91 protein-coding genes, 10 tRNA genes and 1 riboswitch (1 of these 102 cut by a window edge) are annotated in these 115343 nt (G+C 50.4%); of the genes, 49 read left to right on the forward strand and 52 right to left on the reverse strand.

The window, feature by feature from the left end:
• The first annotated feature begins 726 nt into the window (after positions 1–726).
• On the forward strand, positions 727–2238 hold the full coding sequence (locus CFF01_RS08530; protein WP_232479530.1) for a mechanosensitive ion channel family protein: 1512 nt from the start codon (positions 727–729) through the stop codon (positions 2236–2238).
• Positions 2239–2349: 111 nt separating this feature from the next.
• Positions 2350–3291: a chemotaxis protein CheV gene (locus CFF01_RS08535; protein ID WP_088904521.1), complete on the forward strand. Its 942-nt coding sequence runs from the start codon at positions 2350–2352 to the stop codon at positions 3289–3291.
• On the opposite strand, the gene CFF01_RS08540 is transcribed toward CFF01_RS08535, so the two are convergent.
• Together CFF01_RS08540 and CFF01_RS08545 are read right to left on the reverse strand one after the other, a co-directional pair.
• Positions 3288–3935 carry a hypothetical protein gene (locus tag CFF01_RS08540; RefSeq protein WP_088904522.1) on the reverse strand — a complete coding sequence of 216 codons (648 nt, stop codon included), beginning with the start codon at positions 3933–3935 and terminating at the stop codon, positions 3288–3290. The two genes, CFF01_RS08535 and CFF01_RS08540, sit on opposite strands and share 4 nt — an antisense overlap.
• Before the next feature lie 45 nt (positions 3936–3980).
• Positions 3981–4340 carry a DUF2750 domain-containing protein gene (locus CFF01_RS08545; RefSeq protein ID WP_033538049.1) on the reverse strand — a complete coding sequence of 120 codons (360 nt, stop codon included), beginning with the start codon at positions 4338–4340 and terminating at the stop codon, positions 3981–3983.
• A 256-nt stretch (positions 4341–4596) separates the two neighbouring features.
• Between CFF01_RS08545 and CFF01_RS08550 the strand changes: the two genes are divergently transcribed.
• The 4 genes from CFF01_RS08550 (at position 4597) to CFF01_RS08565 (ending at position 7623) form a co-directional block, all read left to right on the forward strand.
• Entirely contained in the window at positions 4597–5784 is a 1188-nt protein-coding gene (locus CFF01_RS08550) for a lytic murein transglycosylase (RefSeq protein WP_232479531.1), read from the forward strand.
• Positions 5785–5895: 111 nt separating this feature from the next.
• Positions 5896–6768, forward strand: coding sequence for a WYL domain-containing protein (locus CFF01_RS08555; protein WP_033538050.1), 873 nt, complete (start codon positions 5896–5898; stop codon positions 6766–6768).
• Positions 6769–6842: 74 nt separating this feature from the next.
• A complete protein-coding gene (locus tag CFF01_RS08560; protein WP_033538051.1) occupies positions 6843–7325 on the forward strand; it encodes an FKBP-type peptidyl-prolyl cis-trans isomerase in 483 nt (160 codons plus the stop codon).
• Positions 7326–7395: 70 nt separating this feature from the next.
• Positions 7396–7623 (forward strand): DUF3389 family protein, encoded by a 228-nt coding sequence (locus tag CFF01_RS08565; protein WP_088904524.1) that lies wholly within the window; start codon positions 7396–7398, stop codon positions 7621–7623.
• Between the two features lie 31 nt (positions 7624–7654).
• On the opposite strand, the gene CFF01_RS08570 is transcribed toward CFF01_RS08565, so the two are convergent.
• Entirely contained in the window at positions 7655–8659 is a 1005-nt protein-coding gene (locus tag CFF01_RS08570; RefSeq protein ID WP_088904525.1) for a glutathione S-transferase family protein, read from the reverse strand.
• Between the two features lie 169 nt (positions 8660–8828).
• On the opposite strand from CFF01_RS08570, the gene CFF01_RS08575 reads away from it, so the two are divergent.
• From CFF01_RS08575 to CFF01_RS08585, 3 genes are all read left to right on the forward strand, one after another.
• Positions 8829–9503: an alpha/beta hydrolase gene (locus tag CFF01_RS08575; protein ID WP_088904526.1), complete on the forward strand. Its 675-nt coding sequence runs from the start codon at positions 8829–8831 to the stop codon at positions 9501–9503.
• Positions 9504–10051: 548 nt separating this feature from the next.
• Positions 10052–11755, forward strand: coding sequence for a bifunctional UDP-sugar hydrolase/5'-nucleotidase UshA (ushA, locus tag CFF01_RS08580; RefSeq protein ID WP_088905914.1), 1704 nt, complete (start codon positions 10052–10054; stop codon positions 11753–11755).
• A 401-nt stretch (positions 11756–12156) separates the two neighbouring features.
• Positions 12157–12594, forward strand: a complete 438-nt coding sequence (locus CFF01_RS08585) for an Hsp20 family protein (protein WP_033538055.1) — start codon at positions 12157–12159, stop codon at positions 12592–12594.
• Between the two features lie 79 nt (positions 12595–12673).
• Here CFF01_RS08585 and CFF01_RS08590 read toward each other — a convergent pair whose 3' ends face one another.
• From CFF01_RS08590 to rmuC, 10 genes are all read right to left on the reverse strand, one after another.
• Positions 12674–13678 (reverse strand): D-alanine--D-alanine ligase, encoded by a 1005-nt coding sequence (locus CFF01_RS08590; protein WP_088904527.1) that lies wholly within the window; start codon positions 13676–13678, stop codon positions 12674–12676.
• A gap of 141 nt (positions 13679–13819) precedes the next feature.
• Complete coding sequence (locus CFF01_RS08595) at positions 13820–14758, reverse strand: hypothetical protein (RefSeq protein ID WP_232479532.1); 939 nt, start codon at positions 14756–14758, stop codon at positions 13820–13822.
• A complete protein-coding gene (recD, locus tag CFF01_RS08600) occupies positions 14746–16698 on the reverse strand; it encodes an exodeoxyribonuclease V subunit alpha (RefSeq protein WP_088904528.1) in 1953 nt (650 codons plus the stop codon). The genes CFF01_RS08595 and recD overlap by 13 nt, the downstream gene beginning before the upstream one ends.
• Positions 16695–20291 carry an exodeoxyribonuclease V subunit beta gene (gene recB / locus CFF01_RS08605; protein ID WP_088904529.1) on the reverse strand — a complete coding sequence of 1199 codons (3597 nt, stop codon included), beginning with the start codon at positions 20289–20291 and terminating at the stop codon, positions 16695–16697. The genes recD and recB overlap by 4 nt, the downstream gene beginning before the upstream one ends.
• A gap of 1 nt (position 20292) precedes the next feature.
• Positions 20293–23784, reverse strand: coding sequence for an exodeoxyribonuclease V subunit gamma (recC, locus tag CFF01_RS08610; protein ID WP_088904530.1), 3492 nt, complete (start codon positions 23782–23784; stop codon positions 20293–20295).
• A gap of 129 nt (positions 23785–23913) precedes the next feature.
• Positions 23914–25983 carry a transglutaminase family protein gene (locus tag CFF01_RS08615; RefSeq protein ID WP_088904531.1) on the reverse strand — a complete coding sequence of 690 codons (2070 nt, stop codon included), beginning with the start codon at positions 25981–25983 and terminating at the stop codon, positions 23914–23916.
• Positions 25973–26962 carry a DUF58 domain-containing protein gene (locus tag CFF01_RS08620; RefSeq protein ID WP_088904532.1) on the reverse strand — a complete coding sequence of 330 codons (990 nt, stop codon included), beginning with the start codon at positions 26960–26962 and terminating at the stop codon, positions 25973–25975. Before CFF01_RS08620 ends, CFF01_RS08615 begins: the two co-directional genes overlap by 11 nt.
• Before the next feature lie 4 nt (positions 26963–26966).
• A complete protein-coding gene (locus tag CFF01_RS08625; protein ID WP_033538062.1) occupies positions 26967–27878 on the reverse strand; it encodes an AAA family ATPase in 912 nt (303 codons plus the stop codon).
• Positions 27879–28036: 158 nt separating this feature from the next.
• Complete coding sequence (locus tag CFF01_RS08630) at positions 28037–29974, reverse strand: transglycosylase SLT domain-containing protein (RefSeq protein ID WP_088904533.1); 1938 nt, start codon at positions 29972–29974, stop codon at positions 28037–28039.
• A 53-nt stretch (positions 29975–30027) separates the two neighbouring features.
• Entirely contained in the window at positions 30028–31503 is a 1476-nt protein-coding gene (gene rmuC, locus CFF01_RS08635; protein WP_088904534.1) for a DNA recombination protein RmuC, read from the reverse strand.
• A gap of 183 nt (positions 31504–31686) precedes the next feature.
• On the opposite strand from rmuC, the gene msrP reads away from it, so the two are divergent.
• Complete coding sequence (msrP, locus tag CFF01_RS08640) at positions 31687–32706, forward strand: protein-methionine-sulfoxide reductase catalytic subunit MsrP (RefSeq protein WP_088904535.1); 1020 nt, start codon at positions 31687–31689, stop codon at positions 32704–32706.
• Between the two features lie 18 nt (positions 32707–32724).
• Positions 32725–33342: a protein-methionine-sulfoxide reductase heme-binding subunit MsrQ gene (gene msrQ / locus CFF01_RS08645; protein WP_088904536.1), complete on the forward strand. Its 618-nt coding sequence runs from the start codon at positions 32725–32727 to the stop codon at positions 33340–33342.
• A gap of 9 nt (positions 33343–33351) precedes the next feature.
• Here msrQ and CFF01_RS08650 read toward each other — a convergent pair whose 3' ends face one another.
• Both CFF01_RS08650 and CFF01_RS08655 read right to left on the reverse strand, forming a co-directional pair.
• Positions 33352–34677 (reverse strand): GGDEF domain-containing protein, encoded by a 1326-nt coding sequence (locus CFF01_RS08650; RefSeq protein ID WP_088904537.1) that lies wholly within the window; start codon positions 34675–34677, stop codon positions 33352–33354.
• A 15-nt stretch (positions 34678–34692) separates the two neighbouring features.
• A complete protein-coding gene (locus CFF01_RS08655; RefSeq protein ID WP_088904538.1) occupies positions 34693–35673 on the reverse strand; it encodes an ABC transporter substrate-binding protein in 981 nt (326 codons plus the stop codon).
• 222 nt (positions 35674–35895) lie between these two features.
• On the opposite strand from CFF01_RS08655, the gene CFF01_RS08660 reads away from it, so the two are divergent.
• Entirely contained in the window at positions 35896–37542 is a 1647-nt protein-coding gene (locus CFF01_RS08660; protein WP_088904539.1) for a methyl-accepting chemotaxis protein, read from the forward strand.
• A 31-nt stretch (positions 37543–37573) separates the two neighbouring features.
• Here CFF01_RS08660 and CFF01_RS08665 read toward each other — a convergent pair whose 3' ends face one another.
• Positions 37574–37888: a hypothetical protein gene (locus CFF01_RS08665; RefSeq protein WP_033538070.1), complete on the reverse strand. Its 315-nt coding sequence runs from the start codon at positions 37886–37888 to the stop codon at positions 37574–37576.
• Between the two features lie 195 nt (positions 37889–38083).
• Here CFF01_RS08665 and CFF01_RS08670 point away from each other — a divergent pair, with 195 nt between their 5' ends.
• The gene (locus CFF01_RS08670) at positions 38084–38569 is read left to right on the forward strand and encodes a putative 4-hydroxy-4-methyl-2-oxoglutarate aldolase (RefSeq protein ID WP_033538071.1); all 486 of its coding nucleotides are present in this window, start codon (positions 38084–38086) and stop codon (positions 38567–38569) included.
• A 44-nt stretch (positions 38570–38613) separates the two neighbouring features.
• Positions 38614–40449 carry an AsmA family protein gene (locus CFF01_RS08675; protein WP_088904540.1) on the forward strand — a complete coding sequence of 612 codons (1836 nt, stop codon included), beginning with the start codon at positions 38614–38616 and terminating at the stop codon, positions 40447–40449.
• 117 nt (positions 40450–40566) lie between these two features.
• On the opposite strand, the gene CFF01_RS08680 is transcribed toward CFF01_RS08675, so the two are convergent.
• Both CFF01_RS08680 and gloB read right to left on the reverse strand, forming a co-directional pair.
• Entirely contained in the window at positions 40567–42102 is a 1536-nt protein-coding gene (locus CFF01_RS08680) for a LysM peptidoglycan-binding domain-containing protein (RefSeq protein ID WP_088904541.1), read from the reverse strand.
• Positions 42103–42209: 107 nt separating this feature from the next.
• Positions 42210–42989 carry a hydroxyacylglutathione hydrolase gene (gene gloB, locus CFF01_RS08685; RefSeq protein WP_088904542.1) on the reverse strand — a complete coding sequence of 260 codons (780 nt, stop codon included), beginning with the start codon at positions 42987–42989 and terminating at the stop codon, positions 42210–42212.
• 287 nt (positions 42990–43276) lie between these two features.
• Here gloB and CFF01_RS08690 point away from each other — a divergent pair, with 287 nt between their 5' ends.
• Both CFF01_RS08690 and CFF01_RS08695 read left to right on the forward strand, forming a co-directional pair.
• Complete coding sequence (locus CFF01_RS08690; protein WP_088904543.1) at positions 43277–43999, forward strand: class I SAM-dependent methyltransferase; 723 nt, start codon at positions 43277–43279, stop codon at positions 43997–43999.
• A gap of 21 nt (positions 44000–44020) precedes the next feature.
• A complete protein-coding gene (locus CFF01_RS08695; RefSeq protein ID WP_088904544.1) occupies positions 44021–44923 on the forward strand; it encodes a LysR substrate-binding domain-containing protein in 903 nt (300 codons plus the stop codon).
• A gap of 21 nt (positions 44924–44944) precedes the next feature.
• On the opposite strand, the gene rnhA is transcribed toward CFF01_RS08695, so the two are convergent.
• On the reverse strand, positions 44945–45415 hold the full coding sequence (gene rnhA, locus CFF01_RS08700) for a ribonuclease HI (RefSeq protein WP_088905916.1): 471 nt from the start codon (positions 45413–45415) through the stop codon (positions 44945–44947).
• Between the two features lie 69 nt (positions 45416–45484).
• Between rnhA and dnaQ the strand changes: the two genes are divergently transcribed.
• From dnaQ to CFF01_RS08735, 5 genes are all read left to right on the forward strand, one after another.
• The gene (gene dnaQ, locus CFF01_RS08705; protein WP_033538077.1) at positions 45485–46213 is read left to right on the forward strand and encodes a DNA polymerase III subunit epsilon; all 729 of its coding nucleotides are present in this window, start codon (positions 45485–45487) and stop codon (positions 46211–46213) included.
• 10 nt (positions 46214–46223) lie between these two features.
• Entirely contained in the window at positions 46224–47546 is a 1323-nt protein-coding gene (locus tag CFF01_RS08710) for a TIGR03503 family protein (RefSeq protein ID WP_088904545.1), read from the forward strand.
• A gap of 117 nt (positions 47547–47663) precedes the next feature.
• A tRNA-Asp gene (locus CFF01_RS08715) sits at positions 47664–47740 on the forward strand.
• 49 nt (positions 47741–47789) lie between these two features.
• A tRNA-Asp gene (locus CFF01_RS08720) sits at positions 47790–47866 on the forward strand.
• A gap of 589 nt (positions 47867–48455) precedes the next feature.
• A complete protein-coding gene (locus tag CFF01_RS08735; protein WP_088905917.1) occupies positions 48456–50336 on the forward strand; it encodes a cation:proton antiporter in 1881 nt (626 codons plus the stop codon).
• A 106-nt stretch (positions 50337–50442) separates the two neighbouring features.
• On the opposite strand, the gene fadE is transcribed toward CFF01_RS08735, so the two are convergent.
• A complete protein-coding gene (gene fadE / locus CFF01_RS08740; protein WP_088904546.1) occupies positions 50443–52890 on the reverse strand; it encodes an acyl-CoA dehydrogenase FadE in 2448 nt (815 codons plus the stop codon).
• Positions 52891–53133: 243 nt separating this feature from the next.
• Here fadE and CFF01_RS08745 point away from each other — a divergent pair, with 243 nt between their 5' ends.
• Positions 53134–53925 carry a class II glutamine amidotransferase gene (locus CFF01_RS08745; protein ID WP_033538080.1) on the forward strand — a complete coding sequence of 264 codons (792 nt, stop codon included), beginning with the start codon at positions 53134–53136 and terminating at the stop codon, positions 53923–53925.
• A 41-nt stretch (positions 53926–53966) separates the two neighbouring features.
• Here CFF01_RS08745 and CFF01_RS08750 read toward each other — a convergent pair whose 3' ends face one another.
• The 3 genes from CFF01_RS08750 to CFF01_RS08760 all read right to left on the reverse strand — a co-directional run bounded on the left by CFF01_RS08750 (position 53967) and on the right by CFF01_RS08760 (position 57024).
• Positions 53967–54752 (reverse strand): DUF3108 domain-containing protein, encoded by a 786-nt coding sequence (locus CFF01_RS08750; protein ID WP_408640515.1) that lies wholly within the window; start codon positions 54750–54752, stop codon positions 53967–53969.
• A gap of 47 nt (positions 54753–54799) precedes the next feature.
• Positions 54800–55126: an MGMT family protein gene (locus CFF01_RS08755; protein WP_033538222.1), complete on the reverse strand. Its 327-nt coding sequence runs from the start codon at positions 55124–55126 to the stop codon at positions 54800–54802.
• 170 nt (positions 55127–55296) lie between these two features.
• Positions 55297–57024 carry an MFS transporter gene (locus CFF01_RS08760; RefSeq protein WP_088904547.1) on the reverse strand — a complete coding sequence of 576 codons (1728 nt, stop codon included), beginning with the start codon at positions 57022–57024 and terminating at the stop codon, positions 55297–55299.
• A 189-nt stretch (positions 57025–57213) separates the two neighbouring features.
• Between CFF01_RS08760 and def the strand changes: the two genes are divergently transcribed.
• From def to CFF01_RS08785, 5 genes are all read left to right on the forward strand, one after another.
• Positions 57214–57705, forward strand: coding sequence for a peptide deformylase (gene def, locus CFF01_RS08765; RefSeq protein WP_033538082.1), 492 nt, complete (start codon positions 57214–57216; stop codon positions 57703–57705).
• Positions 57706–57912: 207 nt separating this feature from the next.
• Entirely contained in the window at positions 57913–58659 is a 747-nt protein-coding gene (gene imuA / locus CFF01_RS08770) for a translesion DNA synthesis-associated protein ImuA (RefSeq protein WP_088904548.1), read from the forward strand.
• Entirely contained in the window at positions 58660–60336 is a 1677-nt protein-coding gene (locus tag CFF01_RS08775; protein ID WP_088904549.1) for a Y-family DNA polymerase, read from the forward strand.
• Positions 60336–63452 carry an error-prone DNA polymerase gene (locus CFF01_RS08780; protein ID WP_088904550.1) on the forward strand — a complete coding sequence of 1039 codons (3117 nt, stop codon included), beginning with the start codon at positions 60336–60338 and terminating at the stop codon, positions 63450–63452. Before CFF01_RS08775 ends, CFF01_RS08780 begins: the two co-directional genes overlap by 1 nt.
• A gap of 119 nt (positions 63453–63571) precedes the next feature.
• Positions 63572–64108: a tRNA-uridine aminocarboxypropyltransferase gene (locus CFF01_RS08785; protein ID WP_088904551.1), complete on the forward strand. Its 537-nt coding sequence runs from the start codon at positions 63572–63574 to the stop codon at positions 64106–64108.
• Here CFF01_RS08785 and trhA read toward each other — a convergent pair.
• The gene (gene trhA, locus CFF01_RS08790) at positions 64071–64751 is read right to left on the reverse strand and encodes a PAQR family membrane homeostasis protein TrhA (RefSeq protein WP_088904552.1); all 681 of its coding nucleotides are present in this window, start codon (positions 64749–64751) and stop codon (positions 64071–64073) included. The genes CFF01_RS08785 and trhA overlap by 38 nt on opposite strands.
• 233 nt (positions 64752–64984) lie before the next feature.
• Between trhA and CFF01_RS08795 the strand changes: the two genes are divergently transcribed.
• The 9 genes from CFF01_RS08795 to CFF01_RS08835 all read left to right on the forward strand — a co-directional run bounded on the left by CFF01_RS08795 (position 64985) and on the right by CFF01_RS08835 (position 74629).
• Positions 64985–66028 (forward strand): hypothetical protein, encoded by a 1044-nt coding sequence (locus tag CFF01_RS08795; RefSeq protein ID WP_408640516.1) that lies wholly within the window; start codon positions 64985–64987, stop codon positions 66026–66028.
• Positions 66029–66175: 147 nt separating this feature from the next.
• Positions 66176–66274, forward strand: a riboswitch (TPP riboswitch).
• 160 nt (positions 66275–66434) lie between these two features.
• Positions 66435–68396 (forward strand): phosphomethylpyrimidine synthase ThiC, encoded by a 1962-nt coding sequence (gene thiC / locus CFF01_RS08800; protein WP_088904554.1) that lies wholly within the window; start codon positions 66435–66437, stop codon positions 68394–68396.
• A 2-nt stretch (positions 68397–68398) separates the two neighbouring features.
• The gene (gene thiE / locus CFF01_RS08805) at positions 68399–70006 is read left to right on the forward strand and encodes a thiamine phosphate synthase (protein WP_088904555.1); all 1608 of its coding nucleotides are present in this window, start codon (positions 68399–68401) and stop codon (positions 70004–70006) included.
• The gene (locus CFF01_RS08810; RefSeq protein ID WP_088904556.1) at positions 69993–70763 is read left to right on the forward strand and encodes a HesA/MoeB/ThiF family protein; all 771 of its coding nucleotides are present in this window, start codon (positions 69993–69995) and stop codon (positions 70761–70763) included. The genes thiE and CFF01_RS08810 overlap by 14 nt, the downstream gene beginning before the upstream one ends.
• On the forward strand, positions 70764–70973 hold the full coding sequence (thiS, locus tag CFF01_RS08815; protein WP_088904557.1) for a sulfur carrier protein ThiS: 210 nt from the start codon (positions 70764–70766) through the stop codon (positions 70971–70973). It abuts the gene before it with no gap.
• A gap of 1 nt (position 70974) precedes the next feature.
• The gene (locus tag CFF01_RS08820; RefSeq protein ID WP_088904558.1) at positions 70975–71754 is read left to right on the forward strand and encodes a thiazole synthase; all 780 of its coding nucleotides are present in this window, start codon (positions 70975–70977) and stop codon (positions 71752–71754) included.
• Complete coding sequence (gene thiH / locus CFF01_RS08825; RefSeq protein WP_088904559.1) at positions 71754–72872, forward strand: 2-iminoacetate synthase ThiH; 1119 nt, start codon at positions 71754–71756, stop codon at positions 72870–72872. Before CFF01_RS08820 ends, thiH begins: the two co-directional genes overlap by 1 nt.
• A gap of 103 nt (positions 72873–72975) precedes the next feature.
• Positions 72976–73245 (forward strand): hypothetical protein, encoded by a 270-nt coding sequence (locus CFF01_RS08830; RefSeq protein WP_033538093.1) that lies wholly within the window; start codon positions 72976–72978, stop codon positions 73243–73245.
• 40 nt (positions 73246–73285) lie between these two features.
• Positions 73286–74629: a putative metalloprotease CJM1_0395 family protein gene (locus tag CFF01_RS08835; RefSeq protein WP_232479556.1), complete on the forward strand. Its 1344-nt coding sequence runs from the start codon at positions 73286–73288 to the stop codon at positions 74627–74629.
• Here CFF01_RS08835 and CFF01_RS08840 read toward each other — a convergent pair.
• The 8 genes from CFF01_RS08840 to cmoA form a co-directional block, all read right to left on the reverse strand.
• Positions 74626–75516, reverse strand: a complete 891-nt coding sequence (locus tag CFF01_RS08840) for a LysR family transcriptional regulator (protein WP_033538095.1) — start codon at positions 75514–75516, stop codon at positions 74626–74628. The two genes, CFF01_RS08835 and CFF01_RS08840, sit on opposite strands and share 4 nt — an antisense overlap.
• A gap of 15 nt (positions 75517–75531) precedes the next feature.
• Entirely contained in the window at positions 75532–76536 is a 1005-nt protein-coding gene (locus CFF01_RS08845) for a DUF3541 domain-containing protein (protein WP_232479557.1), read from the reverse strand.
• An 85-nt stretch (positions 76537–76621) separates the two neighbouring features.
• On the reverse strand, positions 76622–78298 hold the full coding sequence (locus tag CFF01_RS08850) for a M3 family metallopeptidase (protein ID WP_088904562.1): 1677 nt from the start codon (positions 78296–78298) through the stop codon (positions 76622–76624).
• Positions 78261–79217, reverse strand: coding sequence for an alpha-L-glutamate ligase-like protein (locus CFF01_RS08855; RefSeq protein ID WP_088904563.1), 957 nt, complete (start codon positions 79215–79217; stop codon positions 78261–78263). Before CFF01_RS08855 ends, CFF01_RS08850 begins: the two co-directional genes overlap by 38 nt.
• A gap of 2 nt (positions 79218–79219) precedes the next feature.
• Positions 79220–80725, reverse strand: a complete 1506-nt coding sequence (locus CFF01_RS08860; protein WP_033538099.1) for a UUP1 family membrane protein — start codon at positions 80723–80725, stop codon at positions 79220–79222.
• A gap of 18 nt (positions 80726–80743) precedes the next feature.
• Positions 80744–81478, reverse strand: a complete 735-nt coding sequence (locus CFF01_RS08865) for an ATP-dependent zinc protease family protein (RefSeq protein ID WP_088905919.1) — start codon at positions 81476–81478, stop codon at positions 80744–80746.
• Positions 81479–81501: 23 nt separating this feature from the next.
• Positions 81502–82494, reverse strand: a complete 993-nt coding sequence (gene cmoB / locus CFF01_RS08870) for a tRNA 5-methoxyuridine(34)/uridine 5-oxyacetic acid(34) synthase CmoB (protein WP_033538100.1) — start codon at positions 82492–82494, stop codon at positions 81502–81504.
• Positions 82491–83222 carry a carboxy-S-adenosyl-L-methionine synthase CmoA gene (gene cmoA / locus CFF01_RS08875; protein ID WP_033538101.1) on the reverse strand — a complete coding sequence of 244 codons (732 nt, stop codon included), beginning with the start codon at positions 83220–83222 and terminating at the stop codon, positions 82491–82493. Before cmoA ends, cmoB begins: the two co-directional genes overlap by 4 nt.
• A 275-nt stretch (positions 83223–83497) precedes the next feature.
• On the opposite strand from cmoA, the gene CFF01_RS08880 reads away from it, so the two are divergent.
• The 7 genes from CFF01_RS08880 to CFF01_RS08910 all read left to right on the forward strand — a co-directional run bounded on the left by CFF01_RS08880 (position 83498) and on the right by CFF01_RS08910 (position 94629).
• A complete protein-coding gene (locus CFF01_RS08880; RefSeq protein ID WP_232479533.1) occupies positions 83498–86293 on the forward strand; it encodes a transporter substrate-binding domain-containing protein in 2796 nt (931 codons plus the stop codon).
• A gap of 169 nt (positions 86294–86462) precedes the next feature.
• Positions 86463–88241 (forward strand): aspartate--tRNA ligase, encoded by a 1779-nt coding sequence (aspS, locus tag CFF01_RS08885; protein WP_033538103.1) that lies wholly within the window; start codon positions 86463–86465, stop codon positions 88239–88241.
• Positions 88242–88312: 71 nt separating this feature from the next.
• Positions 88313–89059: a YebC/PmpR family DNA-binding transcriptional regulator gene (locus CFF01_RS08890; RefSeq protein WP_088904565.1), complete on the forward strand. Its 747-nt coding sequence runs from the start codon at positions 88313–88315 to the stop codon at positions 89057–89059.
• Between the two features lie 7 nt (positions 89060–89066).
• Entirely contained in the window at positions 89067–89588 is a 522-nt protein-coding gene (gene ruvC, locus CFF01_RS08895; protein WP_033538105.1) for a crossover junction endodeoxyribonuclease RuvC, read from the forward strand.
• Positions 89585–90202 carry a Holliday junction branch migration protein RuvA gene (ruvA, locus tag CFF01_RS08900; RefSeq protein ID WP_033538106.1) on the forward strand — a complete coding sequence of 206 codons (618 nt, stop codon included), beginning with the start codon at positions 89585–89587 and terminating at the stop codon, positions 90200–90202. Before ruvC ends, ruvA begins: the two co-directional genes overlap by 4 nt.
• Before the next feature lie 18 nt (positions 90203–90220).
• The gene (ruvB, locus tag CFF01_RS08905) at positions 90221–91234 is read left to right on the forward strand and encodes a Holliday junction branch migration DNA helicase RuvB (protein WP_033538107.1); all 1014 of its coding nucleotides are present in this window, start codon (positions 90221–90223) and stop codon (positions 91232–91234) included.
• A gap of 884 nt (positions 91235–92118) precedes the next feature.
• Positions 92119–94629, forward strand: coding sequence for a TonB-dependent receptor plug domain-containing protein (locus tag CFF01_RS08910; RefSeq protein WP_088904566.1), 2511 nt, complete (start codon positions 92119–92121; stop codon positions 94627–94629).
• 59 nt (positions 94630–94688) lie between these two features.
• Here the strand turns inward: CFF01_RS08910 and gloA are convergent, their stop codons facing one another.
• The gene (gene gloA / locus CFF01_RS08915; protein WP_088904567.1) at positions 94689–95099 is read right to left on the reverse strand and encodes a lactoylglutathione lyase; all 411 of its coding nucleotides are present in this window, start codon (positions 95097–95099) and stop codon (positions 94689–94691) included.
• Between the two features lie 690 nt (positions 95100–95789).
• On the opposite strand from gloA, the gene CFF01_RS08920 reads away from it, so the two are divergent.
• Entirely contained in the window at positions 95790–96755 is a 966-nt protein-coding gene (locus tag CFF01_RS08920) for a glycoside hydrolase family 16 protein (protein WP_088904568.1), read from the forward strand.
• Between the two features lie 120 nt (positions 96756–96875).
• Here the strand turns inward: CFF01_RS08920 and nth are convergent, their stop codons facing one another.
• From nth to CFF01_RS08985, 13 genes are all read right to left on the reverse strand, one after another.
• The gene (nth, locus tag CFF01_RS08925) at positions 96876–97508 is read right to left on the reverse strand and encodes an endonuclease III (protein ID WP_033538111.1); all 633 of its coding nucleotides are present in this window, start codon (positions 97506–97508) and stop codon (positions 96876–96878) included.
• A 3-nt stretch (positions 97509–97511) separates the two neighbouring features.
• Positions 97512–98210 carry an electron transport complex subunit E gene (locus tag CFF01_RS08930; RefSeq protein ID WP_088904569.1) on the reverse strand — a complete coding sequence of 233 codons (699 nt, stop codon included), beginning with the start codon at positions 98208–98210 and terminating at the stop codon, positions 97512–97514.
• Positions 98203–98841 carry an electron transport complex subunit RsxG gene (gene rsxG / locus CFF01_RS08935; protein WP_088904570.1) on the reverse strand — a complete coding sequence of 213 codons (639 nt, stop codon included), beginning with the start codon at positions 98839–98841 and terminating at the stop codon, positions 98203–98205. The genes CFF01_RS08930 and rsxG overlap by 8 nt, the downstream gene beginning before the upstream one ends.
• A gap of 20 nt (positions 98842–98861) precedes the next feature.
• On the reverse strand, positions 98862–99914 hold the full coding sequence (rsxD, locus tag CFF01_RS08940; RefSeq protein WP_033538113.1) for an electron transport complex subunit RsxD: 1053 nt from the start codon (positions 99912–99914) through the stop codon (positions 98862–98864).
• Positions 99915–99916: 2 nt separating this feature from the next.
• Complete coding sequence (rsxC, locus tag CFF01_RS08945) at positions 99917–102559, reverse strand: electron transport complex subunit RsxC (RefSeq protein ID WP_088904571.1); 2643 nt, start codon at positions 102557–102559, stop codon at positions 99917–99919.
• A complete protein-coding gene (rsxB, locus tag CFF01_RS08950; protein WP_033538115.1) occupies positions 102553–103122 on the reverse strand; it encodes an electron transport complex subunit RsxB in 570 nt (189 codons plus the stop codon). Before rsxB ends, rsxC begins: the two co-directional genes overlap by 7 nt.
• A 2-nt stretch (positions 103123–103124) precedes the next feature.
• Positions 103125–103703 carry an electron transport complex subunit RsxA gene (gene rsxA / locus CFF01_RS08955; RefSeq protein ID WP_033538116.1) on the reverse strand — a complete coding sequence of 193 codons (579 nt, stop codon included), beginning with the start codon at positions 103701–103703 and terminating at the stop codon, positions 103125–103127.
• Between the two features lie 83 nt (positions 103704–103786).
• Positions 103787–105715, reverse strand: a complete 1929-nt coding sequence (locus tag CFF01_RS08960) for an EAL domain-containing protein (RefSeq protein ID WP_088904572.1) — start codon at positions 105713–105715, stop codon at positions 103787–103789.
• 115 nt (positions 105716–105830) lie between these two features.
• A tRNA-Asn gene (locus CFF01_RS08965) sits at positions 105831–105906 on the reverse strand.
• A gap of 26 nt (positions 105907–105932) precedes the next feature.
• Positions 105933–106008 (reverse strand) — tRNA-Asn (locus tag CFF01_RS08970).
• 37 nt (positions 106009–106045) lie between these two features.
• Positions 106046–106121, reverse strand: a tRNA-Asn gene (locus CFF01_RS08975).
• A gap of 25 nt (positions 106122–106146) precedes the next feature.
• Positions 106147–106222 (reverse strand) — tRNA-Asn (locus CFF01_RS08980).
• A 38-nt stretch (positions 106223–106260) separates the two neighbouring features.
• A tRNA-Asn gene (locus CFF01_RS08985) sits at positions 106261–106336 on the reverse strand.
• 745 nt (positions 106337–107081) lie between these two features.
• Between CFF01_RS08985 and uvrB the strand changes: the two genes are divergently transcribed.
• Entirely contained in the window at positions 107082–109100 is a 2019-nt protein-coding gene (gene uvrB, locus CFF01_RS08990; RefSeq protein ID WP_088904573.1) for an excinuclease ABC subunit UvrB, read from the forward strand.
• Between the two features lie 142 nt (positions 109101–109242).
• Here uvrB and rrtA read toward each other — a convergent pair whose 3' ends face one another.
• Positions 109243–109827 (reverse strand): rhombosortase, encoded by a 585-nt coding sequence (gene rrtA / locus CFF01_RS08995; RefSeq protein WP_088904574.1) that lies wholly within the window; start codon positions 109825–109827, stop codon positions 109243–109245.
• Positions 109821–110504, reverse strand: a complete 684-nt coding sequence (gene queC, locus CFF01_RS09000) for a 7-cyano-7-deazaguanine synthase QueC (protein ID WP_033538120.1) — start codon at positions 110502–110504, stop codon at positions 109821–109823. The genes rrtA and queC overlap by 7 nt, the downstream gene beginning before the upstream one ends.
• Before the next feature lie 183 nt (positions 110505–110687).
• On the opposite strand from queC, the gene queE reads away from it, so the two are divergent.
• The gene (gene queE / locus CFF01_RS09005) at positions 110688–111356 is read left to right on the forward strand and encodes a 7-carboxy-7-deazaguanine synthase QueE (protein ID WP_033538121.1); all 669 of its coding nucleotides are present in this window, start codon (positions 110688–110690) and stop codon (positions 111354–111356) included.
• 84 nt (positions 111357–111440) lie between these two features.
• Here the strand turns inward: queE and CFF01_RS09010 are convergent, their stop codons facing one another.
• From CFF01_RS09010 to CFF01_RS09025, 4 genes are all read right to left on the reverse strand, one after another.
• Positions 111441–112502 carry a PLP-dependent cysteine synthase family protein gene (locus CFF01_RS09010; RefSeq protein WP_088904575.1) on the reverse strand — a complete coding sequence of 354 codons (1062 nt, stop codon included), beginning with the start codon at positions 112500–112502 and terminating at the stop codon, positions 111441–111443.
• Positions 112503–112686: 184 nt separating this feature from the next.
• Positions 112687–112771 (reverse strand) — tRNA-Tyr (locus CFF01_RS09015).
• 40 nt (positions 112772–112811) lie between these two features.
• Positions 112812–112896 (reverse strand) — tRNA-Tyr (locus CFF01_RS09020).
• 31 nt (positions 112897–112927) lie between these two features.
• Positions 112928–113012, reverse strand: a tRNA-Tyr gene (locus CFF01_RS09025).
• Positions 113013–113137: 125 nt separating this feature from the next.
• On the opposite strand from CFF01_RS09025, the gene CFF01_RS09030 reads away from it, so the two are divergent.
• The 3 genes from CFF01_RS09030 to CFF01_RS09040 all read left to right on the forward strand — a co-directional run.
• Entirely contained in the window at positions 113138–113626 is a 489-nt protein-coding gene (locus CFF01_RS09030; RefSeq protein ID WP_088904576.1) for a VC2046/SO_2500 family protein, read from the forward strand.
• Positions 113627–113717: 91 nt separating this feature from the next.
• Entirely contained in the window at positions 113718–114005 is a 288-nt protein-coding gene (locus tag CFF01_RS09035) for a DUF406 family protein (RefSeq protein ID WP_088904577.1), read from the forward strand.
• Between the two features lie 150 nt (positions 114006–114155).
• Positions 114156–115343, forward strand: the 5' portion of a protein-coding gene (locus tag CFF01_RS09040; protein WP_088904578.1) for a putative bifunctional diguanylate cyclase/phosphodiesterase. Its footprint extends 975 nt past the window's final position; the window shows 1188 of its 2163 coding nt (coding positions 1–1188); its start codon is at positions 114156–114158; its stop codon lies off the right edge, out of view.

Here is a 115343-nt window from a genome sequence, read left to right on the forward strand (position 1 = left end):
CCATTTCATAAATTGCAGTGCGTCGGTGCGCTTTGCAAAAGTTTGTCTGTTTTTTCCTACGCTATCGGTGAAAGCAATAGAAGATTTATTGACTGAGATTGAGTCCACTGGAAAGTTTACTGTGATCTCATGACCGTTAACTTTGTACGACATAGGCCATACTCCTTTTATCTAAGACTGCGTGTTTGCAGTTGAAATTTAACAAATAATATATCCTTAGCTGTTGCGAAAGATGAATGTGATCCTTTCTGAGACTACCCAGCTTAATTCAAATAATCAAGTGATTGACTTCAACTACGCCGAGATTAAATCGGCGGGATCAATGAGTTACCACTAGACTAGCCACAGTAAATCATCAATAAATGACAATAGTGTGACGAGATGACTGCAATTTGTTGGATGCGATGACTAGAGGTCTAACGATGCAATAAGGCAGAGCTGGGAGCTACAGAACGAGCCATTATAGAGTAGCTGGCTCACTTGTCAATCTTTAATCAGTTAGGGGCTGTTTTCTGCAGATATCGTTGGCATTTTGCTGAAACAAGGCGTAGGTTTCTGCTGTTGAGATAAAGTATAAATGCTAGTATTTATAAGCGCTTGTTGACAATTTAGGGGGCTAGGATGCGCTTGGTTGTTTGGCTGTTAATTTCTGTTTTGAGCTTCACCGTCGGCTCCGCATGGTGCGCGGCGTCTGATAGTCTGATTGGAGCATTAAATGAGGTGGCTGTGGCCGATAGTCGCCAGAGCAATGATGTCGCTACGATAGACCATTATGCCTATAAAGATAGTTTACAACGGGACACTCCCAGGGGCACGCTCGAAGGTTTTATGGAGGCGGCGTATGAGCAAGATTATGAAAAGGCTGCTGAGTATTTAGATCTACGCTATCTACCAGAAGGCATGTCGGCAAAGAAAGGCCCCGATTATGCTAAGCAGTTACAGGTGATCATTGAGCGAAATATTTGGTTGGATCTTAGCCAGATAAGTGACGCGCCCCAAGGACAGGATAATGATCAACTGCCTTCCTATCGTGATCTCTTTGGCCGAGTAGAACTACAAAGCGACAAGGTCTCACTCTACCTGCAGCGGGTACCAGGCGATGACGGTTCTATCTGGAAAGTCTCCAACGCGACCGTGGCAAAGGTACCTGAACTCTACCAAAACCTGGGTTATGGTCCTGTGGCTGAATGGTTCGTGAATCATATTCCTGAAGGGCGATGGTTTAACGTGCATCTATGGGAGTGGTGCCTGTTAACAAGCTATCTTATCGCTGCATTTATGGTCACCATTCCAGTGACTTGGTTGGTGAAAAAAGTCATTTTGATGACCAAATATGAGCTTAAAGAGGAGTTTGCCTACATTGTTGCCGGCCCATTACGCTTGTTGCTGGCGGTGATATTGGTGAGAATTTGGGGCGCCCACAGTAGTATTTCCCCTGCAGCGGTGGAGTTGTTAGATACTGGGTTTTTGTTGGTGTCATCTATCATCTGGCTTGGATGGAGTGGTATGGGGATTTTGCACCAGGGCTTAAAGAAGCGCTGGAAAGCCCAAGGCAAAGATCAGGCGGCGTCACTCCTACGCCCGCTAACTAATTTTATCAGAGTGATATTTTCCGTGATGGCGGTGCTCTTATGGTTAGAGCATTTAGGTTTTAATGCCAGTGCCATCATAGCGGGCATGGGAATAGGCGGTATTGCTATCGCGCTGGCCTCTAAGCAGTCGATTGAGAACTTTATCGGCACCATAACCCTCTATTCGGCGGCGCCCATTAAGGTGGGTAACCTGTGTAAGTTCGGTAAGATAAGTGGCACAGTCGAAGAGATTGGTCTGCGTTGCACTCAGATAAGAACCTTAGACAGAACCTTGATCCATGTGCCCAATGCCAAACTGGTGGAAATGGAGATTGAAAACATCTCCCAGCGCGAGAAGATACGCTTCAAGGCAGATGTGCGCCTGGATTATGCCATGACCACATCGGCGCAGCTAAAGGCGATTGTTGCTGAGATCAAAGAGATGCTCGAAGCCCATGAGCTGGTGATGAAAGAGCCCCTTAGGGTGACTTTTAAGGGCTTTGGGTTGCACGGTTTGCAGGTGAATGTACTGGCCTATATCGGCACTAAGAGCTTTCCCACCTTTCAGTTGGCATCAGAAGAGTTACATTTAAAAATCATGGATATAGTCGTGAAAAATGGCTCTCGTATTGTTCCGGTTGCCCCGGTTGCCTTGAATAATCAATAAACTTGTTAAAGCTGTGATCTGGCGGCTTGATGTCGCCACTAAATATGGTGATTATGGCTATAATTATGTGGCGTTTCACGTCATTTGGATTAAAGGTGTAGTGAGAGTGTTATGGCTAAAGTGCTAGAGAGTGTCGACCAGCGGACCCAATTAGTTGGCGAGAATCGTCTCGAGCTGCTTCTGTTTCGGATCAATGCGACCCAGTTGTTTGCAATTAACGTGTTTAAGGTCAAAGAAGTGGTCAAGCTGCCTAAGCTGAGCGCTTTGCCGGGCAGTCATTCTAGCATTAAAGGGGTGGCCAATATTCGCGGTACCTCCATTCCCGTTATCGATCTTCGCAGTGCCATCGGCTTTCAACCCATGGGTGATGATCAGGAAGCCAATCTTATTATTACCGAATACAACCGAAGCGTGCAGGGCTTTATGGTGGGTAAGGTGGATCATATTATTAATATGACCTGGAGCGACATCATGCCGCCGCCAAGAAGCACAGGTAGTCACAATTATCTCACTGCAATCACTAAGGTAGAGCAGGATGGTATGACACGCTTGGTCTCTATCATAGATGTGGAAAAGGTACTGGCGGAGATAGTGCATTACGATATCGCCATCTCAGAAGGTGTGCTAGATGAATCCCTTGTCGATAAGATGATGGGCCGCAAGATACTGATCGCCGATGATTCATCCACGGCGCGTCGCCAGGTCAAGGATACACTGGCGCCACTCGGCATCGAAGTGATCGAAACGTCAGACGGTTTGCAGGCTCTTAACCTACTTAAACGTTGGTGTGATGAGGGCCGTGATATCAATCAAGAGATCTTAATGTTGATCACCGACGCCGAAATGCCAGAGATGGACGGTTACCGCCTTACCTATGAGGTGCGCAGCGATAAGCGTATGGCAAACCTTTTTATTACCCTCAACACATCTCTTAGTGGCAGTTTTAACAATGCCATGGTGGAAAAAGTGGGTTGCAATCGCTTTATCTCTAAGTTCCAGCCAGATCTCTTAGTCGGCGTAGTGCAAGAGCGACTTAGGAGTCAGTTGTCTTAATCGGCGGCTTGTTCGGCCAGGATATCGTTTATCACCAGACGTTTTACAGCCTGAGTGGCGACGATATTGATTCTGGCGACGCGCACCGCATAGCCAAATCGCTGTCGACCAACGGCAGCTACCAACTCGGTCAGAAAAGCCTTATCTAAGCCTAACATCTTGGCGTAGTGGGCTATTGCCTTGGAGAGCGAGCTATAGTGCATACCATCGAATTCGAAGTCAGCGCTATACTTGCTATCTTCTAGCAGAACTCCGTTTAGGCTAATGGGCCAGGGCACATAACTCACCCGCGTTTTGGCGACCTCATACATAAACCAAGCACTTTTCTTAAAGCCTTCAAATACCTTACAGGTAAAGTCTGCCTCCTCTAGCTCCTCTTTGGTCCAGTTTTCGCCTATGGCCAGATGTTTGGCGTAGCGTTGCATCAACTCATCTTTGACGGCGCTATGGCAATCCCAGATAGAGGTCAGTGGATTCTTGTTGGCGATCAGTTGGCACTCTTTACAGGCGGGTACAGCCAGCGAAGGGTGGGGGCAGTGTGTCAGGGCTTGATAATGAAACTGACGATCGCAGGGCTCGGCGCAAAACCAGCAGGTATGGCGCTTGTCAAACGGGATGTCGATCAGGGGATAGCCGGCAGACAAGGGTTATGCCTTATCTGCCGCTGGGATAACCAGAGACGTCAAGATTTACTCTTGCTCTATGTCTACCAGGCATTTAGCCAGGGTAATAGGGTCCAGTTCCAGACACTCTTGTTCGGCTACCCAGTCAACGCCCACTAAAACGCCATCGTCGTGAAGATCTTGGATCCAGTATTCTAGCAACTCTTCCAGTACGATAGGAGCAGGCTGATAATCTTGCCATTCTTCGGTGCAGTGCACTTTGGCTTGTGCTTCGCTTGACCACAGCGGCATCACATCAGTTTCTTCATACTCTGATGAGTCACACACGACCCAACCTTCGCCAGTCTCATCCTGAAGGCCCCAAACGGCTTGCTGCTCTTTTACGTTTTCAATAAAGCTTGCTAAAACGGGATTGTTGTCAGTCATGCTAGATCTCTTAGAAAGGATAAAAAACGAGCCCATTATACGCGATGTGCATCTTGAGCCAAGCGATACCTGAGCCGGGCTGGCCACTATTTGCCCGCTTACTCGTTGAACTGGTCTAAGTTCGAATAATTAATCATAAATCATTTAGCATAAGTGACTCGAGTCGTTATTATGTCTGGCAATGGTTCTGATTTTTTGCTGGCTGCAGATCATTAAGTTTCTTATTCTTTTAGCCGTTTTTCGTGGAGTCTCTATTTTGAAAAAATTACTCACCTATGCCTCTCTCCTATTCGCGACCGGCTTACACAGTGCTACTGCGCTTGCCCAAGATTTTGATACCTGTGTGGTGGCGCTTAAAGAGAAAGCCTTAGCCGCAGGTGTGTCTCAGGCAACGGTGGAGAGTTCGCTGGGCAAGGTGAAGTATGTTGCCAGGGTGATTGAACTGGATAAGAAGCAGCCTGAGTTTAGCCAGACTTTTGATAACTACTTTTCAAAAAGGGTCACGGATTGGCGAGTGAAAGAGGGACGACGTCTGCTTAAGGAGCACGGAACCCTGCTCAATAAACTCAAGCAGGAATATGGCATCCCTCCACAGTATCTGGTGGCCTTCTGGGGCTTGGAAACCAACTTTGGTTCATACAAGGGTAAGATGCCGGTGATCGATTCTCTCACCACCTTAGCCTGCGATCCCAGACGGAGTGATTATTTTACTGGTGAGTTGATTCAGGCGTTAAAGCTTAAAGAAGCTTATCAGTTTGACAATGAGCAGATGCAAGGCTCATGGGCGGGCGCCATGGGTCACACCCAGTTTATGCCCTCGGCTTATGCTAAATATGCAGTCGATGCCGATGGCGACGGCAAGGCGGATCTGTTTAACAGCACTCAAGATGCATTATCCTCGGCGGCGAACTTCTTAAATCAGCTGGGCTGGGCGCGCAACGAACGTTGGGGCCGGGAGGTGTTGCTGCCTAAAGGGTATGATTTTCGCCACCTTGGACGAAACGATAAACAGAGTCTAACCACCTGGGCCGAGTTAGGCCTGACTCAGGTGAGCGGTAAGGCATTGTCGACGCCCGATATGCAGGCGGCGCTCTATTTGCCCGCAGGTCATAGCGGACCGGCATTCTTAGGTTATGATAACTTCGATGTGATCATGCGCTGGAACCGCTCTGAGTTTTACGCCATCGCCGTGGGTCATCTCGCCGATCGCATCAATGGGGCCGCGCCTTTGCATATCACGCCGCCAAAACATGACAATATCAGCCGCGCTAAGCTTAAGCTATTGCAGGAAAAACTGAACGAGAAGGGCTTCGATGTCGGTAAGCCTGATGGAGTGCTCGGCGTTAACTCGCGCGCTGGTTTGCAGGCTTTTCAGCGAAGTGTCGGTCTGGTGGCCGATGGTTTTCCGAGCGACGATACCTTCAGCGCCTTGGGGATAAAGTAGGACTAACCATAATGATTGCATCTGTTTGGCTTTTGCACTAGCTTAAGTGCTTTTGAGGGGCGCTATCGATTAAATACTTAGGCGCTCAGATTAAGCATTAAAGGTAGTGACATGGATGCAATGGAGAGTTTGTCGTTTGCCCAAAGGCAACGGTTGGCGTTTATCGATTTTAGTTTGCAATATTTCGGTCAGGTCTCGCGCCAGGATCTGATCGCCAAATTTGCGACCGGCCTCGCAGCGGCTACGCGTGATTTTGCTAGCTACCGTGAGCTGGCGCCAAACAACATGGAGCTGGTCCATCAGACTAAGCGCTATCATAGACGCAACGAGTTTACGCCGCTGTTCGACCATGATCCTGAGGCCATTCTTCATGGCCTGGCTAATGGCTTTGGTGACGGTCTGTCCCATCCGGTGACGCCCAGCAGCGTTTGTTTAGATGCGGTGCAGTTGATTCACCCCGATACCAATATCATTGCTGCCGTGATGCGGGCGATTGCCCATAAGCAGGCGGTTGCCGTGACTTATGTGTCAGTTTCGTCAGGTGAAACCCAGCGCGAGTTAGTCCCCCATACCTTAGTCAACAATGGCCAGCGCTGGCATGTGCGCTGTTTTGACCGCACCCACCAAGTGTTTACTGATTTTGTCGTTACCCGCTTCAAGGCGGTGAGTGAAAGCCAGACAGAACCTTTTGATCATGAGCTGCAAGACAAGGATGCCTATTGGCAGAAGCTGGTGAGTTTGGTGTTGATCCCCCATCCTAGCCTGAGCCACCCTGAGGCGATAGCGCTCGATTATCAGATGAGTGACGGCGAACTTGTGCTTAGCTGCCGCGCGGCGCTTGCCGGTTATTTGCTGCGTCAATGGAGCGTAGATTGCTCTGCCCAGCATCAAATCCGCGGCGGTGTGTGTCAACTGGCGCTGAAAAATCACCAGATATTGAGGGAAATTGAACATCTGGCCATAGTGCCGGGTGGTAAAAGCTAACAGGCATAGCGCCTGAGAGTAAGTTTTGCTAAGCTCTCGCCCACATCAGAAAAGAGACTAACTAAGGACGCTTGATGAGCATTAAAGACGATATGGTTGTGCAGTTTAACTACACCTTACGCGATGAAGCAGGTGAAGTACTGGAAACCAATGAAGGACTGGATCCCATTGCCTACCTGCATGGACATGACAACATGATGCCTGGCGTCGAGAAGGCGATCGAAGGCAAAGCCATCGGTGAGAAGTTTTCTGTTACCCTGCCGCCGGAAGAGACCTATGGCGTTCGTAATGAAGACGGCGAGCAACGTGTATCGATTAAGCATCTGCAAGGGGCGAAAACCTGGAAGCCGGGTATGCGCGCCATTATCAGCACAGATCAGGGGCAGCGTCAGGTAACTGTACTTAAGGTGGGTAAGTTTATGGCGACAGTGGATATCAATCATCCACTGGCGGGCCGCGAGTTGACTTTTGATCTTGAGATCCTTGATGCGCGTGAAGCAACAGCGGAAGAGATCGCCCATGGCCACGCTCACGGCGTAGGCGGCCATCACCACTAAGGTGATCCCAAGATAGTCAGTATAAGGCCCGGGTCACCCTGGGTCTTTTTGTATCTCAAAGGAGGCCTAAGTGGTCATCGAATTTTCCGGCGGCCGACTTATTGTGTCGCCCCAAGAGGTGTTGGTTAAGTTGAATGCATCAGGCGCCAGCCTTTATGCCATGGCCGACGATGTACGCTTACTGAGTGCGGGTCATATAATGGTTGCCGATGCGGGTGCAGTGCAATGGCACCTCACTCTGGATGGGCCAGAGCAGCTGGCCGAGGTGGCCGATTGCCTCGGTGTGGCGATAAGCTGAGCACCGAGACAAAGATTGGCACAGCGCAGGTTTAGCTCGCGCTATCACCTCTGCTATGGGGCGTGTCCAGAGCGAGCTCTGGGCCAACAGGGACGATACGGGTTGGATTTATCTGCCCATGGCTGTAGTAGTAATGCTGCTTGATATGTTCGAAATTAACCGTTTTGGCGACCCCTTCATGCTGGTATAAGGCCTTGAGATAATCCTGCAGCGCGGGCATATCGCTGATACGGTTGCGATTGGTCTTAAAGTGGCCAACATAGACGGCGTCGAATCGCACCAGGGTGGTAAACAGGCGCCAGTCGGCTTCGGTCAGTCTTTCGCCCGTGAGATAGCGCTGCGTACTCAGGCGAGTTTCTAGTTTATCTAATGCTTTAAAGAGTTCATCAAACGCCTGCTGGTAAGCCGCTTGAGTCGTAGCGAAGCCGGCACGGTATACACCATTGTTGATTTTGTCGTAGATCCAGTCATTTAACTCATCAATTTCCTGCCTGAGCGGCTCTGGATAGAAATCCAGGTGATTGCCTGTGATCTCGTTAAAGGCGCTGTTAAACATACGGATGATCTCCGCCGATTCGTTACTGACGATGGTTTGACGCTGCTTATCCCACAATACGGGCACAGTGACTCGGCCGCTATAGTCTGGCTTTGCCAGCTGGTAGATCTGGTATAGATAGTCTTTGCCATTGAGTCTGTCGATCTCACTACCTTCTATATGATGGGCTTGCTCGCTTTGGTTAGGGCCACTAAATTCCCAGCCATTTTGTAACATATGGGGCTCGACAACCGTGACGCCGATATGGGCTTGCAAGGATTTGAGCTCGCGAAAGATAAGGGTTCTGTGGGCCCAAGGGCAGGCGAGCGACACATAGAGATGATAGCGTCCAGACTCGGCTTTAAATTCTGGCTCAGGATCTTGTGGCGTTGGCGCCTTTACCCAGCGGCGAAAGGCGGAATCCTCTCTGACAAACTCGCCCTTTGTTTTGTCTGTGTCATACCATTTGTCGACCCATTGGCCTTCTTGTAGTAAACCCATCTCCTAATGCCTCTTCTCTTGTTAGCTTAACCATCAGTCTAGCAGTCAATATATGAGATAAAAAACACAGAAATCTCAGGTTTATCTTCGACTTTATCGAATAGTTGGGTGGTCAGAGGCTTCCTGTTATGATCGGCGACAATTTTGAGTGACCAATAAAGGAAACCCTATGTCTCAACAGCCGTTAGAGCGGATCACTATCGAACCTCAAGAGCAATGCCGTGCTTGCGTTATCTGGTTACATGGCCTCGGCGATTCTGGCGCGGGCTTTGCGCCGGTAGTGCCTTTGCTCGGCCTGCCTGATGAACTCGGTGTGCGCTTTATCTTTCCCCATGCCCCCAGCATGCCTGTCACGATCAATCAAGGCTATGTGATGCCTGCTTGGTATGACATCAAGGGGATGGATATGGACAACCGCGCCGATATGCTGGGTGTACTAACCTCTGAAGCCTCGATTGCCGCCTTGATTGATGAGCAGATTGCAACCGGCATTCCTGCCGATAAGATTGTGCTTGCTGGTTTTAGCCAGGGCGGGGTGATGAGCCTGTTTACCGGCCTGAGGTATCCGCAGCGCCTGGCCGGGATCATGGCGCTTTCCTGCTATCTGCCCACAGGTAATGCCATGCCGGACAACTTAAGTGAAGCTAATCGCCAGACACCGCTGTTACACCAACATGGTGAGCAAGATGAGGTGGTGCCTGTGGCTGCCGGGCGTGCGGCCTTTGAGTTGATTTCAAAGACGGGTTATCAGAGTCAGTGGCAGACCTACGCTATGGGTCATAGTGTACTGCCGAATCAATTACAGGATATTGGTCAGTGGCTTACGGCGCGTTTGGCTGAATAGTCTCAGTAGTTCAAACCTAGTAGGCGCCTATGGCGCCTTTTTAATGTGAGCTATATCACGTCAGAGTTGAGGCTGACTTTTTAACCCATTCCCGTGTAACGCTGGGTTAACATTTGGGCGTCATTTAGCGATTTTTGGTCGCAAAAGTGACCAAAACTGTCTGTATTATCTTTATCTGCTTTAGGTAACGTTGATCTAGTGTGAGGTTTTTAGTGGTTTTGTGATCTAGATTCGGTCTGGCTTGTTCTTATTGCGGGAGTATGGCGACTTTTTTTAATTTAATGGCAAGTTAATAAAATAGATAATAAATACTTTATTGTGTGCGTTTTAATGAGTGACAGAAGTCTGTAGTTAATATCTATGCTGTTCTAAATGCGAAACAATAAGCGGTGTAAAATGCTTTTAAAATAAACATATACCCTATGTTTGTTCATAAAAATGCCACAATCCCTAGATATTGTTTGATATTATATTTCGCGGCGAGATTATGACGTTCGCTATCAAAAAATATGATGGTTAATAAAAAAGATAATCTAGGGGTTGATGTAATGACAAATAAGCTTTTAAAAGGATTAGTCGCGACGGCTGTATTAGCAGCACTTGCTGGTTGTAATAGCAGCGATGACGACAAGGCGCCAACAACATGTGCTGAAGCCGGTAGTGCCTGCACTAAATTTACCGTACTGCATACCAATGATAACCACGGTCGTTTCTGGGAAAACAGAGACGGTGAATATGGTATGGCAGCACGTAAGACGTTGATCGATCAGATCCGCGCCGAAGTAGAAGCCAACGGCGGCGAAACACTGCTACTTTCTGGTGGTGATATTAACACTGGTGTGCCTGAGTCAGATCTGCAAGACGCATTGCCAGATTTCCTCGGCATGAACGACATCGGTTATGACGCCATGGCAGTTGGTAACCACGAATTCGATAACCCACTGGCGGTACTGGATTCACAGCGTTCTATCGCTAACTTCCCAATGCTCGCTGCTAACATCTACAAAGAAGATGGCACTCGCTATTTTGAGCCTTATAAAGTATTCGACGTTAATGGCGTAAAGATTGCCGTTATCGGTTTAACCACAGAAGACACGGCTAAGCTGGGTAACCCAGAATTTATCTCAGGTCTTACATTCACGGATCCAAAAGAAGAGATCGCGAAAGTGATCAAAGAGATCAAAGACGCTAAGGCTGCTGATCTAATCTTCGCAACCACTCATATGGGTCACTATGCCAACGGCGAACACGGCAGCAATGCCCCTGGCGATGTGGCTCTGGCTAAGGCGCTTGAGCAAGGCCAGCTTCAGGCGGTGATCGGTGGTCACTCTCAAAACCCAGTTTGTATGGAAGGCAGCGAATATGCTGACTTTACACCAGGTGATGAGTGTGCTCCTGATCAGCAAAACGGTACCTACATCATGCAGGCTCACGAGTGGGGTAAGTATGTTGGCCGTGCCGATTTTGAATACTTCAACGGTGAACTGCACCTGGCTAACTACAAGCTGGTACCTGTTAACCTTGTGAAGAAAGTAAAAGATGATCAAGGTAACGAGATTAAAGTACTGGTAGGTGAAGCCATTGAGCCAGATGCGGCGCTGAAAGAGATGCTTTCTTACTATCAGGAGCGTGGTCAAGGCCAACTGGATGAAGTGATTGCTTCGACCGATGGTTTGCTCGATGGTGAGCGTGCAAACGTTCGTTTCATGCAGACTAACCTGGGTCGTCTAATCGCCGATGCACAGCGTACTAAGGTTGCCGCCGATGTGGGCGTGATGAACTCAGGTGGTGTACGTGCATCAATTGAAGCGGGTGATATCTCTTACCGTGACGTACTGACAGTACAGCCTTTCGGTAACATGGTGACCCTAAGCACTATGACAGGTGAAGAGCTCAGCGCTTACCTAGGTGAAGTGGCTAGCTTACAGATTGGCGCGGGTGCTTACGCTCAGATCACAGGCGTTAAGATGACAGTTGACTGTGCGGCTAAGACAGTGGCTATCAGTGAGGTTAACGGTAAAGAGTACAGCGCAACGGGCTCTTACACTATGACAGTGCCTAGCTATAACGCAGCAGGCGGTGATGGCTATCCTAAGCTAAACCCAGTTCAAACCGGTTATGTTGATGCCGAAGTACTGTATACCTTCTTTAAGGATGCAGGCACTATCGTCGCAGCCGACTTCAACCCAGTAGGCGATATCGTTTACGAAAACTCTGAAAGTGTTGAAGGTTGTCAGATCACTGCACAATAAGCAGGGTTAAGACACATAAAGGGGCAGCCTCAGGGCTGCCTTTTTTTTATGCCTATGATTTGTTTGGCTAGGAGTTATTTATTGTGCTTTGTCTCCCATCTGATTTATTCATCTTGCCTGCTTTACAAGGCTATTTATTTAATCCATTAGCCTAGTTCAACTCGTCATGTTATTTCGCGCGACAAACTTTTTTAAATTTCTTACTTGAAAACAAAATCACCTGTCCACATATAGTGAGTATGGGACGCTCGATGAGGTTCCTGACTGACCCCAGGATGTGAGTTTCATCCGTTAATGGCAGTGCCTTAGGGCTGCCGGGGGAGGTTACTTACGGCGCGACAGAATCAAGAGATTCATGGTTGGCCACAAACCACTATATTGCTTAATACAAGGATATACTTATGCGTAATTATGATTTAACCCCTTTATACCGTAGTGCCATTGGATTCGATCGTTTAGCCCAGCTTGCCGAGCATGCTGCATCGAACAAGGGTAATTCCGGTTATCCCCCATACAACATCGAGTTGCTGAGCGAGAATCGCTATCGTATTACCATGGCGGTAGCCGGCTTTGCGATGGAAGAATTAGACATTACCAGCGAAGGCGACAAGCTGGTGGTCAAAGGCACCAAGGCCGAGCAGGAGGGCGAGCGCAAATACCTGTACCAGGGCATTGCCGAGCGCGGTTTCGAGCGCACCTTCCAGTTGGCCGACTATGTGACCGTGATTGGCGCGGATCTCGAAAATGGTTTGCTCAATATCGACCTGCAGCGCGAGATCCCAGAGGCGCTTAAGCCGCGTAAGATTGAGATCTCAAGTTCGAGACTATTAGACGCCTAATAAGCCAAGTCATCATCGCACATAAAGAAGGGAGCTAAGGCTCCCTTTTTTAATGACTAACTCTTTCTTTTTTCGGGTCTTATCGACCGAGTCCGGTCGAAATCGCCTCGTTTAAGTATTCGCTAAAATCATCACCGTGATTGGCTAACATCTTGGGGAACATGGAGATGGGAGTTAGGCCTGGGAAGGTGTTGATCTCATTGAGTAATATCTCGCCTTCTGGGGTGAGGAAGAAGTCGATACGTGATAGGTGTCTGAGCTTCATACCATCGAATACCTTCACCGCGTAGGCGCGGATCTGCTGGGCTATCTCATCACTTACCTCGGCAACTACCCGAGTGGTGGCTTTGCTGTCGGTGGCGTACTTCTCTTCATAGGTATAGAAGGTGCCGCCGGCGCAGATCACCTCGCCTGGCAGTGTGGCAACGGTCTCGCCGCGATATTGATAGACGGCCACTTCCAGCTCACGGGCCTGAATGGTTTTTTCGACCACGACATAGGGCGAATAACGAAAGGCATCGGCCAGGGTGCTGGCAATTTGCTCTGCATCATCGACCCGATAACAGCCCACAGAGGAGCCTTGGGAGGCCGCCTTAATAAAGACAGAGCCCCACTTAGCCAGGGCATCAGTGGTTTGGGCAATTGCTTGCTCATCCAGTTGATTCAGAAAGAGGTAAGGGGTGTTAGGGATCCCCAGCGCGCTAAACCACATCTTGGCGGTGATCTTGTTGAAGCAGTTGCGTGATCCTTCGGCGTCACAGCCGAAATAGGGCAGATTGATCAGCTCGAAGTATGATTGAATATCGCCCGTCTCACCGGGATAACCATGAATGCAGGGGATCACATAGTCGACGGGCCAGGGGGCTTGGCTCTCATCTTCAAAGCGGATCTCACGGCGGTTAGTGAGTTCACAGCGCTGGCCGGACTTGGTCTGGTATTGTCCCTTGTCATCGAGTTCGACGCGCAGCACATTAAGATGAGACAGTTTTGCCAGAGAGGTCTCGAAGTAGTCTGCCGATAGCAGTGAGATCGCGTGTTCGTCGCCGCCACCGCCACATAAAAGCAAAAGATTAATCGGATTCATCGGGTCTCCGTATTCGACTCAGTATCGTTTTCCATGCTCACTATGACGCGCTGATTTTTTTATGCAAGCCTTGGATGCTCCTTAAAGAAAGCTTAATGTCTGACCGGGCATTTTATGGCCGAAATCAGGGCTTTCGCCACCTTAAAGAATGTGCCATGGCGCCTCGTAGAGGGCGTCATAATCCGCCTGCTGCAGCACAGTCACACCGACAGCCTCAAGAAACAACTGCTGACCTTGAGAGATAGGCTCACCAGCATAGACAAAATAGGCGTTACACCGCCGCTCGGGATAGGCTTTATACAGCTTGGCGCGCTCAATGAGCAGCCAACGTAGAAAGATCTCATCGCTCTCTAGTCCCAAACCGATAAAGATTAACTCATTATGCAGCAGTATGTTGAGCCAGGTGGTATTGCCGCGCCAGTTATCCTGCAGCGTCTTTTTAAAGCCGCCACCGAGATGCCCTTGGTGCAAAATATCCCGGGCCCGGTCGACCGACCCCATGTAATGGCTTAGCCCCAGGCGGACACTACGGGCATATCTTTGCATGCCGTTGATATGCCAAATGGCAAATTGCTTTGTGGGTGAGTCTATTGGCTCATGGGCAAAATAGCTGCTCCAGGGATAGAAATCGGTAAAGCCCTTAGCGCTCTGATGATGCAGCTTAAGGTGGTGGGAGCGGGCAAGGGTGTCTTCAAAGTTGGTGGTCAACAGCGGCGTCTCCTTGGCTTTTGCCCACGCGACTATCTGCTGGTGTTGGCGCTGAGGTTGCCAGCTTGCCATCAGATCGCAGAACTCCTTTTGCAGATGTTTGCTTGTGCGTTTGCTGATGAGATCCAGCGCATCATAAAACTCGGTTAGCGCGATCCCTTTGGGGACACGCGCCACCTCATCGCCCTGGTGGGCACGCCACAGGCTTACTAGCATCTCGTCCCAAGCGTTGCTTTTAGGTTGATTTGAGGTATCGGCGTCTTGGTGTTTGGCGCGATAACGGTTGATGCCGTTTCCCAGGACTAACGCCCTGGGCTGTGAACTTGTTTGTTGATTGAGCAGGTTAGACAGGGTTTGGCTCATGCCTGCCATAACCTCTTCGCTAGCCCTGATGCCCTTAAAGTTGCCTGGCGGCACGCTTGCTCAAACACCACTTGAGTGCCAAGACAGGTGAAATGACCTTTGGCGCGGGTGATGGCGGTATAGACCAACTCCTTGGTGAGTAGCTGGCGCTGAGCAACACTGGGTTTGGGCGGCAGCACAAAGGCTACCTGCTGAAACTCACTGCCCTGACTCTTATGTACCGTCATGGCGTAGCAGGTTTCATGGCTTGGGAGCCGGGCGGGCAACACCTTCAGCAGACTGCCGTCGGCCTGAACAAAGTGTGCCATCAGCCGCCCTGGTTGTCTGGCATCGGGTAGGATCACCCCAATGTCACCATTAAATAATCCCAGGTTATAGTCGTTGCTCTGAATGATAACGGGCCGGCCGGCATAAAATTCGCTTTGGGGATGAATAAGGCCTGCATCGGCAAGGGCCTGGGTGACAGCGCCATTGATGCCGTCGACACCATACTCGCTAGCGCGCATGGCGCACAGGATACGGTAATCGTTAAAGCGGGTGATGATCTCAACGGCCTGACCGTCATCTTCTGTTGTCTCAGCACTTAGTCGATTGAGCAGAGTGAGATACTGACCGTACAGCGTAACACTTTGCTGCATCAGCGCCTTGAGACCGGCATTACCCTGTGGTGATACCTGATGCTCCAGCCAGCTTAACTCCTGATAGCCCGCCTGCCACACCTTGAGTACGCCCTGAAGATCCTGGCGATTGACGGCGCCTGCAAGCTGGCCTATACCTGCATCACCTTTGAATCTGTGGCTGTGCTGCAGCATGGCCAGGCTGTCGCCAAGGGCGGGCTCTTCATCGATATAATCGCTGAGATCCTCGCCGCTAAGTTGGCTGAGTAGCTGGGCCTTAGTGCGCGAGTATCGCATGCGCCAGGCGCTGGCTTGGCCATTGATCTGTTTGAGTCCGGCGCAGATATCGGCCAGCACGGCGCCCGCTTCGACCGAGGCTAACTGGTCTTGATCGCCTAGCAGGATCAATCTGGCGTGTGGAGGCAGGGCATCGAGCAGTTTGTGCATCATAGGCAGATCCACCATGGAGGCTTCATCGAGGATCAAGAGATCCAGCCGCAGCGGGTTTTCCTTATGATGTCTAAACTGGTGCGAGCCTGGGATCACCCCCAGCAATCTGTGTAGTGTCGAGGCTTCTTCCGGCACCTGAGTGAGCTGAGCCAGATCCAGTTGCTCACCATAGGGGGCTAACTCCTGGGCCAACCTTGCTTTAGAGGCCTTTATCGATTCACTTAAACGCGCGGCAGCTTTACCCGTTGGTGCCACCAGTTTGATGGTGAGGCGCTGACTCAGGCAGAGCAGCAACAGGAGTTTGGTGACTGTGGTGGTTTTGCCGGTACCGGGGCCGCCGGTGATCACCGCAAGTTTCTGGCTAAAGGCGGTGGCAGTGGCTATCTTCTGCCAATCGGGCTGTTGAGCCTGTCCTTGAAATAGGATATTGAGAATCGCGGTAACCTGCTCGGGATTATCCACCTCAATGGCCTGACTTAGCGCCTTTAGCCGCTCGGCGACTTGGATCTCAAAGGTAAAGTAGCGCTGCAGATAGAGGCGATCGCCATCTAAGATCAAAGGCTTATCCTGCTCATCACTGGCAAGACCTATAGCTTGATACCGCGCAAGAGCCTCAGCCAACTCTTTCGAAGACAAGTGCAGGCGGCATTGCGCTGTCTGTTCATGCAACGGATTGTCTCTGTCTATCTGCGACAGAGGCAGACAGGTGTGCTGCTGGGACAATTGGCGACTCAGCAGGGCGCAGATAAGGGTAAAGAGATCGTCACTGTCTTGATGCAGAGCCCGCATCTCAAGTGCAAAATGGCGGTCGAGCGGTGTGAGCAGTCCCTGTTGTTGCCACGCTTTAAGCAGCTGCTCAAGAGGTTGAGATAGCTGGATCATAGATCTAACTCCGTTTGCATTGGCGCTGTGGCTGTGTCGGCAAGCGTCGTGTGGGCCGCGCCGCTGAGCAGGGTGTCAAGCGCCTGGATAAGCGCTAGCGGCGGCTTATCGTAAAACACGCCACTGCCCGGCGATTGCGTCGACATCCCTCGCAGGAAGAAATAGTAACAGCCGCCAACATCGCGATCGTATTGATATTCTGGCAAACGCAGCTTCAGGTAGCGGTGTAGCGCCAGGCTATAGATGATGTACTGCAGATCATAGTGATGCGCGGCGATAGCCCTTTGCATGGCGACTTGATCATAGGCAAGCAAGTGATCCCCTAAGTGGTTAGATTTGTAGTCGGCGATAAAGAAGCGGCCTTGATATTCAAAGGTCAAGTCGATAAAGCCCTTAAGCATGCCTTGTAGCGTGTCAAAATTGAGCGCAGCGCTATAACCATATTGCTTGAGCAATGAGTTTAAGGCCTGGGCCTGTAACTCACCTATGGGCATGTAAAATTCCATCTCGACCAGTTTTTGCTGTGGAGCAAGCTTGGCAAGGCAAAGCCCCTCATTATCCAGCGGCGCGCCGAGCAGATCGAGATACCAGTGCTCGAGCACCGGCAGATACTGCTCATCGATGCCATAGCGCTCTATCGCCTTAGGCAGCTCTGTGCCAAGGTCGGCTTCAGCCTGGGTGAAATCTATCTGCTCCAGTACCCAGTGCAGAAAACTACCGGCATTGGCGCCGCGCTCGAAGTTGAAGCGCGTTAACTCGCCTGGCTCATCGGTGCTGATCTGCTCAAGCTCGGGAAAGGCTTCATCCCCCATGCCGGGATGCACTTGCTCATGAGCGGCATGTTTTACCAGGCCTGAGTAGCTGCCGACTCGCCAGGGGATCTCGCTGGGTCGAGTCAAGGTTCTCGCCATCAACGGGCCGGCCTGCGTCTTCTGGCTGGGGATAAAACTTAGCAAGGCTTGCTCTGTGTCCACCGAACACACGGATATCGCGTCACTTGCCAAATTGGTAGCTGCCGCTTGAATATCGGCAAACTCACAGGCTTTGTTTTCTATGCCGAGCAGGTAACCTACGGCAGTTTCACACAGCTGGCTGGTGATCCCGTCGCGCTTAGTGAAACGCGAATGGTTAGCGATGTAGAGGTAACAGGCCAGCACTGGACGCGTGAGCGCCACATAAAGAAGGCGTAGATCTTCGGCGAGATTTTCCGCCTTATATTTTTCCCAGCCCTCATCGCTCTGGGTGATATCCCAGATAAGCTCCTCCTGCTCGTGGTAGAGCATAGGCGCTGGCCGGCGGCGGTTGTCGCGCGCCAGGCTGATGAAAGGCAGAAAACATACCGGATATTCGAGCCCCTTGCTCTTATGGATAGTGACTATCTGAACCAGATTCTGTTCACTCTCCAGTCTCAACTGCGCCTCTTCGGTGCTGTTGATCTCAATAAGTGTCTGCTGATACCAGTTGAGCAGGGCGCTGATGCCATCGAGCTCGCTGGCTTTCTGCTGTAGCAGTTCACCAAGGTGCCTGAAGTCAGTTAGGCGCCGCTGTCCATCTTGATCCGCCAGTAGGCGCTCTATTAGGCGAGTATCGGCGGCGAGCGCCATCAAGCAGGGCATGACGCCGCGCTTAAGCCAGGTGTGATGCAGGTTGTCGAAGGCTTCCAGCAGTTGCTGGCGCGTATCCTCATCTTGGTTAAAGGCATGGATCGCCTGGGCATCATAGCCCAGCAGACGAGTCGCCATGGCGCTGCGCAGCGCTCGCTCATCCTTGGGATTCGCCACGGCCAAGAGTACCAAAGCAAGCTCTTTGGCCTCTAGGGTATCAAATACGCTATCACGGCTGAGGAACACTGCGCCTATGCCCCGCTCACTCAAGGCCGATTTGATATAGGCCGCTTCGTTGCGATCGCGCACCAGAACAGCAATATCTTTTGCTTTAAGGGGCTTATCTTGCTTGAGACACTCACCGCGCTGGGCCTCATTTAACAGCCTGGCGATCTCATTGGCCGCATCTGCGGCAAGTTGACTGCGAGCCGTGGCCTTATTGAGTCCGCTCTCTGGATGTTCGCTCAACAGCTTTAGCCGCAAGGCCGCACTTTGAGGGGCGGCTTCAATCAGGCGTTTGTCTGCGGCCATGGGAGAGGGCTTGATGATCTCAAAGGGGATCGCCTGGCTGATAAAGGGATCTTGATGCCGGGAAAACAGCTGATTGACCGCCGCTATCATATTGCTGCTTGAGCGGTAGTTGGTGTCCAGGCTGTAATGGTGAGGCGTCTGTCCCCGGGCATGAATATAGGTGTGAATATCGGCGCCGCGAAAGGCGTAGATCGCCTGCTTGGGATCGCCAATCATTAACAGGCCTAGTTCGCTATTGTCTGGCTGCTTACCCTGATAGATGCGACTAAAAATCTGATATTGGAGAGGGTCGGTATCTTGAAACTCGTCTATAAGCGCAATCGGGAAACGCTTGGCAATCGCCTGTGCTAGCAGCTGCTCCGGATCCCGCGGCTCACTTAAGGCATCGGCCAAGGCGATCAGCAGATCGTCTGGGGTGCGCAGATTTTTACGCTGTTTCTGGGCGGCAAACCTTGCCTGAATACCGTCTCTGGCGCCATAGAGAAAACTGGGCACCAGATCCTCGACCCGTTCACTGAGCCTTGCGATGTGGTCAAGTAGTGGTGCCTCCTGAGCCGATGGGATCTCGCCGCCCTTATTCAGTTTTAATCCGTCTAGCGCCAGGTTGCCGAGTAACTTAGAGTCTGGCAGGCTCAGGGGCTGAGCCGCCCAGTTATCCATTTGGGTAAACATCGCCTCGAGCTTAGGGTAACCCTGGTCTTTCTTACCAAAGCGGGTGCCATTGAGCGGCAAGGCCTTAAGTAACGCCAATGTGGCGTCACGCTCTCTTGGCCAAATAAGGCGCAGCCGAGCAAGACTTTGACTCAAGCTCTCGGCCACCTGACCGAAGGCACTTGGCGGCGCTTTAACGCTGGCCTGGTTGGCACCCAGCAATGGCCTGAGCTGTTTGGTCAGTCCGTCGGGATCGCCAAACTTGTTGGCGATGATCTGCGCCAGATAGCTTGGCAGGGGATAGCAGGCTTCACGCCAGAAATCACGCACCGCATGGTGCAGGTACTCGCTGTCATCTAAGGTAAATTCAGATTCAAACAACAATGACGATTCAAAGGCCATATCGGCCAGGATCCGCTGACAGAAACCATGGATAGTAAAGATGGCGGCTTCATCCAGGGATTTTAGCGCCAGATCCAGTCGTTTGAGTGCCTGACTACGCGCCTCGGGCTCGGCGTCTCGATAGAGTGTGTTGATCAGTGGATCATCCACCTCCATGCCGAGAAACGCACGGTAGGCCAGTTGGATCTTCTTGCGTATGCGATCCCTGAGTTCCTGGGTGGCGGCGTTGGTAAAGGTCACCACCAAGATCTGCTCGCAGCTCAGGGGCGCTCGTTGGCTATCGCCCAATAATAAACGTACATAGAGCCCGGCGATGGTATAGGTCTTCCCCGTACCGGCGCTGGCCTCAATCAGGCGGACCTCCTTCAGAGGCAGTGTCAGGGTATCGAGTGTCTGGGTCGCCATCTTATTGGCCCTCCACAAAATCGGCCAGTTCGCTCAGCGGCGCCTTGTGATAAAGACTCTGCAAGGGGGAGAGCAAACCATGGGCTAAGGCGCCGAACTCGGCTTCGCTAAAGTCATCGGGAAAGCTAAACAGGCGCTGATAATGGGGCTCAAGCCCTTCTCCCAAGCTTGCCTGTTCATCAAGCCATTGGGACTGGGCGGCGCTAAGCTTATCGCTGTGCTCGCCCTCGGCTTCCACATAGGCAAAAGCGGTTCGTGGCAGAAAACACAAGGGGTTATTCAGGCCCTGGTGATAGTAGTCAACCCAGAGGGAAAGTTGATTTAATGCCTGCTCTGGGGTAATTGGTGCAAAGGCATGGAAGTGACCTATGTCTAACAGATAGCTGTGACGCTGCCACGGCGTGGTGTGCGCGCCAGGTTCATTGGCGTTAAGGCACAGATGACGCAGATAGACGCGGATAAGATCCCGCGCGTTGGCCGTACCCGGGCGATAGTTCACCAGCCCCTTGGCCGACAGACCATCGATTCGACCAACCAGTTGCGTGCTCGCCTGATCCCTTAGGTTGAGGTCGATGTCTTGAGTATGGGTCTGCTCACCTTGTAGGTAGAGGGTGCGACCGACCACGGCGCGAATATCGTGCTGATACTGGGCCAGCAGGAGATCGTCAAAAGGTGCCAGGGGCAGCTGTCCCGTTAGTCTGAGGCGGCTGAGCAATTCAGGCGATGGTCTTTCTTGTCCCGTCTTGATGGCATCGTCGATTAAATGAGACTGCAACTGATAGCGTGACAGGGCGTTGAGGGAAAAGGGCTCATCGTTCTCATCGGCTTGTATGTTGAGGTTGAGATCGAGCTTAAGGGTGCGATTGAAAAAATATTGCGCCGGATTGCGATAAAAGCGAATAAGGGCCGACAGCTCCAGCGCCTCATTTTTGTCCTCAGTCAGCGCCAGTGGCTGGCTAATGAACTTGGCAGGTGCCGTTGCCTTGGCATCATCCTCTTTGGGCAGCGTGCTTTGTGGGCACCACTGCTGGCTAAAGCTCTGGCTGAGCCTGTTGGCGTCACCCTGTGGCTCGCTGCTATAGAGGCGCTCATCGAAGGGCTGCAGGGGCTGCTGTATGATGAGCTGCTCTGCAATAGCCTTCTCTATGCGCTCGATATCGGGGCTCGGCTCATCTTGCATGGAAGTCATGGCACTCGGCAGATAACAAAGCTGGCAATATTCGACCAACTCGGAGACCAACATAGAGGGGATGCGCTCGCTATTGTCGCGCTCGCTATGGCCGATATAGCTGATGTAGAGTTGCTGTCTTGCCGAAAGCAGTGCCTCCAGGAAGAGGTATCTGTCATCGAGGCGGCGAGATCTGTCCCCCTTGCGTGGCCCCTGCTGCGCCACTAAGTCGAAGCCGACCGGATGCTGCACCCTGGGATAGACGCCATCATTCATTCCGAGGAGACACACCACCTTGAAGGGGATTGAGCGCATCGGCATCAGGGTGCAGAAATTGACGCTACCGGCCAGGTAGCGCTGGCCCACGCGCGACTCGGTCAGCTGGCGAGTAAACCAGTTTTGCATCACCTCCAGTGCCAGTTCGCTCTGGTAATGGGTCGATTGCAACTCCTCTTTTAGACGGCTTATCGCCTGTAACAGCTCCTGCTGTTGATTGAGCTCATCATCGACGCACTCATAGAAGGTTTCCACCAGCTGTTGTAGCTGACTAATCCGCTTCTCGAGCGGGCAGTGTGCTGACAACGCCTGGTTAAATTCGTCGATCGCTTCGATAAAGTTAAGCAGCTTGCCCAAGGCCTGGGCCGCTTGTCCTTCTACGCCTGGCAAGGCCAGGCTGCCGTGATAGATTGGCGCATCATCGCTAAAGCTATAGCCTAAGATCAGGCGTTTAATGCCAAATGCCCAGGAGTTTTGCTCAAAGGGCGGCAGTTGCTGGGCGGTTCGCGATTGCTTATCTCGGCCCCAGCGAACGCCCGCTTGCTCTAGCCAGCGGCGAATAAGCAGCAACTCATCGTCATCCAACTGGAAGCGACGCATCACCGCGGGCACTTCGAGAATTCCTAAGATATCGGTGAGGGCGAAGCGACTCTGATTGAGCCCCAGCAGGTGCAAGAAGCTATTGATCAGTGGTGATTCTTGCGCTGCGCCGCGATCGGCAATGGCGTAGGGGATATAGTGATCACCCCGTTTCGAGGCAAATACTGCGTCGATATAGGGGGCGTAGGCCGCAACGTCAGGCATCATGATCACGATATCTTTGGGCGAGAGGCCTTCCGATTGAGACAGGAGGTCCAGCAGATGATCGTGTAAGGTCTCAAGCTCTCGTAGCGGACTGTGACAGCTTCGCAGTGTCAGCGACCTGTCTGCCGGGCTCAGCAGGCGTCTGCCGCTGGTGGTCAGATACAAGTCGGCATCTGGCCCCATCACTTCACCGCGAGTGGTTAATTCGAGGATATCGCGTTGAATGCCGTGCAGCAGGGTATCGCTGCCGGGATCTTGATAGCAGTCGAAGTTAAAGTTTGTGTCGTTTTCCGGTAACTCTAAAATGAGATCCAGCAGTTCACGGCCCATCTTACCGTTGTTGGCCAGCAGTGGGTTACCTACCTCTAGCTTGCTTTCCCAGTCGATGGCGAGTTGTTGTTTATCACCATATTGCAGCGCCATACGTGCGCGCAATTTAGGATCGACGATATCGCCCCAATAGTGTTGGCAAGGGCTGAGACTTAGCATGATCACATCGATACGTTTTGCCAGAAAATAGAGAACTTCCAGCGTCTGTGGCGCCATCGAGGAGATCCCAAAGACAAACAGACGCCTTGGCAGTTTACTGAGGTCGCACAGGGGATCGTCAAGAGCGTCGAACAGCGCCTGATGCAGGTTAGCCCTGTGGTAGCGACTCAATCCCAGGCTGTGGTGGTTATGTTCGATTAAGGCCCGCCACAACACACTTTGCCAGCGCTGAGCGGGATCAAGCGCACGCTCCGATGGTGGCAGTGTGTCTAGCCCCTGTTCCCAGGCCAAGATCCAGTCTGGGCGGTAGACCAGATATTGGTCAAAGATATCGGCTATCTGGCCGCAGAGCTGATATAACTTAAGTGAATGGGGCGCTTGTTTGTCCTGCAAAATGGCATCATCTTGTAGGTAATGGGCTAAGGGGGCAAACACCTCTTGATGTAATAGCCCTGGCAGTAGCTCCATCAATTTCCAGGTCATGGCGGGCTTGGTAAAGGCGTTTTCTTTGGGCACATCGTCCAGCAGTTGATGACACAGTTGCCAGATAAAGCTCGAAGGCAGCGGAAACTCCAGCGCCGCGGCAATCTGATTGTGTTCGGCGACCGCTAATCTAAGCCAGGTGGACATGCCGGGACTCTGGACTAAGATCTGCTCATTGCTCAGCGGCGACTGACCTGCGGGGGGAGTTTGCAGCTCAGATGCCAGCAGTTTGGCCAAAGACTCCATTCGATTTGATTGAACCAAATACAGCATGAGGTAACTTATCCATTTCGTTGCGATGCCGCCATTCTAGGGCATCTGTTGATGAACGCCAATCCTGGTGACTCTCTAGGGGATTAAATTTGAACAAGTGCCCATTCTACGATTGTTTTTTACACTAATTCAATGACTTTGGCTTAGTTTGTCAGCATCTGCAGTAGGGGCGATATCGTCTGGATTTGCCTTCAGCCTGACGATGGCAAGCTTTAGCTTGCGCAGATCTTTTTTCAATTGACGTTTAAGCTGCTTGCTTGCCTTAGGGGAAGGGGCACGGTACTTGAGGGTCATATAGCCTTGGGTATAGCGTGTCATCGGCTCTGTGAGTTGCGGCAGGGTTTCAAGCACCCGGGCCTGGTAGGCATCGACCGACTCGCCTGTCTGTTTGGCTAATCCGCGCTTGGCCAGCATACGACTTATCTGTTCAAAACCGGCCACCAGTGGATCGCGGTGGCGGCTAAAATCCAGTAATCCGACGCTATAGGCGATAAACAGGGCGATCACCCCAAAGGCGGCAATTACAAATATTGCCAGTTTAGTCGCGCTGATCTCGCCCAAAAGATCCTTGAGCAGCTGGTTTTGTCGCTCTTCATCGAAGCCCAATACCCATTTGCTCCAGTAATAATCTATGCTGGCGAGCGACATTCTGAGATTGTTGAGCAGCGGGTATTGGCGCAGTCGCAAACTACTAAATGGATTATTGATAAGATAGCTTTGTTCGCCATTAAAGAAGGCGTCAAACCCGTCATCTACACGTTCTGGGGCGATCATCGCCGTGGGATCGTATCGCTGCCAGCCTTTGCCATCGAGCCATACTTCAACCCAGGCATGGGCCATATATTGATAGACGCTGAGGTAGCCTGCTGCCTGATTCCATTCGCCGCCTTGATAGCCTGTGACCATGCGGGCGGGCAGCCCGGATTGGCGCGCCAGGAACACCATTGCGCTGGCGTAATGGACGCAGAAGCCGGCGCGATTCTCAAACAGAAAATCATCTATCTGCTGGGGGCCGACTTGTGGCGGCTCTAAGGTGTAGAAAAATGGTGACCGATTAAACAGGGTCATGATGGCGTTGAGTCGCTGCTCAGGATTCGGGTAATCCTTTGCAAGCTGACGACTCAGGTCTGAGGCTCTTGGGTTACTGTTAGGCGGTAACTCAAGGTTTCGCGCTCTAAGCCTTGGCGTGAGCTCATTATCCAGCGTGGCTTCAGGATAGGAGGCGACCCGGTATTGATACTTCTGGCTTAGGGGCGACTTGGCGTAGAGTCGTCCATCGGGCAGCTCGAGAATATCATTGTCCTTGCTGTAGGCCAGATCCAAGCCAAAGAGCCAGTTTTGATAGCTAGGCTCGGCAATCACCTCATAGTGGATCGGTTCGCCAGCGGGTTGAGGGCGAAAACTGGATACTCTGCGTAAGCGTTGCAGGGCTTTGATCTCGGGATCCTGGGTCCAGGTTTTACCGTCGTATTGATCCAGCACCAAGGCGCGCCAATAGAGCTGATTGTTTGCCGGGCGGCTGCCATCGAAACTGACACGATAGGCCAGTGCGCTCGAGCGTGTCAGTTTGCTTATATCGCCAAAGGAGAGCTCGTCAGACAGGCCGGTCGTCGCGTTTTTGGGATTGGGCACTAACCAGAGTGGTGGCAATCTTGGCAGCACCATAAACAAGATGATCGCTAGCGGTAGGCTTTGTAGCATTATCTTAGCGCCTAAGCTTGCTGTGCGTTTGATCGAGGTGCTGTCCAGATAGAGACTCACCAGGACACAGATATTGATGGTAGCGACTAACGTCAGTTGTAGGGTGAACCAGAGGCTTTGTTTTTCGATCAAGGTCACGGCAATCAGGAAGAAGCCGACCAGCACTACGGCGCGCACGTCGCGTCGATCGCGCATCTCAATATATTTAAGGGCATAGCCTAAGATAAGCAGATTGATCAAACCGTTTAATATGCCTATCTGAGCCGTGACCAAGGCCAAGGTGACTGCGGAGGCAATCGCCAGTCCGGTCACCAGATAGCGGGGCGGTTTTGCCACCTTGCCGGTAAAGATCCCCACTCGCCAGACGAGGCAGATAGCGCAGATCGCCATGCTCCAAGGGGTCATCTTGTCATAGAGGGGCGCCAATACACTGAGATTGACGAGTAGCAGCCAGAGCAGGCTTTGACGACCTATGATCTCTCCCTGTTTATCTGTCATGGGAGTGCTCCAACACCTGTGGGTAGACCGCCAAAGTACTGAGTACCAAGCGTCTGTGCTGCTCACCACCTGCCGGCGCTATGGTTTTACCGGGCAATTTGAGACCGTATATTTGCCCTTTTGCAAATAAACGGTCCACCGTCCAGGTTAGTTGGCTAAGTTGTTCCTCCAGTGTTGCTGTGTCATCCAGTACCAGCCATTGCGGCGCGCTTTGGGGCTGTTCAAACTCCTTGGTCAGCATGCCGCGCCCCTGAGCCAGCTGTTTCCAGGCGATTTGATTGAGCGACTCACCGGTGACGAAGGGTTTCAGGCCGCGAAACTCATCGACTCCCACCACGTATTTGCCCTGATCCTTGTGCTCGTCATTGTCTCCGGCTTGCTCGGCGCTGAGCGCAATCTTGCCCGGCTTTGGATGGGCAAAGGCGATCTGGGCATTGGCAAGATCCACATAGGACCAGGCGCGGCATAACCCCAAGGGATAACGACTCTCGACTTTAAGCCTGCCTGGGTCGACCCAACCTCTGCGATCATTGGCTAAGGGGATTAGGGCTTCTTGGGTTTTGCCGTTGACGCGCGTGATGATTTGCGGCGATTGCTCCTCATAACTGAGAATCACCTGATGTTGCACCTGTTTCGCACTGAGTAATACAGGGTAGAGTAACCTCTCACCTGCGTAGGCTTCCGGTCCCACTTTGGCTTCCAGTGTCATGCCGGCAAGGTTGCGATAGCTGTAGATGATGCAGGTATTGAATAGGCTGAGCAGCAAGATAGAGAGGCCGATCACCAAGTTATTTTGATAGTTGGTGCCAAACAGAAACAGCAATATCACAAACAGTAGCCAGAAGAGGCCGAAGCCCGTCGGCAAGATAAAGATACTTCTATGGGCCAAGGTGACGCGCCGACTGGCTGGTAAACGCCTGTCTATCCAGGCTTGCCACCATTGTCTCCATCGTCCGTGACCCGTCGCTAAGCTTGTCATGGGATCACAAAATAGGGTTAGTACTGGCCAGCAGGCGCTGGGAGAGCGCCTCGCCCTGTTGTTGACTGGTGTGCCTGAGTCTGTGCTCGGCAACGGCGGCGAACACCGCCTGGACATCGTCAGGCACCAGATAATTTCGTCCATGGATAAAGGCCCAGGCCTTAGCGGCACTCAGCAGTGCTTTGCTGGCCCTTGGCGAAAGTCCACAGCCTTCGTTTAGCTGGCGAGAGCCTTTTACCAGCGCCAGAATGTAATTGAGCAGGGCGTCAGATGCCTTGACCTCAGCCACTTGTGCCTGGAGATCCATCAAGATCAGGGGGTCGATGCAGGCGGGAAGCTTGTGGAACTGGGGAGAGATATCCTCGCCCTTCAACATCGCCTTTTCGGCTGTCTCATCGGGATAACCGATGGAGATCCGCATCATAAAGCGATCCAGTTGCGACTCAGGCAGGGGAAAGGTACCTGATTGCTCGCTGGGGTTCTGCGTGGCGATAACGAAAAAGGGACTGGGTAGCGGATGGGTGACACCATCTACCGAGATCTGATGCTCTGCCATCGCCTCTAGTAAGGCACTCTGAGTCTTTGGACTGGCGCGGTTGATCTCATCGGCCAGGATCATCTGTTTAAAGATAGGACCGGGGTGAAATACAAACTGAGATTGCTCTTTGTCGAAGATAGAGACCCCAAGAATATCGGCAGGCAACATATCGCTGGTGAACTGGATACGCTGATGGCTCAGTCCCAAACTTTGCGCCATGCCTTGGGATAGACTGGTCTTACCCATGCCGGGAAGATCTTCAATAAGCAGGTGCCCTTTGGCCAAAATGCAGGTGAGGGCAAGTTTAAGCTGATGGGGCTTACCCAGCAGCACTCGCTGCAGTTGGGCCAAGATTGAGTTGATGCTTGAATGGGACATGAAACTCCTTAAGGTGATCACTCAATGGTCAGAAACAATCGTCAAGTCGGCCTTTAACTATGAGGCAGAAGTCTATGATTGGCTAGCTTTTTTGGTCAGAGCACTGTGAATGAACAAGTCACTGATTTCTATTACTAGCCTATAGGGGGCGGGTGCAGTCAATATTTAAAGGCCAACTCCTGCGGCGAAAAAAGTGCGACCGGCTTTTGCTGCTTAGCTTGATAAATTGCGCGGTAGCTAAGCACCGCCTGGACATATTCTCTTGTCTCGGTAAAGGGGATCGACTCGATAAAGGCGATGGCATCCAGCTTGCCTTGGCTTTTTTCCAGCCAGCGTTTGACCCTGTGGGGCCCGGCGTTATAGGCCGCCGTAGCCAGAATGCGATTACCGTCGAATCGTTCGAGCAGTGACTTATAGTAGCGACTGCCGAGCGTAGTGTTGAGCGACACATCGTAAAGACTCTTACTGCCGCGATAGCTGAGGCCATGTTTGCGAGCGGTTTCTTTGGCTGTACCAGGCATGAGCTGCATCAGGCCCCGTGCGCCAACGCCTGAGGTGGCAAAGGGGTAAAAGGCGGACTCGCGGCGGGCAATGGCGCGGATCTCGTCAATATCGACTTTGGCCTCTTTGCTGGCGCGCTTAAAGGCTTCATCGGCGGCAAAGGGAAAGCGCAGCTGCATATCATTCCACAGCTGTCCCTGTATGCTGGCCTGAACGCCTAGGTCGTGCCACTGATTGCGTTTTGCCAGCAAGGCGTACTGGGCCTGCAGAGATTTGGGGTGCCGCCCCAAAAGTAGTACCCATTCGGCGCGGGCATCTATGGTCTTATCTAAGGCCAAAAGCTCTTGCACCCGGGCAAGGCCGGGATCGATTGACAGCTGAGGTGTCAGGCTCTCATCCAATAGGGTGTCAACCTGGGCGAGATTGATCGGCTTATCGATCAGGTGCGCGGCCGTAAAACCGTAAAAGTTGCGCTCTTGACTGAGGGACTGCAGCGTTGAGTTGGCTCCATCTGCCTGGGTGTCCATGAGACGTCTGGCTAACCAATATTGCCAGCGCGCCTTATTGCGAGTGCCTTCGCTCAGCAGTGGCAGGTACTTGTCTATATTGGTTTCATCGGCTTCTCTGATGGCCCAGCGCAGGCGCAGGATTTTAAGATCGTCGCTGTCTATCTTGGGCAGGTGGCTATCGACAAAGTCCTTGAGCTCAGGCTCCTGGGAAATCAAGGCGCGTCTGATCAGGTAGCGCCCGAGTTTGCTGTCTTGATAGTCGCTAAAACGTTTTGATTTTTCGTAGCTTAAGTAGAGTTTGACCGCCTTTATGAGATCCTTTCGCGCCAGGAGCCTAAGGCCTGCATCGACGATGTCGCCATAGATGACCGACTTAGTGCGAAAACGTTTGCTGTGCCTTAGGCTGCGGGGATCTTGGTAGACGGTCAGCAACAGCTTGGCCTCTTTTTGGTGGGTGGTGACCTTAGAGGCCAGGTATTTTAACAGGCTATACTCGCCACTATTAAAGGCCAGAAACATGCGTGACCAGAGCAAGGTTTGGCTGCGATGGCCCGCCTTTTCCCAGGCATTGAACAGGGGATCGCACTCTTTTGGGCGTGATTGGCCATGGAGCCAGAGCTTTTTAGCGCCTTGATAGGCGCTGTCTGTTTCACCTTGATTGAGCATGGCACGGTAGTAATAACATTGCAGCGAGATGTTACGCGGCGCCTCTGGGCTGAGGGCGAGAAAATGACGCCACTGCTTTCGTTGGCCGGCATTTTCCAGATAGCGATGGCGGGCACTGTTATAGAGCGGAGTCCCTTCGAATGCTTTGATAGCCTGCAGAGCCTGGTTGCCGGGTAAATCGACTATCTTGTCCATGTTGGCGTGATAGTCGAGATAAGGGGTGAGGGGATAACCTTCGAGCTGCTGCCTGAGTTGCTGATAGCTTGCTTGATTATTTTGGCTCAGCGCCTCTCTGGCATCAAGATATTGCTGCTGCGCCTTGGTCAGGGGGGCGGCTGAGAGTGTTAATGGCAGTAAGCTGCCCAGCCACAGGAGGAGATAGAAATTGGCATAATAAAGTGTGCCTAACCGCTTTGGCATTGTCGTCCAGTCCTTTTCCCTGTTTACCTAAGACCCTATAGTATCGCGTCGCTTTAATTCAGTTTTATGTCATTGTCCAGGTGTTCACTCAGCGCCTTATCTAACAGCTGAGCATCTAACTGTTTGTTAGTTGATACCCCCAGTTGCTGCATCTGGTGAGCCTGCCGAATAAGGTTACCCTTACCTGAGGTCAATTTACCCATGGCGGCCTGGTAATGCTTGTCCAGGGACTCCACGGCACGGCCAACTTTTTCCATGTCTTCAAGGTAGCCGCATAACTTGTCGTAAATTTTACCCGCTTGCTTGGCAATGCGTTGGGCATTTTGATTCTGATATTCATAGCGCCAAATATTGTTGATCGTGCGTAGTGCCACCAACAAGTTGGTGGGGCTGACCAGCATGATATTGTTTTCTAGTGCATAGTTTATCAGCCCAGGCTCATGCTCTAATGCCAGCAAGAAGGCAGGCTCCAATGGAATAAACATTAGCACATAATCCAGGCTTGTTAAGCCGTGCAGTGCTTGATAATCCTTTTGACTGAGTCCTTTGATGTGGTTGCGAATAGACAGGCAGTGTTCCTTGATGGCTGCAGCCTTAGTTGCCTCATCTTCGCTGTTGAAATAGCGTTCGTAGGCGAGTAAGGACATCTTGGCGTCGATCACCACATCTTTGTTTTCGGGTAGATGGACGATGACATCAGGCTTAAAGCGTTTGCCATTGTCGTGTTTTAAATCTTGTTGGGTCTCATATTCGTGCCCTTCGCGCAGGCCGCTCTCTTGCAGCACGCGCTCTAAAATCACTTCGCCCCAGTTGCCTTGCTGCTTGTTGTCACCTTTAAGCGCCTTGGTAAGGTTGATGGCGTCCTGACTCATCTGCAGGTTGAGTGCCTTGAGGGATTCCAGCTGGTGCTTCAGTGCACTGCGTTCACTCTGCTCAACTGTGTAGGATTCTTGAACCTGCTTTCTAAATCCTTCAAGCTGCTGTTTAAAGGGAGAAAGCACGTTTGATAGCTGCTGTTCATTCTCATGCTGTAATCGCTGGGTCTTTGCATCAAAAATTTTGTTGGCTAAATTTTCAAATTGTTGGGTTAGACGGGTCTCAGACTCATGCAGGTGCTGAATTTTATCTTCCAGCGCCCGTTGCTCGGTTTCAAATTTCACCGTCAGGGTCTGTTGTAGAGCATTGGATTTTGACAGTGCCAGTTGAGTCTCCATCTGTTTACGCTGGCTTTGCTGTAGTTGTTGTTCTAACTCCTCGGCGCGTTTAGCCTGGGCCTGACTCATGCCCAGCAGATTGATCTGCTGCTCGAGTTTCTGCGTAAGAACTCCTACTTCGCTGCGTTTTTCTTCCAGTGTCGCCTCGAGTAGCAGCATGGCGTTGGTGTGCTGCTGGATAAGCTCTTCTCTGACCGTTTGCCATTTAGCCCTGGTTAGACGCTGGTTGAGCAGGGCGCCAATAAGCAGTGCGAGCAAGGAGACGGCTCCTAAGACAATGATTTGTGGTAGAGATAAAGGAAGTTCGGTCAGCATAGTCAATATCCGTTTTAGGCTAGGCGGTTAGCGTCTCATGTGGCACAAATGGGTTCAAGTAGCGATCGAGTAAATGACGAACACTTGTTCGTTAAATATTATTTAGGTGAAATTTTTTAAGGCATTAGACTATCTAATTCAGCATAGGTTGAAACGATTAATGACAATGAAGTGGTGAAGCATATGGCAAAAGGTTCCCAAGGCAGAGCAAGCTGGAATGAGAAAGCATCGCAGGTAACGCCTGAAGCTGTGTTTAATGATAGGCGCACTATTGTTAAGGCGTTAGGCCTAGGCGCGCTGGGGGCCAGTATTCCCGGTCAGGTGCAGGCGGGCTTGTTTGATCTGTTTGGCAAGTCTGAGCCGCAATCGCCCTTTGTGACCCACCCCTTAGCCTTTTCGCACAACAAGGGGTTTGGTCAGCAGGAGATATTGACGCCCGAACAGAAGGTGACCACCCACAATAACTTTTATGAATTTGGCACCAGTAAGACGGATCCTTATGAAAATGCTCAGGGGTTTAAGGTCGATCCCTGGACGTTGCGTATTGATGGCATGGTGGATAAGCCGCTGACATTAGATCTTGATGATTTGCACAAGTTGTTTCCCCTAGAAGAGCGCATCTATCGTTTGCGTTGCGTCGAGGCCTGGTCAATGGTGATCCCTTGGGTGGGGTTTTCTCTGAAACAGTTACTCGATAAGGCGGGGGTAAAATCAGGTGCGACCCATGTGGCGTTTGAAACCCTGTTCGATCCCGATCAGATGCCAGGGCAGAAAAGCCGTTTAATGGGAGGGGGTATTCATTATCCCTACGTGGAAGGCCTGCGCCTTGATGAGGCCACCAATGAATTGGCCTTTATGGCCGTAGGTCTCTATGGCAAGACATTACCCCCGCAAAATGGCGCGCCGGTACGTTTGGTGGTGCCTTGGAAATATGGCTTTAAGAGCATCAAATCTGTGGTGCGGATCCATGTCATGGATAAACAGCCGCCCACCAGCTGGAATCAGCTGGCGCCACATGAGTATGGTTTCTACGCCAATGTGAACCCTAAAGTGGATCACCCAAGGTGGTCACAGGCAACCGAGCGACGTATCGGTGAAGGGGGGATCTTCTCCGCCCAGCGGATCCCCACCTTGCCCTTTAATGGCTATGGCGAGCAGGTAGCCCATCTCTACAAGGGGATGGATTTGAGTCAGTACTACTAAAACGCTTGGGGAGTCACTTTGTTTAGATTACAGGCTCGGCATCTGCTGCCTTTGAAAATCCTGTTTCACCTGATAGGTCTTGTGCCTATTGCGCTGTTGGTGTGGCAGGTACTGACGGATCGCGCTGGCGGCGATCCGGTTCAGTATATTATTCACTATACGGGAATGGGCACCATCAACGCCCTGGTCGCCGTGTTACTCATCTCGCCCTTGGCCAAGCGGTTTAAGTTGGGACTCTTGATGCAGACACGTCGTCTTGTGGGCCTCTATGTCTTTGCCTATGCATCGCTACATATTTTTGCCTTTTTGAGTCTGGATCTACTGTTTGCCTGGCAACTGCTGTTCAGTGAGATCGTCAAGCGTCCTTACATCTTGGTGGGTGCATGCGGCTACATCATCTTGTTATTGCTGGCGCTGACCTCTTTTAACAGGGTGAGGCGAGCCATGGGCAGGCGCTGGCAGCAGCTTCACAATGGTATCTATCTGCTGGCCTTGCTGGCGCCGATTCACTTCTATTGGTCGGTTAAGTCTGAGGTCATAGAACCGAGTTTCTATCTGGCTGGTTTGATAGCGCTGCTATTAGTGAGAGTGGATATAAAGCAGCTGAGAAACCGCTTGTCTGTACTCACAGGCTAGGTTTACAGACTAGGCGAGCTGGCTACCGATTTTTTCTGCCATCTGGGGCGAAAAATGGTGGCTATTACCACTTATTTTTTTCGCCTGATACATGTTGTCGTCGGCGATTTTAATAAGGGCTAGTCGGGTGAGGTCATCTTCGGGGTACATGGCAACACCAATACTGACGTTTAATGAGACGCTAGTGCGGCCACAAACGATAGGTGGGGATAGTTGTTGAATGATCTTATCGATCACCAGAGAGACCTCTGTAATGTCGTTGATGGGCTCCAGCCAGACGACAAATTCATCGCCTCCTAGTCGACCACAGATATCAGAGCTACGCACGGCGTTTTGGATCCGTCTGGCGGCGGTCAATAACACCTTATCGCCATTGTCATGTCCCAGACTGTCATTGACCTGCTTAAACTTATCTAGATCGATAAATAACATGGCGGCGTGCATCTTGGTGCGTTGACAGCGGGCGATAGCCGTATCGATCTGGCGCTCAAAGGCGCTGCGAGAATAGAGCCCGGTAAGATCGTCGTGCTCTGCTACATACTTAAGCTTTTGTGTTTGGCGTTTAAGTTGTTTGGTTTGTGCCGCCACTTCGCCCTGTAATGCCTCTTTCTTAATGGTGGTTTCTTTGAGTTTCTGGGTCATAGCATTGAATTTCTGCGCCAATATTGCCAGTTCGTTTTTATGAACAATTTCGATATGGTTATCGAGATCACCTTGGCTTAACTTGCTGATCCCTTGGGTTATCCTATGAAGGCTCTCCCTGAACACCTTGAGGGTTGAGGTGGTTACCAGCAGCAAAATTACTGAGCCAGCCAGTAGAAAGAAGATGGTAGTAGTGAGAATTTTTGATTGCTGCTCTGCAAGACTGTCAATGACGAGTCGTTGCAGGCTGGTCAGATCTTCGCTCATGGACTGAATGGTGATATTAAACCTGGTGGTTAACATGCCGCGGACCGAGATGATCCCCCGCTGCGGTTGAGAACTCATTTGTTGGCCAGTTAAGATGAGCAGGGCGGAGAGACTGTCGGTCATACGGTTGAGGTTTGAGGTCAAAACCTTAGCCTCGGGCACCAAAAAGTGGGCGTTAGCCAGTTTAATCTTAAGCTGCTCGTGAGCGTCCAGGGTTTGATTCAATACCTCTTCATCTTGGAACTCTTGTAGCGCCCAGAGTCGACTTCTCAGCACATCTATGGACGTTTCCAGCTCCATGATGTGAGACATCTGCTGTAGGTTTTCTTGTTGAATATTTTTGAGGCCAGCGAAAGTCAGCAAGATGGTTGTTGTCAGAAACAGGCTGACAAATAGCAGCAATTTCAACCTGGTATTGATCATCATAGGTCTAATAACGTCCTAGTTGTCGAGCGCCTGCATAAGGGCTGAGTCGTCCAGAAGCAGCCTGTAATCTGGTGTGTTCTCTGTTTCTACCGCACCACTGGCAATTGCCCAACGTGCTTGCGCATGTAAGTTGGAAAGCAGCGAGTTATTTAAAGATAGCCGAAAAATATAATCGTTCCATGCCCACTCCAACTCTGGCAGGGGCATATCCAGATAGTCACTGATAATTTGTTTTGCGCGTTGAGGATGCTGATTAATGAAGTGCTGTGCGCTTTTTAACGCCTTTAAGATATTGGCGTGGTGATTTTGATTTAACTTGGCATTGTTCTCTGTTGCGACCAAATTAAAGGAGAGGTTATAGATCCCTTTGCCAGGATATTGATATATCTTGTCATCGTGTTCTTTTATCAGTTGATAGCCAAAGGGCTCCCACACCGAAATGGCATCAACCTCTCCCGACAGCAGGGCGGGCCCAAGTGCTTGGGGTGACATAAATACCTTCTCAAACTCCTGCTGTTGATGACCACTGATGATAAGAAATGCATCGGCAAAGAACTCACTGGCGCTGGCTTTAACCATACCTATTTTTTTTTGTTGGAATTGAGTCATGCTCATTGGATGACCATCATTAAGCGTCAGCAATTTGAGATCGTTATCTGATTCGACAAAACTCGCCAGGAGGCGAAAATCACTGCGCTCAAAGCCATTAAACATGATGACGGTTTCTGAGCTGGTGGCCAGATCGGCAACCCCTTGTATCATGGCTTGAAAACAGAGGTGGCCACCGCGCAGCGGGATCAACTCGATGTCGAGATTGTAGGGCTTAAAAAGTTCCAGTTCTCTGGCAATAATAAGTGGTGCGCTGAGGGGAGTCGTTGAGGTGGCGATTTTAAATTTGGTGGGCGGTTCTGTGGCGGGGGCTTTTGCGCCCCACCAGTTAATCGATAACAGTCCCATGGTGATAATCACCAAGAATACTATTCCCTTAGTCTTCATTGCTTAAGATTACCCTTATAAAAAGTGTTGACACTTTAGTGTAGTTGTAAATAGCCAAATCAGACGGATTATTCCTTCATCTGCATTATATCTTCTCTAAGCCGTTATTTTATTCTACAAAAGTATACATTTATAGGTATTTCCAGTTTTGACAAACCTCTGATGATAGACGAAATTTAAAGGGTCCGTGGACTAATCCGGTTACTTTTCGAGGTGTCGCCTATGAACGCCATCTATACGCTATTTCGTAAATTTAAAATTGCCCATCGATTGCTGTTAATGCTGCTGCTCGCCATAGTGGTGACCGGCATCATGTTTATTTTTGCCTTGATGAATATCGAAGAGGTGTTGATCAAGGAGAAAGAGGCTAAATTATCGGCGCTCTCCGATGTGGGTGAGAAGGTGATTAGTCAGTTCTATGAGGCGTCTCAATCGGGCGATATGTCGACCGAGGAGGCAAAGCGTGCTGCCATTGAGGCGTTAGATGCGTTGCGGTATGAGGGCAACGAATATTTTTGGACCATAGATCGCCAGGGAATAATGGTACAACACGCTTTTGCTAAGAAATTGGTGGGCACTAATGTGTTGGGGATGAAAGATCCTAACGGTGTACAGCTATTTAAGAAGATGGTAACAGGTACGGCGAATAACGAGTACGCTTTGGTTGAGTATATGTGGAACCGACCAAATGCCACGGAACCCAGTCCTAAGATGAGTGTGGTTAAGCGGTTTCAGCCCTGGGGCTGGATTGTGGGCACCGGAATCTACGTCGATGATATTCAAGATGAAATGCAAGCTTTTAGCGGTAAATACCTGCTGATCTGTATTGCGGTGTGGTTACCCGTTATTCTAATCCTTGGTGCCATATCCCGCAGTATTTCTGCGCCTATGGCCGATACCATAGCCGCCTTTGAAAACATTGCCAGAGGCGAAGGGGATCTCACCTTAAGATTAGAGGAATCGGGTCGGGATGAACTGAAGCAGGTTGCCGCTAGCTTTAATGTTTTTGTGGCGAAGATCCAAGCCTTGGTTAATTCGGTTGCGGCTTCCGTTTCCCATAGTCGTGAGCTGGCCGAAGGCCTGGCCGATATCTCGTCCCAGGCCAGTGCAGTAACGGCTAACATGCAGGCAGAAACCCAGAGTGTGGCGACGGCGATTAATGAGATGTCGATGGCCTCATCTGAGGTCGCATCTAATGCACAGTTGGCTGCCGATAGTGCGGGTAGCGCCGATGTTGAAGCCGATAATACCGTCATAGTGGTCGATGGTGCCGTGGCTAAGATTCAGAGCCTGTCAAACGAGTTGGAAGTGACCGCTAGTGAGGCGCAGGCATTGCAGGTTAGCTCGGGGCAGATAGGGCAGATCCTCGATGTGATTGTGGGAATAGCCGAGCAGACCAACCTGCTTGCGCTGAATGCGGCAATTGAGGCAGCACGGGCTGGCGAAGCGGGCCGCGGCTTTGCCGTGGTGGCCGATGAGGTTCGAACCCTGGCCAGTCGCACGCAAGAGTCGACCCAAGAGATCAATGGGATCATAGAGGCGATTCGCGCGTCCGTTGAAAGTGTTAATGCCTCGGTGGCTCGTGCCAAGGCACAATCTGAGCAAACTGTGGGTGAGACGACTCAAGTTGTCGATGCCTTGCAGATGATTAAGTCTTCAATAAAACAGATCTCTGACATGAATATTCAAATTGCCACCGCAACAGAAGAGCAAAGTGCAGTGATCGCCGAGTTGAACATGAATGTCACCCGAATTAACGACATCTCGCTGGAGAATCAACAAAAGAGTGAAGAGATTGGCAGTACCAGTGAACAAGTTAAAGTGGGTTCTGCCGAGCTTGAATCGCTTATTTCAACGTTTAAACTGTAAGTAAAATAAGTGGCCTGCCAAGAGCAGGCCTTTATTTTTCCTGCTGGCTCATAATATTCAACACTTGGTCGTAAGGCAGGCCATATTCTCGTGACAGGTTAATGACCTTAGTTTTAAAAGTTTGAATATTTTCCTGACGAGCCTGGTTGGCTTTCTCTTCTTCGACTAATTTATTGACGACCTCTTGTAAAATAAGCAGCCTGCGTAGATTAAAGTCTAATGATTTTAGATACTTCTCCATTTGTGCTTGAGTGCGTGCCTGACCCAGTTCAATGCTGTGTTTCTGGTCATAACCAAATTTATCGAGGGCCGCCATTGCATCTTGTAAATCGAGTTTATCTGTCATTTTATTCCAATGTGTCTTTGCCGATCACACACAATTATGTATCGGTTCATTGAGGAGCATAGTGACAAAATGTCACCTGGGTAAATTAGGGAAAGCACATTTTAAAACCGATCGAATTTAAATTCATCTAATTTTCATTTTATTCCTGCCTTGTTATAGTAACTTCATCATTGGTTTAGTTGCAGGGAGGCTGCAATGCTGGATCTTTTGCCCGATCTTTTCGATCGTTATGATGCTCAATTATCGCTGTTAGCGCCCCATTACCGTCAGTTTGGCCAGAAACACATTTTCTGGGGGGAGGTGGTGACGGTGAAATGTCATGAAGACAACTCCAAAGTCAAGCAGCTGTTGTCACAACCCGGGCAAGGTAAGGTGTTGGTCGTCGATGGTGGCGGCTCAAACCGACGGGCCTTGCTTGGCGATATGATCGCCCAGAGCGCCGTGGACAATGGCTGGAGTGGCATAGTGATCAATGGTTATGTGCGAGATGTGGCAGCATTGAAGCAGATGCCTATTGGTATTCAAGCACTTGGAGCCAATCCGATTAAGACGGATAAGCGTGATTTGGGTGATGTTAATATTACGCTGGAGATAGATCGCGTTATAATTAAACCAGGTATGATGCTTTATGCAGATGATAATGGCATTGCCGTGTCATCAATGCCGTTGGATCTCTCGTAATTGGTCGAAAGCCAGTTGAACACTCCTACCAGATGGAACCTGTTATGAAATTTTTAAAATGGCTACTTATCGTATTCGCCTCTCTTTTCCTGTTATTGGCCGCTTACCTGACGCTTATTTTTGACCCTAACGATTTTAAACCGCAAATTGTCGAGGCGGTGAAAAAACAAACGGGCAGAACTCTCACCATTAACCAAGATCTGAGTTGGACCTTCTTTCCAAGTATCGGTATTGCGCTGGGTGACATTAGTCTCTCTAATCCTAAGGGCTTTAAAAACGACACCATGCTCAAGGTTGATGGCATAGTCGCCGAAGTCGCTTTGTTGCCTTTATTGAGCAAAGAAGTTGAAATTGCACAGCTCAACCTCGACGGTCTAACGCTTAACTATGATAGTTACAAGAATGGCCGTACTAGCCTAGATGGATTAACGTCCGGCGGTGATAAGGCTGGCGCTGAACAAGCTGCAAGTGACAGCAAGCCTGCAGAAGGTAGTGTGCAGCTCAGTAGCCTCAATATCGGCGGAATTGCCATTACCAATACTCAGGTAAATCTTTTCGATGAGGCGACGGGTAAGGTACAAGCGCTGAAGTTAGAGGCACTGACCTTAGGGGCATTTAGCCTAGATAAGTTCGCCGATATTAGCTTTAAGTTTTCTATGGTTCAGCCCGAGATGACGCTAACCAGCGAAGGTAATGGCGAGATTAAGGTCGACAGCAGCCTGGCCAAGATCACCATTAAGGATTTTGTGGTTGAAAACATCGTTGAGGGCGACGCAATTCCTAACAAGCGGATGCAGATGGATCTGACCAGTCAAATTGAACTAGACAATCAGGCGAAGACGCTGGCGGTAGTCCTCTCTAGTCTGAGTCTTGAGCAAATTAAGGCCCAGGGTAAGTTGGCCGTTAATTACGGTGCTAAAGTGCCGGATGTGGTGGCCTCTATGAGTTTTGGCGACATAGATCTGACTCCCTATATGGCGAAAGGAGAGGCAGCTAAAGCCGATGAGAAAGGCGGCGCAGCCAGTGCGAGTGCCCAAGAGCCTGATTTGACCGGTATGAAGGCGGTCAACCTAAAGCTGGATCTTGATATTAAATCCGTGGTTGCCGATAAGATCAAGACAGAGAATTGGTTGATGAAGCTAATGCTTAAAAACGGCGTGTTAGATGTCAATCAACTTAGCGCCGATCTTTATCAAGGCAAACTGCTTGCCAGTGCGCAGCTTGACGGACGTAAGAAGGTGGCCAGCTATCGCTTTGATAAGAAGATCTCGGGGATTCAGGTGCGCCCACTGCTTACCGATGCTGCCGAGGTCGATATGCTTGCCGGTACCACAAATTTTGAGGTGGCAGGCAGTGGCTTTAGTCTTATCCCTGATAACATTAAGCGTAACCTCAATGCTAAGGGACAGTTTGAGATTGCCGATGGTTCACTCTATGGTGTGAATATCCCGCAGATGCTGCGTGATGCTAAGGCTAAGTTGGCAGGGGATTTAAATGCCACCTCAGCTGGTGAAAAGAAAACAGACTTTACCAGCCTCACGGGCAGTTTCACTATGGCTAAGGGTCAGGTTACCAATCCCGATCTGAATATGGCATCGCCTCTGATCCGCCTGCAGGGTAAGGGCAATGTTAACCTCTTATCTGAGGCGATCGATTATGCCCTTAAAACCTCTGTTGTGGGCTCATTAGAGGGCCAGGGTAGTGCCGAGAAGGATGAGCTTTATGGTTTGGAGATCCCCTTCGCTATCAGTGGCACCATCAGTGAGCCTAAGTTCGCTTTAGATACGGCGGCATTGTTTGATGCAAAACTGAAGAAAGAAGCCGAAAAAGCCACTGATGATCTAAAAGATAAGCTGTTTAAGAAGTTAGGTGGGTTTTAGTGGCAACTCATTTAATGGTGTAACACGCGATAAATAGCAGTCACAAAAAAAGCGATGCCTTGGCATCGCTTTTTTATCTTTATTAACCCGGTGATTTATCGTTACCAGTCGAGGTGATTAAACTCGTGATTTAGTCACATCAACATACAGGGTCAGCTTCTGTCCTGGTTGTAGATATTTTTTGGTCGACAGGCTGTTCCATTTAACCAGTTGGTTTACGCTGACATTGAATTTACTGGCTATTTTAGCCAGTGAATCGCCAGAGCGTACTGTGTAATTGACTGTGCGGGTGACCGCCTTATCCTTGCCTTGTTGCCAGATCACCAACTTTTGCCCCACAGAGAGAGTATCTTTTGGGGCCATACCATTCCATTTAGCCAGTTTAGACACACTTACCTTGTGCTGTTTGGCGATAAGCCAGAGTGAGTCCCCTGATTTAACCTGGTAGCTGAGTTTATAGCCGTTACCACCAGATTGACGTTTTTGTAATCTTTGGTCCGCAGACAAGAGATACTTGGCGGGATCTTTGGCAGAGATAGGGATCAGTAGATGCTTGCCGGCAATAATACGGTTGTTTTTAATATCGTTAACCGCACGGAGCGCCGATGGTGTGGTGTTAAAGCGCTTGGCGATTAGCCCTAGGCTATCACCCGACTTTATCTTATAACGCTGCCATTTTAGGCGCTGATCTTGGCTGCTGGCCGCTAAATTAGTTTCAAACACGTCAGCGCGATCAAGCGGCACCACTATCTGGTGAGGGCCTTCAGGCGCAGTCGCCCACTGGTTAAAGCCAGGATTTAAGGCGTGCAGTTCGTTAAGCTTCATACCTGCCATCTCGGCGGCGAGTGCCAGATCGATTTGGCTGCCTACATCAACAACTTTCAGTTGCGGCTGGTTAGGAATGGGGTGGAGCGAGATCCCATATTTTTCGGCATTGGCTACGACATCGGCGAGTGCTAATAGTTGCGGGACATAGCGCTCAGTTTCCCTTGGTAGGCTCAGTGCCCAGAAATCGGTCGCTAGCCCTTTAGACTGGTTGCGTTTCACCGCATTGAGTACACGCCCTTCGCCCGTGTTATAGGCGGCAATAGCATAGAGCCAATTGTTGTGGGTTTTTTGATAGAGGTATTCCATCATATCCAGTGCTGCCGTGGTTGCAGCAGGCACATCGCGGCGACCGTCATACCACCAGTTCATCTCCAGGCCAAAGTGTTTAGCCATGGGGGCAGTAAATTGCCATAAGCCAGATGCAGCGCCATGGGAATAAGCGAAGGGATCGAATGCGCTCTCGACGATAGGCAGTAGTGCCAACTCGATAGGTAAGTTGCGCTGCTCTATCTCTTCGACAATGAGATACATAAAGGGCTCAGCACGCTCAGAAACGCGGGCCAGGTGCTGGGGATGCTTCAGATACCAGTCGCGATACTGATTCACCAGTTTCTGATCGGGTACAGGCATAGAAAGCCCCAGACGAATACGCTGCCACACATCGGTGATCTGAATGGGCTCAGGTTCGATAGGAGCCGTCACTTGGGGTTCAACCACTATGGGGGTTGTGGTGGCTATGGTCGGTTCAGGTTCCGGCTGAGTAAAGGTTTGGCAACCTGCGAGCAGGGAGAGTCCCCCTGCGATCAGGAAAATGGGTAAGCGCATCGACAATAATTCCTTACTTTGGGTCCCTCTAACAAAGCATCTGCCAAGGCGTTTTCCTTGGCTTAGCTGGGCGGGGACTTAATTAGCGCGACATTGTATAGGAATTATTAGAAATTGTCCTTCCATTGACGTAGAAGCGTGAAACTGGTGTCAATATCCGTCACATCCTGGCTGAAATGTTGACCTAATACCGCTTTAATTGTGGCTTGATCGGCGCGCAGGAAAGGGTTGATCTGCTTCTCTAGCCCAATGCTAGAGGGCAGGCTGGGCTGTTGCTGTTCGCGCCGTTGCTTAACGTGAGCGGCGTAGTCAGCCAGCGCCTGGTTGTCATGCTCGACCGTTTGGGCAAAGGCCAAATTAGCTTGTGTGTATTCGTGGGCCGGATAGACCTTGACCTTGTCATCGAGTGCGGCCAAAGCGTCGAGGGAGTGTCTCATCTGCGTTGGAGTGCCCTCAAACAGGCGTCCACAGCCGCCACTAAATAGGGTATCGCCGCAGAAAAGGTGATCGTCAATCAGATAGGCAATATGACCTAAGGTGTGGCCGGGGAGGTGAAATATCTGGGCATTGCTGTCCAGTCTATCGGGGCTGATACTTTCTGTCTTCCCCGAGATGGGATGATTGATCCCCTTAATATTTTCACTGTCTGGACCATACACAGTGAGGTTATGGTCGTGATAGGCTTGCAGGGCTGCTATGCCGCCGGTGTGATCGCTATGGTGATGAGTAATTAAGATCCCATCGAGTTTGATCTCATGTTGCTTTAAATAGTCGATAACCACATTGGCATCACCTGGGTCGACCACATAATAACTCTTGGTGTCATGGGCATGGATCAGCCAGATATAGTTGTCATTAAAGGCGGGAATTGGGGTAACACTGTGCATAGCGATTCTCACTGGGATTGGGTGACACGCATTTAGTTTACTGAGCAAAGCTATTGCGTGTATAGCGCTTTAGGGATTTAATACTAAAATAGTCACATCATTAGGGACTGTTTGTTTTTGTTGTTTGTTTCTGAAGTAGTTTTTAGGCGATTTATAGGATGAAAAAGCTGTGTCACGCCTTGGTTACTCACATGGCGAGTAAAACGCGTTATGATGGCAACAGAAGATCAACTTGAAAAGGCAAACCGCCCCTTGGGAAACCAGAATAATGAGTCTTGGAGTGACCTGTGTCCTTTGATCTGATCAAACCCCAGACTTGGCAGGATTTGCCCAACGGGCTTTGGCTGCAAGAGGCTGTCGAAGATAAGTTGATGCCTTGGTGGCCAAAGGTGTTTGGCTATCACATGCTTAACATAGGCCCGCTAAGTTATGCGTTGGAAAAACCCTGTCTACCGATAGGGCGAGAGTTCTCTCTTTGCGAATCAGCGCTTTGCTCCTTGCAAGGCGAGCACGCACAGCTGCCCATTCAAAATGGGGTGATAGATGCTGTGGTCTGTTCCATGGTGCTCGATTTTGAAGCCAACCCTTATAGCGTATTACGAGAGACCGACAGGGTGCTTATCTCTGGCGGATATCTGTTTATCATAGGTTTTAACCCCTTAAGTCCGGCCTTTTTGGGTAAGATGTTGCCCAGTCGTCAGGAGCTGTTGCCTTGGTGTGGGCGTTTCTTTACCCCCTCTAGGGTAAAAGATTGGCTTGGGTTACTCGGCTATCAAGTGGTGGGCGATGAGCGTCTTGTTTATCATCATCTGCTGAGTGAGATCCATGGCGATTCCATCTGGCAACATGCATTGCAGGCTTGGTTGCCGGGCAGTGGCAGCGTCTATATATTGGTTGCCCGCAAGTTAGACTCTCCCATGACGCCGATAATGGACAAGCAAAAGGTTCGTCAGCCCAAATGGTCGACCGCGCCAACCGCAGGCAGGGTAAAGCAGCTGCGCCTAAAATGATCTTTTCGTTAAGCAGGTAAAATGAGAATTACCTTAAAGCAATTAGCTATTTTTGAAGCTGTCGCTCGCAGCGGTCAGGTGGCGAAGGCGGCTCAGCGTCTGAACCTCTCGGCGCCAGCGACCTCCATGGCCCTTGGTGAGTTAGAGAAGCAACTCGATACCCGTTTATTTGAACGTGTGGGGAATCGGCTGAGACTCAATGCCCAAGGAAGTCTGCTATTACCGCTGGCCACGCAGACCCTGCAGCAAGTGGAGCAGATAGAACATCTGTTTTCCTCCCCAGAGGCGCAAATGAGCGGCACCTTGAGTGTGGCGGCCAGCTCAACCATAGGCAACTATCTGCTTGCCAAGAGCGCGGTGGCTTTTAGTCAACAATTTACTAACTCTATGGTGGATTTGAACATCGCTAATACTCAGGCGGTGATCGATGCCGTGGTAGAGTTTCGCGCCGAGGTAGGTTTTATCGAGGGCCAATGTCTCGATAGCCGGGTAAGTGTCGAGCCTTGGCATAAAGATAGACTGCTTATCTTCTGTCATCCGGGTCATCCTTTGGCGGGAAAAGTGGTGACACCTGATATGTTGGCCGGACATGCCTGGGTAATGCGGGAGCCGGGATCGGGCACTCGAGATTATTTTATCAATGCTGCCAATGCGCTGGCGATGCGGCCAGTGGAGAAATTTAATTTTTCTACGCCAGATGCCATAAAACAAGCGGTCAGACAAGGTGCCGGACTGGCTGTCTTGTCTGAACTTACCCTTGAAAAGGAGCTTCAGCGAAGGGAACTGGCGTTGATCTCTGTGCCAGAGCTCACCCTGGCGCGCCAGTTTTATAAAATTCGTCATAAGAGCCGTAAGCCGACGGCCCTTTGCAGCGCCTTTGAACTTTTCTGTCAGCGTTTTTTGGCACTGTCGCCGACAAGTTAGGCCTGCTCAACGGGGTTAACCTTATGAGGGGTAGCCGGTATCTATTTCGCTGGGTTTTGCCTCTGCGGCTTCTCGCGCCAGGGTATCACAGCGCTCGTTTTCGATATGACCGGCATGGCCTTTTACCCAGCGCCAATCGATCTGATGTGGCGTGGTTGCCGCATCCAGGCGTTGCCAAAGGTCGACATTTTTAACAGGCTCTTTAGCCGCTGTTAGCCAGCCTCGTTTCTTCCAGCCATGGATCCACTGAGTGATCCCTTGGCGCATATACTGGCTGTCGCTGGTGAGGATGATCCGGCAGGGCTCTTTAAGCGCCTCTAGGGCGACAATAGGGGCTAGCAGCTCCATACGATTGTTGGTGGTTAAGGCAAAACCGCCGCTGAGTTCTTTTACGTGGGCCTTATATTTCATCACCACCCCGTAGCCGCCGGGACCGGGATTGCCCAGGCAAGAACCGTCGGTATAGATTAAGAGTTGTTTCAGTCCGTGCATCAAGTTGCTACCATAGCCAAATATGGACAGCAGTATACCCAAATTTTTTTTATAAAAGCGTGTAATTATATGAATATCATCTCCAATGCTAAGCGCCAAGTGATCCTCGATACCGAAACTACTGGTATGAACCAAGGGGCAGGTGCCGTCTATTTTGGTCATCGTATTATCGAAATAGGCTGTGTCGAGGTGGTGAATCGTAAGCTGACCGGCCGCCATTTTCACGAATACATCAATCCTATGCAGCAGATTGATGAAGAGGCGATCACGGTTCACGGTATAACCAACGAGTTTGTCGCCGATAAGCCGGTATTTGCTCAGATAGCTCCCGCCTTTATCGAATTTATCGACGGCGCCGAGATTGTGGCACATAACGCGAACTTCGACGTGAGCTTCATGGATCATGAATTCTCACTGCTGACGCCGAGAGGGCCAAAGACTTCAGATATCTGTCAGGTACTCGATTCGCTGGAGATCGCCAAATACCTTCATCCAGGGCAAAAGAATAACCTGGATGCTTTGTGTAAGCGTTATGGCATAGATAACTCACGCCGTGAGCTTCACGGCGCACTATTGGATGCCGAGATCCTCGCCGATGTTTACCTGATCATGACCGGTGGCCAGACCAAGTTTGAGTTATCTAATGAAAAGCCGGGTCAAGAGAGCGGTGGGATCATGCGTCTGGATGCCAATCGCGCAAATCTTAAAGTGATCGGCGCAACGGCCGATGAACTGAGTATGCATGAACAAAGATTAGATTTAGTTGCGAAATCAGGACAATGTATCTGGCGAGGATAAACGTCATCCTATGAAAAATTGGCTAGTGTGCGCGATTTTGGCCTCTGGGCTACTGCTGCTTTCCGTCGGCGCTGCCGCTCAGGTAGTTCCTTCGTCTGAGGCCAGTGAGCTAAAAAACCGTTTTCGCATCGATCATATGGTCGATGAGTTGACCCTATTCGTTCAACGCGAATATGGCAGTGCCCCAGTCATAATCGTGCTACCTGATGGTAGTAAGTGGTATGCAACGCGCCATCCAGAATCTGTGCAGTGGGTCGATGGCCTAAGTGGCGATATTATTACCATCAAATCTCCCATGCCGGGTCCTTGGCAACTTTTAGGTAAGGTGGTTAAAGGGTCTAAGATAGACAAGATCTCTAAGTTAGCGATAGAGGTCGAGCCCTTACCTCGGCCGCTCTATCAAGGTGAACGGCTTAAAATTACCGCAAAGCTATTGGGTGATGCGCAGCGTATACGTATGCCTGGGCTCGACTACTTAGTGGATTGGACCGCGAAATTTATCAGCGAGCATAGGCCCGGGGATGAGAACTTTGCTGCCGGCACTCTGATCGTCGGTAGCTACAAGGATAACGGCGAAGGGCTGGATGGTACGCCCGATGACGGCGTTTTTACTGCCAATATCAACCTCAATCAGCCCTGGGGACATTACCGTTATCTGGTGAGTGCCAAGAACAATATTTTCAGTCGAGAGGTTGGCGGGGATATTGAGCTGCTGCCTATGCCTGTGTCTCTCTCTGTGATTACGCCCGACGATCCGCTCACAGGGCGTTGGCAGGTGGAGGTGGCTGTCGATGATGAGCAGTTGGTTTTGGCTAATACCCATTTCGAGTTTGAGTTGGTGGGGCCTGCAGGGCTGCAAATGACGCTGCCAGTACAGACCATTAACAAGAAACGTATGCAGCTGACATTGCCTCAGGTGTCAGAATTTGGCAGCTATCGCATCAAGGGCGTGGTCGCGGCAACATCCGTCTCGGGACGGGAAGTGTTGATCACCTTGCCCGAGCAGTTCTTTAATCTGGTGCCGCCGCCAGAGCCGCCACCGACGGCGGAGGAGTTGGCTGCATTGGCCGCGAAGAAGGCGGCGATCGCCGAAGCCAAGGCGAAAGAGGATGCCATGTTCTGGATCATTACCATCAATATCAGTTTGTTGATCTTAGGTACCATGGCCTTACTGGTATGGCGTAAAAGGCAAAATCTAAAACAAGCATTGGCGGTAACAGCGGCAAGGCTTGAGCAGGAGCGGGCTAAGGAAATTGGGCCAACTCTTGATGAGATTGATTTGACCATGCCGGATGAGACAGATCGCAAAGGCGCAGAGCCGGACAAAAGCTAGTCAAGTTTGCTGATGAAACACTCTGGTTTGGCGAAATTTTAACTGATTAGTTTGTTTCAGAAAAAAAGTTATTGACGGGACTAGGTGGCCTAAGTATTATCCTTCGCAACTTGATGTGGAGCGGTAGTTCAGTTGGTTAGAATACCGGCCTGTCACGCCGGGGGTCGCGGGTTCGAGTCCCGTCCGCTCCGCCAATCAAGTACCTAATTTTGATGAAATGCCAAAGCGTTTTATCCGAGTTTAGGAGCGGTAGTTCAGTTGGTTAGAATACCGGCCTGTCACGCCGGGGGTCGCGGGTTCGAGTCCCGTCCGCTCCGCCAACTACAGCTGAGCCTCGTCAGTAATGACGGTGCTTTTTTGTGTCTGATGTCTTTAACATTGAACGGATTATTTTTCGGGGTGACAGTAGGGTCGTTCAGTTGGTTAGACTCTTTTTGAAAGCATGGCGGCCTGTCACGCCGGGGGTCTCGGGTTCGAGTCCCGTCCGCTGTGCCAACTGCAGCTAAGCCTCGTTAGTAATGACGGGGCTTTTTGTGTCTGATGGCTTTAGCATTGAATGGATTATTTTCCGGGGTGACAGTAGGGTCGTTCAGTTGGTTAGACTCTTGTTGAAAGCATGGCGGCCTGTCACGCCGGGGGTCGCGGGTTCGAGTCCCGTCCGCTGTGCCAACGACAACTAAGCCTCGTCAGTAATGACGGGGCTTTTTTGTATCTCAATATCTCTTCATTTGAATTTGCACAGACTGATAGGTGCTTAGGTTTAGCCTTTTAAGTTGCGCTATACATTTGAGCTAGCAGTGTTATCTTGCAGAAAATGGAATGAGCACACGTCTATCTAATGGCGTGTCTTGACTATACTCATGCTAATTACTGGGCTAGCTTGCCTTGGGCTGTTTAAGGATGAAGATGATGGTAGAGCAGATCACAGGCATGTTGGGCCTAGTGGGGATCTTGTCGATTGTGTGTCAGTGGCTTGGCTGGCGCTTGCGCTTACCGGCGATATTGCCCTTGCTGCTTTGTGGCCTCTTGGTTGGGCCTGTTTTTAATCTGTTGGATCCCGACGCCATATTTGGCGATCTGTTATTTCCTATCATCTCTTTAGGGGTGGCGGTTATCTTGTTTGAAGGGGCCTTAACGCTCAATTTTTCCGAGATCCGCGATCACGGCCGCATGGTCACCCACTTAGTTTCTATTGGCACCTTGGTGACTTGGCTGTGTATCGGTGTGGCGACCCATTTTATTATGGATTTCTCCTGGCAGATGGCCATGCTCTTTGGCGCCTTAGTGGTGGTGACAGGCCCGACCGTGATAGTGCCTATGCTGCGCAGTATCAAGCCCAAATCGCAACTGGCGAGTATTTTACGTTGGGAAGGGATAGTTATCGATCCTATAGGTGCTTTGCTTGCGGTGTTGGTGTTTGAATACCTGGCGGTTGCCGCCGAGCCAGCCAGTCATGTCCTGTTATCTTTAATGTCTATGCTCGCGGTCGGGCTGGGGTTAGGGGCGCTGTTTGGTTACGGTATAGGGGTGATGCTGCGCCGCGCCTGGGTACCCCATTACCTTAAAAATACCGCTGTACTCACTATCATGTTAGGGGCCTTTGTTGGGTCCAATTTGTTGCAGGAAGAATCAGGCTTGCTGACGGTTACTGTCATGGGGATCTGGTTAGCCAATATGCGCGGGGTCGACATCGCAGAGATCATCGAGTTTAAAGAAACACTGACCGTGCTGTTTATTTCGGGCCTGTTTATTTTGCTAGCGGCCAGGCTAGATTCTAACGCCCTGATGCAGTTGGGGTGGCAAGGGCTGGCACTATTGCTAGTGGTGATGTTTATCGCGCGGCCACTAAGCGTTTGGTGCTGCGCTATTGGCACTTCACTGCCTAGGGCCGATAAGTGGTTTTTAAGTTGGGTGGCACCTAGGGGGATAGTCGCCGCGGCGGTATCGTCACTGTTTGCCATAAAACTTGAGCGCCTTGGCGTGGCGGGCGCCGATAAGATAGTGCCGCTGGTATTTTTGATCATCATAGGTACTGTGGTGGCTCAAAGCCTGACGGCCGGAGCATGGGCGCGGTTTTTGGGGGTACAGGCGGGCTCGGCTCAGGGGCTGCTGATTTTTGGTGCGTCCAAGTTTGCCAGGGCTCTGGCCAAAGTCTTGATCCAAAAGAATGTGCAGGTGGTACTCGCCGACAATAACTGGGACAACATACGTCTGTCACGCATGGACAATATTCCTGTCTATTTTGGGAATCCCACTTCTGAGCATGCCGACAACGCGTTAGATCTGGGCGGCGTTGGGCGCCTTTTGGTTTTGTCTCCCTATCGTCAGCTCAATCCCTTAGTGACTTTTCATTTTCAGGATATTCTTGGGAAGAATAAAGTATTTGGCTTAAGCAGTGGTGAAGGCAACAGCGCTCGTCATCAGCTTTCTGAGGCTTATCTTAAACGCTTGTGTCTGTTTGGTGATAACGTGACCTATGCAAGGCTCGCCAGCATCATGGCCAAGGGGGGCAAGATAAAGAGTACCAGCTTAACCGAGAACTTTACCTTCGCCGACTTTAAGCAGCGTTACGGTGAAGGTGCCTTACCTTTAATTTATTTGCAGGAGGGCAAGGTTAAGCTGATCACCGAGGCGGTTGATACCTTGCCTGTGGGCATAGAGTTGATCAGTCTATTGCCTGAAGAGGCTCTGATGGAGGCTCAGTTAGCCGATGAGAAGAAAGAGCAAGAACAGAGCCCAAACCTTGATGAGCCACAGCCGTTAGTGACCAAAGAGGAAGCGGCCGGTTAAGTGGTGAGATAGGGCCGCAGCGAGGCGCCCTTAGGTTCTCATTGACATTGCGGGCAACAAAAAAGGAGGCTATGGCCTCCTTTTTTCATCTTAAGCCATCTGGTTTTCAGGCGGCTTGGTGCTGGGTCTCATCACTTAAGGTTTGTGCCCTAAGCTCAGCAGGATCGAAGTCGTCGACATTGATTGACTTCATGCGGCCTATCTCGGCTCGCTCAAGCAGAGCCACTTCCTCATCACTCAAAATCCCCAGCGCTTTGCCTTCGGCGGCTAACTTATCCAGCCACATGAAGGGGTGACGCTTGCCCGTTGCCTTGCAGATCTTATCGTGTAGCGGCTCACAAGCGAGGATATCTTTAAAGGTTTGTTCTTGGATACCCACTGCGTTGAACTGCGATGGGGTCCAGAACTGGCCCTTGCCCAAGCGCTCACGGCTAGCACATGGGGTTTGCATGATCTTAGCCACTTTATGATCCAGAACATCGCTTGGGCGCTTCAGCGGACGACCAAATGGGAACAGGATAACCCTTAACACGCGGCCCAGGCCCATAGGGAAGTTGTTAAGCAGATCGTCCAGCGAGTCTTGCAGCTTGTACAAGGCATCTTCCACGGCCCACTGTACCAAAGGTAGATCTTCAGTTTGGCGTCCTTCATCTTGATAGCGTTTCAAGGTGGCTGAGGCTAAGTAGAGCTGACTTAAGAGATCGCCCAGACGGGCAGAGACACGCTCTTTACGCTTGAGACCGCCGCCAAGAGTTGCCATGGCGAGATCCGATAGCAATGCCAGGTTAGCGCTGAAACGGTTCATGTGCTGGTAGTAACGCTTGGTTTTATCCCCGTATGGGCTGCTTGAGAAGTAGCTCGAGGTCAGACCCAACCAGAAACTGCGTACCAGGTTGCTGGTAGTAAAGCCGATGTGGCCAAATAGCGCCGAGTCAAAATCGTTCAATGCTTTGTTTGGATCTGGATCGAAGGCCGACTCCATCTCTGCCAGTACGTAAGGATGGCAACGAATTGCTCCTTGACCATAGATAATCATAGAGCGGGTTAAAATGTTGGCCCCTTCTACGGTAATGGCGATAGGTGCCGCCTGGTAGCCACGGCCCAGGTAGTTGTTTTCACCCAGACAGACCCCTTTACCGCCGTGAATGTCCATGGCGTCGATGACGCACTTTTGCATTCTGTCGGTCAGGTGATACTTAACGATGGCAGAGATAACCGAAGGTTTCTCGCCAAGATCGATCCCCGTGGTGGTGAGCGTGGTGACGGCATCCATCAGGTAGGCATTACCGCCGATGCGCGCCATAGGCTCTTCGATCCCCTCAAGCTTACCGATAGGCAGCTTGAACTGGCGACGAATTCGGGCATAAGCACCGGTTGCAACGGCAGCTGTCTTTACACCACCTGCTGAGTTAGAGGGTAGGGTGATACCACGACCCACTGACAGACACTCAACCAGCATGCGCCAGCCCTGACCCGCCATCTCTGGGCCGCCTATGATGAAGTCGAGCGGTACAAATACCTCTTTGCCTCGTGTCGGTCCGTTTTGGAACATACAGTTAAGCGGGAAGTGACGACGACCGGTTTCAACGCCGGGGATATCTGTTGGGATCAAGGCGCAGGTGATACCCAGCTCTTCCTTGTCGCCAAGCAACTTGTCGGGATCTTGCAGCTTAAAGGCCAGTCCCAGTACGGTCGCGATCGGAGCCAGGGTGATGTAACGCTTGTTCCAGGTCAGTTTCATCCCCAGTACTTCTTCACCTTGCCACTGGCCCTTACAGACGATACCAAAATCTGGGATCGCGCCGGCATCTGAACCTGCTTCGGGACTGGTAAGGGCAAAACAAGGTACTTCCAATCCTTTGGCCAGACGTGGCAAGTAATGGTCTTGCTGCGCGGGTGTGCCGTAGTGTTGTAGGAGTTCACCAGGGCCTAATGAGTTAGGTACACCAACGGTGGAAGCCAGTTCGCTGCTAACGCCGGCTAATTTTTGCAGTACGCGGGATTGAGCATAGGCAGAGAATTCCAGACCACCGTATTTTTTCTTGATGATCATGGCAAAGAAGCCGTTGTCCTTCAGGTATTGCCAGATAGATTCAGGCAGATCGCCCAATTGATGTGACACTTGATGCTGGTTCAGCATCTTACAGACTTCTTCTACAGGGCCGTCAATAAAGGCTTGCTCTGCCGCGGTAAGGCGCGCCATTGGATAGTTGTGTAGCTTTTTCCAGTTAGGTTTACCGGCGAAAAGATCGGCTTCCCACCAAGTGGTGCCGGCCTCAATGGCTTCTTTTTCGGTCGATGACATTTCAGGCATGATCCCCTTATAAAGCTTTAGTAGCGGGCGAGTGATCACGCTTTTTCTGAAGGCGCCAATGTTAAGGGGCAGGGCGATGGCGAGAAACACCAGCCAAGCTAAGGGGGAAATGCTCGCTGTTGCCGTCCCCACCACCATCACAACAGCCGCAATGATAGTCGAGGTAAGCAGGGACACTCTTAGATAGGCTAAAGCACCTAATGCAAAGAGCATCACAAAAATCCAAAGTAAGCTAGTCACGGTTAATCTCCTTCAATAGCGACCGAAAGCTGCTCTATGTCAGCATTTTTTATATGACCGTCATCACAATTATAGATGGTGGTCAGACCTGTGTCGCATAAAATCTAACCCCTTGGCGGGTTTTATACAAGCATTTTTCAAACAATCGTTTAACTTTTTTTGTTTTAGCGAGCATTCCACAATGGGGGCCAACTAGTTAGAATAAATTGAGATACGTAATAGTGACCTAAGGTGTGTTTTTTTATGTGTGAGTTGCTGGCCATGAGTGCCAATGTGCCAACCGATATAGTGTTCAGTTTTACTGGATTGGCCGAGCGTGGTGGTGTCACAGGTCCTCATGTTGATGGTTGGGGGATCACCTTCTACGAGGGTAAGGGAAGCCGCACCTTTAAAGATGCATCACCAAGCAGTCAGTCCCATGTGGCGCAGTTGATCAAATCTTACCCGATAAAGAGTGAGGTCGTGGTGAGCCATATCCGTCAGGCTAATCGTGGCTGTGTATCGCTGGAAAACACTCATCCTTTTACCCGTGAGCTGTGGGGACGTTACTGGACCTATGCCCACAATGGTCAGCTGAGTGATTATCTTGAAAAGTTTGTGGTTAGTCGTTATCAGCCGGTCGGCGACACCGACAGTGAGTTGGCATTTTGCTGGATCTTAGAAAAGGTGGTTGAACGTTTTGGCGAGCAGGCCCCCGAAGATCTCTTGCCCGTCTATCAGTTTATTGCCGAACTTGCCGATGAGATCCGCGCCTTAGGGGTGTTTAACATGATCTTAAGTGACGGCGAGCATTTGATGAGCTATTGCAGCAATAATCTTTGCCATATTACCCGGCGTGCGCCCTTTGGTAAGGCGAAGCTTATCGATACCGATGTGGTGATCGATTTCGATAAAGAAACGACTCCCAATGATATCGTGACCGTTATTGCGACGCGACCACTAACCGACAATGAAAACTGGCAGATATTACAACCGGGTGAGTGGAAGCTCTTTTCTCGGGGGGAGCTCCTATTGAGTCAAGCGGTAAACGACTAGTCGTTATAGAGAAAGGGGCCGTTGGCCCCTTTTTGATAAGGTTATGGCTGGGCCTGTTTGTCACTTTGCACCTTGGCCTGTTCCTTGGTTTGTTCATCAGTCTGCACCATGGTGGGCGCACTGTATTGATAATTGAGAAGCGTGATGTCCAGCTGCTTGTCTCCCTTTTCAAAATGGGTGAGCCTGATTGGCAGGTAGCCTAGCTTGGGTGACATCCAGAAGAAGGTCTGGCGTTTGTCGTTGTCGCGCACGACTTCTATTTTGACTGTCTCATAGGTACCGCTGGGGAGCACCATACGCTCTTTACCGATCACCTTAAAATCATATTCGTCAATTTCACCGCTCTTGAGCATCTTATAATGCAATTTGTCGGTGCCCTGCATGATGTCGAGCCTAAACTGTAGTTGTGCCATGAGAGGATCGTAGAGATCTGGCGTGTAGGGGAATTTGGCCCGCTCATCCTTGTAGTGACTGTGTACCAACTGCTGATCCAGTACATAGGCTGCTTGCTCCTGATAGTCAGAGCCTGTGCCACTGCGACTGTGGGTGTAGCGCATTGGCATCAGTTGCTCACCCTGCTTTTTGAAGGTGCTGATCACTGTGCGCTTATCCCATAACACCAAGAGGCTGATATCGCTGTCGAAGCGGTACTGATACAGGTTATCCTCAGGAGCGGGTAATTGATAGCGCGCCTTACCCAGCTCTATGCTGCCATAGTTTACCTGGTATTCAGCCGTGTGTGGTGTCAACGGGTGCTCGTTGGCATTGGCATTGGCATTGGCATTGGCGTGGGCGTTGAGCGCGACGCTGAAGAAACCTGAAATGATCAATGCAGACTTAAATATCGACAAGGCTTTCTCCCGCTTTAGGTAAGTTAAAAGGGTAATGCAAACATTAAGGTAGCAAGATCTGGCTGCCACTCATATTTTGACAGTTTAACCTTACCACGGTTCACTTCTATCGCTTCACTTCTTAATTTTTGCAGCTGCTCGATAAAATGGGGACTGGTTTCGGGAAAGGCGATCTTGCCTTGGCTATTGATCACCCTGTGCCAAGGTAGTTGCAGGGTCTCGGGCGCCATCTTAAGGGCGCGGGACACATAACGGGCTCGCCCTGGCAGGCCCGCCAGATCGGCGATTTTGCCATAGGAGCTGACGTGACCTTCGGGGATCAGGGCAACTACGTGCCATATTTTCGCCATCGGCGATAGTGCGCTCTGGTTCAATCTTACTCCGTCAAGCCATGAAGCAGGCAAATTCAGTAGTTATCTACTGAGAGTAAACCAGTTTTTTAAGAATTTCTAAGATAAAAGCATGGATATCGTCTGGCGCTGCACCTGATAAGCCAGATGCAGCGCCATTTACGAAGGGGTTAGCTTACTTCTACGGCAGATTCTGTTGGAAGGCTGTTTGAGAGCGTTTGCTGTTTGGCACCAAAGCGGTGGAACATGACTAGGCCGATGGCGGCAAGTAGGCCGAATCCTCCTATGATGTACCACATCAGCGCCGGTTGTTCCGCGCCTTTAGCGACCTCGGCATAGAGGTAACCAGACAGCGGGCCTGCCAGCAAAAAGCCAATGGCTGAGGAGACAAAATAGTAGCCCATAAACATGGCTTTTTTATCTTCAGGGGCAAAGCTGGCGACATACTCTTGACTCTTGGGAGAGGCGACCATCTCACCGACAGAGAAGACTAAGATAGAGGTCAGTACCATAGCGCCGCCCATAAGCAGGCCGTGGGCTAGGCCCCCAAGGGCGGTCCCCAGTGCCAGGATCAGCGTGCCGGCAACCAATACCGGCAGTGGACTGAACTTCTCGGCGATACGGCTGACCATTACCTGCATCAGCACGATGGAGAGAAAGTTGAGCCCGATAAGGTATTCTGGATTCACCTGACGATATTGCTGGGCAAACTGTTGGCTATATTGGCTCGCGAGCTCAGGGTGCTCGGCGATGGCGCGCAGGGCGTCACCCAATGCCTCCTTTGGGATCATCACCTTGGCATGCACCAGGTCAAAATAGGCCTGTGACAGGCTCAGGCTACCCAAAGCGTAGCCCTTGGCGGCGCCTAGAAGCTCGTCGCTCAGTAGGCTGAGATCTACCGGGGCGAAGAAGTCGAGCAGAGACGGCCAAGCGGCGAGCATTGAGACCAGATCTGAGGTATCAACAAAGTCACGAATATAAATAGGCAGGGTGATAAAGATCTGCTGATAGACCATCCAGAAACCAGACAGAATAAGCAGATAGATCACAAAGGATTTATTCCCCAAGGCAATTTTTTGTTTATACCAGGGAGCCTTGCTGTCGGCCTTGGCCAGTGTATTCCAAATAAAGTGCAGGCTAAACCAGATAATATAGATAAGCAGGCATTGCTCACCGTCGATCCATTTGGCGCCGTAGGACATCAAGATCACTAAGGTGCCGAAAAACAGCAGGGCGAAACGGGCATTGCCCAGTACCTGTTGAATGTCCATCAGTACCTGAGAAAGTGACTTACCGCGTTGCTGGTGGGGATCGGTTGGCTCCTTGTAGACAAAGAGCGCCGGAATAAAGTTAATACCAATCCAAATGGCCGACATGATGAAGACCCAGTCCCAGCTAATTGCGCGCACATAGCCGGCAATAAAGGGGCCGAGGAAACCTCCGACATTGACCATCATATAAAAGATGCCAAAACCCAAGCCTCGATTGGTGTGGTCTGTGGTGCGTGCCACTGTGCCTGTCACCACGGGCTTAAAGCAGGCGGCGCCGATGGCGACGCCCATGAAGGCGATAAAGAAGCCGCTGAAACTGCTCACCTGACCTAGTAAGAAGTAGCTGGGACACATGATGGCATAGGCCAGTAGAAACATCTTGCGGTAGCCATAGCGATCGGCCAGGGCACCAGTAAGTACAGGAAAGAGGTAGAGAAAGAAGGGGATCATCCCCTGCAGTAGGCCGCGCTCTTGCTCACTAAAGCCTAAGCCTCCCTGGTGAGCAGGAGAGGTCATATAGAGAGAGGAGAGCGTAAAGAAGCCATACCAGGCGAGTCGCTCGAAGATCTCCATGGTGTTGGCCACATAAAAGGTACTTGGCAAAGGGGTACGTTTCAGGTTTGACATTCTTATTCTCGTATATTGTATACAGTTTATGGTTTCATGCTATCGGCTACGCTGATGAATTACAAGTCAATCGGGGGCACGGTTTGGCTTTGCAGGGATGAAAACCATGGGTTTGCAGTTGCCTTTAATGTGATTTAGGTCATAATGGCGCCACTTTTTAGCCATTTTTAAGAGCCAGAACCGCACACTATGCCTGTACTCGATATATTGACCATTCCCGATGAGCGCCTGAAACGTAAGGCAAAGCCTGTAGAAGATGTCACCGCCGTGCAAGGTTTTATCGATGATCTGATCGAAACCATGTATCACACGGATGACGGTATTGGGCTGGCAGCTACCCAGGTGGGCAGTGAGCATGCCATCTTGGTTATTGACCTCTCTGAAGATCGCGATCAACCCCTAGTGCTGATCAACCCAGAGTTTGTTGAGCGCTCAGGCGAGATAGTGGGTGAGGAAGCTTGCCTGTCAATTCCGGGTTATCGCGCCAAGGTGAGCCGTTTCGAGCAGGTTAAGGTTAAGGCGCTTGATCGTCAGGGAGAGGCCTTTGAGATAGAGAGCGATGATTTCCTGGCTATCGTATTGCAACATGAGATGGATCATCTCGACGGTAAAGTTTTCATCGAACATCTGTCGCCGCTCAAGCAGCAGATCGCGTTGAAGAAGGTTAAGAAGTACCGTTAACCCAAGGCTCAGCCGATAAAACCACCTTAGGGTGGTTTTTTTGTGCCTGTCCGCCGCTGGCGCCTAAAAAATGAGCCGTCAGTGTGACTGATCTTAGTGTTTCTCTCTTGCGATCTGGCCAATTATAAATATACTGTGTTTATATACAGTATTATTGTTTTTGGCTTAGCTTAACTTGTAGGTAAGCCGACTAAGAGTGGGTGTATTATGGCCTTGGCAGATCCTCAACTTGAACGTTTGCTCGAACGTGCCGATCTCTGGCGCGGTGATGCCTATTATCCCGGACCGTTGGGTCAAGATAGCGGTTATCCCGAGCTTAATCGTTATCTGGGGCATGGGGGCTGGCCGGCCCATGGACTGTGCGAGATCTTCTATAGCTGTGAGGGTATAGGCGAGCTAAGCCTTGTGCTCCCCCTTATGCGCCGATTAATTCCCAGCCGTTCGCGGCAAAGCGGTGCTGCAAGTCTGGTGAGTCTGGTGGCGCCGCCACATGTGCCTTACCCTCAGCAGCTGCTTATGCAGGGTATAGATGTCAGCCGTCTGTTGTGGGTGGATACCCAGGTGCCTAAAGAGCAGCTGTGGGCGCTCGAACAGATCTTAACCAGCGGCGTATCTCCCTTGGTGTTATGTTGGCTCGATCAGCTCAGCACGAGTCAGGCCAGACGTTTGCAACTTGCCTGTGAGAAGGGAGAGAGCCTGTGTGTCTGTTATCTACCGAGTAAGCTCAAGGTGCAGCCACATCCTGTGCCGCTACGGCTAGCCCTGCAGCCAGAGCTGGCGGGGAAGTCCTCTGCTTTCGCCACTCAGGTGGATATTCTTAAGCGCCGTGGTGGCTGGCCTGCGCCTAAGTTTAGCTTGTCTTTGCTACCTGAACTGCTGGCGCAGAGTCTGAAGGGCGATACGCCTTCGTCTCTGGCGGGAGGACAGGTTGTGCAAGGGCCCTGGAGCACTTAGATGTTGTGGCTGGCGGTATATTTTCCCCATTGGCTACTTCAATATCAAAGCTACCATCAGGGGATAGAGCCTGGCGCGGCATTGGCTCTTTATGAGCGTCAATCGAGCCAAATATTGCTCAGTTCTCAGGCAGCAGCCAACCAAGGGGTAGAGGTGGGCCAGAGCATCGCCACGGCGCAGACCCTCTGCCCATCACTGCAGCTATTGACCTATGATAATAGCCTCAGTCAGAGCGCCAGCGATTGGCTGTGTCAATGGAGTTATGCTTATAGCGCCAGAGTGGTGCCCATGGTGTGTCCCTTCGATGGGAGCAAGCGAGATGATCAGCTACAGGTGACAGATACTTTGTTGTTTGAGGTGGGCTCCATGGTGAAAGTCTTTGGCAGTTTAAATCAGCTGTTAAGGCAATATCATAGCGCCGCAGTCGCTTATGGTCTCGAATGTCAGTTTGCCTTAGCTCAGAATCCCTTGCTGGCACAGTTGGGGGCCAGATATCAGCCCATGTCGTGGCCGGAGCGGCTCATATTCACTCAAAAAGATGTGACCCTTGAGGCTAAAGCGGGGGAGGAAGTCGCCCAAGCAGCTGACGCACAGGCCCGTGTTGGCGAGGAGGAAAACACACAGCAGGTCTTGCCTCAAGTGACTCTAATGCAGCTGGCGCCTCTGGCTATCTCAGCCTTACCCTTACCGCTCTCGGTGCAGCGCGCCTGTGAAAACATGGGGCTAACACAGACGCAGGAGTTACTCGCCTTGCCCCTGAGTGAGTTGGGTGAACGCTTTGGAGAGGCGATGCTGACCCTACTTGCCCAGCTTAAAGGTCAGTTACCTCAGGTGCACAGATTCTATCAACCGCCCGAGAGCTATCAGCATAAGCTTGCCTTGCTCTATGAGGTGAGTCATCTCGAAGGACTGGCGTTTCCACTGAGTCGCATGCTCGCAACCTTATCGAGCTATCTTATGCAGCGTCAGCAGGCAGTATTGGCTTTACGTTTGACCTTAGTGTTTCGCGACCTGACGATGACGCCGCTGCGCTGCGATATCCGCTATCCTTTTGCCGAGCACAGGGCCGATGCCTTGCTCAAGCTGTGCCGCGTGCAGCTCGACAGCTTGTCCTTAGCGGCGCCCGTGATCAGCCTGGAGGTCGAAGCCGATACCTTAGTCGCGCTGGCGGTACAAACCCCTAACTGGTACCAGAGTCAGGGCAAGTCAGATGTGAGTATGCGGCTGTTATCTCTGCTTGAGGCTCGCTTGGGCGCCGAGAAGGTGAAGGGCGTTAGCAATTGCAGCCATCATCTTCCTGAACACAGTTGGCAGAGCCGCTCCTTTTCACAATGGCGCCAGACGCCCCAAGGTGCAGCTTGGCAAAGCAGTCATGAGTGCGCCGAGCCCAAGGCCAGTTATCAGGGAAAGACACGTGCTCTGAGTGAGAGTGCGGGGTTGCAAGTTGATCTGGCCCAGGGGAGCTGTGATGGGCGAATCCGCCCCAGCTGGTTGCTGCGTCAGCCAGAACCTATCTTGCCAGAACAAGTGACTCTGCTAAAGGGACCCGAGCGCCTGCTCTCTCCCTGGGGGAATGAGGCGCCGCGAGATTATTACCTGGCTCAAATGGAGCAAGGTGGACTGTGCTGGGTGTTTCGCACGCCTCAGGGGTTATTTTTACAGGGATGGTTTGCTTAATGTACGCCGAGCTGCATGCACTCTCTAATTACAGCTTCCTGCGCGGCGCCTCCCATCCCCATGAGCTGGTGGAGCAGGCCAGCCTGCTGGGCTATCAGGCGCTGGCATTGACCGATGAATGTTCCTTTGCCGGGGTGGTGAAGGCTCACGAAGCGGCCAAGCGCTGCGATCTTAAATTGATCTTAGGTGCCGAGTTTCATCTCGATGAGGGCCTGTTCGTCCTGCTGGCACCCAGCCGCGTAGCCTATGGGGAGATCAGCGCACTGATCACCCAGGCAAGACGCAGTCAGGGAAAGGGGGAGTACAAGGTGAGTCTCAATAGCCTCTTGAAACAGCAAGAGAGCCTAGTGTTATGGCGGCCTCCTTCCTTGGCCCAATTTCAGCTAACGCTTAGCACTGCGTTGGATGAGGGAGAACTGCTGGTGGTATATCAGGAACATCTGCGACAGATTGGCGCAGAGCTAAAGCGGGCGTTTTCAACCCGGTTGCACCTCTTGATGGAGCGGCTCTTGTTGCCGGGCGAAGCGCTTCACTTGCAATTGTGGCAAAGACTGGGCGAGGTGCTGACCATTCCCTGTGTTGCCACAGGTGGCGTACGGATGCATGACGCTTCTCGTCAGCCACTGCTTGATGTACTCACCTGCATTGCTCATGGGCGGGATCTCGACAGTGGGGCGGCCCTATGTTCTATCAATGCCGAGGCGAGCCTTAAACCCATTGCGGCGCAATATAAGCGTTATCCTCAGGCCTGGATAGACAAGGGGCTTGCACTGGCGCGCCAGTGTCACTTCTCTTTAGATGAGCTTAAGTATGAATACCCCGCGGAGGTGGTACCGGCTGGCATGCAGGCCTGTGAGTACCTGGCCCAAGCCGTGAGAGAGGGGGCCAAGCGGCGCTTTCCCGAGGGGGTGCCTGACAAGGTCAGGTTGCAGTATGAAAAGGAGTTAACGCTTATCAAGGCGATGGGTTATGAATATTTCTTCTTGACCATCTATGACATCGTTTGCTTTGCCAAGTCACAGCAGATTCTGCATCAGGGGCGGGGCTCGGCAGCCAACTCTGTGGTGTGCTACTGCTTGGGGATCACTGAGGTTGACCCCACCAAGATTAACATGTTGTTCGAGCGTTTCATCTCTAAAGAGCGTAATGAGCCGCCGGATATCGATGTGGATTTTGAGCATGAACGGCGCGAGGAGGTGATTCAATATATTTATCGCAAGTATGGCCGGGAGCGGACTGCCCTGGCAGCGGCGGTGATCTGCTATCGCTTTAAGAGTGCCATGGGTGATGTGGGCAAGGTGTTGGGGATAGATGCCGAGCAGATCGCCATTATGATAAAAAAGATCGATCGCCGCGATCCCAAGCAGCATTGGACTGCTCAACTCGCCGCCATGCTACCAGAGTCGGGGCGAGGGCGTATGCTACTGCCGCTGGTGCAGAGCCTTATCGGATTTCCTCGTCATCTGTCGCAGCATGTGGGTGGCTTTATTATCTCAGCCGGCCCCTTGTCTGAGTTGGTGCCGATTGAGAATGCGGCCATGGTCGATCGCACTGTGATCCAGTGGGATAAGGATGATCTTGAGAGCCTTGGCTTGCTAAAGGTTGATATTCTGGCGCTGGGCATGTTGACGGCGATCCGTAAAACCTTCGCCCTGTTAAGTACACCTGAGCGTCCCTTTACCATGGCCGATCTGGAGTGGGAACAAGCCGAGGTTTATGCCATGTTGCAGGCTGGCGATAGCATAGGGGTGTTTCAGATCGAATCTCGGGCACAGAGTGCCATGTTGCCCAGATTAAAACCCGCTTGTTATTACGATCTTGTGGTGCAGATTGCCATCGTCAGGCCGGGTCCTATTCAAGGTGATATGGTGCATCCCTATCTGCGTCGCCGCGATGGACTGGAGACTGTGGAATATCCCAGCCCTGAGGTGCAGTCAGTGCTGTCGCGCACCATGGGGGTGCCTATCTTTCAGGAGCAGGTGATCCAACTGGCCATGGTGGCGGCCGGATTTAGCGGTGGTGAGGCCGATCAGCTGCGCCGGGCGATGGCGAGCTGGAAGCGGACCGGTGAACTGGCACAGTTTGAAACCAAGCTCCTTAACGGCATGGCGAAACGGGGTTATAGCAAGAGCTTTGCCGAGCAGATTTATCGGCAGATTAAAGGGTTTGGCGAGTATGGTTTTCCCGAATCTCATTCTGCCAGTTTTGCCTTGCTGGCCTATGCGTCGGCCTACCTTAAGTATCATTACCCGGCGGCGTTTTGCTGCGCCTTACTCAACAGCCAGCCAATGGGTTTTTATAGCCCGTCGCAGTTAATTCAGGATGTACAGCGCCATGGGGTGATGGTGTTGCCTGTGTGTGTGAATCACAGTGATTGGGACAATCGTTTGGTGGAGATTGAAGCGGAGCAGGGGGCGGCGATTCGTCTAGGATTTCGCCAGGTGAAGGGGCTGCAACAGGCCGATATTGACCGATTGCTTAAGGCGCGTCCCGAGACAGGTTTTACCCGGGTCGAGCAGTTGTATGAGATCGGACTCTCTTCTGCCTGCCTGACGCTGCTTGCCAGTGCCGATGCTCTGCTTACTGTGGCTGGGCACAGGTATCAGGCGCGTTGGCAGTTGAGTGCGTACCAGCCGAGTCTGCCGCTGTTTGATGATTTACCCCCTGTGAGCAGTCAGGTAGTGTTGGCTGCGCCGAGTGAGATGGCTGCCATGCAGAGCGACTATCGCCACCTTGGTTTGAGTCTGGGCCGTCATGTGATAGCGCAGCTCAGAGAGCGGGGAGAGCTAAAGGAGTGTTTAAGCGCGGCCCAATTGGTGGATTGCCGTCATGGTCAGTTGGTACATGTCGCCGGCGTGGTAGTGGGGCGTCAGCGTCCGGGTACCGCCTCGGGGGTGACCTTTGTGACCCTAGAGGATGAGACGGGTAACATCAATGTGATCGTATGGAGTGCAACGGCCAGGGCGCAGCGTCAGCCTTTTTTGACATCAAAAATATTAAAGGTAGTGGGCATACTTGAGACCCAATCTGGGGTGAGTCATATCATTGCGGGCAGATTAATAGATGTTTCTACTATGGTGAATAATTTTGAGCCAAAAGCGAGAGACTTTCGCTAGCTTGCTTAACATGTCGTAAATACTCGTTAATTTATGTCGACGCCAGGCTAACCTCACTCGCCTGGCTAGGGTATACTGGCGCCTTTATCGAGCCTGCAAACCGCAAAGAAGTTAGTTAAATGAAATTTATACTGCTCACACATGCGCGGGAATATGAGCGTCCCTCCAATACGGGCACGCTGGCGTTGCAGCATTTTCCTGAGTTATGCCGCCGTGTGCCTTGGTCACGGGTTGAGCCCGATGCTTGGCTTAAGCAGGCCTGCGAGTCGGGTGAGGCGCTGTTACTCTTTCCGCCAAGTGATGAAAGCCCGCCAGCGTTTACCCTTGAAGCCTTAGTAGAGGAGGCTCAGACGCCGTTACCACAGCAGATCATTATTTTGGATGCCACCTGGCAGGAAGCCAGAAAGATGGTCCGTCAGAGCCCCTATCTGCAACAGGCGCGGCGCTTAAGCCTGTCAGAGGCATCCACTTCTCGTTATCGTTTAAGGCGCAATCAGGTGGATCAGGGCTTGTGCACCATAGAGTGCATCATCAGCCTGCTAAGAGGTATGGAGATGTCAGATGAAGCGCAAGTTCTGGATGCGGCGTTTGACGCCTTTATGTCAGAGCATAGTCAAGTCAAAGCACCGTCAGATAGACACATAGAAAATGACTGAGCGCTCCTGCCAGCACAAACAGATGCCAGATGGCATGATTATAGGGGATGCGTTTACCCACATAGAAGATCACCCCAACACTATAAAAAATCCCGCCGGCCATTAATAGCTGAAAACCTAGGGTGCTCATGGCCTCAAGCAGTTGTTTCATGACGATAACGCACAACCAACCCATTACCAGATAGAGCACCAGACTAAAGATCTTAAATCTGTGGATAAAGAGTGTCTTAAACAAGATCCCGCCGAGTGCCAGACACCAGATGGCGAGCAATATTCCATCGGCTTCGGCGCTGCCTAATTGGATCAGCATGAGTGGGGTATAGGTGCCGGCGATGAGCAGATAGATGGCGCAGTGATCGGCAATCTTCAGCTTATGTTTTAGCTTGGGATCAGACACGCTGTGGTACAAGGTTGAGCAGAGAAACAGGAGTATGATACTCAGGCAGTAGATCAACATACCACCCAGTTGCAGATCGCTGAGACTATCCCAACCTTTCATCATTGAAAAAATCAATGCCAGAATACCGGCAAGCACCCCGAGTCCATGGCTCATCGCATTGGCCAGCTCTTCAGAGCGGCTATAGGGCGCGGCGATTGACACTAGGGGATCAGCTTGGTTTAAGGGGAGTTCTTGGGACGGCATCATGCTCTCTATTGACTGGTTAGACCTCAAGCTGAGTCTAACAGTATGCTATCGCAAATGAAATACTTTAGCGTACATATGTAAGCTTAAAAGTTTAAGGTGACTCTTAATGTTTGATTTTAAATTACTTTAATATATATAGTGTCCACCTATAACAGGACGTGGAACTTATGGGTCAAGCTTAGCCTCTAAAGCGCTAAGTTACCTAAGGAAAGGATCTGTCCCTCTTGCAAGTGACGCCACAGGAGCTGCATAAACCAAGGCAACCAGAACAAGAGTATCATTGGTCGGCGATTAAGCTTAACGCCGTATGTCCTGAGCCACTTGCGCTAACCTGCCTCGATTTGCTTGAGGAGAGTGCTGAGCACCAGCGGCGCCAGCATAAGTTCCTAGGGATAAGCTTAACAGATCTTATGCTTGTGCTCGGTGTCTTGCTGCTACATCTGTTTCTACTGTCCATGCTTAATTGGCGTTATCCGTTATACCATGGCCCCGTCTCTCGCGCTGAGCCGTCTACCAAGGCGATAAGTGCCTATATGCTGAGCGCTGCCCAACTTGAGGCCATGACCACGCGTGAATTAGCCAATCAAGCAGGGCCGCTAAAAACATCATCTGAGTCTCAATTAGTTGAGCCTGTTACCGAGGAGCAGAGTCTCACCTCGCTATCCCAACTGAAATCACCTGGCGCCTCGCCCCCGCAGAAGCAACTGATCCAGAAGCACAGTCCTGATCGGGGTAATGAGCAAACTCAGACGGCCGGCGCCGAGAAGAGTCAGGCAAAAAGCCATGATATCGACCCAGAGCTGCCAAGGAGAGTGGCAGAACAAGGGTTCACCTTTGAGGCGCCAGATCTAACAGAATATAACGCGCCGCCTCAACAGCGGCCTTTTGCTGGGGAGCTCGGCGTCATCACCGGAGACTATCTGGCCAGGCATCGTCAAGCCTTGATCGATAAGCTGGTACAGCGCGCGGCCGATGCGGCGACAATGCCCAAATCGATAAGCGAGATGGATGGGCAGATGGCGCAGTTAGCCCTGCCAAAAATCGATGAATATAACACGGCAATTACCCTGGACAGTAAATTGGACCCGAATCGTATCGTTAAGCTTGGTGATACCTGTTACCGGGTGGTTAACGTCGCGACTCCTATCAATCCTCACGCACAGAACCTGGGGTTTCCTTTTAAGTGTGGTGAAGACAAGGTGAAGCAGGCGATTAAGGCCTCGTTAGACAGGCACCTTGAGCTGATGGGCGTTAGCCAGAAAAGCAATAACTAAGATGATTTTTTTTCACCACAAAATCAATTTTAGCGAGCATTTATATTTTATATTGCTGTTTATATTGATTTATTTCGTTTGATTTATTTGCTTCTAACCTCGTGAGTTAAGGGCTTGTTTATCGCTAAGGCTTAGGTCTATACTGGGCACCTCTTGTCGGAGTGCCATTAGGCTGAGACCGTTAATTCGGGATCCGTTGAACCTGATCAGGTTAGTCCCTGCGAAGGAAACAAGCATAATATGACCTTGGTAAAGGCTAATTTGTAGGCGATAATTTGCCCTTGAACTTGCCTATCAAACCATATTTTTGACCTGGTGCGATCATCTTATATCGTCCGTGGTTAATGCCCTCAACGCCAACTTCTCCAGACAAGCAACTTCATTTAACTCAATAGTGAGATTGCTTATGTCAACACGTCGTGAAACTCGAGCCCGGGCCCAGGCCTTTATCGATAATCTAAAACCGCTACAACATGCCAATTCAGAGAAGATCTACTTGCAGGGGAGTCGAGCCGACCTCAAGGTTGCCATGCGCCAGATCCATCAGTCCGATACCCTGATTGGTGGTACCCAATCGGCGCCCATTGTTGCAAAGAATCCGCCAATCAAGGTTTATGACTGTGCCGGTCCCTATTCAGACCCTAAGGCAGATATCAATGTGCGTCGCGGTCTGGATAAGCTGCGCAGTACTTGGATCGCAGAGCGGGACGATACCCAGACGCTAAGTCAGGCAAGCTCGGGTTTTACCCAGCAACGTTTGGCCGATGAGGGACTGGATCACTTAAGGTTTGAACATCTGCCAAGACCGAGACGCGCTAAAGATGGCAAGGTGGTAACCCAGATGCACTACGCCAGACGCGGCATTATCACCCCTGAGATGGAATATGTGGCCCTGCGGGAAAATATGGCTCGCGATACTGTGATCGATGAGGTGTTGACCCAGCGCGCAGCAGGGGAAAGCTTTGGCGCCAAGGTGGGCCAGGCGATAACCCCAGAGTTTGTCCGTCAGGAACTGGCCGCTGGCCGGGCGATCATTCCTTTAAATATCAATCACCCAGAAGCCGAGCCGATGATCATTGGTCGCAATTTTCTGGTCAAGGTCAACGCCAATATAGGGAATTCCGCGGTGACTTCCTCTATCGAAGAGGAGGTGGAGAAGTTGGTGTGGGCGACGCGTTGGGGCGCCGATACTGTAATGGATCTTTCAACCGGTCGCTATATCCACGAGACTCGCGAGTGGATCATTCGTAACTCGCCTGTGCCCATAGGCACGGTTCCCATCTATCAGGCGCTGGAGAAGGTCAACGGCATTGCCGAAGATCTCACCTGGGAGATCTTCAGGGATACCCTGATTGAGCAGGCGGAGCAGGGGGTGGACTATTTTACTATTCACGCCGGTGTCTTACTGCGTTATGTGCCCATGACGGCGAAACGTTTGACCGGTATTGTATCCCGCGGCGGTTCTATCATGGCCAAGTGGTGTCTCTCTCATCATAAAGAGAACTTCCTCTATGAGCACTTTGATGAGATCTGTAAGTTGTGCGCGGCCTACGATGTCTCTTTGTCTCTTGGGGATGGTATGCGCCCAGGTTCCATTGCCGATGCGAACGATGAAGCGCAGTTTGCTGAGCTTGAAACCTTAGGGGAGCTGGTTAAGCGCGCCTGGCAACACGATGTGCAAACTATCATAGAAGGCCCGGGGCATATCCCGATGCAGCTGATCAAAGAGAACATGGATAAGCAGCTCGAGCTGTGTGATGAGGCACCTTTTTATACCTTAGGCCCGCAAACCACAGATATCGCGCCAGGTTATGATCATTTCACCTCGGGGATCGGCGCGGCTATGATTGCTTGGTATGGCTGTGCGATGCTCTGTTACGTCACCCCTAAGGAGCATCTGGGACTGCCCAATAAGGAAGATGTGAAACAGGGACTGATCGCCTACAAGATAGCGGCCCACGCCGGGGATGTGGCCAAGGGGCATCCTGGCGCTCAGATCCGCGACAATGCCTTGTCGAAGGCAAGGTTCGAGTTTCGCTGGGAGGATCAGTACAACCTGGGATTAGATCCCGATACCGCCAGGGCTTATCACGATGAGTCCTTACCTCAAGAATCGGCCAAAGTTGCCCATTTCTGCTCCATGTGTGGCCCTAAGTTTTGCTCAATGAAAATCACCCAGGAAGTACGTGAGTACGCCGCGGCGCAAGAGAGTCAGGCGCAGGCGATTGAGGTACAGCACAGCCAGGCTTATGAGGCAGCGCCTCAGACACAGATCCAGCAAGGGATGGAGAAGATGTCGGCGCAGTTTAAGCAGACCGGTGGCGCCCTTTATCACAGTGCCACAATGGCCGACGTTGAAGAGGTATAGCCATGGGCAGTGCTAAACCTATCGTCTGGACCATAGCCGGTTCAGACAGTGGTGGCGGCGCCGGGATTCAAGCGGATCTGGCAACCATAGCGGATCTCGGCGGTCATGGCTGCAGCGTGATCACCTGTGTGACCGCGCAAAATTCGGTAGCGGTCAATGGTGTTGAGCCGGTCAGCGACGCCTTGCTGCTCAATCAACTCAACACCTTGCTGGTTGACCTGCCGCCAAAGGCGATAAAAATTGGCTTGCTGGCGAATCAGCGTCAGATTGATCTGCTTGCCGATTGGCTGGCGACGCATTTTACATCACACGCCAAGGTCACTGGTTATCAGGTCCCTATCATACTAGATCCTGTGATGGTGGCTTCCTGTGGAGACACGCTTGTCAGTGCTGAGGCTGATAAGGGGCTGGATTTTTCCCCGTTCGGGCAGCTACTTACCCTGATCACTCCCAATGGCCAGGAATTTGAGGCACTGTCGGCGTTAGTGGGTGATGATAGTGGCGGGATCTCTGCTAAGGCGCAGAATTTAGCCCATTATCTGGGCTGTAACCTCTTGATAACCGGCGGCGATAAGGGGGCCTTTTGGCAAGCGCAGTACGCCGAGGATCATTTTGTCTGCCATAAGGTACCTCATACCTCAGCTTTGCATCAGCATAGGGGATTTCGCCTTAGTAGCGAGCGAAGTGATAACCCAAACCACCACGGTAGCGGCTGCACGCTCTCATCGGCAATTGCGAGCTTTCTCGCTCATGGCTTGGTGTTGCATGATGCGGTCTTACTGGCTAAAGCCTATGTTGGTCAAGGGATCGCGGCGGCCAGCCCGGTAGGCGCAGGCTCGGGGCCACTAGAGCGTTGTGGCTGGCCTAAGAGGTTGAAAAGCCTCGCTAAGATAAGCTTAATCGATGCAGAAAACTGCAAGGGCCCCGATTTTCTAAGGCATATTTCACACCATACTCCTCATGGCCTTGCGCTTAGCTTTCCTGCGTTAACCCAGCCGATCGGTATCTATCCCGTGGTAGGTGATGTCAAGACCCTATCACAGGTGCTGGCAGCAGGAGCCAGCACGGTGCAGCTTAGGATAAAACAGCTAAGCACCACAGATGAGCTAGAGCGTCAGATAATTGATGCCATTGCTCTTGGGAGAGAGTATGGCGCTCAGCTCTTTATCAATGACCATTGGCAATTGGCGGTAAAACACGGCGCATTTGGTGTCCATCTGGGTCAGGAAGATCTGTTTGATGCCGATCTTGAGGCAATTGCCAACGCAGGGATGGCGCTTGGGCTCTCGAGTCACGGAGTATTTGAGATGGCGCTGGCGTGCCAACTCAAGCCATCTTATATCGCTCTAGGGCATATCTTCCCAACTCCTACCAAGTCAATGCCGTCAAAGGCGCAGGGGCTAGAGAACCTCAAGCATCTGGTGGCTCTTTTTGACCCCGGATGTCCGCGGGTGGCGATTGGCGGCATAGATAAATCGCGACTCGAAGCCGTTAAAGCGACAGGTGTCGACGCCGTGGCGCTTGTCAGGGCGGTAACCCAGGCTGCTTCGCCTGGCGATGCCTATCTTGAGTTACTCAGGCTTTGGGAGAATGGCGATGCCGCTAGCTGATCAACAATTTATCCAGTTTTCTCGGCAGATCTTATTGCCGGAAGTGGGCGAAGACGGCCAGCAATGCCTGATGGCGGCTCGCGTAGCGATAGTCGGGATAGGTGGTTTAGGTCAGCTTTGCGCCCAGTATCTGAGCGCGGCCGGCATTGGTGGGCTGACGCTCATCGATGACGACAAGGTTGAGCTGAGTAACTTGCCGCGCCAGTTACTGTTCTCCCTTGATGATTGCGGCAAGTACAAAGCCTTGGTGGCTCAGCAAAAACTAGGTTCAGGTCATTACAATGCTGATATTTGCCAGATAACAGCCAAGACTGAGCGCCTTAATCGGCAAAATGCCAGGACGCTCTTCGGTGATGTGGATCTGGTACTGGATTGCAGTGATAACTTTGCCACCCGCCACTGTGTGAATGCTGCGTGCGTAGCAGCCAATCTGCCCAATGTCGTGGGCTCTGCTGCGCATTTCAGTGGTCAGTTGATGGCCTTCGATTTATCAAGGGCGCCTGAGGCGGGCTGCTATCACTGTGTTTTTCCCGCCGAACTAAGAGTCAGTGAAAACTGCTCAACCCTTGGTGTGCTGGGGCCTATGGTCGGCACTATGGCATCGATGCAGGCGCTACTGGCCCTTAAGCTGATCATGGAACTGGGTGGGCTAGGGGAAATGCAGCGATATAACGGCCTAATGGCAGAGATGCACAAGGTGAGATTACGGCGCGATCCTCACTGCCCTGTGTGCGCCGACATGGCAAAGGAGAGATAGATGAGTGAGATCAGAATAAGTGTCAACGGCCTGCCGGTAACGCTGCCAACAGGGACCAGCTTGCTGGCAATGTTAATGGCGCAATCGATCAATTTGGACAGCGTGGCATTAGTGCGCGGCGGTGAGCTAGTACCTAAGTCACAGTGGGCTGTGACTGAGTGTGAAGCAGATGATGTGGTTGAAATTTTTGGTGTAGTGGCAGGAGGATAATATGTTAACCCTAGGCGATACTCAGTTCTCATCGCGTTTATTCACTGGCACGGGCAAGTTTTCCTCTGCTAATCAGATGCTCGCGGCCTTGGCTGCCAGTAGCTCGCAACTGGTGACCTTGGCAATGAAACGTGTCGATATTAAAGGTGGCTTTGACGATATTCTTGCTCCCCTGCGGCAAAGTGGTGTTAAGTTGCTACCCAATACTTCTGGTGCCCGCAATGCCAAGGAGGCAATTTTTGCCGCCGAGTTGGCGCGGGAAGTGCTGGGGACCTCTTGGGTGAAACTTGAGATCCATCCGGATCCCAAATACCTGATGCCCGATCCTATTGAAACCTTTAATGCCGCTAAGGTGTTGTGTGAACGCGGTTTTACGGTTTTACCCTATGTGCATGCCGATCCCGTGTTGTGCCGAGCATTGGAAGAGGTGGGCTGCGCCGCTGTGATGCCTTTAGGCAGCCCCATTGGTTCTAATCAGGGACTCGCAACCGCTACTTTTTTGAAGATCATCATAGAGCAGGCCAATGTCCCCGTAGTGGTGGATGCGGGAATAGGAACCCCTTCACAGGCCATGGCTGCGATGGAGATGGGGGCGAGCGCCGTACTGGTCAATACAGCGATTGCTGCCAGTCGGGATCCGGTAAAAATGGCGCTTTGTTTTGCCGAGGCGGTTGCGACTGGGCGTAAGGCTTATGAAGCAGGATTGGCCGAGGTACACGCCAGGGCGATAGGCACCAGCCCACAGCAGTCGCTGACTGGATTTTTAGCGGAGTCTGATTGATGAGTTTTATTCAGCAGCTAGCTAAGCTTTCCAGAGAGACCTTGAAGTTAAGGCTGTATTCGACCACACCAGCCCAGGTTGAAGCGGCAATTGCGGGGGAGCAGGGCAATCTTGATCATCTGTTAGCGCTACTTTCTCCGGCTGCCGAAGCTTATATTGAGCTGATGGCTCAGCGAGCTGCGGCTTTGACTCGGCGGCGTTTTGGTCACAACATAGGTCTCTATCTGCCCCTGTATCTGTCTAATCTCTGTGCCAATGAGTGCGATTATTGTGGTTTTACCATGAGTAACAAGCTTAAGCGCAAGGTATTGAGCGCTGAGGAACTAGCCGCCGAAATGGCGGTGATCAAGCCTCAGGGATTCGACTCGATTCTCTTAGTCTCCGGCGAGCATGAGACTAAGGTGGGGCTGGACTATTTTTCGTCCGTGCTGCCACAGGTAAAGGCGCAGTTTAGTCATGTGGCCATGGAGGTGCAGCCCTTGAGCACAAAGGCTTACGACGCACTGGTGGCAAGAGGGTTGGATGCCGTTATGTTGTATCAGGAGACCTATGACCCCACCACCTACCAGAAACATCACCTGAGGGGCAACAAGCAAGACTATGGCTATCGTCTAGAATCGCCTGAGCGTATCGCCCAGGCCGGCGTGGATAAGATAGGGCTTGGGGTCCTCTTAGGCTTGGATGATTGGCGTATGGACGCGCTGTTGATGGGGCACCATCTCGATTATCTCGAGCGGCGGTTCTGGCGCAGTCGCTACAGTATTTCACTGCCGAGGTTAAGGCCCTGTGTCGGGGGCATTACGCCTAAGGTGCAACTGTCTGATCGGGGATTAGTACAGCTAATTTGCGCCTTCAGACTGTTTAATGAGCAGTTGGAGATCAGCCTCTCCACCCGAGAGACACCTAAGTTACGCGATAATCTGCTTGGCCTTGGGATCACTCAGATGAGCGCCGGAAGCCGTACAGAGCCTGGCGGTTATGTAAATCCTGATGCTCAATTGGATCAGTTTGAGATCAGTGATGAGCGCAGTGCAGCCGAGGTGGTCAAGGTCCTTAGGCAGCGGGGCTTTACTCCGGTATGGAAAGATTGGGAAGCCAACTGGATAGGGGCAAGCTAATCAATTCAAACAGATAACTACCCTGGCGTGAAAGCCTGTACATTCGTTGGCTTTTGGTTAATAATTAGCCATAACTGTGACTTGCCTAAAGAGGCGTTAGATTATGGAAATACCATCAAGTTTTTCATCCGGGTTAGCGGGCTTAAAAGGTGCGCAATCAGGCCTGACGCAGGCAACGGTTGATGTGGCAAAACCCAGTCAGCCTCAAACGAGTGAGGCGGGTTCGACAGAAACAACCAATCCCGTTAGTGCGACCGATAAAACCGGGGCTTTAGTGTCAGCCATCGAGTCGAAAAACCAAGGGGAAGCTGCGGTAGAAGTGCTCGAAACAGCAAATGAAACCCTAGGTACAGTGATAGACATTAAGGTGTAACCCCATGACCGGCGTCATGACTGCGCCATCTCTAACGGCGATGCGATTAAATGCTTCGCCGTCTTCACTTGGTCAGCGCTTCAGTTCAAATCCTTCAGTCAGTGCTTCAGTAACGCCAGTTTCTTCGGCGCAAACACTGACTGCGCAACATTTAGCTCCACAAACGCTAGCCCCGCAAACACAAGGCTCACAAACACATGGCTCACAAACACATGGCTCACAAACATTAGCCACGCAATCTCCTGTGACGTCTGCATCTTCCCCTATCACGGCGAGTATTGGCAGTGCGGGGTTATCAGGTCAAACCGCGACTCTTAAGGCAGATCTATCGCCCACTAATAGCTTGGTTAATATCAACGACAGCAATAGTTCTGTAAGCAAGCAAAGCCGCGGTGGCTATAGCCTGTCTCAAGGGGCGCTAGGGGTAAATGGACTGATTAATCGCGCGCCTGGCCAAGTCGCCGCTAATCCAGCTGCTAGCCAAGGGCGAATAAACACTGGCTCAGGTGCGAGTGAAACGAGCGCTGCAGACACAGGTGAAGCCAATGGGATTGGTAATATCTTTGCTAAAGATCAGGTGGAAACGATCTTTAATCCAGCACAAGAGGATGCGGGCGAATCCGCCGGTGATCCCGCCGCGCAAGAAGGTTCAGGAGCTAATGTCTTTAGTCAGACAGATGCGCGGGAGCAGCAAGGCTATGATCCCTTTAAGGACAAAGAGGTTGATGCTGAGCAGTTAGATAGGGCACAGGAGGCCGAGTTGCAGGCGCTGGCAAAACGTGACGCTGAGGTGAGAGCCCATGAGCAGGCTCATGCCAGTGTTGGCGGTACTTTTGCACGCAGCCCGAGTTTCAAATATGAGCAGGGAAGCGATGGTCGTCGTTACGCCGTCGATGGTGAGGTGGCAATCGATATCTCCTCGGTGCCAGGTGATCCGCTAGCGACCTTGAATAAGATGAAGCAGGTTTACGCCGCTGCAATGGCGCCTATGACGCCCTCTATGGCGGATATTCGTGTAGCCAGCGAGGCGCTGCGCAAGATGAATGCGGCAAAAGCTGAACTGGCTCAAGAGCGTCAGCAGAGCGTGATGACACCCAAAGAGATGCAGCCATTAATTGATGCGGGTAAGAGTGAGCAGCAGCGTCAGTTGCCTGACCCTGTAACGCCCAAGGTGGCTGGGGAGGTGGATGAAAAAGGCCAAATATCAGCCAGCAGAGTCGATTCCCCCTCAGCCCTGGATAATGATAGAGCGCCCTCACAAACTATTGAGCGTATCAGTCGTCAAATCTTAGAAAATAAGGCTGAAGTCTATAGCCAATCGGCCCTCAATGCTCGTTATCAGGGGGCTCAGCCTAGTCCATCTTCGTTTGCTTTCTCCCTTTAAATCGCGTGATTTTTCAAGATAAGCTGCTCAAGTAGTTGGGACGCTGGTCCCTGTTTATCGCGGTTGGGGATAACCAGACTTAAGGGGACTTGTCTGTGGGTCGAGCCTTTAAGTTCCAGTCGTGTCAGTTTACCTTGCTCGATGGCGCCACAGACCAGATGACTCGGGATCCAGCAGAATCCCAGGCCTTTTGCCAGTACCACCAAGGCTTCATGAAAGTTAGCAACCGTCCAGCGGCGCTCAGCTTTGAGCCACCCCATTTCGCCGCGGCTGATCTGACCGGTATCTTTAATCACTATCTGTAACTGTTCTGCCAGGGTCTGATCATCCAGGGGCATATCCATACTCGCCAACGGGTGAGAGGGATGGCAGACCAGAAAGAAGTCCACATGGCATAAAGGCTGTGCAAGGTACCCTTTAGGCGCTGCGCCGCCTATGATGGCTATGTCGACCTTTTCCGATTCCACTAACTCGGCGCTGCCACTGATCACAGAGTCCAATATAGTGATCCTTGTGCCCCGGCCCTGGGGTTCAAATTCTGCCAGGGCATCGATAAGGTGCTCCATTGGGTAGATCAACTCTCTGGAGAGCATTAGGCTGGGTTCCCAGCCTTTTTCCAGATTGTTGGCTAGTTGCTCTAACTCAGTCACAGATCGGGTAATGTGCCGTGAGCGCCTAAGCAGAACCTCACCACTTTCGGTTAAATAAGCCTTGCGCCCTCTGACTTCCAATAGTGCAACACCCAGCTGTGCTTGCAATTTTGCCACGGCGTGATTGAGCGACGACTGACTCTTGTTTAACTTTTCTGCTGCCTGGGCGTAACCGCCGTAATCGACTACAGCCTGGAGAATGCGCCACTGTTCAAAGGTGGATTTGGCTTGACTCATGCTCGCTACCCTTTGCTATTTTTGCGGCTGTTTAGGTTTTATGGTTACTAACTTAGGCATATATTTCTTGGTCGCTTTAAGTTGGTGCAAATAAGGGCCTTGGTACAGGGTTTCAGGCCAGTCTAACAGCATCATGGCTAAGACATTACGATGCTCACCCAAGGCAAGATCGGGATTGCCGCGCGGTGAGGGGATGGTCTGCACCTTGGGATCGAAGGCCGATATGATGTGCGCCTGAGTCTTTTTCACAACAGGATTGTCGGACATGCCCGCCAGATGGAAGCTAATTCCCACTTCGGCGATGATATCGTCGGTGGCATCGGCGAGGATCCTGTCGATATTGGCTTCGAAGTAATCCAAGATCCAGGCAAAGGTCTTACTATCTACCGGCTGCTGGTAGTATTCACTGGCGGCAAAGATAAAGTGGGTCATGCCGTAGATCTTGTTGCGGAACTGCTTCTTAGTGAGTTTGGCATCTCGACTTTGAGGGTAAACACGGTTAAAGGCAGCCTTGTAGTCTTGCACATAATCGCCCACGCCCAGCTGCTTGGCCCAGTAGACATAGTTGACTAATTGCGCTGCCCAAGCCTCAATCATGGCTTTATCGGTCAAACCGCGCTTCAGATCTGTTGACTTAAGGGCTTTGACTAGCTTGTCATGACAAGGACCCTGCAAGCCAAATTCATCGATACGACTCGAGAATCTCAGTAATACATCTGTATAGAATAGAAATTCGGGGAAGGGTTGTAACGCCTTCTTACGTGCTTTGGCTCTGGGGCCATTACCCAGCACATCAATCGCTGACTGCGCTTCATTCGCAATAAATCCAGGCTTATCCAGTTGGCAGGCGTAAAAGGCTTGTGATTCTGTCACTGCGTAAAGGTCCACCAAGGCAGCGTTGGCGTATTGTTCATCACCCGTCATGCGATAGAGCCTGATGCCGTAATGGCCCTGTACTCTGGGGGGCAGTTGGTAAAGGTGATCTTCTAGGTTCGTCTGAATGGCTTGTTTTACGCCCATCGCATCTAATGCGGCGGTTGTTTTTGCAACGGCAGATTGAGTCGACAGCAAGAGGACTGAAGAGAGCGCGAATGTGCCTAAGAGTTTAGTGTATGGCGCTATGTTGAACATGTTGCCTCCTTTCAAGTAGGTTTACGACAGGTGTTGTGTCGCCAAATATAAGGGTGAGTTGATCATCAAGGCTGAGCTGTTGTTCGTTTACGAGTAAGAGATCAAATAAGGCTTGTGTATCGAGTCGCGACTGGGCTTGGATCTGCTTAGCGAGACTCTTTTTCCACAGCGCCAGATAATAGAGCGGACCTTGGTTAACGGCGCCGGTAAAGCTGTACAGTGCATCATAGGCCTGTGGCCAAGGCTCACCAAAACTCAAGGCAAATTCCTGGCTAAGATCCTGGTAGCTGCGATCGGCCTTTGTTTGATAGGCGACCAGGGCCAGTTTGCTTCGAAAGACCTTAAGCTGAGTCGAAAAGGCTTCGAGTTGAGCCTCGCGGCTATCTATGGGCAGAGTCGGTAGTAGTTGCCTTGTAAGGTAGAGTGCTAACCATTGGCTCGCTAATGCTTGGGTGTCTTGGGTGTCGCCCAGAGTGTTGTTCAAATAGTAATGCCCACCTGGCAGCATACGCGCCACGAGTTCGGCAATGCTAGTGATAAACTGCTCCTGGGCGCGATAGTCTTCCAGTTGTTCGGGAGATGAAAGCGTCAACTGACCAAATTGCTGGCCAATTACCGCTTGTCTTAAGGGGCTGACCCTTATATCTGGCGTCGTCGCCAGAAATATATCGCCTAACAGGCGTCCATGATGCCAAAGTCGGCTCATCTTGTGGTTGACGGGCTCAATGAGCAGACCGAAAGGACTGAGCTTTTCCTCTATCTGTTCTAACATGTTAGCCGCCGACACCGGGGCTATGTCGGCCTTGGGGAGGCCGGCTAACTGGGTACCGAGCATCCAGGGGGCAATCGTGGTTTGCGTCATGGCATCAAGATAGCGCTTAACCTGGGCTGGTGATTTAAGCAGCTGATTGCTCAGCACCCAATGTGCATAGTCAGGCGCTTGATGCTGCTGGGCTATCTCCTGTTTGGTGGACAATATTTGCGAAACGGCCGCTTGATTTCGCTCTTTTGCCCTTGTCTGATACGCCTGCCATACCTGGCGCTTACAACTGATATCTTGTTGGGCAATCAGATAACTGGCGATTGAGCGATCAAAGGATTTAGTATCGTTCTCAAATGCGCTGTGATGTTCTGTTTGATGTTGAAGCTCACAGTGTGAGTCGCCAAGAGCCAGGGAAAGGTTCTTTTGCCTTAGGCCGTGGGCAATGCTTGCTTGTGCCGTGTGGATTCTTGATTTCTGCTCTGGGCTTATTTGCTCTTTGAGTTGCCTGATTAGGTGATGGCCGAAACGGCGCAGCCCGGGTTGCTCATTTTGCGTCCAAAGCTGACTTTGCTCTATTATCCACGGGGATTGTGTTAAGCGGGCAAACTCATCTGCCAGATGCAACTGACATTGTAGCAGAGCCTCTTTGTCATCAGCGCTGAGAGGATATTGACGATAGAAGCGTACACTGTCTTTTAAATTAAACAGGCCGATAAGCTGCCGCTCCAGCTCGATACTGGCTTGCATAGGTGTAATGCTGACCTGAGCTTGAGACAAAGAGACCTGATAGTCGATACATTGCTGACTGAGCATGGTGATGGGAGAGGCGGCCTCAGCCGCCAAACTAAAGTTAAGCGCTAGTGAGACTGCTAAAATGCGTTTTAGCATAAGCGACGCGCTCTTCGACTGACATAGACTTGTTTTTCATCTGCTCGACGTGCTTTAGGCGCGGCAATATCCCTTGAGCATTGGCGATCTGAATTGCCAATCCCGGACGGGCGTTGAGCTCTAGGAGCAGTGGACCGAGTTTTTGATCCAGTACCATGTCAGTCCCCAAATACCCAAGCTCACTCATCTCATAGGCTTTTGATGCCGTATGGAGCAGAGTGTCCCAGTGGGGGACTTCAATATCGGTGAGTTTTTTGTCTGTGTCTGGGTGCAGCTCTATTGGACAGTCAAACTGCACTGCGTGCAGGCCGCGTCCCGTGGCGATATCAAGTCCTACGCCTACAGCTCCTTGGTGCAAGTTTGCTTTGCCATCAGATGCCGCTGTCGAGAGTCTGAGCATTCCCATCACAGGGAAGCCCTTAAAGACGATGAGTCGAATATCGGGCACCCCTTCGAAGGAGTAGCCGTCAAAGACAGGGTCGAATTCGATCAAGCCTTCAACGATCGCCACATCGGGTTTGCCCCCTAAGGAGAAAAGCCCACTGAGAATATTTGAGATATGGCGGTCGATCTCGCTAGGGGTCACCTCATGGCCGCTAGGCTTGAAATAATGACCATTCTCCACCTTAGTGATCACCAAAATCCCTTTACCACCGGACCCTTGGGAGGGTTTGATAACAAAACCATCGCGGTTATTGACCATCTCGGGAATATGTATGATCTCGTGTTGTTGGCATACGGTACCGATAAGCGCGGGCACGGCGATATCGTTGGCCAGCGCCAGCTGTTTTGTCGTGAGCTTGTCATCTACGCGTTTGTAGAACTTACGTGGGTTATAGCGACCTATATAGTCGATATTACGTTTGTTCATGCCAAGGACGCCATTTTCCTTAAGCTTGTGTGGTCGGGCAAATAGCATGTTTATTCTCCCGCCAGTGGCCTAAAGCGTCTAAGTTCTAATAACTTGTAGCCTGTGTACTGACCCATTAAGAGTACGGTCGCCAGGATAACTAAGTGAATACCCAGGAAGTTAAACACCCAGTGTTGAACCCAGCTAGCGCTCATGGCGAGATAGGCTAAAGTGGCCACAAACAAGCTGCCGCCGCCTTGTACCATGACCTCTTTTGCGCCTTCCTCTTCCCAGAGGATAGACATACGCTCGATGGTCCATGCCAGGATGATCATCGGGAAGAAGGTAATGGTTAAGCCTTCACTGAGGCCAAACTTGTAGGAGAGCAGGGTGAACAGGCCTATGATGCCGATCACTACTATGATGACCGCCGAGATCCGTGAGATCAGCAAGAGGTTGAGATCCGACAGGTAGGAGCGGATCATCAAGCCGAAGGCAACAATCAAGAGGAAGCCGATAAGTCCCGTCAGCAGCGTGGTTTGAATAAAGGCCAGGGCGATCAACACAGGCATAAAGGTACCAGATGTCTTGATGCCTATGATCACGCGTAAAAAGACCACCATGAGCACGCCGATAGGGATCAGCAAAATACCTTTAAACAGACTCTGCTCTTCAAGCGGCAGCTGGTAGAGGGAGAAGTCGAGGGCATCTTTATTCTTCAGCATGTCGATAGAGGTCGCCAGTGCGGAACGCGTGTCCTGCAGCATGGAGAAGTTCACCTGAGAGTTAACACCACCAACCACATCTAAAGTGGATTTAGCGGTTCTGTCCCAGATAAGCAGATTGTCTGGACGTCCTTGGCTACCATCGGCTGGGTTAAAGATGATCCACTGGCCCTGATGGTACACTTCGACAAAAGTGGTCAGTTGCTGGCGACGGCGTTGATCTTCCAAAAACAGCCCGCTGACTTTCTTGGCTGGTATCCCTTTGCTGTTGAGCATTCTGATAAAGAGATCGGCGCGGGAGTTGGTGGTCAGCAACAGCTCCAGGTTCTGGCTACGCTCGGTGGCATTAAAGCTTTTGTTGAGCTGCTGAGCGAACGAAAGGTTGGTGGCACTGCGTGACCAAATTTCATTCATTACCTGTTCCGCTGCCGCCTGTTCAGTAGCAGACCAGTTGTAGGCTTGCGGTGTAGCAGGTTCCTGTTCGGCCAGGACTTCATTCTTACCGGTTGGCACTAAGGTGACTTTATAGTAAAGATCTTGCTGACCGATTGCTTCACGGGTAGACCAAGTGACCTGGCGGCCATTGTTATCTTCGGTAGCCGAGAGGCCATAACCCGGTGAAGTAGCGTTTTCTGCCAAGATCTCAAACGCGGGATCTTTGGGGACTGAGAAGGTGACTTCAGCAGGCTGTCCTGTGCCCTGAAAACTGACCTTAGCGTCGACTGCCCAGCTCTGAACCTGCTCGCCCGGCAGGAAGGGTACATTATGCTCGATACCACGATAAACGCTTGCCGCAATACCAGCAATAAACAGTAGTGCGACTAAGATATAAAAAGGCTTTTTAGAGTGCATCAGGTTAATATCCTATTCTTATTTTACTGTATTTGATGGATTTTTCTTACCGTGCACAAAAGTCTGCCCCACATCTACCACGGCAATATCTTGCATAAACTTACGACCCAGCAGGAGTTGGTAATCCAGGTGACTGCGATCGACTAAGTTGAGATCGGTTTCGGCTTTGTAGTTTCCAATCTGTAGATGAGCATGGATCACCGGACGTCTGTCATTCTCATCACCATCTTGCTTGATGCGCACAAAACGCTCGACTTTTGATTCGAAGGTTTCTGCAGGCTTGTCTGCGCCTTGGGTAAACACATCAAAACGTACCCACTGCTTGCCGTTACGTTCAAACAGTATGATGTTATGGGCATCAAGTGAGGAAGATTCGGCGCCAGTGTCAATACGGGTTTCAAATCCAGCTTTGATCTCATCAATATAGACGTGCTCTACCGCCCCTAAGATAAACTTATCCCCAATAGGCGAAGGGTCACACTCCACTGGCACTTGAACCACTTGCTTTTCAGGTTGGCGCTTAACCTCCTCCAGCTGTTGGCTGAGGCCATCGAGTTGAGTTGAAAGTGAAGAGAGCACCACTTGTTGTTCGGTTTGATTAGCGTTGATTAAGGCCACTAGCTCGCTTTTTTGCTCGCTAAGGCTGGCATTGAAGGTGTCAATATCGACAGGCGCAGGTTGTTCTGGCGCTTGTGTTGCCGCGCATCCAACAAGACTTGTCACTAAAGCGAGGGTAGTTATCTGTTTTAACATAGTGTTTTCCATTTACTATTCTTTTAAATCAAATCTTTATTAGGCTGATTCTTGACGGCGATAAACGTAGCCCGCTTAGGCGCAGGATATCCCTCGACGGTCAGGCTGATGTCATTGGGGTCCAAATAATCGACTAATGATTCGTTTGGCATCCATTCTGTGGTTCGCTGCTCTGCTAATGAGGTTACATCAATATCGACACAACGAACATCGACAAAGTCGGCTTTTTTGAGCCAGGCTTCTAATGCTTTGGCCGAAGGCAGGAACCAGACATTATTCATCTTGCCATAACGTTCACCAGGCACAAGTACGGTGTTTTCATCGCCATCCACGACTAGCGTTTCCAGCACGAGCTCGCCGCCGGTTCTTAACTGATCCCTTAATTGAAACAGGTGATCTATAGGAGAGCGTCTATGATAAAGCACACCCATAGAAAACACGGTATCAAAGGCATCGAGCGGCGGTAACTGCTCAATGCCAAGGGGCAAGAGGTGCACGGGATGTTCAGTGCCGGCTAGACGCTTTACTGCTTCAAATTGACACAAAAACAGCGGGGATGGGTCTATGCCGACCACACGCTTAGCGCCTTCTCCTAGCATGCGCCACATGTGGTAACCACTACCACAGCCGACATCGAGCACGGTTCTATTCTTTAAAGGTGAGATGTGAGGCTGTACGCGCTCCCATTTCCAATCTGAACGCCATTCGGTATCGATATGAATGCCATGAAGATCGAACGGGCCTTTACGCCATGGTGAAAAGAGCTTCAGCAGGTTTTTCAGTTTTTCCTGTTGCCCCTGGCTGAGTTGTTCGCCGCTGCCAACAGCCACCTTGGTGCTGAAATCGAGTTGATCTGGCGCAGGGTAGTGCAATTTGTTGAGCACTTTTTCCCATTTGGGCAGGTTGCCATGTTTATGCTCTCGCTGCCATTGGCCTAGGATCGCCGGAAGTTCCTCTAGCCAATGCTGGAGGTTTGAATCGGCGATTTGTTGATAAAAAGAGCTAAAGCTGATCACTTGATGGCCACCATAGAAGCAAAGTTAAAACATTGAAACCAGACACTGAAATGACTAAAACCCTGATCTGTCAGGCGCTGTTGGTGCTGCTCCAGCGTATCAGGTTTCATGACATGCTCAAGCGAGCTGCGTTTTTGACTGATCTCTAATTCGCTGTAGCCGTTAGCCCGTTTAAAATCCAGATGCAATTCGTCCAACAGATGCTGTACGGGCGCATCGTCGAACACTAGCTTTTCTGACAATACTAATATGCCACCGGGTTTGAGGCCGCGATAGATGTTTGCAATTAACGTCTGTCTGTCTTCTGGGGCGAGAAACTGCATGGTGAAGTTCAAAATCACCATAGAAGCGTTCTGGATATCGATGTCGCGAATGTCGGCGCAGACCAGGTCTACCGGGGTTTCGCTAACATAGGCGTTAAGGTGCTGCCTGCAGCGCTCGACCATAGATTCACTATTGTCCACGGCAATGATATGGCATCCTCGTCCTTCAATACGGCGGCGTACGCTAAGGGTGGCGGCGCCTAAAGAGCAGCCTAAATCATAGATATTTGAATCGGGAGAGACGCACTTATCGGCAAAATCACCTAGGGTATTTATGATCTGTCCATATCCGGGAACTGAGCGGCGGATCATGTCGCTAAAGACACCAGCAACTCGATCATCGAATTGAAAGTCACTGATATGTTCACAGGCTTGTGCGTAAATAGTATCTTGTGTTGAGTTCATCAGAGTTTTTTGAGTAAATTCAATATTTCATTCTAGCTAATGATAACAGTTCGCAGCAAGTCTAGTACTGGAAATTAGGAATAAAATTCTGTCTAATATCCTAATAACAACATATATTTTACAGCGCCGTGACTTTGTCTTTCGCAACCAAGGAAAGAGGCCATTTTTTTAAACCCGAGTTGAGGTCTTTGTACCGGGTTAACTTTATTTTGAGTCAGGCACTGCTTAGTCGGTCAAGGCTTAAGCGCTTTTTTAAACGATACTGGGAATATTCTTTGACACTACTAATTCGCTTGATGTTTGCCGTCTCCCTGCTCCTCGGGTTTAATTCCATGGCCGAAGAGCGCCAAAAGCCGTTGATCTTGGTGTTTGGGGAGGACAGTTATCCCTATCAGTTTATTGATGAAAATGGTGATGCCAAAGGGGTCTTGGTGGATCTATGGCGGGAGTGGTCATCCCAGACTCAGGTGCCTGTTGTATTTGTCGCACGTCATTGGCAGGACTCGCTTACCCAGGTGGCTCAGGGAGATGCCGATATCCATATTGGCTTGGGGATCACTCAAGATCGTGAGCAGTATTTTGATTTCGCAGCGCCCATTGCTTATGTCAGCACCTATCTTTATGTGCGCAATAGTTTGAAAAACAAAAAGAGTTACGAAGACCTGTTACCTTACCGCATTGGTATCGTGAAGGGCTCTTCTCATGAGTCAATTTTGAGTCAACAGGTCAATGGACTCAGTTATCGCTACTATAATAGCCGGGCCGATCTCATGCGCGGTGTAGTAGAGGGTGAGGTAGATGTGTTTGCGGGCATGGAAGGCTACCTTAAAGATAATGCGGTCAGCCGAGCAGTGCTCGAGGAGTTTCCCCTAGACAATCGCTTGTTAATAAAAAAAACCGCTTTGGTGCCTGCCGTAAGGAAAGGGCGTACGGAGTTGATCAGTCTGATAAATCGCGGCTTTGAGCGCTTAACTCAGGCCAGCCGCACAGAGATAGACAAACGTTGGTTAGGCTTTAGCCAAGATAGCAATACTTTAGTGATTGCCACCACAACAGGCATTCAACCTTTTGCCGATACAGGTGGGGATGGCGAGCCCCATGGACTCTATATCGACATCTGGAAACTCTGGTCGAAAAAAACAGGGATTGCGGTAGAGTTTCGCCCGGCATCCATGGAGGACAGCCTGGATGAGCTCAAATATCTCAGGGCCGATATTCATGTGGGCTATCCTGAAAGCGATACTATGAAGACTAATCTTACCCGCGCCTGGAAAACCTATCAGGTCAAGAGTCGCATCTTTAGTCATGGGCGTCCGCTGACGAGTCTGGATGAGCTAAAGGGGAAACGGGTTGGCGCCGTGCCTACCGCCCCCTATCTGGATAAGCTCAAGCAGGCGTTACCAGAATCTGAACTAAAGCTTTATATGAATGTGACCCAGATGATTGAGGCGGCGCAGCAGGGTCACATCGCGGCTTTCGTAGCGGCATCAGCCTGGACCCAGCACTACCTGCTACGAACCGATTCCTGGCCTGACTTTCATCAGTATCGCCAGCTTGACTTTACCACAGACATTTATGCGTTAACGCGAAACGAAGATAAAGGCCTCGCCCAGCGCATCGCTGCGGGATTTAAGCTTATTAATCCAGCCGAATTGGCCGCGATTGAGAGTAAATGGATATTGGATAAAGAAGATCGCAGCTTTCACACTCTCCTCAGTTCAGTGACGATAACGCCGGCCCAGCGTCAATATTTACAAGGCTTGGGCACGCTTAAAGTGGGTTACCTTAGTGCCTGGGCACCGATGGAATACGCTAACGGGCGTGGTGAGTTTATGGGCATCAACAGTGAGATCACGACCTGGATTGCCGAGCAGCTTGGCATTGAGGTACAACCGGTTGCTTATGAACGCTGGAATAGTCTGGTCGATGCGCTAAAAAATGGCGAGGTAGATGTTGTTGGTAGCGTCGCCTACACGCCGGAGCGCGAGCGGGAATTGGCCTTTAGTAGTGCCTATTGGCCGTCACCCTGGGGCTTGGTGACTAATTTAAATCAGGTGACGGTATTCAATCTCAGTCAGATGAGTGGCAAACGCTTAGCGGTCGTCGAAGGCTATCAGCTTATCGCCAACCTGATGAATAAAGATCTCGGCATAGAGCTAGTGATCGTTCCCAATAGTCGCGCCGGGGTAGATGCGGTGGCACAAGGTAAGGCCGATGCCTTTATCGAGAAAGTGATCAACATGGCCATGGTGTTAAAGCAGGGCGACTACAAGGCATTAAAGATGTCTGTGTTGGCCGATTTTTCGCAGCAGCAAAGCCATTTTGCCTTTAATAAAAAATATAAAGAGTTGGTTCCTATGTGGGACCAGGCGATCGCCCAGTTAACCCCTGATCGACAACAGGCCATTTATCAGCATTGGGTAAAAGAGGATACAAGTCGCTGGCAGACGATGTTGAACTACCAAAATGGTTTCTATGCGTTGGCATTAGTGAGCTTTATTTTAATTGCTTATTTGCTATGGCGAGGACACCACAGCCGCCAGATTCTCGCAAGAGAGCTGGCCTTTGAGATCTCGCAGGCGGGTCAGTTTGATGCCTTAACAGGCCTACCAAACCGTAGCTTGCTTGATGACAGATTGCAGCAATCAGTGTTGATGCACAGACGAGATATGACGCCTTTTGCCGTGCTGTTTATCAGTTTTGACAATATGCCTGATATCAACCAGACCTACGGTCATAAGGTGGGTGATAGCGTTTTGGCGAAGGGGGCTCAGCAACTTAAAGCGGCGGTGCGTAAATCTGATACCTTGGCACGTTTTGGTGGCAATGAATTTGTGATGGTGTTAAATCGCAGCAAAGACCTCGATACCGTGTGTCAGGTGGCCGATGGCATTATCGGTAGTTTTAGCGCGCCCTTTGCGATCAATGGTGTGAATGTGGCACTATCGGTCAGCATAGGCGTTGCTATGTTTCCAAACGATGGCGATACAGTGGTTGAGCTGCTTAAGACAGCCGATAAACTCATGTCCCGGGCGATGAAACAGGGGGGTCGCTGCTACCATAGCGCTTGATTTTGTTAAGCGTGCTTTGGTATTGATGGATATTTATCCAACCCAAAGGTTTACTTCATTTTAAGAAGATGAAGTTGTTTTGAAATCGGCAATATTTCACTATAATGCCGCTTTTGTCATGTATTGAATATCCTCAAGCAAGGCCTTGTGGATGAAAGGAAAGGGTTAGATGCGCAGTCATTATTGTGGAGACGTTAATCGGTCTCATGTTGGGGAAGAAGTTACTCTCGTAGGTTGGGTCAATCGTAGTCGCGATCTTGGCGGCGTTGTGTTTCTTGATCTACGTGACCGAGAAGGCGTGATTCAGGTTGTTTATGACCCTGACTTGCCAGAGGTATTCGATGTCGCCAGCACACTGCGCAGCGAGTTCTGTGTTCAGGTTAAGGGCCTGGTTCGTGCTCGCCCTGACAGCCAGATCAACGATCAGATGCGCACCGGTGAAATCGAGGTATTAGGTAAGGCGTTGACCATACTTAATAGCGCGCCAGCTTTGCCGATCAACATGGACAAAAATCAACACAATACAGAAGAGCAGCGCCTTAAATATCGCTATCTGGACCTGCGTCGCCCTGAGATGGCCGAGCGCATCATCTTCCGTTCTAAGGTCACCAGCGCCGTGCGTCGTTTCCTCGATGGCAATGGTTTCCTCGATATCGAAACGCCTATTTTGACAAAGGCGACGCCAGAAGGAGCAAGGGATTACCTGGTACCTAGCCGTACCTATAAGGGACAGTTCTTCGCCTTACCACAATCGCCACAGTTGTTTAAGCAGCTGCTGATGATGTCAGGTTTTGATCGCTACTATCAGATCGTCAAATGTTTCCGTGATGAAGATTTGCGTGCCGACCGCCAGCCTGAATTTACTCAGATCGATATCGAAACCTCCTTTATGACCTCTGCTGAGGTGATGGATAAAACAGAAGAGATGGTTCGTGGTCTGTTTAAAGAGTTACTTAATGTCGAACTGGGTGAGTTTCCTAAGATGACCTTCGCCGAGGCGATGCGTCGTTACGGCTCTGACAAGCCTGATCTACGTAACCCGCTTGAACTTATCGATGTGGCTGATTTGGTCAAAGACGTTGACTTTAAAGTGTTCCAAGAGCCAGCAAATGACAGTGAAGGCCGTGTGGCCGTGCTGTGTGTGCCAGGTGGGGCCAGCCTGTCTCGTAAGCAGCTCGACGAATATGGCAAGTATGTCAACATTTATGGCGCCAAAGGGCTGGCATGGATGAAGGTCAACGAGCTGGAGAAAGGCCTGGAAGGCATTCAGTCGCCAGTGCTTAAGTTCCTGAGTGAAGAGGTGGTTAATGGTATCCTAGCGCGCACTGGTGCGGCTAATGGTGACCTTATCCTCTTTGGTGCGGACAAGGCAAACATAGTGGCAGAAGCCATGGGCGCACTGCGTCTGAAAGTAGGTGAAGATTTCAACCTGCTGCAAGGTGACTGGAAACCACTATGGGTGGTTGACTTCCCAATGTTCGAGCGCACCTCTGACGGCGGTCTGCACGCCATGCACCATCCGTTCACCGCGCCAAGTGGTATCTCACCTGCTGAGCTGGAAGCCAACCCAACGGCAGCAATTTCGGACGCCTATGACATGGTGCTTAACGGTTGCGAACTGGGTGGTGGTTCGGTGCGTATTCACAATAGTGAAATGCAATCTGCCGTGTTCAGAATTCTGGGGATCAACGACGAGGAAGCTCAAGAGAAGTTTGGCTTCCTGCTTGAAGCGCTCAAGTATGGTACCCCACCACATGCTGGTTTGGCCTTTGGTCTGGATCGTATTGTGATGCTGATGACGGGCGCAAGCTCTATTCGTGACGTGATGGCCTTCCCTAAGACAACCACCGCGGCATGTCCTCTGACCAACGCGCCTGGATTTGCTAACCCAGTCCAGCTCGAGGAACTCGGCGTTAGCGTAGTCGAAGCGAAAAAAGAACAGGAATAACGCAATATTGAATCATTAAGCCGAGCACCTAGCTCGGCTTTTTCGAGGCATACTCGAATAAGGAGTCTTCTATGGCCGGTCACAGTAAATGGGCCAACATCAAACACCGCAAAGCAGCACAAGATGCCAAACGCGGTAAACTCTTCACCAAATTTATTCGCGAACTCACCGTCGCAGCGCGGGAAGGTGGTTCAGATCCCGATTCAAACCCCAGACTCAGAGCCGCTATCGATAAGGCGCTGTCAAACAATATGACCCGTGATACGGTCGAGCGCGCCATTAAGCGCGGCGCCGGTGAGTTAGACGGTCAGGTGCTGGAAACCATCATGTATGAAGGTTATGGTCCAGGTGGCACAGCCGTTATGGTGGAAACCATGACAGACAACCGTAACCGCACCGTATCTGGTGTGCGTAATGCTTTCAGCAAGTCTGGTGGTAACCTGGGCACCGACGGTTCGGTTGCCTATCTGTTCGAGAAGCGCGGTGTGATCTCTTATGCTGAAGGCAGCGATGAAGACACCATCATGGATGCGGCGCTCGATGCTGGCGCAGAAGATGTCGTAACCAATGATGATACCTCTATCGATGTCTACACAACACCAGACGCTTTCGGGGCGGTAAAAGATGCACTGGATGCGACAGGCTTAGCATCGGTCAACGCTGAAGTGACCATGGTGCCTTCGACTAAGGCGGAGCTCGACGCGGCGACGGCGCCAAAGTTTCTACGCCTTATCGATAACCTTGAAGATCATGATGATGTCCAAGAGGTCTATCATAATGCCGAGATCTCTGATGAGATCTTAGCCACCCTGGAATAGGCTATCTATGCCGATCATTTTGGGGGTAGATCCTGGTTCGCGGATCACTGGGTATGGGGTGATCCAGTGCCAGGGTAGGCAGCAAGTTTATCTTGGCAGTGGCTGTATTCGCACCCAATCGGATGATCTGCCATCGCGTCTTAAGATTATTTTTGATGGCATTAGCGAGATCATCCGCCAATACCAGCCCGATGAGTTTGCTATCGAGCGGGTATTTCTGGCCAAAAACGCCGATTCGGCGCTCAAGCTGGGTCAGGCCCGAGGTGCGGCTATCGTTGCCGCCACCAATGCAGACCTACCAGTTGCCGAATATTCGGCGACTCAGATTAAAAATGCCGTAGTCGGCACTGGCCGGGCGCAGAAGAGTCAGGTACAGCACATGGTGCAGCAGATCCTCAAGTTGCCCGCAGCGCCTCAGGCTGATGCGGCCGATGCTCTGGGCGTTGCTCTGTGCCATTTCCATACATATCAGAGTCTTATTGCCCTGGGCGGTAAGGCCAGCGCGAGAACATACGGAAGATATAGATGATAGGTCGTTTACGGGGATTATTAGTCGAAAAGCAGGCACCAGAAGTGCTTATCGAAGTATCTGGTGTGGGGTACGAGGTGCAGATGCCCTTAACCTGCTTCTACGAACTGCCTGAGTTAAATCAGGAGGCGGTGATCTACACCCACTTTGTGGTGCGTGAAGACGCCCAGCTGCTTTACGGCTTCATGAGCAAGCAGGAAAGAGCCCTGTTTAGGTTATTGATCAAGACCAATGGCGTCGGCCCTAAACTGGCCCTGACGATTTTGTCTGGCATGAACGCCGCCGAGTTTGTTAAGTGTGTCGAGCACGATGATATCGCCACCTTGGTGAAATTACCTGGTGTGGGTAAGAAAACTGCTGAGCGCTTATTGGTAGAGATGCGCGATAAGTTAAAGAGTCTGATGGAAGCGTCCCACGGATCCGAGCGTGAGTTTGTGCTCCAATCCAATTACACGCCAGCGCCAGTGGTTAACAGTGCAGAAGAAGATGCCATCTCGGCGCTATTGGCGTTAGGATATAAGCCAGCACAAGCCAGTAAGGCGGTCTCCAGTGTCTTCAAGGAAGGCATGGACTCGGAAACACTGATCAAGGCGTCGCTCAAGTCGATGCTTTAGCGCCAAAGTGAGAATTAAATGATAGAAGCCGATAGGTTAGTTCATGCTCAGCCCCAGGGGATAGAGGAGCGTGATGAGCAGATAGACAGGGCGATGCGCCCTAAGTTGCTCGATGAATACACGGGACAAGACGATACTCGTGCTCAGCTCAAGGTATTTATTGAGGCGGCGCAGAAACGGGGTGAAGCCTTAGATCATATGTTGATCTATGGTCCACCAGGTTTAGGGAAGACCACGCTGGCGATGATTGTCGCTAACGAGATGGGGGTCAACATCAAGTCGACCTCTGGTCCTGTGCTTGAAAAAGCTGGAGATCTCGCGGCGCTGCTGACTAATCTTGAGGCGGGCGATGTACTCTTTATTGATGAGATCCACAGATTAAGCCCTGTAGTGGAAGAGATCCTCTATCCGGCGATGGAAGATTATCAGCTGGATATCATGATAGGTGAGGGACCGGCTGCCCGCTCTATTAAGCTCGAATTACCTCCCTTTACTCTAATTGGTGCTACTACCAGGGCCGGGGCCTTAACCTCGCCGCTTAGAGCCAGATTTGGCATACCGCTAAGACTCGAATTTTATAACGTTAAAGATCTCAGCAGTATCGTGACGCGCTCAGCGAGGGTTCTTGAACTGCCAATCGACCAAGAAGGGGCTGTGGAAGTGGCTCGCCGCTCGCGGGGAACTCCCCGTATTGCCAACCGTCTGCTTAGACGGGTGCGTGACTACGCCGAGGTGAAGCATGATGGTGAGGTTAATAAGGCGGTTGCCGAGAGTGCTTTGGACATGCTGGATGTGGATGTTGAGGGCTTTGACTATATGGACCGTAAATTACTGCTGGCCATTATCGATAAGTTTATGGGGGGCCCCGTCGGTTTAGATAACCTGGCGGCGGCGATTGGCGAGGAGCGTGAGACCATCGAAGACGTACTCGAACCCTTCCTGATCCAGCAGGGCTTCATTCAACGAACGCCAAGGGGACGTATCGCTACGGCTAGAGCCTATCAGCATTTTAATCTGATTAAGCCTGAATAAGCGTTCTTACCTTTAAGAGAAACGGCGCGGCATTTGTCCGCGCTTTTTTCTGGGAAAAAGGTAGACACACCTTACCTTTGGGTTCTTCACTATTTTCTTAGTTTGTATAGAACACTTGCTAGGCCAATTTGTATCACGCGTTAAGCATTCGTTTTCTTAAATTTCGTTTTTTTCATTTGCATAAGGTTACTAGGGCGATAGCTTAGTAACTTATTGATACGTTATTTGTCTTAATTTAAATTTATTGTAAATGTAATGTCTGGTGTTAATAAATTTAAACTTTACTTAAAGACTTAATCATAATGAAACGCGTTTTATCATTGTGAATTTTCTATATACCTAAGTCACTTTAAATGAATTTAACTCAGTGTTTTAGATGTACTTAAAATACACAGTTGAATCTAATCATCTGACATTTTTACCCTCAATGTAAAATATTGTTACTAAGCCTGGTTAGTGACCTTTTCAGCATGTTTATTCATCAGGCTAGCTTATCGAATGAAATGTTAACAGCGGTGCTTTCATGTGCCAATAGCGTGACTCACCTAAATTTAAACAGCTGTTTAGATGCTGTTTGTGTGACGGTGATCACACTTATGGTATTTGTGTGCGTTGTATTTGTGTTGCACCTGTCGCGGTTTAAATCACTGGCTAATGAGCGTAAATCTAGTTAATTACGCTAGGTGAATGCTTATTCACTCGGGTTGAGAAAAATCGGAATGTCCTTTGTTACTTAATAAACACCATAAATTAACGTTTATTTTTCATTGGTTAAATATTTGGTGGATTGACGCTTTTATGGCGACAAGACAGTATCGAATCGAGCGTTGAATAAATAAAAGAACGGCGCCGAATAAAAATATTGAATCAGGGAGAATATTTACATGATAAAAACAAGCAGATTAGCTGCAGCAGTTAAATATAGTTTAATTGCTTCAGTATCAACCAGTGGATTTATTGTTAGCAATAATGTGGTTGCTGCCGAAGAAAGCGCCTCTTTCGAACGTATTGCCGTGACAGGTTCGCGCATTCAACGTCAGGATATGGAAACAGCCTCACCCGTTACCGTTATTGATGCCAGTGCGATTCGCGCCGAAGGCTACAACTCGGTTGACGAGATCCTGCAAGCTCAACCAGCCATGGCGGGTATGGCTGCAGGCTCTACGACCAACAATGGTGCCGATGGTGTTGCCCAGGTAGACCTGCGTGGTATGGGCGCTAGCCGTACCTTGGTACTGTTAAATGGTCGCCGTATGGTTAACTCTGGTTCGGGTGCTGATAGCGCTGTAGACTTAAACACCATTCCAGTTGCCATGATTGCCCGTGTTGAGATCTTAAAAGATGGTGCCTCGGCGGTTTATGGTTCTGATGCCATTGCTGGTGTAGTGAACATCATCACCAAGAAAGACTTCGAAGGTTTCCAGCTCGATATTAACGGCGGCGCAACCGATAAGGGTGATGGTGAAAATGCTGAGATCAGTGCGCTATACGGTTTTAATACCGATGGTGGTAACTATACCTTTGGTGTGGCTTACTCAGATCGTGGTGGCGTCATGCAAAGAGATCGCGATTGGGTAGAGAAGGGGTCTAGTAGCTATATTCCTACAGGTACTTTAGGCGGTAAGGTACAAGATGAAAACGGTAACTGGGTCGATCGCACCGAAGGTTACGACTATACCCAGGACAGCTGGCTACAGACACCCAACGAGCGTTACAGCTTCTTTGCTAATGCCACTCAAGAGTTTGCAAATGACATCGTCTTTACCGGTGACATTCTTTATACCAAGCGTAAATCTGAGCAGATGATGGCGGCCCAGCCCGCTTCTGTAATGTTAGATGTATGTACACCTAGCTCAACAGGTAACTGCATTACCTTAACTGATGCCATGCTTGCTGGCGGAATTACGCCAGACGATCAGGACCGCGTTGAGTACCGTAGAAGAACCAATGATGCGGGTAATCGTATCTATGAGCAAGACACTGATACTCTGCGTGTCTCAGCAGGCTTAGCCGGCGAGTTGGATGTTCACACGGGTATTCAGTGGGATGTGGCTTACACCTATGGTAAGAACAAGGCGAAAACTTGGGTACACAACTCAATCAACGCTAAAAACATGGCACAGTCTGTTTATGATAACCAGGATGCTTGGTTTAGCGGTGACCCACTGTCGCAAGATGTCATCAATGACATTAGCTACTTAGAAAATACAACCGGCGGTAACGAGCAACACATCGTTTCAGGTGTGATCAGTGGTGAAGCGTTTGATTTGGACGCGGGCCCAGTGGCTTATGCGATCGGCGCAGAATATCGTCACGACAGCGGTTACTACAATCCAGATGCAGTGATTGTTGCTGGTGAAGGTACCGCTGCCCAGCAAGATCCAACCGACGGTAGCTACAGCGTCTTCTCTGTTTACCAAGAGGTAAGTGTACCGTTTACCGACAAACTAACAGGTGAATTTGCGCTGCGTTTCGATGATTATTCAACCTTTGGTAATGCGTCGACTTGGAAGATAGGTCTAACCTATGAAGCAACCAACGATCTGATGCTACGGGCTGTTGCTGCTACTGGCTTCCGAGCACCTAACGTCAGTGAATTGTTTGGCGGTAACGTAGGATCTTTCGATTACCTAGATGATCCATGGGGTAACGAGCAAGATCCACAGATTTTAGTGAACTACACCTCAGATGCAGACCTGAAGGCCGAATCATCAGAGTCTTACACAGCAGGTCTGGTTTACTCTCCTAGCTATATCGATGGTATGTCACTAACGTTGGACTACTGGCGTTTCAAGATCACTGATGCTATCTCGCGTCTGGACGTTCAGGCGGGCCTTAACGCCTGTCATGGTGGCGATACCTCAGCTTGTGAGACCTTTGGCATCACGCCAGATGGAAATCTTGAGAACCTGACCAACCCGCTGACTAACGTGGGTTATCAAGACACCAGCGGCGTCGACTTTAACCTGGCTTATCGTTTCGAAGGCTTAGGTTTAGATTGGAGCATTAGCAACGACTTGACCTACCTAGTTAAATTTGAACAGGATGGTATCGATTACACAGGCACTATCGGCGGCATGTTTGGTGGTTACGCTAAGGTAAAGAATAACTTCAGCGTGAAAGCCGGACAGGGTGACTGGAGCCTAATGTACTCTAACCGTTATATCGGTGAGATGGATGATATCAACTATGGTGATACCATTGATTCAATCTTGTACCACAATATCTCGGGTATGTACCACATCAACGATAGCATTACGGCGAGCCTAGGTCTGAAGAACTTCACCGATGAGAAGCCTATGATGGTTGCAAGTGGTAACGAAGCAGGTACCGTACCAGAGGTTTACGACACAATCGGTCGTCAAATCTATGGTGGAATTACTGTTAAGTTCTAATCGATAGACTGAATGTAAAAAGCGCCCTAGGGCGCTTTTTTTATGCTTAGCTTATCGTGTTAGCCTAAGCCTTGTTGGGCTGATTTCATCTGAATGAATTCAATCTTATAACCGTCAGGATCTTCGACAAAGGCGATCTCTGTGGTACCACCGGCAACAGGTCCAGGTTGGCGTGTCACCTTGCCGCCAGCGGCTTCGATGGCGGCGCAGCGGCTATAGATATCGGCTTCGCCAATGGCCAGGTGGCCAAAGCCTGTACCGAGATCATACTTGTCTGTATCCCAGTTGTAGGTTAGCTCGACCACGGCTGCACCACTAGACTCTTCATCGAAACCAACAAAGGCCAAGGTGTAACGGTATTCAGGGTTTTCCGACTTGCGCAGCAGCTTCATGCCTAAAACTTCGGTGTAAAAATGTATGCTACGATCAAGATCACCGACTCTTAGCATAGTGTGTAAAAGTTGTGCCATAACGTCCTCGGTTTAGGATTAGTGTCGGTGACAAGTATACCTTTTTTACCTGTTATTGAAATGCAATAAGGGCAGAGAGTTGCCTTAGCTTAAACGGTTAAATTTACACTATTAGCTTGATGGGTTTGTACGGTTTTTAGGGTGATACATGGGTTGATCAGGGTCACATAATTCAGGGATATGGCTGGTGTTCACCCCTGTGCCTGAGATAATGCAGTCCCCGTCATTAAAGGAGTTGTCGATGCCAAGCGAATTGAAAATGGCCTTAGGTCTAACGGTTACCATAGCCATCTTTTTATCTATTTTCTTTGTTTGTATGTTTTAAGTGTAAAAAAGCCGCGAAAGCGGCTTTTTTGTGGCTTACTCGTCAGCATAGACTTTCTGTTTAAATTGCCATTATATTTACCAAAAACCATTGAACTGCATCGACTTTAAAATCTTTCTGGACCATCTTTAAACATCTGCTGCTCTAGCTGAACCCCATTTTTGCCCAGGGCAAACTTAGTGCGGTTGGTGATTATAGGAGTCGATTTTACCACGGGATTTTTTAGGTCACTTTGCGTCATTAGGTAAGGTTGAAATGTGCAGTGAGAGGTGAGTGATCCATTTCGACATTGAGTTGACCTCATATTTAATGTAACGATTACTCTTTAACTCATCGCCTTTCGTTACTGATTAAGGGACTGATAGATGGAACAGACTTTTTTGACAAAAACTCTAGGTTGCATCACGCCATTCATAGCAGCTTTGATGATGGTAAGTTGCACTCATTCCGTTTTAGACAATACCGATGAGTTACCCGTCGCTTACAATGGATACACAGGGCAGTACAAAGGCTATTCACTTGTTTTAGATGAACGATTCGATAAATTTAACTCAGAGATATGGTCAAAGGGCGATGGCGCCGTCGGCAGTGAGTCAGTGTGTCGATTTCAGCCTCAAGGTGTGGACGTCTCTAATGGACAATTAAATCTGATTATTGAGAAAGAATATGTCGCCAGTAGTTGGTCTGAAGACCATCAGATGATGAAGCCTGCTTATGATTACAGTTGTGGTGAGCTAAGAACGCGTTCTAATAAACAGATCAAATATGGACGCTTCGAAACCAGAATGAAAGCACCTAATCGAGCATTGGCTTCGGGCTATATTTCTTCTTTTTTCACCTATACCCATGAGGGTGAGCCTAAAGAGTGGGAAGAAATAGATGTTGAGTTAGAAGGTGGGCGTCCTGATAAGTTTCAAGCTAATTTAATTTATGGCCTTGACGCCGCTAACTGGTTGGAAACCCGGCAGTGGGGCGCATGGGAAGATAAAATTAACATCGCCCCCGCAGATGAATGGCGAGTGTATGCTATCGAGTGGACGCCCTCAGCGATCAAATGGTTTGTTGACGGAAAAATTTATAAGACACTGTCATTAAAGGATTTAGCATGTAAACCTGTATGCCAGAATGAACAAAAGTTTCCGACACCAATACCCGATAATCTAACACAATTAATGATGAATTTTTGGATCCCAAATGACGATATTCAAGCAGTGTTCGGTGGTAATAAAAAGCGCAATATTTACCCAATGAGAGCCAGTTATGACTGGGTGAGAATTTACCAGTTAGACGAGTATCCGCTAGCGCACTGGAAAATCTCCCCATCAAAATGACGCTAGTATAGGCGTTCACCAATTGACATAAGGTTCATTGATGATTTGTTTAAGCGTGTGAATAAAGCCTGTCTCACGCTAAAAAGTAATATATAAAATCAAGTTGTTAAAGCTGGCTAGTTAGTCAGCTTTATCTTTAAATTCGCATAAATCTTCAATAATACAGGCGCCGCACCTAGGTTTACGAGCGGTGCATATATAGCGGCCATGCAGGATAAACCAGTGGTGCACATCTACCTTAAATTCGGCTGGGACCACCTTTAACATCTTTTGCTCAACCTGATCCACATTTTTGCCCATGGCAAATTTGGTGCGGTTGGCGACACGAAAAATATGGGTGTCGACGGCGATAGTCGGCCAACCAAAAGCTGTGTTTAATACCACGTTGGCAGTTTTTCGGCCCACACCCGGTAATGCCTCGAGCGCCTCTCTGTTTTCAGGTACTTCACCGTTATACTTTTCAATCAAGATCTCGCACGCCTTGATGACGTTAATCGCCTTGTTGTTGTACAGGCCTATGGTCTTAATATATTGCTTTAGACCTTCGACACCGAGATCATAGATAGCCTGGGCCGTATTAGCCACCGGAAACAGTTTATCGGTAGCTTTGTTGACGCTAACATCCGTGGCCTGTGCCGACAGGGTGACGGCAACCAAGAGCTCAAAAGGGGATGAGAAGTTAAGTTCTGTTTCTGGTTTTGGATTATTGTCGCGAAGAATCTCCAGTATTTTTATTCGCTTCTCTTTATTCATGACTTAACTCACCTTAGTGATACGGGCACGGGTGACGGCAGGTGCGGCTTCGGCTGCGGGTTTGCGTGCCTCGAGCTGCTTGTCGATCAGGTTTTTGATGGCGATCAGAAACCCCATGGCGATGAAGGCGCCTGGCGGCAGCATGGCCAATAGGAAGTTGGTATCCACCTGCCAAAGATGTATTGTGAGCCCTTTTGCCCAATCGCCTAATAAGAGATCGGCACCGTCAAACAGAGTGCCTTGGCCCAAGATTTCACGACAAGCGCCAAGCGCCATTAACACTAAGGTAAAGCCGACCCCCATCATTAACCCGTCAAACGCAGCCTTAACAACGTTATTACGCGACGCAAAGGCCTCGGCGCGGCCGATAATCACGCAGTTGGTGACGATAAGTGGTAAGAAGATCCCTAGTGATAGGTAAAGGCCATAGGCATAGGCGTTGATCAACAACTGCACACAGGTCACCAGCGCGGCAATGATCATGACAAATACCGGGATACGGATCTCTTTCGGGACAAACTCTCTCACCAGAGAGACAAGCACGTTTGAGCCAACCAGCACCACTAAGGTTGCCAAACCAAGGCCAATGGCGTTAGTTAAGGTAGCGGTAACCGCCAGCAGAGGGCAAAGCCCCAAGAGTTGTACTAAGCCAGGATTGTTTTTCCACAGTCCTTGCCAAGCGATATCGCGATAGTTACTCATAGTTGACCTCACAATTGGCTGGACGACTCAACAGGGTCTGTTTATTAGTGTTGAAGTAGAGCAGGGTACGTCGCACCGCGCCAACATAGGCTCTGGGGGTAATGGTGGCACCGGTAAATTGATCAAACTGACCACCATCCTTTTTCACTGCCCAGCGTTTGTCCTGATCATCTTGAAGGCTTTGACCGTTAAAGCCAAATACCCAAGGGGACTTTCGCAGCTCGATCTTATCGCCAAGACCCGGCGTCTCGTTGTGATTAAGGGTACGCACCCCTAGCACTTCACCTTTTGCATCGATGGCGACGATCAGCTTGATCTGGCCATTATAGCCATCGGGCGCGACCGTTTCGATGGCGATGGCCACTGGCTCACCTTGGTTACTGGCGATATAGGCTGGCAGTGGTTCCTCGACGCCTAAAGCCGCTGCGTCCTGAATAAGAATGCAGTGCTCGATCAACGCATTGTCATGCATATCATCTGGGATGATCTGATGCAGGGTGCGCATCAACTCAAGATCTTCCTGCTGCTTAATACGCTCAAAGGTAAACTGGTTGACTAAGGCCACCAGTGCGGTGCACAGCAGGGCAAACAGACCGAGCAGAGTAGCATTTTTGACTATAGAACGTTTCACTTCATACTCCTGCCGTGGGCTTAGTGGCTAGCTCTGTGGCCATAGGCACGGGGTTTGACATAGTAATCGATAAAGGGCGCGCACAGGTTTGCCAGCAGCACAGCAAAGGCAAAGGCATCCGGGTAACCGCCAAAGCTACGTATCACGTAGACCAAAAGACCGATGAGCGCGCCGAATATTAAGCGTCCACGGGTGCTGGTTGCGGCTGTAACGGGATCTGTGGCAATGAAGAAAGCCGCTAGCATAGTGGCGCCGGAGAACAAGTGTAATAAGGGGCCCATATGGGTATCAGGGCTTAACAGATAACCTATGCTTGCACAGATAAACAGGCTGGCAAGAATTGCCGTACTGATCTGCCAACGGATCAATTTGAGTTTCAGCATTACCAGGCCGCCAGCAAGGTAAGCCAGGTTAATGATTGCCCAGCCGATGCCGAAGCCATCGCTAAAATTGGGTTTGAGCAGGATCTCGTTGATGGTTAAGCCAGTTGATAGACCCGTTTTCACAGCATCCAGTGGGGTCGCCATGGTCATGCCATCGAACCCAGCGCGATAGGCGAGGATCTGCTCAGCATCGGCGCCTTGGAAGATAATACTTAGGCTTAGTAATAGATCCGTGCCGTGCAATGCGGCGCCGCTAGGGGCCACCCAGGTAGTCATCTGTACCGGGAAGGAGATAAGCAGCATGACATAGGCGGCCATGGCTGGGTTAAAGATATTATTACCTAGGCCGCCATAAAGTTGCTTTACCACTAAGATGGCAAAGATCACCCCAATGGCTGCAATCCACCATGGTGCAAGCGCAGGAATCGCAACACCAATCAGTAGGCCGGTTAACGCGGCGCTATTATCACTGAGGGTTTTTCCTACAGGGCGACCGCGCAGCTTTAACACCGCAGCCTCTGTGGCCAGCGCTACGCCGATGGCGAAGACGATTTGGATCAGGGTGCCCCAACCGAAAAAGTAGCACTGGGCCAGTACGCCCGGTAGGGCACACAGCATGACCTTAAACATTAACCCGCGGGTTTGTGCTTTGGTTGAAAGGTGTGGCGATGAGGCCAACTTAAATGCCATGGTTAATCCTTGTGCTCATTGGTTGAGTTATCAGCTTGGGCCTTTGCCAGTTTCTTTGCCTTAGCTTTAGCGACCGCAGCGGCGATTTTGGCTTTCTTGAGCGCCTCGGCATCGTCAACAGGTGCTACAGAAGCAACTGGCTTATCAGCCATGACAGGCGCTTCGTCAGAGGCTTGTTCTGCGCTAGCGACTGTTTGCTCTTGGTTTAAACCCGCTTGTTGGGCTTTTTTCGCCTTGGCTTTAGCGACCGCTGCGGCGATTTTAGCCTTCTTAATCGCCTCGGCATCGTCAACGGGGGCTACAGAAGCAACTGGCTTTTCAGCGATGACAGGGGCTTCGTCAGAGGTTTGTTCTGCGCTAGCGACTGTTTGCTCTTGGTTTAAACCCGCTTGTTGGGCCTTCTTCGCCTTGGCCTTAGCGACCGCGGCGGCGATTTTAGCCTTCTTGAGCGCCTCGGCATCGTCAACGGGGGCTACAGAAGCAACTGCCTTATTAGCCATGACAGGCGCTTCGTCAGAGGCTTGTTCTGCGCTAGCGACTGTTTGCTCTTGGTTTAAACCCGCCTGTTGGGCTTTTTTCGCCTTGGCTTTAGCGACCGCGGCAGCGATTTTGGCCTTCTTAATCGCCTCGGCATCATCGATAGGTGCAGCCGTATCAGTTGGCGCTTCCCTTAACTGCTCTGTTAAGCCTGCCTGCTGCGCCTTCTTGGCCTTGGCACGGGCGATGGCTGCGGCGACTTTCTCCTGTTGGCTTAAAGGGGCTGTCTGCTTGTCTGTCTGAGCCGGCTCTTGGTCAATTTCAGCTGCTGGCGACTGTTGCTGCGCGGCCTTTTTCGCTTTGGCACGGGCGATGGCTGCGGCGACTTTCTCTTTCTGACTCGGAGCGGCCGTGCTGCTATCACCACTTGCTAGCGTTACGCTAGACTCCGTTGTTGCTGCAGGTTCAGCTTCTGCTTTTTGCGCGGCCTTTTTCGCCTTGGCTCTAGCGATGGCTGCGGCGACCTTATCTTGTGGTTTCACTTCTTGTGGATTCACAGGGCTATCAGCGGCTGTAGCCTCAGTTTGTGTTGGCTCAGGTGTCTGAGTTTGCTCTTGATCGGCCTTTTTCGCCTTAATCCTTGCCATGGCGGCAGCGACAGCATCTTTATCAGAGCCTGTCATCTGGGTCTTGCGCCGCTCTGCCGCTTGTTTTGCTTTCTCTTCCCGCGCCTGCTTTTCCTGCTCGAGTCTTAGTGTGCGGGAATCGAAGCGCTGTTTGGCGAGTTCGGCCTGTTTCTTCTCTTCGGCTTCCTGTTTTAGCGCCGATTTCGCTACGCGGTAATATTCAACCAAGGGGATATCGCTTGGGCAGACATAACTGCAACAGCCACATTCGATACAGTCTCTTAGGTTGTAACTCGCCGCCTTGTCATATTCTTGCGCTTTAGCGTGCCAAAAGAGCTGCTGTGGTAGTAGTTGAGCTGGGCAGGCTACCGCACACTCACCGCAGCGGATACAAGGCTGCTCTGGGCTCTGTGGCGCTATTTCTTGCGTACTCGGCATCAAGAGGCAGTTAGTACCTTTGGTGATAGGTGCATCCCAATTGGGTAGCATATAGCCCATCATGGGACCACCGACTATCACAGGTGCATCTAAATTGCCTTTAAATTGGCAGACCTTTAGCAAGTGTGCCACAGGCGTTCCTATGGGTACCCAATAGTTACCAGGCTTGCTGACATTTTGCCCTGTGAGGGTAACAACACGCTCTAGCAGTGGCATGTTGCGATAAACCGCTTGAGCGATACTATAGGCGGTGCCAACGTTTTGAACCAAGATCCCCAGATTAGCGGGTATAGCGCCTGATGGTACTTCCTGACCCGTAAGGATCTGGATCAGTTGTTTTTCCCCACCCGAAGGGTAGAGGGTCGGGATCTTTGCGACTCTGGCACAATTACTTGGCAGTTTGCTGCGGTTGAGACTGTGTCCTATCTGTTCAATCGCTTCGGGCTTGTTGTCCTCTATTGCAATAATAATGCGTTTTGGCCCAAGTAGCTGATGGATGATCTCTATGCCGCGAATGATTTCATCGCACTCTTCCTGCATCAGCTTGTCATCTGAGGTGATATAGGGTTCACATTCCACCCCATTGATGATCAGCAGTTCGATATCACTGACAGGGGTCAGTTTGATATGAGTAGGGAAGGCCGCGCCTCCCAGACCGGCAATACCCGCAGCCTGAATGCGACTCAAGATAGCTTGATTGTCCATTTCGGCGACGTCATCGAGGCTCAAAGGGGCGTGAACCGTGTCTATCCACCGCTCTTGGTGGTCATTTTCAATCACACAGCTTAATACAGGCAGCGCAGAGGCGTGATTACTAGGGCGAGCCTCAATGGCGGTCACCTTACCGGAGACTGGCGCATGTACTGGCAGATGACGGAAATCTTCACCTTGTGTCAGCACCTGGCCCTTGGCCACAGTATCACCCACTTTAACGGCTAAGGTGCAAGTTTCGCCAACGCCGGGTACAGGCACTACGTAGTGCGCTGCAAGGGGCAGTTTGGCTATCTTATTTTGATTCGATAGGGATTTATGCTCTGGAGGATGAATACCGCCGGGGATACGCCACAGTGTGCCTTTATCTATCTGTTCTAACAAGGTTAACACTTAGATTCCTCGCTAATATTGACCACAGGTATGGCATTGAGTTGCCAGCTCCAGTTTTGTAGGGTTTCGGCTACAGGGATCATATCGATGCAATCGACCGGGCAGGGCTCGACGCAGAGATCACAGCCGGTACAGTAATCAGTAATGACAGTATGCATCTGTTTACCTGTGCCCAAAATCGCATCCACAGGGCAAGCCTGAATGCACTTGGTGCAACCGATACACTCCTCTTCGCGAATGAAAGCGACCTTCTTTACTTGAGTTTCTGCCGAGGCGGTTAACGGCTCAGGGTCGACGCCCATAAGCTCGGCCAGTTTTTCCATTGTGGCTGTGCCGCCCGGAGGACACTTATTGATCTTTTCACCGTTAGCTATCGCTTCGGCATAGGGGCGACAGCCTGGGTAACCGCATTGGCCACATTGAGTCTGGGGCAACAAAGCCTCAGCCTGATCGATAATGGGATCGCCTTCGACCTTAAATTTTTCTGCGGCGTAACCTAGTAGCGCACCAAAGGCGAGAGCGAGTAATCCTAAAAGGATAATGGCAATAATAACTTGGCTCATGCTTAATTAACCAAACCTGTGAAGCCCATGAAGGCCAGTGACATGAGTCCCGCGGTGATCATAGCGATGGCACCGCCTTTAAAAGGCATAGGCACATCGGCGGCGGCAAGTCGCTCGCGCATGGCTGAGAAGAGGATCAATACAATCGAGAAACCTGCTGCGGCGCCAAAACCATAGATAGCCGACTCGATAAAATCGTGCTTCTCGTTGACGTTGAGCAGAGCTACGCCTAAAACGGCGCAGTTGGTGGTGATCAGGGGCAGATAGATACCGAGCGCTCTGTGGAGTGAGGCACTGGTTTTTTGCACCAGCATTTCGGTAAATTGCACTACAACAGCGATCACCAGAATAAAGGCCATGGTGCGCAGATAGTTTAAATCAAATGGTGTCAGCAGATAGTTATCAACTAGATAACTCAAAATGGAGGCAAGCGTCAGCACAAAGGTTGTCGCCATCGACATCCCTATAGCTGATTCCAGCTTGCTCGAGACGCCCATAAATGGGCAGAGACCGAGAAATTTAACTAATACAAAATTATTGACCAGCACTGTGCCGACCAATAGGAGGAGATATTCGCTCATCTCAATGGGTTATCTATATCTAATTTATCGCTTATTATCAGCCTTTCGGCCGGGATAAACAACACAAAGAATGCAGGGATTAATTATCCAGCGGTCTGATTGCGCGCTGTTTGCTCATCCTTTGGTGATAAGGGCTTAGGCTTAGCGATGTAATAGCCTTGTAGGCCATCGACCAAAAGTTGTTCTAAGGCAAACTTTTCTTCCTGCTGTTCTATGCTGGACGCTATCACCTTGATTGACTGTTTTCGGGCAACATCGACAATCATCTTAACGAAGAAACGGTTGTTAGCGTCGCTGTCGATAGATTGGGAATAACTACCGTCGAGTTTGATAAAATCTGGCCGAACTTCTTTAAAGAATTTAAACGAGGTGAAGCCCATCCCAAAGTGCTCAACCGCGACCCGTGCACCAACACCATGCATATCGCGAACGAATTTGTGCGCCTGACTGATATTCGCTTGCATGCCGGCCTCGTTGACCTCAAGCACTATGCGTGAGGCGATTTGGCGCTGACGCACTAAGAGATCTCTGAGCCAAGCGGTAAAGTCTGGCTGATTCATCGAGGCGGTGCTGATATTGATCCCTAAGGCGCCGGTGAGCGTGGGTGTGTCAATCAGTAAACGTAGTGTACTTAAGATAATGATCTTATCGAGTTCGACACTCAGGCCATGACGTTCTGCCATAGCAATCACTGTACCTGTGGGCAGGAATTTACCTTCGGCACTGTAAAAGCGAGACAGCAGTTCGCTATAGATATTGTCGGCGCCACGGCAGGGTTGAATGTCCTGTGCTTGAAACTTAATCGCTCGGCGTTTAATGATATCTTCGATTGCCAGTTTCCAATGAGAATCGCCAATCAGTTCCTCATCGGTCAGTTTCTCCTGAATATGATAGCTGTTGGGACCTAGGGTCTGGGCTATGCTGACGGCTGCATCGGCGATATAGACGAGCGATAGGGCATCCCCCCCTTGCTGGTAGGGAACCAAGCCGATATAGGCGGTGGCGTCGAGATCGCTAGTTTGCTGGAATTCATCAAATTCCGCCTTTAACTTTTCTAAAGGCCCATGGGCATCTTTAAGGACTAGGTCGGGAATAAACACGGCAAAGTCGGCGCTTGAGAGTCGAAATGCTTCAATATTGGGGATCCCTTGTAGCGCCTTACGAATACAGTTAGCAACACCCGAAAGGTAATCGTCACCGGCGGCGCGCCCCATACTCTGGTTGACATGTCCCAGTTCGGTTGCCTTGATCATCGCCATCAACCCAATTCTGTCTTTACCTGGTTTGGCGATTGCATCAAGCTTTTCGGTAAATTTAGGGCGCGTGCCAAAAAGGGTTATGGGATCTTGGTAAGCTTCTCGATTGAGCTGCTCATTATCCTTTTTTATCTTATCGAATTTCTCATGTAATGCGCTGCGACAATGCTCTATGGCCTTGCCTAAGGGTTTCAGCTCTCCTTTAAAACGCGAGTGTGCTATGGCGTCAAACTTAAGTTCAGCTAAGGTATCGAGTGCTTCAACGGCGTAACGAACACTGCGCTTTTGGCGATGTATGATGAGTGAGACCAATAGGGCAAGAACCAAATAGGTACCACCAATCCAATATAGGCTTTGTATAAATTGATTGACGGCGTCATTTGCGATGCCGCGGCTAGCGAGTTTAACCTGCAATCTACCCTGGGCGAGGGCCCGTGTGTCATCTCTTAGTTGGCTAAACAGCAATGTGGCAAGATCATGACTGGTTGGAATGAGCTGGCCATGGGTGTAATTCAGATTGCCATCTAGCTGATGCACATATTGAAAAAACTGAAAGTCATACTCTTTACTTAACAGCGCAAAGAGGGCTTTGCCATCTTCTGGGAGGGCTTGCTGCCAAAGAGGATTGGCTTGATATTCTTTAAGCTGGGTGTCGGCGAGCCTAACTATCTGCTGTTTTTGGCCTTGATAACCTATTGCTATCAGGGTCAGGCAAACTGCAATAAGAAGTAGATGAATTGATTTTCCAACGCCCATAAATAGTAACCTAAGACAATCGATTACTCATTCTAGCTAAATTTGAAACGGATAGTCTAACGCTTTATGGCAGATGAGATTTTTTAGACGAAGCGTGAGAGGATAACGAAGAAGATGGCTCCCCAGACTGGACTTGAACCAGTGACATACGGATTAACAGTCCGCCGTTCTACCGACTGAACTACTGGGGAATCTTTAGTGGAATAGGATAGTGAAGTGGCTCCCCAGACTGGACTTGAACCAGTGACATACGGATTAACAGTCCGCCGTTCTACCGACTGAACTACAGGGGAGTAGAAACTTCGCTATCTATATAAGTATAAGTATAAGTGGCTCCCCAGACTGGACTTGAACCAGTGACATACGGATTAACAGTCCGCCGTTCTACCGACTGAACTACTGGGGAACAGATACTTATATGGTTAAACATTTGGCTCCCCAGACTGGACTTGAACCAGTGACATACGGATTAACAGTCCGCCGTTCTACCGACTGAACTACTGGGGAACTACATAATGCTTAACTATCTTCTTCAATGACCGCTTTGGCTCCCCAGACTGGACTTGAACCAGTGACATACGGATTAACAGTCCGCCGTTCTACCGACTGAACTACTGGGGAATCGTATAAGCGACTCGTCGTTGAAGACGGAGCGCATATTAAATCGCTCTTACACACGAGTCAACTCGACTTGGCAAAAAAAGTGTAATTATGCTGTTAAGTGCTCATCTAATGCGCATAGTGATCGCTAAGTGGGCATTTTGGCTATTTCGCGGCCATATCTGGCTGAAAATTATCACCTATTAACGATTTTTCGACGGAGATTATGGCATGGCAAGCATTTTTGTCGGACAGTCGTATTTTCAAATGTAGTAAAATTTCATCTCATCAATGAAATCTCACCATTCGCTTAAATAGCCCTAAAGCCGCGATTCTCCTGAGGTTGCGCGACTTATCCACTAAATCTGTGGATAAACCTGTGGGTTAGGACGAAAACCTACGGTCAAAGCCCGATGGATTGGGACTTGTACTTAAAATGACGAGATTTAGCTACTCTTAATATTGTCACTGTTTATCAATAACTTATAAAAATCAAGCCCCGTAGAGCAATAAAAGTGGCGGCGTTACAAATATGTAATCAGATTTAGGCGATAACTTGTGTATTAATCTGGCTCTAGCCTTAGGTTTTTGGCTGTTTTTTAATCTAAAGGAGGAGGTTTCTACCTTGTACTAAAGTTACATGACAACTTGATGATGTTTAGGTGCTATTTTGGTTAAATCTGCTCGCGAATAAAAACAGGGTTCGCAATTGGCTAATGAGTTTGGGTCAATTAAGATAGGTGCACTGTTATAAAGGAGTGCACCATTGAGTGAATCAGCGTTCGACCTCGTATCTCAATATCAGCCGGCTGGCGATCAGCCTACAGCCATCAAGCAGCTCGTAGAGGGACTCGAATCCGGCCTGGCTAGTCAGACGCTGCTGGGGGTGACGGGCTCAGGCAAGACCTTTACCATTGCCAACGTCATTAAGCAGATGCAGCGCCCCACCATTATTATGGCGCCCAACAAGACCCTGGCGGCTCAGCTTTATGGCGAGATGAAGGAGTTCTTCCCTCATAATGCCGTTGAGTATTTTGTTTCCTATTACGACTATTATCAGCCCGAAGCCTATGTGCCTTCGACCAATACCTTCATCGAAAAGGACGCATCGGTTAACGCCCATATTGAGCAGATGCGCCTGTCGGCGACTAAGGCGTTGCTGGAACGCAAAGATGTGGTGCTGATCGCATCTGTCTCAGCCATTTATGGTTTGGGTGACCCTGAATCCTATATGAAGATGTTGCTTCATCTGCGCCAGGGCGATTTTATGGGCCAGCGCGAGATCCTTCAGCGCCTGAGTGAGTTGCAATATACCCGTAATGATATCGAGTTAGATCGCGGCACATTCAGGGTGCGTGGTGAGGTGATCGATATCTTCCCGGCGGAATCCGATAAGCAGGCGATCCGTGTTGAGTTGTTTGACGATGAGATCGACCGCCTCAGTCTCTTTGACCCACTGACTGGTCATATCTTACAGCGGATCGCACGTACCACGGTTTACCCCAAGACCCACTATGTGACGCCAAGAGAGAAGATCCTCGCAGCCACCGAGGAGATAAAGCAGGAACTGAGAGAGCGTAAACAGTATCTGCTGGACAATAATAAGTTGATCGAAGCTCAGCGTATCTCGGAGCGGGTGCAATATGATATCGAGATGATGACAGAGCTAGGCTACTGCTCCGGCATCGAAAACTACTCACGTTACCTGTCGGGTCGACGTCCAGGCGAGGGGCCACCAACCCTGCTTGATTATCTGCCGGCAGATGGTTTGCTGATCCTGGATGAGTCTCATGTGACTGTGCCTCAGATTGGCGCCATGTATAAAGGCGACAGGTCGCGCAAGATGAACCTGGTGGAATATGGTTTTCGTTTACCCTCGGCATTAGACAATCGCCCACTTAAGTTTGAAGAGTTCGAGTCGTTAATGCCCCAGACTATTTTTGTGTCGGCGACGCCTGCGCAATATGAACTCGATAAGAGTGAAGGGGAGATCGCCGAGCAGGTGGTCCGTCCTACTGGGCTGTTGGATCCAGAGATTGAAGTGAGGCCTGTGGCGATTCAGGTTGACGATCTCTTGTCTGAGGCGAATAAACGTGTGGCCGTTAACGAGAGGGTGTTGGTGACGACTTTGACCAAACGTATGGCTGAGGATCTCACCGAGTACCTGGACGAACATGGGGTTAAGGTACGCTATCTGCATTCAGATATAGATACTGTAGAGCGGGTCGAGATCATTCGCGATCTGCGTCTTGGGGTATTTGATGTGCTTGTGGGGATTAACCTACTCAGGGAAGGTTTGGATATGCCAGAAGTGTCGTTGGTGTGCATATTGGACGCCGACAAAGAGGGCTTCTTGCGCTCTGAACGTTCATTGATTCAGACCATTGGCCGAGCGGCGCGTAACGTTAACGGTAAGGTTATCCTCTACGGTGATAAGGTGACTAAGTCGATGGCCAAGGCGATAGGGGAAACCGAGCGGCGTAGAGAGAAGCAGCATAAATTCAATCAGGCCAATGGTATAACGCCTAAAGGGGTATCGAAAAAGATCGCCGATGTGATGGATCTTGGTGGTCATAACGAGCATACGGCTAAGGTGCTGCCGAAATATCATAAAGTGGCCGAGTCACGCACGACCTATGCTAAGCAAGATGCCGCGAGCCTCAGTCACCAGATCGATGAGCTGGAAAAACGTATGCATCAGCACGCCAGAGATCTTGAGTTTGAGCAGGCGGCGGCGCTGCGAGACGAAGTGTTGGCGTTGCGCGAAGCTCTGATTAAGGCTTAAGCGGTTAAGGTTTAGGCCTCCAAGGTTTGAGTCTTTAAGGTTTACGGGCTTAAAGCACGTCGGAGATGAAAAAGGCTAACCTGAGGTTAGCCTTTTTCATCGCCCCTATTGAGGCCATGTCCAGCGAGATCTGTCCGTAGGATTAACGGGCGAAACGCTTTAATTGGCGCAATAGCAGGAATAGTAAGATCCCGCTGACCACGCCTACCAGGTGCGCCTCGGTGGCGACCCTAGCGTCGATCAATTTGGTGATCTGATCGGTCGCGCCATAGTACTGTTCATAGGCTACCTTGGCACAGACCCCGGCAAATAATAGATAACCAGAGCGGATCTTCATCTGGATATCTTTCAGTGCGCCATAAGCAAACAGACCGTGCAACATGCCACTTAGCCCCACATAGCCGCTAAGGGTTGGGTAAAACCAATAGAGTCCCAGCCCCTGTAACAGGCAGAGCAGGAAAAATAATAAAGTGAAGTTACCGGCGCGGTAATGATTTTCGTGCAGGAAACTGATCACCCAGAGGCCGCCAAGATTCATCAGCAGGTGCCAATGATTGGTGTGTAGCAGGTTGCCCGTAAACAGGCGCCACCACTCGCCATGGGCGATAGCGGCGCGGCGAAAGGCCAGTGTGGCGTCCAGTTGCAGAAAATAGAGCAGGGCACACAGTATGCTTATGGCCAGCACCACACCATAGGGCGTGGCGCGTGACGTCAGGCGAGCTAACATGATGCGTCCAACTGCGCCATGACAGTCTCTTTATCGTCGAGATAATCTTGCAGCCCTTTGGCTCTCAAGAGGCAGGCTGGGCAGGTACCGCAACCGCTGCCCAGAATACCGTTATAGCAGGTCAGCGTCTGGTCGCGCACCAGCTCAAGCTGATGATACTTGTCGGCCAGTGCCCATGTTTGGGCCTTATTGAGCCACATCAAGGGGGTGACCAGCTTAAGTTCTCTATCCATGCCCAGTTCAAGCGCCGATTGCATCGCCTTGATAAATTGATCGCGGCAGTCTGGATAACCAGAGAAATCGGTTTCGCAAACACCAGTAATGACACTCTCGGCACCAAGCTGATAGGCGTAGATCCCGGCGAGCGTTAGAAACAGGATATTACGACCCGGCACGAAAGTGTTGGGTAAACCATTATCCATCAGCTCATTAGATACCGGAATCGCATCTCGTGTCAGGGCCGAGATAGCCAATTCATTCAGTACAGTGACATCCAGTATCTTGTGACTGGCGACATTAAGCTGCTGCCCCAATTGTTTGGCGGTTTCTATCTCTTGACTGTGCCGCTGGCCATAATCGAAGGTCACGGCATGCACCTCATCATATTGGCTGAGTGCTTGGATCAAACAGGTGGTGGAATCTTGCCCGCCACTAAATACAACAACGGCTTTAGACATTTTATGGGTCCGATAAAAAATTTTCCGATAGTTTAACTGACCCGCAAGGTCATGCAAATCTTCTTGGCCGGTTCGTTGGTATTTAGCGGTAAATTCAGGAATCCTCGATGAATTAATGGGGTTATACTTGCTTGTAGGGGCAAAATCTTCTATAAAAGCCGCCCCAAAGCGATGAGGTTAAAGATGAAGTATCCGGTCAATGAAGTTTTCGAAACCATACAAGGTGAAGGGGTTTACACCGGGGTGCCGGCGATATTTGTGCGCCTGCAAGGTTGCCCTGTGGGGTGCTCCTGGTGTGATACCAAACATACCTGGGAAACCTTGGCTGAAAATCGAGTCTCTTCTGAACAGGTGATCCAGGTAGACGGTACCATAGGCCGCTGGGCCGAACTGGATGCCAGAGAGTTACTGATGCACTTTAAGGTGCAGGGCTTTAGTGCAAAGCATGTGGTGATCACCGGCGGCGAGCCTTGTATCTATGATCTCACCGCTCTCACGCAATCTTTGGCCGATGCGGGGCTACAATGTCAAATCGAGACCAGTGGCACTTTCGATGTGCTGGTTGATCCCAGAGCCTGGGTGACGGTTTCTCCTAAGGTCAATATGAAAGGGGGCTTCAAGGTCCTTGAGCAGGCGTTAGAGCGTGCCGATGAGATCAAACACCCTGTGGCTAAGGCATCGCATATTGAAGAGCTTGATGAGCTATTAAAGGGGGTCGATACCTTGGGTAAGACTATCTGCCTGCAGCCCATTAGCCAGAAGCCGCGCGCCACTGAGTTGGCGATGAAAGTGTGTATCGAGCGAAATTGGCGTTTATCGATACAGACCCATAAGTATCTCAATATCGATTAACCTCATCAAGATTGACGGTGGTGTGCACCGTCAATCTCTTACCCGCCAACTTTTCTATTCAAATCATTGTCTAGCGACAGCCGATTAATCAAGTCGACCCGTGTGGTTAAACTCGGCGAGCTTATCCTCATAGTATTTGATATCGCCTATGTGGCTTGAGACCCACTCGCTGTCGTAGTAAGTGTCCAGGTAGCGCTCGCCCGCATCACACAACAGGGTCACTATAGACCCGCTTTGAGTTTGGCTATGCATCTCACTGGCAAGTTGCAAGGCGCCATAAAGATTAGTCCCTGTAGAGGGGCCAGCTTTGCGACCAATCAAGCGTTCTAGCCAATAGATGGTGGCGATCGAGGCACTATCATCTATCTTGACCATGTGATCGACCACCCCCGGAATGAATGAGGGTTCGGCTCTGGGGCGGCCTATGCCTTCGATGCGGCTGGCGTTGGCGCAGCTAATGCTGGCGTCGCCGCTATGGAAATAGTCATAGAATACCGAGTTTTCTGGATCGACGACACAGAGTTTAGTGTCGGCGCGCTGATAACGAATGTAGCGGCCTATCGTCGCCGACGTGCCGCCAGTGCCTGGGCTCATTACGATCCAATTGGGTACCGGGTGGGGCTCCCTTTGCATCTGCTCGAAGATAGAGTTAGCAATATTATTGTTGCCGCGCCAATCGGTAGCACGCTCGGCGTAGGTGAATTGGTCCATATAGTGACCAGATAGCTCGTCTGCCAGACGCTGGGATTCGGCATAAATTTGACTGGAATGTCCGACAAAATGACACCGGCCGCCGTAAAACTCGATCTGCTGGATCTTTTTCTTGGCCGTGGAGGCGGGCATCACGGCGATAAATGGTAGTCCCAGCAGGCGAGCAAAATATGCTTCTGAGACAGCAGTGCTTCCCGATGAAGACTCTATGATGGGGGTATCTTTGGTGATCCAACCGTTACATAGGGCGTAGAGAAACAGAGATCTGGCCAGACGATGCTTTAAGCTGCCTGTCGGGTGCGTACTTTCATCTTTTAGGTAGATGTCGATGCCCGGCAACATAGGCAGATCTAACTTGATGAGATGAGTGTCTGCGCTGCGCTGGTAGTCGGCCTCGATTTTAGCGATGGCCTGATTGACCCAATTTTGTTCCATTCTTGCTCCAGAGGTTTTTGAGCGGTTAGTCGTTATAGCTTAACGAAATAAATTATAACGAAAAGGGGAATCGAATAGAAATGCGACCAGGTACATCAGATCTATTATGGCTTACTGTAATCGATGCAATTAGCTTTGGAATTTGATAGAAATTTGATTTTTGAATCAACAGGAAAGGAGAAAATGGTGGAGGGAGAAGGATTCGAACCTTCGAAGGCTGAGCCGTCAGATTTACAGTCTGATCCCTTTGGCCACTCGGGAACCCCTCCACAGATAACGCAGAATCACAATTTAATAAGAAGATAAAGATGGTGGAGGGAGAAGGATTCGAACCTTCGAAGGCTGAGCCGTCAGATTTACAGTCTGATCCCTTTGGCCACTCGGGAACCCCTCCACGAATATCTCTTTATTACATTGTAGGCAAATGGTGGAGGGAGAAGGATTCGAACCTTCGAAGGCTGAGCCGTCAGATTTACAGTCTGATCCCTTTGGCCACTCGGGAACCCCTCCTCAATTGCGGCGGCAATAGTAGTCAGAAACGCCGCCGCTGTAAAGTCCCTATTTGAAATAATTGCTAAAGTTATGTCGCAAGCGGTCGATTAAATAGCAACGAGCTGTTTTATTGATGTTTTTTTATGCGAACTAGTCAGTTGTTAATCAACGAAAATCATTTAGGGTCACGTCTTAACCAGGCGGTGACCGAGCATCGCCGTGGTGAGTTTGGCCTGCTTCTGGCGATGTTGTCGAGCGACGCTAGAGATCTGGCACAGTTTCATCTTGATGGGATGAACTTAGACAGCGAGGCAAAGTTAAAACGTCAATTTGATCTTCCAGAGCCACAAGCGTTAACGAGTGAGCTGCATAAAGGAATTGATTGCGACAATAGCGGCGCATTTCATCAGGCTGGTTTAAGCGGTTTTCATCTGCAGCAATATTTATCTCCTGAACCTTTAGTACACCGTGGTCGTGATCCGCTGGCGATGCAAGAGGCGTTGGCCAACTGTGATCCTATTACGGCTGCGCGTTTTCATGGCGAACTAACGGTTGATGCGCATCTGCTTGAGTTACCGCATTTTACTGAGCAGATTGTGAAGCAACGTGCGTTAGGTGACATTTTGGCATAGTCTTAAGTGCAGACGACTTGCTTTTGCTATATCGTGCGTTGTCGTGTTTAGCATTAAGCATTTTTCCATAATTTAATAGGTAGAAGTCAGCATGAAAAAGATTCAAGAAGGACAATCGGAATTGGTGAACGATACATGTACCGATTGCGGCAGTTACGCCGACATCGGCGCGGTGATCGATGAGTTTGACACTGTACTGACATTAGACCGTCAAGGAGAGAATGCCCAGGCAGAATTACAGAAGCTTGCCGACGCTGCTAAGGCTCGTTTTGATGGTGTGGTAAGTGAAATGACGACACTAGATGATGGTCAGCAACTGACGCTTACGTTCGGCTACAGCGCAGAGAAAATGATTTTTCAGCTAGAACATGGGTTGTAAGAGAATTTGCTGATTTTGGCTTGCTAGTGAGTAACTTGTTCGTGTAATGTTCACAGAATATTCTTATTAAAAATAACAACAATGTTTGTATTTGTGCTGCTCAGGGCAGTTTTTTTACCTCGATAACCTTGTTATCGGCTGTAGGATGTTATGATCAAACGCCAATTTCAGCATTTGCTCGAAATCATAGTCAATTCGACCGAAAAGCAAGAAGGTCAGTTTAAAGAGACGGCCGAGTTAGCTTGTCGTCTCTTAAGTCAATCGCTAGCGGTTGAACGTGTTGGCGTATGTTTATTTGATGTCGATAACGACACCACACAACTCATCGCGCAAGGCGATCAAAGTCTATCTTCCCTACGTCCTGTCCCCAGTCACTGCACTGCTTATCTCAATGAATTAAAGCTGCGTCGCATCATAGATGTCGTCGATGTCAATCGCGACAGCCGCGTCGATGAACTTAACCGCTATTTTTTCGATAATGAATTGGTTTCTCATCTTGATGTGGCTATTCGTATTAATGGCCATTTAGAGGGCGTTCTGTTTCTTGAGTCTAGTACTGCTCACCAATGGCAAGACAGTCAAATTCATGTCGCTTCACAAGTGGCCGATCAAGTCGCCTTGACCCTAGCGACTCAAAGAGCCTACGAGACAGATGAGCGCCTCAGTCTTTTTGTTAAAGCGATTGAACAGTCTGAACAGATCAGCATGGTGGTTAATCTTGCCACTAATAAAATTGAATTTGTTAATGAAGCCTATCAATCTATTTCGGGTGAGCTGAAACAACAGATATTGGGCAAGCCAATATCCTCGCTGGACTTCTTTAAGCAATCACCGACTCAAGCTGAGACGGTATTAGCCCAAGTAAAACAGGGGAAGATCACTAAAGGTAACACTCAGTTGGTTCGTCGTGATGGTGAAAGCTATTGGTTGCGTTATCGGGTACGCCCCTTTACCACGCCCAGAGGCAATCACTATGCCTTGGTAACTGCTGCAGATTGTACAGAAGAGCTACAACAACAAAATGAACTCGAACGCTTGGCCTGGCGATGTGCTTTAACCGGTCTTTATAATCGTAGTTATTTCAATAGAGCACTGGAAAGAGTCCAACACGGCCATCTGATGCTGATCGATCTTAGGGGATTTAAGCGGTTTAACGATACCTATGGTCACAAAAAAGGCGACAGTTTGCTGATAGAGATCGGTAGACGAATCAAACACTTCGGTAGTGTGAAAAAGGCTGAACTCATGGCAAGGGTAGGCAGCGATGAGTTTGCTTTGGTGGTCGAGGGCATTGAAGACGAGCAGAGTCTTGATTACGCCATCAAGCGCCTTTATCAC

Origin of the sequence: Shewanella marisflavi (genome assembly GCF_002215585.1) — a bacterium.
GTDB lineage: Bacteria > Pseudomonadota > Gammaproteobacteria > Enterobacterales > Shewanellaceae > Shewanella > Shewanella marisflavi.

Excerpts from the sequence above, each read along its gene's own strand:
- rmuC (WP_088904534.1), bottom strand. The coding sequence starts at position 31,503 with ATGCTGACCGAACTTCCTTTATCTCTACCACAAATCATTGTCTTAGGA.
- thiE (WP_088904555.1), top strand. The coding sequence starts at position 68,399 with ATGGGCAGTGCTAAACCTATCGTCTGGACCATAGCCGGTTCAGACAGT.
- CFF01_RS09010 (WP_088904575.1), bottom strand. The coding sequence starts at position 112,502 with ATGGAACAAAATTGGGTCAATCAGGCCATCGCTAAAATCGAGGCCGAC.
- CFF01_RS08560 (WP_033538051.1), top strand. The coding sequence starts at position 6,843 with ATGAGCATTAAAGACGATATGGTTGTGCAGTTTAACTACACCTTACGC.
- CFF01_RS08710 (WP_088904545.1), top strand. The coding sequence starts at position 46,224 with ATGAAAAATTGGCTAGTGTGCGCGATTTTGGCCTCTGGGCTACTGCTG.
- CFF01_RS08860 (WP_033538099.1), bottom strand. The coding sequence starts at position 80,725 with ATGCACTCTAAAAAGCCTTTTTATATCTTAGTCGCACTACTGTTTATT.
- CFF01_RS08660 (WP_088904539.1), top strand. The coding sequence starts at position 35,896 with ATGAACGCCATCTATACGCTATTTCGTAAATTTAAAATTGCCCATCGA.
- CFF01_RS08695 (WP_088904544.1), top strand. The coding sequence starts at position 44,021 with ATGAGAATTACCTTAAAGCAATTAGCTATTTTTGAAGCTGTCGCTCGC.
- rrtA (WP_088904574.1), bottom strand. The coding sequence starts at position 109,827 with ATGTTAGCTCGCCTGACGTCACGCGCCACGCCCTATGGTGTGGTGCTG.
- CFF01_RS08735 (WP_088905917.1), top strand. The coding sequence starts at position 48,456 with ATGGTAGAGCAGATCACAGGCATGTTGGGCCTAGTGGGGATCTTGTCG.
- recD (WP_088904528.1), bottom strand. The coding sequence starts at position 16,698 with ATGATCCAGCTATCTCAACCTCTTGAGCAGCTGCTTAAAGCGTGGCAA.
- def (WP_033538082.1), top strand. The coding sequence starts at position 57,214 with ATGCCTGTACTCGATATATTGACCATTCCCGATGAGCGCCTGAAACGT.
- CFF01_RS08910 (WP_088904566.1), top strand. The coding sequence starts at position 92,119 with ATGATAAAAACAAGCAGATTAGCTGCAGCAGTTAAATATAGTTTAATT.
- dnaQ (WP_033538077.1), top strand. The coding sequence starts at position 45,485 with ATGAATATCATCTCCAATGCTAAGCGCCAAGTGATCCTCGATACCGAA.
- rsxA (WP_033538116.1), bottom strand. The coding sequence starts at position 103,703 with ATGAGCGAATATCTCCTCCTATTGGTCGGCACAGTGCTGGTCAATAAT.
- gloA (WP_088904567.1), bottom strand. The coding sequence starts at position 95,099 with ATGGCACAACTTTTACACACTATGCTAAGAGTCGGTGATCTTGATCGT.
- CFF01_RS09035 (WP_088904577.1), top strand. The coding sequence starts at position 113,718 with ATGAAAAAGATTCAAGAAGGACAATCGGAATTGGTGAACGATACATGT.
- CFF01_RS08775 (WP_088904549.1), top strand. The coding sequence starts at position 58,660 with ATGTTGTGGCTGGCGGTATATTTTCCCCATTGGCTACTTCAATATCAA.
- CFF01_RS08625 (WP_033538062.1), bottom strand. The coding sequence starts at position 27,878 with ATGTCCCATTCAAGCATCAACTCAATCTTGGCCCAACTGCAGCGAGTG.
- CFF01_RS08665 (WP_033538070.1), bottom strand. The coding sequence starts at position 37,888 with ATGACAGATAAACTCGATTTACAAGATGCAATGGCGGCCCTCGATAAA.
- CFF01_RS08920 (WP_088904568.1), top strand. The coding sequence starts at position 95,790 with ATGGAACAGACTTTTTTGACAAAAACTCTAGGTTGCATCACGCCATTC.
- gloB (WP_088904542.1), bottom strand. The coding sequence starts at position 42,989 with ATGCACAGTGTTACCCCAATTCCCGCCTTTAATGACAACTATATCTGG.
- CFF01_RS08840 (WP_033538095.1), bottom strand. The coding sequence starts at position 75,516 with ATGAGTCAAGCCAAATCCACCTTTGAACAGTGGCGCATTCTCCAGGCT.
- CFF01_RS08830 (WP_033538093.1), top strand. The coding sequence starts at position 72,976 with ATGGAAATACCATCAAGTTTTTCATCCGGGTTAGCGGGCTTAAAAGGT.
- msrP (WP_088904535.1), top strand. The coding sequence starts at position 31,687 with ATGGCAAAAGGTTCCCAAGGCAGAGCAAGCTGGAATGAGAAAGCATCG.
- CFF01_RS08855 (WP_088904563.1), bottom strand. The coding sequence starts at position 79,217 with ATGCTATTTGCCCGACCACACAAGCTTAAGGAAAATGGCGTCCTTGGC.
- rsxB (WP_033538115.1), bottom strand. The coding sequence starts at position 103,122 with ATGAGCCAAGTTATTATTGCCATTATCCTTTTAGGATTACTCGCTCTC.
- CFF01_RS08820 (WP_088904558.1), top strand. The coding sequence starts at position 70,975 with ATGTTAACCCTAGGCGATACTCAGTTCTCATCGCGTTTATTCACTGGC.
- ruvA (WP_033538106.1), top strand. The coding sequence starts at position 89,585 with ATGATAGGTCGTTTACGGGGATTATTAGTCGAAAAGCAGGCACCAGAA.
- CFF01_RS08585 (WP_033538055.1), top strand. The coding sequence starts at position 12,157 with ATGCGTAATTATGATTTAACCCCTTTATACCGTAGTGCCATTGGATTC.
- CFF01_RS08785 (WP_088904551.1), top strand. The coding sequence starts at position 63,572 with ATGAAATTTATACTGCTCACACATGCGCGGGAATATGAGCGTCCCTCC.
- CFF01_RS08670 (WP_033538071.1), top strand. The coding sequence starts at position 38,084 with ATGCTGGATCTTTTGCCCGATCTTTTCGATCGTTATGATGCTCAATTA.
- queC (WP_033538120.1), bottom strand. The coding sequence starts at position 110,504 with ATGTCTAAAGCCGTTGTTGTATTTAGTGGCGGGCAAGATTCCACCACC.
- ruvC (WP_033538105.1), top strand. The coding sequence starts at position 89,067 with ATGCCGATCATTTTGGGGGTAGATCCTGGTTCGCGGATCACTGGGTAT.
- nth (WP_033538111.1), bottom strand. The coding sequence starts at position 97,508 with ATGAATAAAGAGAAGCGAATAAAAATACTGGAGATTCTTCGCGACAAT.
- ruvB (WP_033538107.1), top strand. The coding sequence starts at position 90,221 with ATGATAGAAGCCGATAGGTTAGTTCATGCTCAGCCCCAGGGGATAGAG.
- CFF01_RS08555 (WP_033538050.1), top strand. The coding sequence starts at position 5,896 with ATGGATGCAATGGAGAGTTTGTCGTTTGCCCAAAGGCAACGGTTGGCG.
- trhA (WP_088904552.1), bottom strand. The coding sequence starts at position 64,751 with ATGCCGTCCCAAGAACTCCCCTTAAACCAAGCTGATCCCCTAGTGTCA.
- CFF01_RS08545 (WP_033538049.1), bottom strand. The coding sequence starts at position 4,340 with ATGACTGACAACAATCCCGTTTTAGCAAGCTTTATTGAAAACGTAAAA.
- CFF01_RS08675 (WP_088904540.1), top strand. The coding sequence starts at position 38,614 with ATGAAATTTTTAAAATGGCTACTTATCGTATTCGCCTCTCTTTTCCTG.
- ushA (WP_088905914.1), top strand. The coding sequence starts at position 10,052 with ATGACAAATAAGCTTTTAAAAGGATTAGTCGCGACGGCTGTATTAGCA.
- rnhA (WP_088905916.1), bottom strand. The coding sequence starts at position 45,415 with ATGCACGGACTGAAACAACTCTTAATCTATACCGACGGTTCTTGCCTG.
- CFF01_RS08930 (WP_088904569.1), bottom strand. The coding sequence starts at position 98,210 with ATGAGTAACTATCGCGATATCGCTTGGCAAGGACTGTGGAAAAACAAT.
- CFF01_RS08960 (WP_088904572.1), bottom strand. The coding sequence starts at position 105,715 with ATGGGCGTTGGAAAATCAATTCATCTACTTCTTATTGCAGTTTGCCTG.
- CFF01_RS08835 (WP_232479556.1), top strand. The coding sequence starts at position 73,286 with ATGCGATTAAATGCTTCGCCGTCTTCACTTGGTCAGCGCTTCAGTTCA.
- CFF01_RS08655 (WP_088904538.1), bottom strand. The coding sequence starts at position 35,673 with ATGAAGACTAAGGGAATAGTATTCTTGGTGATTATCACCATGGGACTG.
- CFF01_RS08845 (WP_232479557.1), bottom strand. The coding sequence starts at position 76,536 with ATGGGCGTAAAACAAGCCATTCAGACGAACCTAGAAGATCACCTTTAC.
- aspS (WP_033538103.1), top strand. The coding sequence starts at position 86,463 with ATGCGCAGTCATTATTGTGGAGACGTTAATCGGTCTCATGTTGGGGAA.
- recC (WP_088904530.1), bottom strand. The coding sequence starts at position 23,784 with ATGCTGTATTTGGTTCAATCAAATCGAATGGAGTCTTTGGCCAAACTG.
- thiS (WP_088904557.1), top strand. The coding sequence starts at position 70,764 with ATGAGTGAGATCAGAATAAGTGTCAACGGCCTGCCGGTAACGCTGCCA.
- CFF01_RS08620 (WP_088904532.1), bottom strand. The coding sequence starts at position 26,962 with ATGACAAGCTTAGCGACGGGTCACGGACGATGGAGACAATGGTGGCAA.
- CFF01_RS08755 (WP_033538222.1), bottom strand. The coding sequence starts at position 55,126 with ATGGCGAAAATATGGCACGTAGTTGCCCTGATCCCCGAAGGTCACGTC.
- CFF01_RS09030 (WP_088904576.1), top strand. The coding sequence starts at position 113,138 with ATGCGAACTAGTCAGTTGTTAATCAACGAAAATCATTTAGGGTCACGT.
- CFF01_RS08575 (WP_088904526.1), top strand. The coding sequence starts at position 8,829 with ATGTCTCAACAGCCGTTAGAGCGGATCACTATCGAACCTCAAGAGCAA.
- CFF01_RS08590 (WP_088904527.1), bottom strand. The coding sequence starts at position 13,678 with ATGAATCCGATTAATCTTTTGCTTTTATGTGGCGGTGGCGGCGACGAA.
- CFF01_RS08570 (WP_088904525.1), bottom strand. The coding sequence starts at position 8,659 with ATGGGTTTACTACAAGAAGGCCAATGGGTCGACAAATGGTATGACACA.
- cmoA (WP_033538101.1), bottom strand. The coding sequence starts at position 83,222 with ATGAACTCAACACAAGATACTATTTACGCACAAGCCTGTGAACATATC.
- recB (WP_088904529.1), bottom strand. The coding sequence starts at position 20,291 with ATGGCGACCCAGACACTCGATACCCTGACACTGCCTCTGAAGGAGGTC.
- CFF01_RS08630 (WP_088904533.1), bottom strand. The coding sequence starts at position 29,974 with ATGCCAAAGCGGTTAGGCACACTTTATTATGCCAATTTCTATCTCCTC.
- CFF01_RS08615 (WP_088904531.1), bottom strand. The coding sequence starts at position 25,983 with ATGACAGATAAACAGGGAGAGATCATAGGTCGTCAAAGCCTGCTCTGG.
- CFF01_RS08650 (WP_088904537.1), bottom strand. The coding sequence starts at position 34,677 with ATGATGATCAATACCAGGTTGAAATTGCTGCTATTTGTCAGCCTGTTT.
- CFF01_RS08865 (WP_088905919.1), bottom strand. The coding sequence starts at position 81,478 with ATGTTAAAACAGATAACTACCCTCGCTTTAGTGACAAGTCTTGTTGGA.
- thiC (WP_088904554.1), top strand. The coding sequence starts at position 66,435 with ATGTCAACACGTCGTGAAACTCGAGCCCGGGCCCAGGCCTTTATCGAT.
- CFF01_RS08680 (WP_088904541.1), bottom strand. The coding sequence starts at position 42,102 with ATGCGCTTACCCATTTTCCTGATCGCAGGGGGACTCTCCCTGCTCGCA.
- queE (WP_033538121.1), top strand. The coding sequence starts at position 110,688 with ATGAAGTATCCGGTCAATGAAGTTTTCGAAACCATACAAGGTGAAGGG.
- CFF01_RS08850 (WP_088904562.1), bottom strand. The coding sequence starts at position 78,298 with ATGCTAAAACGCATTTTAGCAGTCTCACTAGCGCTTAACTTTAGTTTG.
- imuA (WP_088904548.1), top strand. The coding sequence starts at position 57,913 with ATGGCCTTGGCAGATCCTCAACTTGAACGTTTGCTCGAACGTGCCGAT.
- CFF01_RS08810 (WP_088904556.1), top strand. The coding sequence starts at position 69,993 with ATGCCGCTAGCTGATCAACAATTTATCCAGTTTTCTCGGCAGATCTTA.
- CFF01_RS08745 (WP_033538080.1), top strand. The coding sequence starts at position 53,134 with ATGTGTGAGTTGCTGGCCATGAGTGCCAATGTGCCAACCGATATAGTG.
- CFF01_RS08890 (WP_088904565.1), top strand. The coding sequence starts at position 88,313 with ATGGCCGGTCACAGTAAATGGGCCAACATCAAACACCGCAAAGCAGCA.
- rsxD (WP_033538113.1), bottom strand. The coding sequence starts at position 99,914 with ATGGCATTTAAGTTGGCCTCATCGCCACACCTTTCAACCAAAGCACAA.
- thiH (WP_088904559.1), top strand. The coding sequence starts at position 71,754 with ATGAGTTTTATTCAGCAGCTAGCTAAGCTTTCCAGAGAGACCTTGAAG.
- CFF01_RS08760 (WP_088904547.1), bottom strand. The coding sequence starts at position 57,024 with ATGTCAAACCTGAAACGTACCCCTTTGCCAAGTACCTTTTATGTGGCC.
- CFF01_RS08535 (WP_088904521.1), top strand. The coding sequence starts at position 2,350 with ATGGCTAAAGTGCTAGAGAGTGTCGACCAGCGGACCCAATTAGTTGGC.
- CFF01_RS08595 (WP_232479532.1), bottom strand. The coding sequence starts at position 14,758 with ATGGCAGGCATGAGCCAAACCCTGTCTAACCTGCTCAATCAACAAACA.
- CFF01_RS08780 (WP_088904550.1), top strand. The coding sequence starts at position 60,336 with ATGTACGCCGAGCTGCATGCACTCTCTAATTACAGCTTCCTGCGCGGC.